110 protein-coding genes, 1 tRNA gene and 1 other annotated feature (1 of these 112 running past the window's edge) are annotated in these 110908 nt (G+C 63.7%); of the genes, 61 read left to right on the top strand and 50 right to left on the bottom strand.

Translation table 11 applies throughout. The annotated features are described in order from the left end of the window. Positions 1–122: 122 nt before the first annotated feature. Complete coding sequence (locus tag ASILVAE211_RS12240; protein WP_227321590.1) at positions 123–1706, bottom strand: Y-family DNA polymerase; 1584 nt, start codon at positions 1704–1706, stop codon at positions 123–125. Further along, positions 1618–2394 (bottom strand): ImuA family protein, encoded by a 777-nt coding sequence (locus tag ASILVAE211_RS12235; protein WP_227321589.1) that lies wholly within the window; start codon positions 2392–2394, stop codon positions 1618–1620. Before ASILVAE211_RS12235 ends, ASILVAE211_RS12240 begins: the two co-directional genes overlap by 89 nt. A gap of 273 nt (positions 2395–2667) precedes the next feature. On the opposite strand from ASILVAE211_RS12235, the gene ASILVAE211_RS12230 reads away from it, so the two are divergent. Beyond that, the gene (locus tag ASILVAE211_RS12230; RefSeq protein ID WP_227321588.1) at positions 2668–2961 is read left to right on the top strand and encodes a hypothetical protein; all 294 of its coding nucleotides are present in this window, start codon (positions 2668–2670) and stop codon (positions 2959–2961) included. A gap of 11 nt (positions 2962–2972) precedes the next feature. Then, complete coding sequence (locus ASILVAE211_RS12225) at positions 2973–3800, top strand: sulfotransferase domain-containing protein (RefSeq protein WP_227321587.1); 828 nt, start codon at positions 2973–2975, stop codon at positions 3798–3800. Positions 3801–3942: 142 nt separating this feature from the next. On the opposite strand, the gene ASILVAE211_RS12220 is transcribed toward ASILVAE211_RS12225, so the two are convergent. Both ASILVAE211_RS12220 and ASILVAE211_RS12215 read right to left on the bottom strand, forming a co-directional pair. Further along, the gene (locus ASILVAE211_RS12220) at positions 3943–4617 is read right to left on the bottom strand and encodes a hypothetical protein (RefSeq protein WP_227321586.1); all 675 of its coding nucleotides are present in this window, start codon (positions 4615–4617) and stop codon (positions 3943–3945) included. A gap of 51 nt (positions 4618–4668) precedes the next feature. Continuing rightward, positions 4669–5655 (bottom strand): transporter, encoded by a 987-nt coding sequence (locus ASILVAE211_RS12215; protein ID WP_227321585.1) that lies wholly within the window; start codon positions 5653–5655, stop codon positions 4669–4671. 185 nt (positions 5656–5840) lie between these two features. On the opposite strand from ASILVAE211_RS12215, the gene ASILVAE211_RS12210 reads away from it, so the two are divergent. Next, on the top strand, positions 5841–6200 hold the full coding sequence (locus ASILVAE211_RS12210; protein WP_227321584.1) for an addiction module antidote protein: 360 nt from the start codon (positions 5841–5843) through the stop codon (positions 6198–6200). Here ASILVAE211_RS12210 and ASILVAE211_RS12205 read toward each other — a convergent pair. From ASILVAE211_RS12205 to ASILVAE211_RS12180, 6 genes are all read right to left on the bottom strand, one after another. Further along, positions 6197–6943, bottom strand: coding sequence for a dienelactone hydrolase family protein (locus ASILVAE211_RS12205; protein WP_227321583.1), 747 nt, complete (start codon positions 6941–6943; stop codon positions 6197–6199). The two genes, ASILVAE211_RS12210 and ASILVAE211_RS12205, sit on opposite strands and share 4 nt — an antisense overlap. A gap of 21 nt (positions 6944–6964) precedes the next feature. Further along, positions 6965–7165 carry a hypothetical protein gene (locus ASILVAE211_RS12200; RefSeq protein ID WP_227321582.1) on the bottom strand — a complete coding sequence of 67 codons (201 nt, stop codon included), beginning with the start codon at positions 7163–7165 and terminating at the stop codon, positions 6965–6967. Between the two features lie 94 nt (positions 7166–7259). Then, positions 7260–8558, bottom strand: coding sequence for an ArgE/DapE family deacylase (locus ASILVAE211_RS12195; protein ID WP_227321581.1), 1299 nt, complete (start codon positions 8556–8558; stop codon positions 7260–7262). Positions 8559–8560: 2 nt separating this feature from the next. After that, positions 8561–8785, bottom strand: a complete 225-nt coding sequence (locus ASILVAE211_RS12190; protein WP_227321580.1) for a hypothetical protein — start codon at positions 8783–8785, stop codon at positions 8561–8563. After that, positions 8782–10296 (bottom strand): sodium:solute symporter family protein, encoded by a 1515-nt coding sequence (locus ASILVAE211_RS12185; RefSeq protein WP_227321579.1) that lies wholly within the window; start codon positions 10294–10296, stop codon positions 8782–8784. The genes ASILVAE211_RS12190 and ASILVAE211_RS12185 overlap by 4 nt, the downstream gene beginning before the upstream one ends. 523 nt (positions 10297–10819) lie before the next feature. After that, positions 10820–10896 (bottom strand) — tRNA-Pro (locus ASILVAE211_RS12180). A gap of 193 nt (positions 10897–11089) precedes the next feature. Here ASILVAE211_RS12180 and ASILVAE211_RS12175 point away from each other — a divergent pair. After that, positions 11090–12634 carry a tetratricopeptide repeat protein gene (locus ASILVAE211_RS12175; RefSeq protein WP_227321578.1) on the top strand — a complete coding sequence of 515 codons (1545 nt, stop codon included), beginning with the start codon at positions 11090–11092 and terminating at the stop codon, positions 12632–12634. A 377-nt stretch (positions 12635–13011) separates the two neighbouring features. Here ASILVAE211_RS12175 and glmS read toward each other — a convergent pair whose 3' ends face one another. Beyond that, entirely contained in the window at positions 13012–14841 is a 1830-nt protein-coding gene (gene glmS / locus ASILVAE211_RS12170; RefSeq protein ID WP_227321577.1) for a glutamine--fructose-6-phosphate transaminase (isomerizing), read from the bottom strand. 6 nt (positions 14842–14847) lie between these two features. Continuing rightward, complete coding sequence (gene glmU / locus ASILVAE211_RS12165) at positions 14848–16194, bottom strand: bifunctional UDP-N-acetylglucosamine diphosphorylase/glucosamine-1-phosphate N-acetyltransferase GlmU (RefSeq protein ID WP_227321576.1); 1347 nt, start codon at positions 16192–16194, stop codon at positions 14848–14850. Positions 16195–16278: 84 nt separating this feature from the next. Between glmU and ASILVAE211_RS12160 the strand changes: the two genes are divergently transcribed. Continuing rightward, complete coding sequence (locus ASILVAE211_RS12160) at positions 16279–16929, top strand: HAD-IA family hydrolase (RefSeq protein WP_227321575.1); 651 nt, start codon at positions 16279–16281, stop codon at positions 16927–16929. A 143-nt stretch (positions 16930–17072) separates the two neighbouring features. Here ASILVAE211_RS12160 and ASILVAE211_RS12155 read toward each other — a convergent pair whose 3' ends face one another. Further along, the gene (locus tag ASILVAE211_RS12155; protein WP_227321574.1) at positions 17073–18551 is read right to left on the bottom strand and encodes a SulP family inorganic anion transporter; all 1479 of its coding nucleotides are present in this window, start codon (positions 18549–18551) and stop codon (positions 17073–17075) included. A gap of 68 nt (positions 18552–18619) precedes the next feature. Further along, positions 18620–18676, bottom strand: a sequence feature (sul1 is cis-regulatory element that is thought to sense ions involved in sulfur or methionine metabolism; They are found in Alphaproteobacteria). Between the two features lie 145 nt (positions 18677–18821). Between ASILVAE211_RS12155 and ASILVAE211_RS12150 the strand changes: the two genes are divergently transcribed. Both ASILVAE211_RS12150 and ASILVAE211_RS12145 read left to right on the top strand, forming a co-directional pair. Then, positions 18822–19313, top strand: coding sequence for a GNAT family N-acetyltransferase (locus tag ASILVAE211_RS12150; RefSeq protein WP_227321573.1), 492 nt, complete (start codon positions 18822–18824; stop codon positions 19311–19313). Between the two features lie 108 nt (positions 19314–19421). Then, entirely contained in the window at positions 19422–20540 is a 1119-nt protein-coding gene (locus ASILVAE211_RS12145; protein WP_227321572.1) for a LysM peptidoglycan-binding domain-containing protein, read from the top strand. 18 nt (positions 20541–20558) lie between these two features. Here the strand turns inward: ASILVAE211_RS12145 and ASILVAE211_RS12140 are convergent, their stop codons facing one another. The 5 genes from ASILVAE211_RS12140 to ASILVAE211_RS12120 all read right to left on the bottom strand — a co-directional run bounded on the left by ASILVAE211_RS12140 (position 20559) and on the right by ASILVAE211_RS12120 (position 25444). After that, on the bottom strand, positions 20559–21203 hold the full coding sequence (locus tag ASILVAE211_RS12140; protein ID WP_227321571.1) for a hypothetical protein: 645 nt from the start codon (positions 21201–21203) through the stop codon (positions 20559–20561). A gap of 152 nt (positions 21204–21355) precedes the next feature. Beyond that, positions 21356–21838, bottom strand: coding sequence for a GlcG/HbpS family heme-binding protein (locus ASILVAE211_RS12135; RefSeq protein WP_227321570.1), 483 nt, complete (start codon positions 21836–21838; stop codon positions 21356–21358). A 43-nt stretch (positions 21839–21881) separates the two neighbouring features. Beyond that, complete coding sequence (locus ASILVAE211_RS12130) at positions 21882–23228, bottom strand: cytochrome c (protein WP_227321569.1); 1347 nt, start codon at positions 23226–23228, stop codon at positions 21882–21884. A 13-nt stretch (positions 23229–23241) separates the two neighbouring features. Beyond that, complete coding sequence (locus tag ASILVAE211_RS12125) at positions 23242–24831, bottom strand: GMC family oxidoreductase (RefSeq protein ID WP_227321568.1); 1590 nt, start codon at positions 24829–24831, stop codon at positions 23242–23244. A 70-nt stretch (positions 24832–24901) separates the two neighbouring features. After that, positions 24902–25444 (bottom strand): sorbitol dehydrogenase family protein, encoded by a 543-nt coding sequence (locus ASILVAE211_RS12120; RefSeq protein ID WP_227321567.1) that lies wholly within the window; start codon positions 25442–25444, stop codon positions 24902–24904. Positions 25445–25768: 324 nt separating this feature from the next. Here ASILVAE211_RS12120 and ASILVAE211_RS12115 point away from each other — a divergent pair, with 324 nt between their 5' ends. The 5 genes from ASILVAE211_RS12115 (at position 25769) to ASILVAE211_RS12095 (ending at position 30238) form a co-directional block, all read left to right on the top strand. After that, a complete protein-coding gene (locus ASILVAE211_RS12115) occupies positions 25769–26653 on the top strand; it encodes a LysR family transcriptional regulator (RefSeq protein ID WP_227321566.1) in 885 nt (294 codons plus the stop codon). A gap of 260 nt (positions 26654–26913) precedes the next feature. Beyond that, positions 26914–27219: a hypothetical protein gene (locus ASILVAE211_RS12110; protein WP_227321565.1), complete on the top strand. Its 306-nt coding sequence runs from the start codon at positions 26914–26916 to the stop codon at positions 27217–27219. Positions 27220–27310: 91 nt separating this feature from the next. Beyond that, a complete protein-coding gene (cysS, locus tag ASILVAE211_RS12105; protein ID WP_227321564.1) occupies positions 27311–28678 on the top strand; it encodes a cysteine--tRNA ligase in 1368 nt (455 codons plus the stop codon). Then, positions 28675–29454 carry an RNA methyltransferase gene (locus tag ASILVAE211_RS12100; RefSeq protein ID WP_227321563.1) on the top strand — a complete coding sequence of 260 codons (780 nt, stop codon included), beginning with the start codon at positions 28675–28677 and terminating at the stop codon, positions 29452–29454. Before cysS ends, ASILVAE211_RS12100 begins: the two co-directional genes overlap by 4 nt. 334 nt (positions 29455–29788) lie before the next feature. After that, the gene (locus tag ASILVAE211_RS12095; RefSeq protein WP_227321562.1) at positions 29789–30238 is read left to right on the top strand and encodes a hypothetical protein; all 450 of its coding nucleotides are present in this window, start codon (positions 29789–29791) and stop codon (positions 30236–30238) included. A 107-nt stretch (positions 30239–30345) separates the two neighbouring features. Here the strand turns inward: ASILVAE211_RS12095 and ASILVAE211_RS12090 are convergent, their stop codons facing one another. Next, a complete protein-coding gene (locus ASILVAE211_RS12090; RefSeq protein WP_227321561.1) occupies positions 30346–30633 on the bottom strand; it encodes a DUF1330 domain-containing protein in 288 nt (95 codons plus the stop codon). Between the two features lie 13 nt (positions 30634–30646). Continuing rightward, the gene (locus tag ASILVAE211_RS12085) at positions 30647–31477 is read right to left on the bottom strand and encodes an oxidoreductase (RefSeq protein WP_227321560.1); all 831 of its coding nucleotides are present in this window, start codon (positions 31475–31477) and stop codon (positions 30647–30649) included. A gap of 114 nt (positions 31478–31591) precedes the next feature. Here ASILVAE211_RS12085 and ASILVAE211_RS12080 point away from each other — a divergent pair, with 114 nt between their 5' ends. Continuing rightward, positions 31592–32488, top strand: coding sequence for a LysR family transcriptional regulator (locus ASILVAE211_RS12080; protein WP_227321559.1), 897 nt, complete (start codon positions 31592–31594; stop codon positions 32486–32488). Positions 32489–32526: 38 nt separating this feature from the next. On the opposite strand, the gene ASILVAE211_RS12075 is transcribed toward ASILVAE211_RS12080, so the two are convergent. Then, positions 32527–33264: an SDR family oxidoreductase gene (locus ASILVAE211_RS12075; protein WP_227321558.1), complete on the bottom strand. Its 738-nt coding sequence runs from the start codon at positions 33262–33264 to the stop codon at positions 32527–32529. A 121-nt stretch (positions 33265–33385) separates the two neighbouring features. Between ASILVAE211_RS12075 and ASILVAE211_RS12070 the strand changes: the two genes are divergently transcribed. Beyond that, positions 33386–34264: a LysR family transcriptional regulator gene (locus tag ASILVAE211_RS12070; RefSeq protein WP_319799561.1), complete on the top strand. Its 879-nt coding sequence runs from the start codon at positions 33386–33388 to the stop codon at positions 34262–34264. Here ASILVAE211_RS12070 and bla read toward each other — a convergent pair. The 3 genes from bla to ASILVAE211_RS12055 form a co-directional block, all read right to left on the bottom strand. Continuing rightward, positions 34261–35121, bottom strand: coding sequence for a class A beta-lactamase (gene bla, locus ASILVAE211_RS12065; protein ID WP_227321556.1), 861 nt, complete (start codon positions 35119–35121; stop codon positions 34261–34263). The two genes, ASILVAE211_RS12070 and bla, sit on opposite strands and share 4 nt — an antisense overlap. After that, positions 35121–36488, bottom strand: coding sequence for a short-chain fatty acid transporter (locus ASILVAE211_RS12060; RefSeq protein ID WP_227321555.1), 1368 nt, complete (start codon positions 36486–36488; stop codon positions 35121–35123). Before ASILVAE211_RS12060 ends, bla begins: the two co-directional genes overlap by 1 nt. A gap of 71 nt (positions 36489–36559) precedes the next feature. Continuing rightward, entirely contained in the window at positions 36560–37351 is a 792-nt protein-coding gene (locus ASILVAE211_RS12055; RefSeq protein ID WP_227321554.1) for an aldolase, read from the bottom strand. A 294-nt stretch (positions 37352–37645) separates the two neighbouring features. On the opposite strand from ASILVAE211_RS12055, the gene ASILVAE211_RS12050 reads away from it, so the two are divergent. Beyond that, positions 37646–39103 (top strand): NCS1 family nucleobase:cation symporter-1, encoded by a 1458-nt coding sequence (locus ASILVAE211_RS12050; protein WP_227321553.1) that lies wholly within the window; start codon positions 37646–37648, stop codon positions 39101–39103. Between the two features lie 466 nt (positions 39104–39569). Beyond that, positions 39570–40325, top strand: coding sequence for a winged helix-turn-helix domain-containing protein (locus tag ASILVAE211_RS12045; RefSeq protein ID WP_227321552.1), 756 nt, complete (start codon positions 39570–39572; stop codon positions 40323–40325). Here the strand turns inward: ASILVAE211_RS12045 and ASILVAE211_RS12040 are convergent. The 3 genes from ASILVAE211_RS12040 to ASILVAE211_RS12030 are packed head-to-tail and all read right to left on the bottom strand — an operon-like array spanning position 40317 to position 42462. After that, complete coding sequence (locus ASILVAE211_RS12040; RefSeq protein ID WP_227321551.1) at positions 40317–40736, bottom strand: TadE/TadG family type IV pilus assembly protein; 420 nt, start codon at positions 40734–40736, stop codon at positions 40317–40319. The two genes, ASILVAE211_RS12045 and ASILVAE211_RS12040, sit on opposite strands and share 9 nt — an antisense overlap. Next, positions 40733–41188: a TadE/TadG family type IV pilus assembly protein gene (locus ASILVAE211_RS12035; protein ID WP_227321550.1), complete on the bottom strand. Its 456-nt coding sequence runs from the start codon at positions 41186–41188 to the stop codon at positions 40733–40735. The genes ASILVAE211_RS12040 and ASILVAE211_RS12035 overlap by 4 nt, the downstream gene beginning before the upstream one ends. Then, positions 41185–42462, bottom strand: a complete 1278-nt coding sequence (locus ASILVAE211_RS12030) for a pilus assembly protein TadG-related protein (protein WP_227321549.1) — start codon at positions 42460–42462, stop codon at positions 41185–41187. Before ASILVAE211_RS12030 ends, ASILVAE211_RS12035 begins: the two co-directional genes overlap by 4 nt. Positions 42463–42559: 97 nt before the next feature. Here ASILVAE211_RS12030 and ASILVAE211_RS12025 point away from each other — a divergent pair, with 97 nt between their 5' ends. The 11 genes from ASILVAE211_RS12025 (at position 42560) to ASILVAE211_RS11975 (ending at position 52205) form a co-directional block, all read left to right on the top strand. After that, positions 42560–43264 (top strand): transglycosylase SLT domain-containing protein, encoded by a 705-nt coding sequence (locus ASILVAE211_RS12025; protein WP_227321548.1) that lies wholly within the window; start codon positions 42560–42562, stop codon positions 43262–43264. Between the two features lie 378 nt (positions 43265–43642). Next, on the top strand, positions 43643–43834 hold the full coding sequence (locus ASILVAE211_RS12020) for a Flp family type IVb pilin (RefSeq protein ID WP_227321547.1): 192 nt from the start codon (positions 43643–43645) through the stop codon (positions 43832–43834). Positions 43835–43892: 58 nt separating this feature from the next. After that, positions 43893–44420 carry an A24 family peptidase gene (locus ASILVAE211_RS12015; protein WP_227321546.1) on the top strand — a complete coding sequence of 176 codons (528 nt, stop codon included), beginning with the start codon at positions 43893–43895 and terminating at the stop codon, positions 44418–44420. Next, positions 44417–45256: a Flp pilus assembly protein CpaB gene (gene cpaB / locus ASILVAE211_RS12010; RefSeq protein WP_227321545.1), complete on the top strand. Its 840-nt coding sequence runs from the start codon at positions 44417–44419 to the stop codon at positions 45254–45256. Before ASILVAE211_RS12015 ends, cpaB begins: the two co-directional genes overlap by 4 nt. Then, positions 45256–46590, top strand: a complete 1335-nt coding sequence (locus tag ASILVAE211_RS12005; RefSeq protein ID WP_227321544.1) for a type II and III secretion system protein family protein — start codon at positions 45256–45258, stop codon at positions 46588–46590. Before cpaB ends, ASILVAE211_RS12005 begins: the two co-directional genes overlap by 1 nt. Positions 46591–46598: 8 nt before the next feature. Beyond that, entirely contained in the window at positions 46599–46937 is a 339-nt protein-coding gene (locus tag ASILVAE211_RS12000; RefSeq protein WP_227321543.1) for a hypothetical protein, read from the top strand. Further along, positions 46937–48184, top strand: coding sequence for an AAA family ATPase (locus tag ASILVAE211_RS11995; RefSeq protein ID WP_227321542.1), 1248 nt, complete (start codon positions 46937–46939; stop codon positions 48182–48184). Before ASILVAE211_RS12000 ends, ASILVAE211_RS11995 begins: the two co-directional genes overlap by 1 nt. Then, positions 48181–49560, top strand: coding sequence for a CpaF family protein (locus tag ASILVAE211_RS11990; protein ID WP_227321541.1), 1380 nt, complete (start codon positions 48181–48183; stop codon positions 49558–49560). Before ASILVAE211_RS11995 ends, ASILVAE211_RS11990 begins: the two co-directional genes overlap by 4 nt. Further along, on the top strand, positions 49557–50522 hold the full coding sequence (locus tag ASILVAE211_RS11985; protein ID WP_227321540.1) for a type II secretion system F family protein: 966 nt from the start codon (positions 49557–49559) through the stop codon (positions 50520–50522). Before ASILVAE211_RS11990 ends, ASILVAE211_RS11985 begins: the two co-directional genes overlap by 4 nt. Before the next feature lie 13 nt (positions 50523–50535). Continuing rightward, positions 50536–51468 carry a type II secretion system F family protein gene (locus ASILVAE211_RS11980; RefSeq protein WP_227321539.1) on the top strand — a complete coding sequence of 311 codons (933 nt, stop codon included), beginning with the start codon at positions 50536–50538 and terminating at the stop codon, positions 51466–51468. After that, on the top strand, positions 51468–52205 hold the full coding sequence (locus ASILVAE211_RS11975; RefSeq protein WP_227321538.1) for a tetratricopeptide repeat protein: 738 nt from the start codon (positions 51468–51470) through the stop codon (positions 52203–52205). Before ASILVAE211_RS11980 ends, ASILVAE211_RS11975 begins: the two co-directional genes overlap by 1 nt. 30 nt (positions 52206–52235) lie before the next feature. Here ASILVAE211_RS11975 and ASILVAE211_RS11970 read toward each other — a convergent pair whose 3' ends face one another. Next, positions 52236–53144, bottom strand: coding sequence for a LysR family transcriptional regulator (locus tag ASILVAE211_RS11970; RefSeq protein WP_227321537.1), 909 nt, complete (start codon positions 53142–53144; stop codon positions 52236–52238). A 97-nt stretch (positions 53145–53241) separates the two neighbouring features. On the opposite strand from ASILVAE211_RS11970, the gene ASILVAE211_RS11965 reads away from it, so the two are divergent. Together ASILVAE211_RS11965 and ASILVAE211_RS11960 are read left to right on the top strand one after the other, a co-directional pair. Then, positions 53242–54123, top strand: coding sequence for an aldo/keto reductase family oxidoreductase (locus tag ASILVAE211_RS11965; protein ID WP_227321536.1), 882 nt, complete (start codon positions 53242–53244; stop codon positions 54121–54123). Between the two features lie 160 nt (positions 54124–54283). After that, positions 54284–54793, top strand: a complete 510-nt coding sequence (locus tag ASILVAE211_RS11960) for a DUF1993 domain-containing protein (RefSeq protein WP_227321535.1) — start codon at positions 54284–54286, stop codon at positions 54791–54793. Positions 54794–55219: 426 nt separating this feature from the next. Here ASILVAE211_RS11960 and ASILVAE211_RS11955 read toward each other — a convergent pair whose 3' ends face one another. The 5 genes from ASILVAE211_RS11955 to ASILVAE211_RS11935 all read right to left on the bottom strand — a co-directional run bounded on the left by ASILVAE211_RS11955 (position 55220) and on the right by ASILVAE211_RS11935 (position 61272). Continuing rightward, on the bottom strand, positions 55220–56722 hold the full coding sequence (locus ASILVAE211_RS11955) for a xylulokinase (RefSeq protein WP_227321534.1): 1503 nt from the start codon (positions 56720–56722) through the stop codon (positions 55220–55222). Between the two features lie 202 nt (positions 56723–56924). Continuing rightward, positions 56925–57698, bottom strand: a complete 774-nt coding sequence (locus ASILVAE211_RS11950) for an SDR family NAD(P)-dependent oxidoreductase (RefSeq protein ID WP_227321533.1) — start codon at positions 57696–57698, stop codon at positions 56925–56927. Positions 57699–57732: 34 nt separating this feature from the next. Beyond that, positions 57733–58722, bottom strand: coding sequence for an ABC transporter permease (locus ASILVAE211_RS11945; RefSeq protein ID WP_227321532.1), 990 nt, complete (start codon positions 58720–58722; stop codon positions 57733–57735). Between the two features lies 1 nt (position 58723). Then, on the bottom strand, positions 58724–60265 hold the full coding sequence (locus ASILVAE211_RS11940; protein WP_227321531.1) for a sugar ABC transporter ATP-binding protein: 1542 nt from the start codon (positions 60263–60265) through the stop codon (positions 58724–58726). Between the two features lie 23 nt (positions 60266–60288). Then, complete coding sequence (locus tag ASILVAE211_RS11935; RefSeq protein ID WP_227321530.1) at positions 60289–61272, bottom strand: sugar ABC transporter substrate-binding protein; 984 nt, start codon at positions 61270–61272, stop codon at positions 60289–60291. A 158-nt stretch (positions 61273–61430) separates the two neighbouring features. Between ASILVAE211_RS11935 and ASILVAE211_RS11930 the strand changes: the two genes are divergently transcribed. The 5 genes from ASILVAE211_RS11930 to ASILVAE211_RS11910 are packed head-to-tail and all read left to right on the top strand — an operon-like array spanning position 61431 to position 65493. Continuing rightward, positions 61431–62075: a glucose-6-phosphate isomerase gene (locus ASILVAE211_RS11930; RefSeq protein ID WP_227321529.1), complete on the top strand. Its 645-nt coding sequence runs from the start codon at positions 61431–61433 to the stop codon at positions 62073–62075. A 1-nt stretch (position 62076) separates the two neighbouring features. Beyond that, positions 62077–62724, top strand: a complete 648-nt coding sequence (eda, locus tag ASILVAE211_RS11925; protein WP_227321528.1) for a bifunctional 4-hydroxy-2-oxoglutarate aldolase/2-dehydro-3-deoxy-phosphogluconate aldolase — start codon at positions 62077–62079, stop codon at positions 62722–62724. Between the two features lie 16 nt (positions 62725–62740). Next, a complete protein-coding gene (locus ASILVAE211_RS11920) occupies positions 62741–63700 on the top strand; it encodes a shikimate dehydrogenase family protein (RefSeq protein ID WP_227321527.1) in 960 nt (319 codons plus the stop codon). Positions 63701–63704: 4 nt separating this feature from the next. Next, the gene (locus tag ASILVAE211_RS11915; protein ID WP_227321526.1) at positions 63705–64649 is read left to right on the top strand and encodes a phosphoglycerate dehydrogenase; all 945 of its coding nucleotides are present in this window, start codon (positions 63705–63707) and stop codon (positions 64647–64649) included. Continuing rightward, positions 64633–65493, top strand: coding sequence for an MBL fold metallo-hydrolase (locus tag ASILVAE211_RS11910; RefSeq protein ID WP_227321650.1), 861 nt, complete (start codon positions 64633–64635; stop codon positions 65491–65493). The genes ASILVAE211_RS11915 and ASILVAE211_RS11910 overlap by 17 nt, the downstream gene beginning before the upstream one ends. 2 nt (positions 65494–65495) lie before the next feature. Here the strand turns inward: ASILVAE211_RS11910 and ASILVAE211_RS11905 are convergent, their stop codons facing one another. Genes ASILVAE211_RS11905 through ASILVAE211_RS11895 form a run of 3 tightly spaced genes read right to left on the bottom strand, consistent with a single transcriptional unit; the run spans position 65496 to position 68998 of the window. Beyond that, a complete protein-coding gene (locus tag ASILVAE211_RS11905) occupies positions 65496–66494 on the bottom strand; it encodes an ABC transporter permease (protein WP_227321525.1) in 999 nt (332 codons plus the stop codon). Between the two features lies 1 nt (position 66495). Further along, complete coding sequence (locus ASILVAE211_RS11900) at positions 66496–68019, bottom strand: sugar ABC transporter ATP-binding protein (protein WP_227321524.1); 1524 nt, start codon at positions 68017–68019, stop codon at positions 66496–66498. 4 nt (positions 68020–68023) lie between these two features. After that, a complete protein-coding gene (locus tag ASILVAE211_RS11895; RefSeq protein ID WP_227321523.1) occupies positions 68024–68998 on the bottom strand; it encodes an ABC transporter substrate-binding protein in 975 nt (324 codons plus the stop codon). Positions 68999–69351: 353 nt separating this feature from the next. Between ASILVAE211_RS11895 and ASILVAE211_RS11890 the strand changes: the two genes are divergently transcribed. Next, entirely contained in the window at positions 69352–70257 is a 906-nt protein-coding gene (locus tag ASILVAE211_RS11890; RefSeq protein ID WP_227321522.1) for an SIS domain-containing protein, read from the top strand. Positions 70258–70394: 137 nt separating this feature from the next. Here the strand turns inward: ASILVAE211_RS11890 and ASILVAE211_RS11885 are convergent, their stop codons facing one another. The 3 genes from ASILVAE211_RS11885 to ASILVAE211_RS11875 all read right to left on the bottom strand — a co-directional run bounded on the left by ASILVAE211_RS11885 (position 70395) and on the right by ASILVAE211_RS11875 (position 72988). Beyond that, positions 70395–71510 carry an NADH:flavin oxidoreductase/NADH oxidase gene (locus tag ASILVAE211_RS11885; RefSeq protein ID WP_227321521.1) on the bottom strand — a complete coding sequence of 372 codons (1116 nt, stop codon included), beginning with the start codon at positions 71508–71510 and terminating at the stop codon, positions 70395–70397. A 39-nt stretch (positions 71511–71549) separates the two neighbouring features. Continuing rightward, entirely contained in the window at positions 71550–72050 is a 501-nt protein-coding gene (locus ASILVAE211_RS11880) for a lactoylglutathione lyase family protein (protein WP_227321520.1), read from the bottom strand. Positions 72051–72217: 167 nt separating this feature from the next. Continuing rightward, entirely contained in the window at positions 72218–72988 is a 771-nt protein-coding gene (locus tag ASILVAE211_RS11875; RefSeq protein ID WP_227321519.1) for an AraC family transcriptional regulator, read from the bottom strand. Positions 72989–73086: 98 nt separating this feature from the next. Here ASILVAE211_RS11875 and ASILVAE211_RS11870 point away from each other — a divergent pair, with 98 nt between their 5' ends. Further along, on the top strand, positions 73087–73998 hold the full coding sequence (locus tag ASILVAE211_RS11870) for a DMT family transporter (protein ID WP_227321518.1): 912 nt from the start codon (positions 73087–73089) through the stop codon (positions 73996–73998). Positions 73999–74523: 525 nt separating this feature from the next. Further along, complete coding sequence (locus ASILVAE211_RS11865) at positions 74524–75765, top strand: matrixin family metalloprotease (RefSeq protein ID WP_227321517.1); 1242 nt, start codon at positions 74524–74526, stop codon at positions 75763–75765. A gap of 21 nt (positions 75766–75786) precedes the next feature. Here ASILVAE211_RS11865 and ASILVAE211_RS11860 read toward each other — a convergent pair whose 3' ends face one another. Together ASILVAE211_RS11860 and ASILVAE211_RS11855 are read right to left on the bottom strand one after the other, a co-directional pair. Then, entirely contained in the window at positions 75787–76389 is a 603-nt protein-coding gene (locus ASILVAE211_RS11860; protein ID WP_319799558.1) for a DNA-3-methyladenine glycosylase I, read from the bottom strand. A 28-nt stretch (positions 76390–76417) separates the two neighbouring features. Next, positions 76418–77077, bottom strand: a complete 660-nt coding sequence (locus ASILVAE211_RS11855) for a 2OG-Fe(II) oxygenase family protein (RefSeq protein ID WP_227321516.1) — start codon at positions 77075–77077, stop codon at positions 76418–76420. Positions 77078–77197: 120 nt separating this feature from the next. Between ASILVAE211_RS11855 and ASILVAE211_RS11850 the strand changes: the two genes are divergently transcribed. Further along, positions 77198–77518, top strand: coding sequence for a chorismate mutase (locus ASILVAE211_RS11850; RefSeq protein WP_406566053.1), 321 nt, complete (start codon positions 77198–77200; stop codon positions 77516–77518). A 4-nt stretch (positions 77519–77522) separates the two neighbouring features. Here the strand turns inward: ASILVAE211_RS11850 and ASILVAE211_RS11845 are convergent, their stop codons facing one another. Next, on the bottom strand, positions 77523–78389 hold the full coding sequence (locus ASILVAE211_RS11845; protein ID WP_227321515.1) for a DMT family transporter: 867 nt from the start codon (positions 78387–78389) through the stop codon (positions 77523–77525). 125 nt (positions 78390–78514) lie between these two features. Between ASILVAE211_RS11845 and ASILVAE211_RS11840 the strand changes: the two genes are divergently transcribed. The 9 genes from ASILVAE211_RS11840 (at position 78515) to ASILVAE211_RS11800 (ending at position 88375) form a co-directional block, all read left to right on the top strand. Continuing rightward, the gene (locus ASILVAE211_RS11840; RefSeq protein ID WP_456304493.1) at positions 78515–79939 is read left to right on the top strand and encodes an aminotransferase-like domain-containing protein; all 1425 of its coding nucleotides are present in this window, start codon (positions 78515–78517) and stop codon (positions 79937–79939) included. Next, positions 79936–80826, top strand: coding sequence for a LysR family transcriptional regulator (locus ASILVAE211_RS11835; protein WP_227321514.1), 891 nt, complete (start codon positions 79936–79938; stop codon positions 80824–80826). The genes ASILVAE211_RS11840 and ASILVAE211_RS11835 overlap by 4 nt, the downstream gene beginning before the upstream one ends. 493 nt (positions 80827–81319) lie before the next feature. Then, a complete protein-coding gene (locus tag ASILVAE211_RS11830) occupies positions 81320–82660 on the top strand; it encodes an LLM class flavin-dependent oxidoreductase (protein WP_227321513.1) in 1341 nt (446 codons plus the stop codon). Then, a complete protein-coding gene (locus ASILVAE211_RS11825; RefSeq protein ID WP_227321512.1) occupies positions 82647–83519 on the top strand; it encodes a sulfurtransferase in 873 nt (290 codons plus the stop codon). Before ASILVAE211_RS11830 ends, ASILVAE211_RS11825 begins: the two co-directional genes overlap by 14 nt. Next, positions 83516–84910, top strand: a complete 1395-nt coding sequence (locus ASILVAE211_RS11820) for an amidase (protein ID WP_227321511.1) — start codon at positions 83516–83518, stop codon at positions 84908–84910. Before ASILVAE211_RS11825 ends, ASILVAE211_RS11820 begins: the two co-directional genes overlap by 4 nt. Then, positions 84907–85599 carry an HAD family hydrolase gene (locus ASILVAE211_RS11815; RefSeq protein ID WP_227321510.1) on the top strand — a complete coding sequence of 231 codons (693 nt, stop codon included), beginning with the start codon at positions 84907–84909 and terminating at the stop codon, positions 85597–85599. The genes ASILVAE211_RS11820 and ASILVAE211_RS11815 overlap by 4 nt, the downstream gene beginning before the upstream one ends. Beyond that, positions 85596–85988, top strand: a complete 393-nt coding sequence (locus tag ASILVAE211_RS11810; RefSeq protein WP_227321509.1) for a RidA family protein — start codon at positions 85596–85598, stop codon at positions 85986–85988. The genes ASILVAE211_RS11815 and ASILVAE211_RS11810 overlap by 4 nt, the downstream gene beginning before the upstream one ends. Before the next feature lie 79 nt (positions 85989–86067). After that, positions 86068–86850, top strand: a complete 783-nt coding sequence (locus tag ASILVAE211_RS11805) for a hydroxyethylthiazole kinase (RefSeq protein ID WP_227321508.1) — start codon at positions 86068–86070, stop codon at positions 86848–86850. 151 nt (positions 86851–87001) lie between these two features. Then, positions 87002–88375: an ammonium transporter gene (locus tag ASILVAE211_RS11800; protein WP_227321507.1), complete on the top strand. Its 1374-nt coding sequence runs from the start codon at positions 87002–87004 to the stop codon at positions 88373–88375. Positions 88376–88478: 103 nt separating this feature from the next. On the opposite strand, the gene ASILVAE211_RS11795 is transcribed toward ASILVAE211_RS11800, so the two are convergent. The 7 genes from ASILVAE211_RS11795 to ASILVAE211_RS11765 form a co-directional block, all read right to left on the bottom strand. Further along, entirely contained in the window at positions 88479–89756 is a 1278-nt protein-coding gene (locus tag ASILVAE211_RS11795; protein ID WP_227321506.1) for an acetylornithine deacetylase, read from the bottom strand. Next, a complete protein-coding gene (locus tag ASILVAE211_RS11790; RefSeq protein ID WP_227321505.1) occupies positions 89753–91078 on the bottom strand; it encodes an amidohydrolase family protein in 1326 nt (441 codons plus the stop codon). The genes ASILVAE211_RS11795 and ASILVAE211_RS11790 overlap by 4 nt, the downstream gene beginning before the upstream one ends. A 41-nt stretch (positions 91079–91119) precedes the next feature. After that, positions 91120–91890: an ABC transporter permease gene (locus tag ASILVAE211_RS11785; RefSeq protein ID WP_227321504.1), complete on the bottom strand. Its 771-nt coding sequence runs from the start codon at positions 91888–91890 to the stop codon at positions 91120–91122. After that, positions 91887–92627 carry an ABC transporter ATP-binding protein gene (locus ASILVAE211_RS11780; protein WP_227321503.1) on the bottom strand — a complete coding sequence of 247 codons (741 nt, stop codon included), beginning with the start codon at positions 92625–92627 and terminating at the stop codon, positions 91887–91889. The genes ASILVAE211_RS11785 and ASILVAE211_RS11780 overlap by 4 nt, the downstream gene beginning before the upstream one ends. Then, positions 92624–93340 carry a TenA family protein gene (locus ASILVAE211_RS11775; protein WP_227321502.1) on the bottom strand — a complete coding sequence of 239 codons (717 nt, stop codon included), beginning with the start codon at positions 93338–93340 and terminating at the stop codon, positions 92624–92626. The genes ASILVAE211_RS11780 and ASILVAE211_RS11775 overlap by 4 nt, the downstream gene beginning before the upstream one ends. A gap of 93 nt (positions 93341–93433) precedes the next feature. Further along, the gene (locus ASILVAE211_RS11770) at positions 93434–94390 is read right to left on the bottom strand and encodes an ABC transporter substrate-binding protein (protein ID WP_227321501.1); all 957 of its coding nucleotides are present in this window, start codon (positions 94388–94390) and stop codon (positions 93434–93436) included. Between the two features lie 181 nt (positions 94391–94571). After that, positions 94572–95360 carry an alpha/beta fold hydrolase gene (locus ASILVAE211_RS11765; RefSeq protein WP_227321500.1) on the bottom strand — a complete coding sequence of 263 codons (789 nt, stop codon included), beginning with the start codon at positions 95358–95360 and terminating at the stop codon, positions 94572–94574. Positions 95361–95578: 218 nt separating this feature from the next. Between ASILVAE211_RS11765 and ASILVAE211_RS11760 the strand changes: the two genes are divergently transcribed. From ASILVAE211_RS11760 to ASILVAE211_RS11725, 8 genes are all read left to right on the top strand, one after another. Beyond that, complete coding sequence (locus ASILVAE211_RS11760; RefSeq protein ID WP_227321499.1) at positions 95579–96496, top strand: LysR family transcriptional regulator; 918 nt, start codon at positions 95579–95581, stop codon at positions 96494–96496. Between the two features lie 167 nt (positions 96497–96663). Next, positions 96664–97764, top strand: a complete 1101-nt coding sequence (locus ASILVAE211_RS11755; protein WP_227321498.1) for an LLM class flavin-dependent oxidoreductase — start codon at positions 96664–96666, stop codon at positions 97762–97764. A 5-nt stretch (positions 97765–97769) separates the two neighbouring features. Continuing rightward, a complete protein-coding gene (locus ASILVAE211_RS11750) occupies positions 97770–98162 on the top strand; it encodes a RidA family protein (protein ID WP_227321497.1) in 393 nt (130 codons plus the stop codon). Between the two features lie 78 nt (positions 98163–98240). After that, positions 98241–99227, top strand: coding sequence for a BMP family protein (locus ASILVAE211_RS11745; RefSeq protein WP_227321496.1), 987 nt, complete (start codon positions 98241–98243; stop codon positions 99225–99227). A 9-nt stretch (positions 99228–99236) separates the two neighbouring features. Next, the gene (locus ASILVAE211_RS11740) at positions 99237–100730 is read left to right on the top strand and encodes an ABC transporter ATP-binding protein (protein WP_227321495.1); all 1494 of its coding nucleotides are present in this window, start codon (positions 99237–99239) and stop codon (positions 100728–100730) included. Then, positions 100727–101809, top strand: a complete 1083-nt coding sequence (locus ASILVAE211_RS11735; protein WP_227321494.1) for an ABC transporter permease — start codon at positions 100727–100729, stop codon at positions 101807–101809. Before ASILVAE211_RS11740 ends, ASILVAE211_RS11735 begins: the two co-directional genes overlap by 4 nt. After that, complete coding sequence (locus ASILVAE211_RS11730) at positions 101809–102747, top strand: ABC transporter permease (RefSeq protein WP_227321493.1); 939 nt, start codon at positions 101809–101811, stop codon at positions 102745–102747. Before ASILVAE211_RS11735 ends, ASILVAE211_RS11730 begins: the two co-directional genes overlap by 1 nt. Further along, positions 102744–103556, top strand: a complete 813-nt coding sequence (locus ASILVAE211_RS11725; RefSeq protein WP_227321492.1) for a helix-turn-helix domain-containing protein — start codon at positions 102744–102746, stop codon at positions 103554–103556. The genes ASILVAE211_RS11730 and ASILVAE211_RS11725 overlap by 4 nt, the downstream gene beginning before the upstream one ends. A gap of 50 nt (positions 103557–103606) precedes the next feature. On the opposite strand, the gene ASILVAE211_RS11720 is transcribed toward ASILVAE211_RS11725, so the two are convergent. Beyond that, entirely contained in the window at positions 103607–104008 is a 402-nt protein-coding gene (locus tag ASILVAE211_RS11720) for a Rid family hydrolase (RefSeq protein WP_227321491.1), read from the bottom strand. Between the two features lie 188 nt (positions 104009–104196). On the opposite strand from ASILVAE211_RS11720, the gene ASILVAE211_RS11715 reads away from it, so the two are divergent. The 6 genes from ASILVAE211_RS11715 to ASILVAE211_RS11690 all read left to right on the top strand — a co-directional run. Continuing rightward, the gene (locus ASILVAE211_RS11715; protein WP_227321490.1) at positions 104197–105225 is read left to right on the top strand and encodes an Ldh family oxidoreductase; all 1029 of its coding nucleotides are present in this window, start codon (positions 104197–104199) and stop codon (positions 105223–105225) included. A gap of 183 nt (positions 105226–105408) precedes the next feature. Beyond that, positions 105409–106338, top strand: a complete 930-nt coding sequence (locus ASILVAE211_RS11710) for a lysophospholipid acyltransferase family protein (RefSeq protein ID WP_227321489.1) — start codon at positions 105409–105411, stop codon at positions 106336–106338. 265 nt (positions 106339–106603) lie between these two features. Then, positions 106604–106813, top strand: a complete 210-nt coding sequence (locus tag ASILVAE211_RS11705) for a cold-shock protein (protein WP_227321488.1) — start codon at positions 106604–106606, stop codon at positions 106811–106813. Positions 106814–107140: 327 nt separating this feature from the next. Beyond that, a complete protein-coding gene (locus tag ASILVAE211_RS11700) occupies positions 107141–107560 on the top strand; it encodes a hypothetical protein (RefSeq protein ID WP_227321487.1) in 420 nt (139 codons plus the stop codon). Between the two features lies 1 nt (position 107561). Further along, complete coding sequence (locus ASILVAE211_RS11695; protein WP_227321486.1) at positions 107562–110426, top strand: response regulator; 2865 nt, start codon at positions 107562–107564, stop codon at positions 110424–110426. Next, positions 110423–110908: the 5' portion of a diguanylate cyclase gene (locus ASILVAE211_RS11690; RefSeq protein ID WP_227321485.1), read on the top strand. Its footprint extends 456 nt past the window's final position; only the first 486 of its 942 coding nucleotides appear in the window; its start codon is at positions 110423–110425; the stop codon falls past the right edge of the window. The genes ASILVAE211_RS11695 and ASILVAE211_RS11690 overlap by 4 nt, the downstream gene beginning before the upstream one ends.

Genomic DNA, 110908 nt, shown 5'->3' with positions numbered 1-110908 from the left:
AACTGTGGCGGGAATGCGAAAAAGCGACCCATCCTCACGTTTCATTGAAGATGTTCTTTGCAACGCATTGATAATAATATGTTTGAGCAGACACCATTTCTGACGGCCGGCTCTGCACATCCTCAAAAAAGACCGTGCAGAAACCAGGCCAGATTGCCGGTCTCTGAGTCTTCGCCGTCGCCGTTGCGATAAAGCCAGAAGCGCTCGCCGGCCTCGTCCTCCACCGCCCAATAGTCGCGCGACAGCGCGCGTTCGCCGCCGCGCTTCCACCATTCGCCGAAGACCCGCTCCGGCCCATCCGCCCGCCGAATGCGGTAGCGCTGCCGTCGCCAGGTGAAGGCGACGGGCGGCTGGTCGGGCAGCAAGGCGATGGCCTGCACCGGCTGCGGCGGGGTCAGCAGGCGCAGCGGTCGCGGCAGGCTTTGTGGCCAGCCACGCCCCTGCGGCGGCGCCAGCGGCCCAATGCGCTTCACGGCCCGCTCCGGCACATCGCTTTCCACCGGGGCCAGCCGATAGACCTGCCTGGGGCCGAAGCGCGCCACCAGACGGTCGATCAGCGGTGCCAGTTCGCCCAGGCTTTTGGCGACGCCGCTTTGCGGCGACCAGGCTTCGATCTGCTCGGGCGTGACAGGCTCGGCGAGCGCCACCCATAGCGTCATCGCCTCGACCCCATGGCCCGGGTCTATGGTCTCGATCCGCTCGGCCAGCAGGCGCGACAGTTGTGCTGCCGGCTGCACCGGCCGCGCGGTGCCGAGCGCGATGCATTGCTCGGTGCCGTCTACCCGCTCGCAGACCAGATCGAGCCGCCGCGCGCCCTCCCCGCGCCGTTCCAACTCCTTGGCCACATCCAGACATAGCCGATCGATGACGGTGGCAAAGGCTTCGGCCGTCAGCAGGGGTTCCACGAAGGTCAGCCGCGCGCGGATCAACGTCGCGGCGGCCTGCGGCGCCAAGGGTTCGAACTGGGTTCCCAGCGCGTAGTCCAGTTGATGCAGCAAGGTCGCGCCGAAGCGGCGGGACAGCGGCGCGCGTTTCGCGTCCATCACTTCACCGACGCGGGCGAAACCCATGCGGTCCAGCCCTGCCAGGGTCTCCGGCGGCAGGCGCAGGCTGGCAATGGGCAGGACGCGCAAGGCCTCGGCCACGCCACCCGCCGGGCAAAGGGTGACGGGTTCGGCCGCCCCGTAATGGGACAGCGCCCAGGCGGCACCCGGCGTATCGGCCATCGCCAGCCGCACCGTCAGCCCGACACCGGACAGGCGGCGGCGCAGGTCTTCCAGCATGGCGGCCTCGCCACCCCACAGATGATCCGCGCCGGTACTGTCGATGCGGATAGCGTCCGGCAGATCGGCTGTCGTCAGCGGCGCATAGCGCTGGCACCAGACAGCGAGCGCCCGCAGCCCCGTGGCATCCCCCGCCGGATCGGCATCGATAATGGTCAGGTCGCGATGCATGGCTTGCGCTTCCGCCAGCGGCTGGCCTTGCTGGATGCCCAGGCGGCGCGCCGCCGCATCGGCAGCCCCCACCACATGGCGCCGGCCGTCATACAGACGGGTGATGACGGGCCGTGCCGCATCCTCCGCCGCGCTGGGCGGGGGCGCGGGCTCGGCCGGATCCCTAACCTGCCCGGCGATACGGCTGCGCTGTTGCCGGCGCCAGCGATCCGTCGGCCAGAAGGGCAGATAGATGGAGATGACCCGTCGCATCGCATGCCTCCACGATCCAGGATGCGGCCTCCGCCCCGCGGCAGCGGATGAGGTCCAATTGCCAAAGGGCGCTGGCCAGGCCCGCCACATGCGGGGCCTCGGGCACCGCAGGGCCGGACGGCCGGCGCGCGATGCGCCAGCGCGTCAGGGCGGCGATGGGGGCAAGGCCGCTTGCCGGCTCCCGCTTCTGCGGCCGGTGCAGCAGGAAAGCCGGCATGCCCGCCGCTTCCGCCGCCAGTTGCAGGCGGCGCGCGGCGATGGGGGCAATCTGCCGCACTTCCCCCACCACGCCGGCAAAGCGGCCATGGCGCAGCGCCTCCTCCATCACCGCCGCCACCGCCCGCCGGGCGGTGACATACAGAACGCGATCGGGGCTCAACCCGACATTGCCCAAAGCCGGGGCGTAGAGATCAGGCCGCTCGGTCACCCACAGAACCGGCCCCTCCAGCCGGGCCAGAATGCCCGCCGCCATCAGCCCGGCCGCCGCCGCATAGGGCTGACCGGACCCGTGATCGGCCAGTTCATGCAGTCCGGGCAGGCGCAGCCCGCCCCAGGGCAGATGCCGGTCCAGCGGCGCCACGCCGAAAGGCAGCACCTCCCCGGCCGCCTTGGTCCCGCTCAGCCGTTCCAGGCCTGATATCGCGGCACGCAGGTCGCTAAGCTGTTGGTTTTCCGAAATTCTGGTCACGCTATGGCCTCATCAGATAAGGAACATAACGTGAACATTTGACCGATGGAAAGCCCTATCTGGACAGGGCCTGATGCCATTTACGCCAGGTTCAAGGATTTCAGATGGCTAGAACTATTCCCTCATCCGGTCTCTCAGCGGCCGGCCGTCATGGCCCTGCGCTGGGCTTTCCGACCTATGCGTCCAGCCCTATGGCGCGTGGGCCGGCAAACCGCTTAACCTTCCCGCCCGTAGGGCAAATTGCCCTCATTCCACGGCTTGAGGCTGACGAGGATGGCGAACGAGACCCGCGAGAAGTTCCTGACGGCGACCCGCGTCCTCGCCTCCGGTACCGGCACCTTAAAGGTGCGGCTGCGCCTGGCTCTGGTGCCGGATCTGCTGGTGCTGCGGCAGGATCAGATGCCCTGGCCCGATCTGTGGGACCGGTTCATCACCTTGCGCGAGGAAGTGGCCCCCGAAGGCCGCCGCGATGTCGCGCTGGAACAGTGGTGGGATTTCGAACTGGGCCGCATCGCGCAGGAAGTCGTCGATCTCTTCGACGAAATCACCCGCCGCCAACACGCCTGACCGGCTGGCCCATGGGCAAGATCGCCTGGATTGCCTCCTATCCCAAATCGGGCAGCACCTGGCTGCGCGCCTTCCTGCATAATTACATCGCCGACAGTGCGGTACCATACGACATCAACCGGCTGATGGACCTGTCAACGGGGGAAGCCGCCGCCAGCCGCTATCAGGTTTTCGATCCGCGTCCGGCATCGCGCTATACGATCCGCGACGTGCAGGCCATGCGCCCGCGCGTGCATCAGGCGATTGCCGACGCGCAGCCCGGCCTCGCCTTCGTCAAAACCCATAATGCGCAACTGGTGGTGGACGGCGTGCAGTTGATCACCAAGGCGGTGACGGGTGGCGCGATCTATATTCTACGCGACCCGCGCGACGTCGCTATTTCCTTCAGTCGTCATCTGGGCCTTTCGCTGGACCGCACCATCGCTTTCATGAACGACCCGCAAGCCGCGACCGGCGGCACGGACAGCACGGTCTATGTCCGTCTGGCGACCTGGTCGGGCCATGTGCATTTCTGGACCAGACAGCCGCATCCGACCCTGCATGTTCTGCGCTATGAGGATCTGATCGCCGATCCCGCTGGCGCCTTCGCTTCCGTTATCCGCTTTCTGGGACAGGAGCCTTTGCCCGAGCGGCTGACACGCGCCATCGCCCATAGCGCGTTTTCCGAATTGCGCCGTCAGGAAGAGGCGCATGGCTTTGTCGAGCAGCCGGCGCAGTCACAAGATGTCTTTTTCCGGCAGGGCCGCAGCGGCGCCTGGCGCGAGGTGCTGACGACAGCGCAGGCCGCGCGCATCGAACGCGACCACGCTGCCGTCATGCAGCGTTTTGGGTATGTGTAGATTTTATCGGCATATTCGGCGTCACTCTAACCGTCATGCCCGCGAAAGCGGGCATCTTCTCATCGTCGAGGCGCCATAGCCATAAAGAGAAGATCCCCGCATGCGCGGGGATGACGGTGCTTCAACCTTCCCGATAGAGGCTCTATTGTTTAACCGCGCCCAAAGGGCTGATGACGGGATGACCCATCGTCGACCATACCGGATCATTGACGCGGTCGGGCTCGGTGATCAGATGGGACGCGCGCGCAATCGGATGGCCCTTGTCGTCGAAGCGCAAAACCAGAACCCAGTCGAAGGCATCGTTCGGCCATTTGCCTTTTGGCAAAAGCGTGGCGGGCGGCAGTTTCAAAGCCGCCAATAGCGCCGGGATTTTGGTATGGTGCCAGGATATCAGCACATTTTGGCCGGCCGGGCGCTGCTTGAGCCAGGAGACCAGATCCCGCACTTCATGCGACGGGCTCGGCTGATAGATGACGAGCTTGGAGGTTTGGCTGAAAGGCTCCAGCGTCAGACGCGGCCTTTCGCTTTTCCGGGAATCTTCCGAGGCCACCAGCGCGTCGATCTGAAGCGGCTTTCCGTCCAATTTGAAGGTCTGGAAATAGCGGGCGTATTGGACGGCCCGCATGGTGCCGGCGGCGCTGAGCCCGGCGCCCAGCCCGTCCTTTTCGCCATGACGCACGATCAGCAGCGTCGCGTTATGCAGGCCGGCGCGCGTCGCCATATAGGTTTGGCCGTTGCCCGATTGCGGCGCATAGGCCTGGGCCGAAGACGAAAAGGCCGCGAGGCCGACACAGATAGCCAAAGCCATAGCACGCATAAAGTCTCAGTCTCCCTGCCGCGTCTTGCCGCGAACCCGCCTCGTTTTGTCCTAAAGGATTTTGCCTTTCCGGAGGAGCCCGAAGGTCACGAGCACGGTGCATCCCATCAGCGCGACGCCATACCAGAAGCCGTAATGGCTTTGCAGCCAGGGCAGGCCGCCCAGATTCATGCCGAACATGCCCGTGATCAGGGTGATGGGCAGAAACACCGCCGTGACGATGGAGAGGATGTATAGGTTGCGGTTGGTCGCTTCCATCAGCCGGTTCGACGCCTGTTCCTGCAGCAGCCTGGCCCGCTCCTGCACCAGATCGAGGTCATGGCCGAGCGCGCCCAGCGCCTCGATGGCATTGCGCAGCTTGGCCGCGTCAGGCCCGTCGATCCAGCTCGGCAGGCGCGAGAGAAGATTCAGCAGCGCATGCTGCTGCGGCACCATATGCCGCCGCAGCCGGGCGCCCAGCCGGCGGATGCGCCCCAGTTCTTCCGAATGGCCGGTCGCCTTGCCGTCCAGGATCGCGTCCTCGACCTCATCGACACTATCGACCAGGCTGAGAATGAGATCGCTCAGCGTATCCGTGACATGGTGCAGAAACTTGACGACCAGCACCACGGGCCGCCCGTCATGCAGACCTTCGCTGACGGTCCGGCGCAGCTTTTCGATCGCGGCCAGCGGCCGGTGCCTGACGCTGATCAGCCGGTGATTGTCGAGATAGAGCCGCAGAACGTCCAGCTGCTCCGACTGCGTCGCGAATTCATGATGCAGATCGCCGATCACGCCGCAAAGTCCCGCGCCCACCGCTTCGATCCGCATATGGGAATCAGCGCTCAGCAGCACGGTTTTGGCCTGGTCCGGAATCTCCGCGCATTGCGCGATCCAGGCGCGAGCGCCGGGGTCTGCATGATCGAAATGCAGCCAGACCAGCGCGTCGGTTGATGTGACACTCCGGTCGATATCGGCCTCGGCCAGGGCATTCATATTGCCGCCGGCATCGATGCTGTAGCCGCAGACCAGGCCGCGTTCACCAACCTTATCGGCCAAATCTGCCTCCCCCAAACCTTTGGACCGGGCCTTAGCCCGGCGATGGAGGCCGCTCTTACGCCTCCGCCTTGCGGCCAAGGATGAAGATTTGCAGTCACCTGCCGGGTTTTTCGCATCCGCCGGCGCGGCTGCGACGTATGGCCACTAGTGGACTTTCACTCATAACTCGCGTGGAGAGGACTGCCATGGATCGCCTGGACTTGCGCTTTTGGGACTCAGCCGACTTTTTGCAGTCCGAAGATGATATCGCGCATTTCTGGGAGACGGCGCTGCACGAAAGTGCCGGCGATACCGTCTTCATCACCAAGGCCATCGGCACCATCCTGCGGGCGCGCGGCATCATTCAACTGGCGAGCGCCACCGGCCTGACCGTCGCGGACCTGCGCGAGACCCTTGCCGGCCAGGGCGATCTGTCCTTTGCCAACATCACCGATGCCGCATCCGCGCTGGGCCTGGATGTGACGGACCTGCCTTTGACGGACGAGCATTTTTCCATGGCCGCGCTCGACATGCCTTTCGCCGAGGCGCAGCCGGCCGCCGTTTAGCCTTTGCCGGCCAGATTGCGGGCGAACAGGGCCTTCATCTCGCCCCAGCCGCGCGCGGCGGCGGCTGGGTCATAGACCGGAAAATCCGGCTTCATCCAGCCATGATGGGCGCCGGTATAGATTTCCGCGCGGAAGGTGACGCCGGCGGCCGTCAAAGCCGCTACCAGCCGCGCCGCCATATCCGGCGGATAAAGCCCGTCCTGATCGGCCCCGGCAATATAGACCTCAGCCGTCAGGCGCTTTGCGATCAGATGCGGGCTGGTCGGCGCGTCTGTCGCCAGATTGCCGCCATGGAAGCTGGCGACGGCCGCGAAACGCCCGGGATAGGTGCCGGCCGCCGTAATCGCCATGCCGCCGCCCATGCAGAAACCCACGGCGCCGCATTCAGGCCCCGACACGTCGTCCCGTCTATCCAGGTAATCCAGGAAAGCGGCGGTATCCTCGGCTGCCTTGTCATTGCCGGTTGTGGCCATCAGCGGGCCGATCACCGCCATGTAGTCGCCCTTGAACAGTTCCCTCGGCACGATCGTGTCGTAGGGGCCAAAGCGATAGAACAGGTCGGGCAGCAGCACGACATAGCCGAAATCCGCCAATTGCTGCGCCATGGCGATGGCGCCGGGCCGGATGCCGCCGGCATCCATATAGAAGATGATGGCGGGCCAAGGCCCCGCGCCCGCAGGCGTCAGCACATGGGCCGAACACGCACCGTCGCGCGTGCTTATGGTTACGGTTTCAGACGGCATTCTATTCCCTCGCCCCGTGACCTAGCAGGGCTTCACGGCGCCCTTGTCCTGAAGGTCTTTCAACCGCGCCACCGCATCCAGATGGGATTCGACCCGTTCCTCGGTCCTGGACCCATCGGACCACCAGTAGCGGGCTTCGCCGCCCGCGCCCTTCTTATCGGCCGCGAAACGCCATTTTTTCAGCAATGCCGGATTTTTCGGGAGTTTCTCGTCTTGGCCCATGGGAACGCCTCTCCGCAAACTTTGAGCAGAGCTTCGCGCGTTTGGGCGGACAAGGAAACCCCTGCCCGCCGCTGTGGCCAGGCCAAGCTGGACGCTATGCGGCCGGCAGCGCCTCTACCCCGCACCAGCCGGCGATGAAGAGGGCGATGGCTTTGGTGGTTTCGCGCAGGGATTGCAGGCTGACGCGCTCGTTAAAGCCATGGATCTTTTCGCCATGCGGGCCGTAGCAGAAGGCCGGAATGTCATAATACAATGAATAAAACCGGGCGTCGTTGAGCGCCGTGGAATAGCGATGCGCGAAGGGCTGCTCGCTGCTCGCCTCATGCGCGGCCTGGATCAGCGTCTCGATCTCCGGGTTCGGCGCCAGGGCATAGCCGTGGGACAGATAGCCCGACCATTCGACGCGGGGCGGGTTATTGGCGAGGAAACTATGCGTCTTGGCGGCAGCCGCGACGCAGGCCTCGATCTCCCGCCGGCAGTCATCCACGTTCCAGCCCGGCAGAACGGCGATGCGGCAGTCGATATCGCACCAGGCCGGCACCGAGGACGCCCAGTCGCCGCCCTTGATGATGCCGGGGTTGAAATTGATGGGATGGTCCATCGCCCCGTAATAGGGGTCGCTTTTGGCGCGCTCGTTCCAGTCGCGCTCCAGCCCTTCCAGCGCCTGGATGACATTGAAGGCCGCGCGAATGGCGTTGGACCCCTCACCCGCCACGGCCACATGGGTCGGCTCGCCGCTGACTTTCAGGCGGAACCAGATGACGCCGACGCAGACGCCGTTGAAGGCCTGGTCGGTCGGTTCCGGCAGCAGGGCGCAATCGGCCCGGTAGCCGCGCTGCAAGGTGGACAGCGCGCCGACGCCGGTGCTTTCCTCCTCGATCACCGATTGCAGATGGATGCGTCCGCCGGGGGCAAGCCCGGCCGCGCGGATGGCGTCCAGCGCATAAAGCGCGGCGATGGTGCCGGATTTCATATCGGCGGCACCCCGGCCATACATCCAGCCGTCCTTGATGACGGGCGTGAAGGGACCGGTCTCCCACATGCTCAAGGGGCCGGTCGGCACCACATCGCAATGGCCCTGGAGGATCAGAGAGCGGCCGGTGACGGCCGGCGGATGATAGGTGCCGACGACGGTGCGGGCGCGGGAGAAATCATGCTGGATGACGCCGCAATCCGGCAGATCCTTCAGATCCTCCATGGCGATCGTCCAGTCATCCATCGCATAGCCGCGTGCGCGCATGAGATCGGCCATCAGATCCTGGGCCGGGCTTTCGGCGCCGCGCGTGCTCGGAATGGCGACGAGGGCGGCGGTATCGGCCAGCTGGGCGTCAAAACCAGCGTCCACGGCTGCCTTGATGCGCTGGGCGATGGCGGGATCGAGCAAGGACGTCATGGTCAGAAGGCTCCTCGGGATACATCATCCCAATAGGCGTAAACGATGCTGGCGGCGATGATGATGGGCAGGCCGCCCATATAGATCAGCCCCAGCGGCATATCCGCGATCCAGGGCGAATGCGGGGTGATCGCCCAATGAATCGGGGGCAGCAGCGCCAGGATCGCATCGAGGGCGAACCAGATCGGCACCAGGCGCGACCGCGGCCGCACGGTTTTCTGTGTCATTTCACTGCTCCCGCAAGAACGCTGTCCGAAACCGGCAGGCCCGCCGCATCGCCGTCGGTCGCGGCGAAAATCGCATTCACCCGCGCGCGTTCGGCAGCCTTCATGGGAATAAGATAGGCGGCGGCCACGTAGATGAGCAGGTTGACGGCGATGCCGACCGCACCCGAGGTCAGGCCGTAGGCCCAGGTCATGCTGCCCAGCCAGCCGAGTTGCAGGCAGACGGCGACGATGAAGCCCACCACCATGCCGGTAATGGCACCGGCCGCATTGCCGCGCTTCCAGAAGATGCCGAGATACAGCGGCACGGCGATCTGGATGATGCCCTGATAGGCGAGGATTGCCAGCTCAAACAGATGCGGCACGTGGTAGCAGGAAATCCAGGCCGAAATCACCGTCACCACCGCCATGCTGACCTTGGCGATGATCATCGAGCTTTTGTAGCCGAGCGGCTTGAAGCCACCCACGATATCGTTGGAAACCTGGGCGCCCATCGCCTGAATATTGCCGTCGACATTGCCCATGGTGGCGGCCAGCACGACGACGCCGGCCAGGCCCAGCAGCACCGGGCCGCCGGCCAGATGGGCGATGGTGAACCACATCATATCGGGATGGGCGGTAATCTCCGGCAGCGGGCTTGCCAGCAGGCCCAGCACGCCAAGGGCGAGCGCGAAAATCACCGACAGCGGCGCGCCGATGGCGCCGGCCTTCAGCACCGTCTTCACGCTGTCCGCCGTATAGAGGCGGATGAAGATGCTGGGCCAGCACCAGCCGCCGAGCGCGCCGGTGAAGAGAATGGCAAAGACGTAGAGCGGCCCTTGCGCCGATCCAAGACCGGGCAGGCCGAAATGCGCCGCGCTGACCGAGCCGAGCGTAATGCCCTTGCCCCAGACCAGCCAGGCGACCAGGCCAAGCAGCAGCAGCGTGCCGCCGATATAGGCGACGATGCCCTGGAACAGATCGGAAATGATGACCCCGCGCATGCCCATGCGGATGGTCCAGAACTGGCGGATGACCATCACCGCGACACCGATCAGCACCGCCGTCGTGAAACCCAGCTTGCCCAGCGACAATTGCTCGAACAGATCGCCGAGCGACTGGAAGCCCAGCACCAGCCAGGGCACGGAAGAGACGATGCCGATGACGGAGGTGATGACGGCGAGCCAGCGCGAGCGGAAGCGCAGCACCAGCAGATCGGGTTGCGTGCGCAGATCATAGGCCTTGCCCCAGAGCCAGACCCGCTGCGCCAGCAGATACATCAACACCACGGTCAGAAGCGAATAGATGGCGGAGTAAAAGCCGATGACGCCGGCCGAGGCGGCGAAGCCGGTGGCGGACAGAAAGGTCGCGCCGGGCCACCAGGTATTGAGGAAGGACATGGCCTGATAAACGGGGCCGAAAGACCGGCCGCCGACCGCATAATCCGTGAAGGACCGGTCGGATATATGCGCCCTTTGCAGAATAACGATGACTACGACACAAAATAAGGCAACCAAACCGAAAGTTATGATCATAGTTTGCGCATATCCGATCCAACCATCATTAATCGCTTAATTTTCAGACAATTTTTGGGATTGGTCAACGTCCTTAAAAGTCTCCGCATCGCGTCTTGAGCATCCCCACCTCAGCTTTAGAGGCGGATACGCGCTTTGCGTCCGCACTTTTGTTGCTCACTCAACTCACTGGCACCATGGGCGAATTTGGGGGTTATCTGGATTGGACTGAAACACCGTCATACCCGCGACAGCGGGTATTTTCTGCGTCAGGCGCCGTGACAGGGAGGAGATGCCCGTTTTCGCGGGCATGACGCGATTTGGCGAGATCGCCCCCTAATTCTGACAGCCTCGAAGACTGGCGGGAAAGCCGCCCGTGTAGCGAACCGATCCTGCTGCTGCGGGCCGGGCGATATCTACAACGGAGCGGTCATTGGAGCGGGAACAGCGTTCCCGAAACGCAGGTCGCAACACGTTTTTGCAAAACGCGGCGATCAGGATGCAAAATTTTGGGACGATGGGGTTTGCAGGATATTGAAAAGAATGGTCGGAGCGGCGGGATTCGAACCCACGACCCCCAGTCCCCCAGACTGATGCGCTACCAGACTGCGCTACGCTCCGCCATACAGCCGCCGGCGCCGATGGCGCTGCGGATGCGCCCCTGTAGCAGCGCCCGCCCGGCTTCGCAACCTGGACGTCACAGATTATCGCCGGATGTCAGGCATGACGGGCCGGAGGCTTGCGCCGCGCCCCGGTTGGCGGGCCACCCTGACCCACCTAGCATCCGGCCCGATGGACGAGGCTGAGGACCGCGATGAACAGACAGCAACGCCGCAGCGTGGGGCAGCAGCAGGCCCCTGCCCGGATCGCCCCCGCCCAGGTGGCCCTGGCCGAGGCCATCCGCCTGCATCAGGCCGGCCAGCTAGACGCCGCCGTGCCGCGCTACCGGCGCAGCCTGGCTTTGGCGCCGGACCAGCCCGACGCGCTGCAAAACCTGGCCGGCGCGCTGAATGATCTCGGCCGCCCGGCGGAGGCGCTTGCCCTGCTGGATCGCGCGCTGGCGCTGCGCCCGCTCTACCCCATCGCCCATTTCACGCGCGGCAATGCGCTCTGGGCGCTGGGGCGGCCCGATGACGCCATCGCGGCCTATGGCGTCGCATTGACCCAGAAGCCGGATTTCGCGGCGGTCTTCGAGGCGCGCAGCCTGGTCCTGTCCGGGGAAGGCCGATTCGGGGATACTTTGGCCGATGCCGAGGCTGCTTTGCGCCTCGCCCCGCGCGATCCCTATGCCCATAACGCGCGTGGCAATGCCCTGCGGGCGCTCGGTCGGCTGGAAGAGGCCATCTCCAGCTATAGCCGCGCCATCGCCCTGGCGCCCGATTATGCCGACGGGCAGTTCAACCGTGCCCAGACTTTGCTCGCCGCCGGGCGGCTGGACGAGGCCTGGAGCGGCTATGAATGGCGCTGGCAGACCCCGCAGATGATCGCCCAGCACCGGCGCTTCCGTGTTCCGCATTGGCAGGGCGAAGCTGCCGGCGCTGAGGCGGGGGCGGGTCTGAGGCTGCTGATCCATGCCGAGCAGGGGCTGGGCGACACGCTGCAATTCTGCCGCTACCTGCCCATGGTCGCGGCCCTGGGCTTCACCGTCATTCTGGAAGTGCCGCGCCCCCTCGCCCGCCTCTGCGGGACGCTGGACGGTGCGGCCGACATCGTGGTGCAGGGCGAGGCTTTGCCCGCTTTCGACCTGCATCTGCCGCTCATGAGCCTGCCCGGCCGGTTTCGCACCACGCTTGCCAGCATTCCGGCCCGCACGCCCTATCTTGCCGCCGATAGCGCCGCCGCCGGCCTTTGGCGCGCGCGGCTTGATGGATTTGGCAGAGGTTTGCGCGTCGGCCTGGCCTGGGCCGGCAACCCCAGCCCCGGCAACCCGGCGCGCGGGGCGATGGACCGGCGGCGCTCCATCGCCCCCGGTCGGCTTGCGCCCCTGTGGGACATTTCCGGCGTCACCTTTGTCAGTTTGCAGAAGGACGGGCCGCGCCTGCCCGACAGCCTGCCCGTCTTCGACGCCATGGATGAGATGGGGGATTTCGCGGATAGCGCTGCCCTGGTTTCCACGCTGGATCTGGTCATCGCGGTCGATAGCGCCGTCGCGCATCTGGCCGGGGCGCTCGGCAAGCCGGTCTGGCTGCTGGACCGCGCCGACCCGTGCTGGCGCTGGATGCTGGGGCGGCGGGACAGCCCCTGGTATCCCAGCCTTACCCTCTACCGGCAGGAAACGCCCGGCGATTGGGAGTCTATTCTGGCCGAAGTCCGCGCCGATCTGGCGCGCTTGGCTCTGCAAAGTAACAGGCCGGGCTAAAGCGGCAATCTGCCGCACCAGGGATAGTTGCGCGAGCTGCCTGTCGGCCTGGGCCTGAATCTGGCGCTGATGCGCCATGCCGGGCGTATCAGGAAAAGGCTGCGCCTTGCCACGGTCTGACATGAGGATTCCGGATTGTATGGAGGGGGTTTGCCTGCGTGATCAGTACCGCATCAGGCAAATTTTCTATACGATTTCGGAATGTATTTGTCGAGAATTTTGTTTTGTTATCGTTTTGTATTATGACGCTTTCGACCCGTCATCCCCGTGCTTGTCACGGGGATCTACCCGCCGTGGCACCCAAACAGCGTCGGGGCGCCGCAGCGGGTAGGTCCCCGGCATGAAGCCGGGGACGACGGATGAAGGAGAAGCGACGTCTATTCCACCGTCACCGATTTCGCGAGATTGCGCGGCTGATCGACATCCGTGCCTTTCAGCAGCGCCACCTTATAGGCCAGCATCTGCACGGCAATGGTATGCAGAATGGGGGCGACGAAAGGATCGCAGGTCGGCAGCACAACCGTCTCCGCCGCGATGCCGCACAGCTTCTCGGCGCCGGCCGCGTCGCTGAAGACAACAACCTGGCCGCCGCGCGCGGCGGCTTCCTGTAGATTGGAGGCCGTCTTCTCGAATAGCGGACCGGAGGGCGCGATGGCGACGACCGGCACATGCTTGTCGATCAGCGCGATCGGCCCATGCTTCATCTCACCCGCCGCATAGCCTTCGGCATGGATGTAGCTGATCTCCTTCAGCTTCAAGGCGCCTTCCAGCGCCACGGGGAAGCAGGAGCCTCGACCGAGATAGAGCACGTCGCGCGCTTCCGCGATGCGTTCCGCCACGCGGGCGATGGCGGCCGTGGTTTCTTCGGACAGGATCTCCGCCGCCTGGCCCGGCACTTCCATCAGCGCCTGGGTCAGCACCGCTTCGCGTGCCGCGTCCAGCGTGCCGCGCGCCCGCCCGGCAGCGAGCGCGAAACAGGCCAGCACCGTCAACTGGGCCGTGAAAGCCTTGGTGGAGGCGACGCCGATTTCCGGCCCTGCGAGCGTTTCCAGCACGGCATCGCTTTCCCGCGCCATGCTGCTTTCCGGCACATTGACGACGGAGAGCACATGCTGCCCCTCATCCTGCATATAGCGGAGCGCCGCGAGCGTATCGGCGGTCTCACCGGACTGGCTGACGAGCAGGCCCAGACCTTCCGAGGGCAGCGGCGGCGCGCGATAGCGGAATTCGCTGGCGACATCGGCATCCGTCGGCAGACGCGCAATCGTCTCCAGCCAGACGCGGCCGACGAGACCGGCATAGAAGGCCGAGCCGCAGGCGCTGATGGTCGCACGCGGCAGGGTGGCGAGATCGAAGGGCAGATCCCACAGAGCCACGCTGCGGCTGGAAGGGTCGATCATGCGGCTGAGCACGTCACCGATCACGACCGGATGCTCGTGCAGTTCCTTCTCCATGAAATGGCGATAATTGCCGCGACCGATGGCAGCCCCGGTCAGCCGGGTTTCCCGAATGGCGCGCTCGACGCGGGCGCCGTGCCGGTCGAAGAAGGTTGCGCCGTCACGGCGGATCACCGCCCAGTCGCCGTCTTCCAGATAGGCGATGCGGCGGGTCAGCGGGGCGAGCGCCAGCGCGTCGGAGCCGATGAACATCTCGCGCTCACCGAAGCCGATGGCGAGCGGCGCACCGTGGCGGGCGCCGATCATCAGGTCCGGGTGTCCGGCGAAGATCAACGCCAGGGCATAAGCGCCTTCCAGACGGGCCAATGCCGCGCCGGCTGCCTTTTCCGGGCTCATGCCCTGCTGCAAATAAAGATCCAGCAGCTGCGCCACGCATTCGGTATCGGTTTCGGTCGAGAATTCCTGCCCCGCCGCTTCCAGCTCGGCCCGCAGCGCCGCGTGGTTTTCGATGATGCCGTTATGCACGACCGAAACGCGGCTCGTTCCATGCGGGTGGGCATTGCCCTCCGTCGGCGCGCCATGGGTCGCCCAACGGGTGTGGCCGATGCCGACATTGCCGGCCAGCGGCAGGCGGGTCAGCACGCTGGCCAGATTGCCGAGCTTGCCTTCCGCGCGGCGGCGGTCGATGCGCCCGCTGTCCAGCGTCGCGATGCCGGCGCTGTCATAGCCGCGATATTCCAGGCGGCCGAGGGCTTCCAGGATCAGGGGCGCCGCCGGGCGTTCGCCCAGCATTCCGACGATACCGCACATGGGCGTCTAGCCTCCCGTCTTCTTCTTGGTCCAGGTCGAGCGGATCAGCGCGCCGCCGCCGCGGCGTTCGGCCTGCTTGGCGCGGCCGAAGGCCAGCGCGTCCGCCTCCACATCCTTGGTGATGGTGCTGCCGGCAGCGATGAAACTGCCGTCGCCCAAAGTCAGCGGTGCCACGAGGGTGGAATTGGAGCCGACGAAACTGCCCGCGCCGATGGTGGTGCGGTGTTTCAGATTGCCGTCGTAATTGCAGGTGATGGTGCCGGCACCGATATTGCTGGCCGCGCCGACGCTGGCATCACCGATATAGGCGAGGTGATTGGCCTTCGCGCCGTCACCCAGGGTGGTCGCCTTGAGTTCCACGAAATTGCCGACATGAGCGGCCTGCCCCACCACGGTGCCGGGGCGTAGCCGGGCATAGGGGCCGATACGCGCACCCTCACCCACCACGCAGCCTTCCAGATGGCTGAAGGCAAGAATTTCCGTGCCGGATTTGACGGTCACGCCCGGGCCGAAGACGACATGCGGCCCGACGATGACATCGGGTTCGATGACCGTATCGGCGGAAAAGAACACCGTCTCCGGCGCGGTCAGCGTCACGCCGCCATCCATCGCCGCCAAGCGCAGGCGGGATTGCAGCGTGGCTTCGGCCTCGGCCAGTTCGGCGCGCGAATTGACGCCGCGCAGTTCGGCCGGGTCAGCCTCGACGGCGACGACGCGCTTACCCTCGGCGACCGCCAGGGCCACGACATCGGTCAGGTAATATTCGACCTTGGCATTGTCGTTACGCACGGCCGCCAGCCAGCGCGCGAGGTCCGGCCCGCCGGCACAGAACACACCGGCATTGCAGAGACCCACGGCGCGCTCGGCCTCGGTCGCATCCGCCCATTCCACGATGCGGGTGACGTCGCCGGCGGCATCGGTGATGACGCGGCCGTATTTACCGGGCTCGGCCGGGCGCATGGCCAGCAGCGCCAGGCCATTGCCGGCGCGCGCGGCCTTCAGCCGGGCCAGCGTCTCCGCCGTGATCAGCGGGTTATCGGCATAAAGAATGGCGACATCGCCCTCCCCGAAATGGGGGGCCGCCTGAAGCGCGGCATGGCCGGTGCCCAAACGGTCCTGCTGCACGACGGTGGGATAGGGCGCTGCGGCCTTCGCCACCGCCTCCATCTCCGGCCCCGTCACGACGACGATGTCATCGAAGACCTGCTGTGCGGCGGTCAGCAGATGGCCCAGCATCGGGCGCGCAGCGATGGCATGGAGGCATTTGGGCAGGCTGGATTTCATGCGGGTGCCAAGCCCCGCGGCCAGGATCACGGCAGTGGTGGTGGCAGCGGTCGGCGTCGTCATCGTCATCCCTCGGTCCTGCCCTTGCGGTAGCGGCGGAAGGCCAGTCGTGTCAAAGGGTTCAGAGACAATTCTCGTATCGGAGTGCAACCTATGGCCAAGTGTCTGGTGCTGGATCTGGACGGCACGATCACCGACAGCCTGCCCGATATCGCGGGCGCGCTGAACCGCAGCCTGGCGCGTTACAGCCAGCCGCCGCTGGCGCTGGAACAGGTGCGGCCGATGGTGGGCGACGGGCTGGTGGTGCTGTATCAGCGCGGCTATGCCGCGCGCGGTCTGGTGCCTTCGGACGAGGATATGGCGCTGGGCCTCGCCGATTATACCGCGCATTCCACGGACGAAACCTATGCCTATCCCGGCGCTTTGGATGCCCTGAAGGCGCTCAAGTCCGCCGGCTGGCAATTGGCCGTCTGCACCAATAAGCCCGAGGAGCCGGCGCGCATTCTGCTGGACCATCTCGGCCTGCTGCCGCTGCTGGATGCGGTGGGCGGCGGCGACAGCTTTCCGGTGAAGAAGCCGGACCCGGACCATATCCGCCTGACGGTCAAAGCCGCCGGGGCCAGTCTGGATGAGGCGGTGATGATCGGCGACCACCATAATGATGTCGCGTCCGGCAAGGGCGCTGGCCTGCCGACCATCTTCGCGTCCTGGGGCTATGGCCCGGCCGAGGTCGGGCTGGAGGCCGATGCGGTGGCGAATAGCTTCGCCGATGTACCGGGGCTGTGTGAAAAGCTCAGGCCGTAAAAACCCTTTGACCGTCATCCGCGTGCTTGTCACGCGGATCTACCCGAGTGGGCGCCATGACGGCGTCTGGGCGCCGCAGCGGGTAGGTCCCCGGCATAAAGCCGGGGACGACGAGTGGAAGCCGCGGGTGACAGCTAAAGGGCTTACCCGCCCGCCTGGATCGCCGGACCGTGGCGATCCACCAGCGTGGCGCTGGCGGCATTGAGCCCAACGAGGTCCACCCGCGTGCCGTGCCGGCGCATCTTGGTCACCACCGTCTCCAGCGCGCCGACAGCGGTAATGTCCCACAGATGCGCGGCCGAAAGGTCGATCACCACGTTTCGGGCCATATCGCGCAGGTCGAACTGATCGGCGAACATGTCGGCGCTGGCGAAGAAGACCTGCCCGGCCACCGTATAGGTCCGCGTATCCGTCGCCTGATCATAGCGGCTGGTGACGCGCATCAGCCCCATGACCTTGAAGGCGAAAAAGACGCCGCTGAGCAGCACGCCCACCACCACGCCGGCCGCCAGGTCATGCGTCGCGACCGTCACCACAACGGTCGCCAGCATGACAATGCTGGAGACTTTGGGGTGCCGCACCACGTCCTTGAAGCTCGCCCAGTTGAAGGTGCTGACCGAGACCATGATCATGATGGCAACCAGCGCCGCCACCGGCACGCGCGCCACCCAGGGCCGCAGCAGCACCATCAGGATCAGAAGAAACAGGCCCGCCACCAGCGTGGACAGCCGCCCGCGCCCGCCATAGCGGATATTGCCGACTGTCTGGCCGATCATGCCGCAGCCGGCGATGCCGCCGAACAGACCCACCGCGATATTGGCGATGCCAAGGCCGGTACATTCCCGCGCTTTCGAACTCGTCGTGTCCGTCAGGTCATCCACCACCGTCGCCGTCATCATCGATTCCAGCAGGCCGACGACCGCCATGGCCAGCGCATAGGGGGCGATGATGCCGAGCGTCGCCCAGGTCAGCGGCACATGCGGCAGTACGAGATTGGGCAGCGAGGATGGCAGCTTGCCGAGATCGGCCACCGTATGCAGCGGCATCGGCACCAGGAAGCTGATGACCGTCAGCACCACGATGCAGATGAGCGGCGACGGAATCGCCTTCGAGACGCGCGGCAGCAGGTAGATGATGACGAGGCCGAGCGCGATCATGGCATAGGTATGCCAAGTGACGCCCAGCATCTGCGGCACCTGGGCCGAAAAGATGAGGATGGCCAGGGCATTGACGAAGCCGGTGCGGACCGAGCGGGAGACGAAGCGCATCAGCACGTCCAGCCGAGCCAAGCCGAAAATCACCTGAAAAGCGCCCGCCATCAGGGTCGCGGCCAGCAGGTAATCCAGCCCATGGGCGCGGACCAGGGCAGCCGCGACCAGAGCGACCGAGCCCGCCGCGCCGGAAATCATCGCCGGCCGGCCACCCGCGAAGGCAATGACGATGCCGATGACAAAGGAGGCATAGAGCCCGACTTCAGGGTCCACGCCCGCCACGAAGGAAAAGGCGATGACTTCGGGGATCAGCGCGAAAGTGCCGACCATGCCGGCCAGGATATCCCGGCGTATATCGCCGAGGGAGGTACCCCATTCGGCACGGTAGCGAGAAATAGATTGTGTGTTCATCGATTTATCTACAGTCAGCGCACGAGAGGCATCGTCTTGACGCGATGCGGATGGGTCGTGACGTTTGCTGTTGTCCGGCGGATTGGCGGCCGGAAGAGCCACCCGGAGTTTCACCGGGATCCTGACGAGTGACCCACCCCTAACAGACGAAAGACGCAGGGCGCAACATTTTCTCTGCCATGGCTGCTTGCCTGCCCGGCTTTGGCAAGCGTTGCCGGCCAGCCGGTGCCGCGTCAGGCTGCCCGGAAAGACCGTTTCGAGGATAAGAGCTTGACCAGCCTGAGACCCGCCACGCCTGCGGACATTCCCTTCATCATGGCCGTGGAGCGCCGGCCGGGGAATGAGGATGTCGTCGGCCGCTGGTCTGAAACGGAACATGCCGAGGCCATAGGTTCCCCCAACTACGCCTATTTCATCGGCGAGGACGATTCCGGCCAGCCGGTCGGCTTTTCCATGATCCAGGACCGGCAGGAGAAAAGCGGCAATCTGCTGTTCCGCCGCCTGGCCGTATCCGTCCCAGGCGGCGGCCATGGCCGCCGGATCTTCACCCAGACGCGGGACTGGGTCTTTCAGGAAACCCAGGCGCACCGGCTTTGGCTGGTCGTCTACCGGCACAATGTCACCGCGCAGACACTCTATTTTTCCTGTGGCTTCGTGCAGGAAGGCGTGGCGCGCGAAGCCCGCCTGCTGTCGGACGGCAGCCGGTCGGATGCGCTGATGCTGTCGCAACTGCGTCCGGAATGGATGCAGTCACATCGCTGAGCGATATGAGGCGAATGTGACAGCGGATAAGTGTTCGTGATGCGGGTGGACCGATCAGGCAGGGAGCAATAATTTCGGCCTCGGTGGTTTTGGGGTCAGAGGCACATCATGCATGATCGCCTTTATGTCGTCCGCTCGGGCGATACATTGTCCGGCATTGCCAGACGCTTCTATGGCCGCGCCAGCCTGTGGCCGCAGATTTTCGTCCATAACGCCATTCGCCGCCACGGCTCTCATGCGCTGCTGGCGGACCCGAACACGCTGCGCGTCGGCCAGCATTTGCGCATTCCACCCAGATCGGAAGCGCTATCTCTGCAACGCCATCCCGCGCAAAGAACCTTTCCGCGGATCGTTCATACGCGACGGGCGGCGCCGCACCTGCCTCTACCATCCCCAGCCGCGCCGCAAATCCCCACCCAGCAGCGCCCGGCGCGTGCAGCCCCCAGCTATTCACGGCCAAACACCAAACCCGCTGCCGCCGCGCCAGGCGATATCGACCTCGGCCGCACCCATTTCAATTCCTACGCCTATAAATACGAGCTTGAGCTGCTGCCGACCATCAAGGCCGAGACAGCGGATTATGAGTTCGAAACCAAATTCACCGGGCAGATCTATATCTGGATCGACAAGCAGATTACGGCCGGCAATATCATCAAGAACGGGATGGAGGCGCAGGCCAAGGCCCATGTCGACACAGTATTCGGGCAAATGATCAATAGCGGAAAGGTCGCCGTCGATTGGGAAAAGCGCCGCGTTACTTACGAAAATCTGATCACCATGAATGCCGTGGGCGCGCCGCCGAGCAATGTTTCCGTGGGCGTTGCCGTGGACAGCACCAACCCCAATCCGGCCTTGCGGGCGAAATTCATTTTCCCTGAACTGCACGGCCATCTGAAGCCGGATATTCTGTATTTCTCCCGTGACTATCAGGTGGTGGTCGACATACGCCGCAGAATCAAGCCGCCGCATCCGCCCAACACAGCGCCGCAACGGGTCACGGCACCGCAACAGGCTCTTGTCGCGACAGCGGCGGGCAGCGATGATCCCTGGTGGAAACGACCCAGCATTCTCTATACGGGGGCCGCCGTTCTTGTCCTGGCAACCGTCGCATCGAACGTCTTTACCTGTGGATTGGATGCCGAGGTCGATCCGGCAGCCGGCGCGGCTTCGCTGCGTCTGTTGCAGATGGCGCGCGGGCTGCAAATGGCCCGCGCCGTCGCGCATTAGAACAAAGCGCGCCGTCCGTTAGGGTTGCGACGGCAGCGACACGGTTTCATTCGGCGCGACCTTATAACTCTCCGGCCAAACGAAGAGATCATCCGGCTGCGGCCCATCCGTCCGCGCCGTCAGCCGGATATGCTGTGGCCCGTTCATGATATCAACCTCATCCATGGACAGCACGACACCATCCGCATCGATGCAGGCCTTACCGGGAGGATTGGAATCGCCCGCGTCATGGAACTGCCACAGCGTGCAGGCCTTGCCGTCCTGATCCGACGGGCCGAGTTTTTGATAGACGGCATCGCTTGGCAGAAGAACCGCGAAGGATGAATGCCCATCCAGCGCGATGGAACCATATTGTTGCAGGCGCGGCCAGACCATGGTGAACAGGCCCTTGCCGCTATAGCCCGGCGACAGCGATACGACCGAATAGCCAAGCGATTCGTCGGCGCCGCTGATCCGAATTTTTGTCCCATGTGCGATATGGATGATTTCGGTACTGCTCTTCCCCGGCGTTTGCCCGGTGATCTGATAGGTCAGCGCGCCCGTGATCTGCGGCACCATCGGCGGCGCATCTGGCGCGGCCCAGGCCGGCACAGTGCCGAGCAGCGCGGCCGCCAGAATGATCGCGGGCGTCGCGCCGAAGATCGTTGCGCTCTTTGCTGCCATGGTGCCGTTTCATCCCGTCAGACGGCCGGGATTATGCGATTGATCGCGCGCGCCGCGCTACCCTTGCACTGCGCCTTGATGGGCAGCATGAGGCAAATTGCCATCAACAAGTTGTTTGGCCGGCCGGATGGCGTCATCCGGCCGGCGGAACGCTATTTCAGCGCCTTGGCCGCCTTGGCGACGATCAGCACATCGGTATCGCCGTCCGGGGTGCTGACGCCCAGGCCGCCGACCACGACATTATGCACCGTCAGCGGATAGCCGCCGGGCAGCGGCGCCATATCCGGCACGGCCAGCAGATGCGTCTGCCCCTGCTTATTGACCTGATTCATGAAGTCGACCGTGGCACCCTGAAACTCGGCGGCGGCCTTGGCCTTCACCAGAGCCGAGCCGTTGCAATTGGTATAGGCGCCGGCCTCGCGTTCGAAAAAGATGTTGACGCCATCGGCATCGTCGATCGCGATGCAGCCCTTCAGGTGCCGGGCCGCCATATCCTGCTTCGCCGCCGCGACGACGGCGCTCATCTCAGCGTCATCCAGCACCGGCTGCATGGTCACCGCGAAAGACGGGCTGGGATGGAAGACGAAGACAGACACCGCAACCATCGCCGCTGCCGCCAAAAACTGTCGTTTCATACTGCAATTCCTATCATAGACGCTTGTCTCCACCGTGCCGGGGTCAAACCCGGCGACGACGCAGAACCAGAATGACGATGGCAAGCACGACCAGAACCGCGACGATGCCCGCCGCGATTTCCGCCCATCGCATCAGCACGCTGATTGCGGCCGGCGGTGTTACGTCATTGCGCAGATCGCTGACCTGCTGCACCGTTATCGGGTTGGCCGCATTGCCGAATGTCTTGCGCACGTAGTCAGTGACGGCGGCGACCTGCTCATCCGAAAATTCATCGCGGAAGGCTGGCATTGACGCGTCATTGAAGGCCGTGCCGCGCTTGACGCCGTTCAGAACGGCCAGCGCCAGATTATTGGGCGTGTCGGCGCCGGTGACCGAGTTGTGGTACAGGCTGGGCAAAACGCCACTGCCCTCCCCCGCGCCGCCCGTTCCATGGCAGGTTGAGCAGGCGGCGGTGAACAGAACCTCGCCCTCCGACGCGCCCTTGCCTTGCGTCGCGCGATAGCCCGTCAGGGCTTCGCCGCTGCCGACCGGGCCACCCATTGCGGAACGCCCGGCCGCGCCATCGGCCTGCCCATGCACCGTCTTCAGATACTCGGCCAGGGCCGTCAGGTCGGCGTCAGGCATATGGCTGGTGGAATTGACGATGACCTCCCCCATCGGGCCGGCCGCCTGGGCCTTGCCGGGCAGATTGCCGGTCTTGAGATAGGTCTTGATGTCATCGACGCTCCAGGTGCCGATGCCATGATCGGGGTCGGAGGTGATGTTATAGGCCGTCCAGCCGTCCACCGTCGCGCCGGCCAGGTATTTGCCGCTCTCGACGCCCATGGTCAGCCCACGCGGGCTGTGGCATTCCGCGCAATGTTCCAGCGCGTCGGCCACGTATTTGCCGCGCTCCGTCACGGGATCGATCGTCTCGGGATGGAAATTGAGCAGGTTCCAGCCGATCATGAGCGAGCGGATATTGTACGGAAACACCATCTCATTCGGCGTATTCTGCTGATGCACGGGCTTCAGCGAAAACAGATAGGCTTTGATCGCCGCCACATCACCGTCCGAAATCGCAGCGAAGGACGTATAGGGAAAGGCAGGATAGAGATGCTCGCCATTCTTGCCGATGCCCTGATGCAGGGCGCGCAGAAACTCCGCATCCGTCCAGGTGCCGATACCGGTGTCTTTGTCCGGCGTGATATTGGGACTGTAGATTGTGCCCATCGGCGTCTTGAACGGCAGACCGCCCGCGAAAGGCGTGCCGCCCGGCGCGGTGTGGCAGGCGACGCAGTCCCCCTCCGTCGTCAGCACCTTGCCGCGAACAATTTCACTCTGATCCTGAGCCAGAGCAGGCGCGGCTGATAGCGCTACCAAAGCAAGAGCGACTGAGATTTTCATCATCGAACGGCCCACCTCAAACCTCCTTGGCGAGGATAGCGGCCGCGCGCAGCGTCAGCGCCGCGCCCGTCAATGTCGGATTGACGGAGGAGGATGCCGGCAGCGTCTGCGTGCCCATGATGAACAGATTGCTGTGGTCCCAGCTTCGGCAATCCTTATCCACCACCGATGTCCTGGCATCATCGCCCATGATGCAGGTGCCCATCTGGTGATCCTGCGGCTGCCAGTCCGAGACGATGCTCAGCACAGTGCCGCCGAACAGGCGCTGGAAGGCCGGATAGGTCTCGTTGATGACCTTGGCCTGCGTGCGGGCTTCATATTCGCCGACCGAATAATAGACGTCGGGCTTGGGCAGGCCCAGCTTGTCCTTCTTGGGACTGAGCTTGATCCGGTTCACGGGATCAGGCAACTGCTCCAGATTGGTGTTAAAGTTCATCCAGCGCGCCGACATATGGCGAATCTGCTCGTCCAATTGCGGCTGCAACACGCCCTTGCCGAGAAGATAGCGCGCCACCGGCACATTGGGCGCCTCGTTGCCGACCTGATGCTTCAGCGAGGCATAATGGCTGCGCTGCGGCCCGTCGCGGTCATTCAAAATCGCATTCTGCTGCACCGGCCCGGTGCCGGGCCAAAGCGCATCCTTCGATGTCATGATGAGGTTGAAGCCCAGATGATCCATCAGGTTTCGCCCGACCTGATCGGAGGAATTGGCGACATCGGACATCAGCAAAATCTTCGGCGTTTCCAGCGCATGGGCCGCCATGACGAAAGCCTTCGCCGTCAGCTGGTGGGTTTCTCCTTCCGGCGTCAGGTAATGGACGGCGGTGATCTTGCCGCCCGGTCCCTTGTCGATCTTATAGACGACTGCGCCGGGAATGACCTTGGCACCCAGCTTTTCGGCGCGCGTCACGTGCCGGTCCCCGGAATATTGCGCGCCGATCGGGCAGATCGGCATGCAGTTATTATTGCCCACACAGGTCGGGCGTTCGGCATAGGGGCGCGAGGCGCGGCAGTTCGGCTCCTGAATCGTCCAATAGGACGCGCCGTCCAGCGTCTGCTGCATCGTCTTGTTCATATAGTTGAAGGTCTGCGCTTCCATCGGATAAGGCGTGGAGCGCGGCGGGAAGGTTTTGCCGCCATTCCGGCCGCTTTCGTCATAGGCCGAATTGCCGTTGACGCCGATTTCGCGCTCGGCATGGCCATAGAAAGGCTCGAGCTCTTCATAGGAAATGGGAAAGTCGCGGCCGACGCCGTAGGTCGATTTCAGCTTCATGTCATGCGGCAGAAAGCGCCATGTGGCCCCGCCCCAATGCCATGTCGTGCCGCCGACAAGCTTGAGGAAACCGGCGCCGAATTTCACCGGACCGGTATGCTGAATGTAATCGACCGAGCCTTGGCGGGGCGCGTAATCCAGATCCGGATAGGGCGCATTATAGTCCGTCACGTCGACGAGATTGCGGAATCGCTCGACGGTTTTCCAGCGTGGCACGCGCGGCCCCGCTTCCAGAAGAATGACCGATTTTCCCTGTAGGGCAAGGGTATAGGCGGTCAGTCCGCCCATGACGCCGGAACCGACGACGATAACGTCGGCATCATATTCTGCCATGATAGTCTCCCTGGCGAGGCTAAGCCTGCGTGAGCCGAAGGCTGCCGTAAAATTTCAGACGGACGGCCGCTCAGCCTTTTTCGATCTGCGCCGTCTGACGCGCCCAGTAATCCGGACCGCCGCGCGCATAGCTCGGGGTCACCATGATATCGCTGGTCGGTCCCCACATCAGCGCCTTCTCAAAGGCAACCGGCTGCCCGTGATCGACGTCATGCTCGACATGGCCGAGATACCAGGCGGCGGTCAGGCCAACGGCGGTCGCGCGCTGAACGGGGTCCTGCGCCAGTGCCGAGGCCGAGAAGGCCTCCGGAGTCGACAGGTTTTGCGTCTTCATCGCAGCGGCCAGAGATGCTGCACGCAGCAGGAAGCTCGGCTCTATCTCCATGAAAGCTGCGTGATAGGCCTGGGCCAGAAGCCGGTCGTCGGCGCGTGGGCCGATGACGGCTATGGATAGACGGTGCAGGCCGTCAGCGTCGATTGCGGAATCGCCAGTCTGCGACTGCGCGAATGCCATGCGTGTGGAAGCCAGGAACGGCACCGCGAGCGTCACCGATAGCACCGCTCGTCGCCCGATGCCCTCACCCATTGCCGGCTGATCCTTCGTCTTGCCCATAGTCACCTTCTCGATCATTGCCCACGACCCGGCAGGGCCGTGAATTCACCCTCGCAGAATGCCAACTGATATATTTGCGCAATGCGATGACAGGGACACAGGCTTGTCATGCATAGGCGCGACTGCAGACCATCGCCCTTCAAGAAGAGCGTCCAAGCCGACAGATTTTTTTGGATTTTGTAGTCAGGGGCATGTAAGTTAGAAAATATAGTATGCGTTGTCACGCGCATGATCATCACTGACCAGGCGCGCAGGCACTTTACCGCTTCATGTCTCGCCGGTAATTAGCGCTATCAACAATGCGCATTTCGATTTTGACAAACAATGGATAGCTTCAGCCTTCTGAGACTGATCATCGCTGTCGATGATCAGCGCAGCCTTGTCCGCGCGGCGCGGGCTTTATCCATATCGCCCTCCACCGCCACGCTCAGCCTACAGCGTCTGGAAGACCAGATCGGCGGGCGCCTCGTCAACCGATCGACACGGCGGCTGACCTTTACGCCGGAAGGCGAGCAGTTCGTCGCCAATGCCCGCCGCATCCTGGATGACCTCGCCGACGCCATGGAGGCGGTGAATGATACCGGACCGTTGCGAGGTCAGATCAAGCTTTCCGCGACCCATGATTTCGGCCGCAACCGGCTGACACCCCTGATCGACGATTTCATCCGGGACAACCCGCAGGTAAACGTATCGCTTTATCTGTCGGACGGCGTCGTTGATCTGGCTAAAGGCGGCTTTGACTTTGCCATCCGCATCAGCGGCAGCAGCCATATGGCCGGCCGGCCCGGCGTCAGGCTGCTGCGCCGTGGCACGCGCCGGGTCTGCGCCGCCCCCGCCTATTGGGACAGCCGGGGCCGCCCGCAGCATCCGCGTGACCTGGCCCATCATAATTGCCTGTTCCTGACGCGGCCGGAATTCTCCGAATCCTCCTGGACCTTCATCGAGCAGGACCACCCCTTTCATGTCCGCGTCTCCGGCAACCGGACAGCCAATGACGGCAGCGCCATCCGCGCCTGGAGCGTCGCCGGGGCCGGTGTCATCCTGAACGCGAGTTTCGACGTGGCGGACGATATCGACGCCGGACGGCTGGAGCCGGTGCTGGATGACTTCACACGCAACGACGTCAATCTCTATGCCGTGCAGGCGCATGAAGGGCCTGCCTCCCGCCGCGTCCGCGCCCTGATCGATCATCTGGACCGTGAAATCTAACGCCTGTCAGGTTTTTGAGTGAAACCTCGTCATTCCCGCGAAAGCGGGAATCGTCTGACGGGGCGGCGTTACGAAAAGAAGATGCCCGCCGGCGCGGGCATGACGGTTGATGGCGATTTTATCCGAGCCCCCGCTGGCCCTGAAGCCCCGGCCGGACCGCCCGAAAACGTGAACGCCCGCCTTGGTTTCGCCATGCGGCGGTGGCTTTGCCGCCATCAGCGGCACCCAGAGTCCGATCCATGAGAACGGGAGTTTTCTCCATGCGATTGTTTCTTTCCACCCTCGCCGCCGGCGCCTTCTCGCTGGCTTTGCCAATGGTCGCGGCCCATGCCGCACCGATGGGCGGTATGGACCGCCATGCCGCGCCCGCGCTGGTTCAGCAGGCCGACTGGAACGGCTATCACCAGGAATGGCGCCATGATGACCGCCACGAATGGCGCGGCGATTATGAGCATCACTGGCACCGCCATTGGGACCGCCCGCCGCCGCCGCCCTACGGCTATTACGCGCCGCCCCCGCCTCCGCCGCCCCAGGGCTATGTCTACGGCTATAGCTACGGCTACTGATTGATCGTGCTGGGGGGAGTGGCCTTGCCGCTCCCCTCCTTTGCTCTACCGGGCGCTTGCGGGCCGGCGCGCGGGGCGGCAAAAGGCCAATATGCACGCGCTCACGCTCCATAACAGCCTTACCCGCCGGGAAGAGGCCTTCCGCCCGCTCATCCCCGAGCATATCCGCCTCTATTGCTGCGGGCCGACGGTCTATGACCGGGCGCATCTGGGCAATGCCCGGCCGGTCGTCGTCTTCGACGTGCTGGCCCGGCTGCTGCGCGAGCTGTTTCCTCGTGTCACCTATGTCCGCAATATCACGGATATCGACGACAAGATCATGATCCGCGCGGCCGAGCGCGGCGTTTCCATCGCTGAGATCACCGAGCAGACGACAGCCGATTTCCACGCCGACATGGCGGAACTGGGCGCTTTGCCGCCGGATATCGAGCCGCGCGCCACCGATAACATTCCGCAGATGATCGATATCATCGAGCGGCTGATCGCGGGCGGCCATGCCTATGCGGCCGAAGGTCATGTTCTGTTCGCGGTCGCAAGCGACCCGCGTTACGGCCATCTGTCCGGCCGCAGCCAGGACGAGCTGATCGCCGGGGCGCGGGTGGAAGTGGCCCCCTACAAGCGCGACGCCGGGGATTTCGTGCTGTGGAAGCCTTCCACCGGCGATATGCCGGGCTGGGACAGCCCCTGGGGTTACGGCCGGCCGGGCTGGCATATTGAATGCTCGGCCATGTCCTGGCGCTATCTGGGCGAGGATTTCGACATTCATGGCGGCGGCGGCGACCTGATCTTTCCGCATCATGAAAACGAAATGGCCCAAAGCTGCTGCGCCTTCCCCGGCAGCCATTTCGCCCGCACCTGGATGCATAACGGCATGCTGCTGGTGAACGGCGAGAAGATGTCCAAGTCCTTGGGCAATTTCCGCACCGTGCGTGACGTGCTGGGCATCGCCCCCGGCGAGGCCGTGCGCTTCCTGCTGCTCCGCTCCCACTACCGGGCCTCGGTCGATTTCACCGAGACGGGATTGGTGGAGGCCCGGAAGGAGCTGGACCGCTTCTACCGCGCGCTATCCCGCCATGCGCCCAGCTTCGCCGAGGAGCCGAACGCGCCGGTGCCGGCCGAAGTGATGGAGGCCCTGTGCAATGACCTGAACACGCCGGCCGCCATCGCGGCGCTGCACAACCTCGCCGACCGCGCCATGGCGGGCGACGCGCTGGCCGCTGCCGGGCTGCATGCCGCCGGGCGCGTGCTGGGCATTCTCCAGGCCGATCCGCAGGCCTGGTTCCAGGGCGGCATCGATGCCGCCGGGGTGGAACAGGCGATTGCCGATCGCCTCGCCGCGCGGAAGGCCAAGGACTTCGCCAAGGCAGACGCCATTCGTGCCGAATTGCTGGCGCAGGGCATTCTGCTGGAAGACGGACCGGGCGGCACCACCTGGCGCCGGGCGGATGCGGCCCAATGACCGGCCGCGACGCGGGGGCCGATATCGGCCCCATTGGCAATAGCCCGGTCGTCATCCTGGTGCGCCCGCAACTGGCCGACAATATCGGCTCGGTCGCGCGCTGCATGGCCAATGGCGGGCTGTTTCATCTGCGCCTGGTCGCCCCGCGCGACGGCTGGCCGCAGGAACGCGCCTGGCGGATGGCATCGGGCGCCGACCGCATTCTGGAAGCGGCCGAGGTTTTCGAGACGGTCGCCGAGGCGGTGGCCGATCTGCATCATGTTGCCGCCACCTGCCCGCGCCCGCGCCATATCATCAAGCCGATCCTGACGGCGCGTGGGGCTGCCGCCGAATTGCGCGCCGCCACCGTCACCGGCCTGCGCACCGGCATTCTGTTCGGCCCGGAACGCGCGGGTCTGGAGAATGACGACATGGCCCATGCCGATATGCTGGTGCGCTATCCTCTCAACCCCGCCTTCATGTCCCTCAACCTCGCGCAAGCCGTGATGGTGATGGCCTATGAATGGTGGATGGCCGATGAACCGTCATCCCCGCGCGAGTTGATGACGAATGAGACCCGGGTCGCGACCAAGGGCGAGCTGGAGAATTTCCTTGGCCATCTGGTGCGCGAGCTGGACGATTGCGGTTTCCTGCGCAACGAACAGAAGCGCCCCGGCATGGTGCGCAATGTCCGCCATCTGTTCCAGCGCGGCGAAGTGACCGAGCAGGAATTGCGCACGCTGCACGGCATGATCACCGAACTGTCGCGTGGACGGCACGCCAAGCGCGGCACCTGACCGGGTGCCTGCGCGCATTGCCTTGCGCCTGCCATACAAATCCAGGCAAGCGCGTGACGTGATGCTGATTGCCTTTGAGCGATTCTGACAGAAATTGCTGCGTTTGGCTGAATAATTCGCAAGCACAATCGTCATCATCGTTGGACAAAATATCCTATTGACTAAGACCGATTGCCAATCGACAGTATTCGGTATGGCTACGTCATATTCTCATAGAATAAAAGATAGTTCTTCTGATAGGTGCGCTTACTGCACAACTCCCCCGACACTGCAAACCCGCCATGAATGACGGCATCTAGCCACACGCCATCCGCAACCAAGAAGGGCGATCGTGATGGGTATTCGCGATAGGAACGGCCTCCCCTATGACCCTTTAAAACCCCGCATACAGGTTGCGCTCGTTGACGATTTTCTGCTGACCAGAGAGGCCTTGATCGAGGCGATTGCGGTTGCCGATGGGTCCATCGATTGTCTGCCGTTCAGCACGCCGGCCGAATGCGCACGGCATCTGTCTTGGAAGTTTGACGCCATCGTCTATTACTATCGGGAATGCCGAGACGGCAATCTTGACGATATCGCCGCGCTGCGGATGTCCTTTCCGAAAACGCCCGTCGTCGTGCTGTGCCATATCGATATGCACAAGCTCGGCGTTTTAAAAGCCGCCGTCGGACGGGCTGATTTGAATTGCACGGTCTTGCGGCCGCGCACCATGGCTGATTTGCTGAAAAGTCTGCCACGGCCGCAGACAGTGCTGATCGCGACCAACCAGAATTTTCCAAAGTGAAGCTGCACGCTCCGCTTTTCAGGTTTTCATTCAAACAGCGTCATGCCGCGCCTAGTTGGCCAAGCGCGGCATGAGGCTGAGAGAAGACGCACGTGCAGCCAGATTGCTCACACGCCTTCGATGAAAAAGGTCCGCGAGACCGACCCGGCATGACGCAGTTTCGCGACCTCCTGATAGGCCGGACTGTCGTACCAGGCGCGGGCCGCCGCCATATCCGCGAATTCCAGGATGACCGCGCCTTCGACAGGCTCACCCTCCACCTGATCCAGCGCACCATAGAAGGCGATCGGCTTCATGCTGTGGCCGGCAAGCGTACCGCCAGCCTTGGCACCATACTCCGCGAGGGCCGCGGCATCTGTGGTCTTTTCGCGGATCATGACGAAATAAGCAGACATGGCTCTGTTCCTTTTACGTGGGAAAGTCGGTAGACACCGCAACACTGCGCCAATCGGCGATCATCGCCGCGTCGGACGCATGTTTGGCTTCGATGGCGGCCACCGTATCACTGCCGAGCGGCAGGCGCACGGGCGGGTTGGGCGCATCGGCGAAGGCGATCAGCACATCGGCCAGCCTGGACGGATCCCCCGGCTGATTATGGTTCAATCCGGTCGCGACCTGACGCACGCGGCCGGCCGTCGCCTCATAATCCGCGATCACGGTCGGACTGACCGAGAGCGAGGCGGCATCCAGAAAGTCCGTGCGGAAATAGCCCGGCTCCACCACCGTGACATGAATGCCGAGCGGCGCCAATTCATCATGCAGCGCCTCCGACAGGCCTTCGACCGCGAATTTGGTCGCGCAATAGACGCCGAAACCCGCCGCACTGCGATAGCCACCGATTGATGAAATATTGAGGACGCGGCCGGTCTTGGCCTGACGCATATGCGGCAGCACGGCGCGGGTGACGTTCAAAAGCCCGAAGACATTGGTGCGGAACTGCGCTTCCACCTCAGCACCCGACGCCTCCTCCACCGCACCCATCAGGCCGAAACCGGCATTGTTGAGCAGGACGTCGATCCGGCCGAAGCGATCGACGGCCGCCTGCACCGCGACCTTTGCCTGGTCCTCATTGGTAATGTCCAAAGCCACCGCCAGCAGATTGGGGTGGGTGCCGAAGCGATCGGCAATGGCCTTGGGATTGCGGGCGGTGGCGATGACCGCATCGCCCTTGGCGAGCGCACGTTCCGTGATCAGGGCGCCGAAACCGCGTGACGCGCCGGTGATGAACCAGGTTTTCATAGCTTGTCCCTCGATGATCCCCGGCCCATTGCCGGGTGCGAGAGCGTTTTGCGCTCTTTCGATTGCTCCTATTAGCGCTATAGTTCTCCTCACAATCTTGAGTGAAGTTCAGTAATGCGCACGACCGATCTGTCCGAGCTGGCCGCTTTTGACGCTGTCGCCCGGCATTGCAGCTTTCGCCGGGCCAGCGAGGAGCGTGGCGTCACGGCCTCCGCCATCAGCCATGCCGTCTCCAATCTGGAAGCCCGGCTTGGTATCCGCCTGCTGAACCGCACCACGCGCAGCGTGTCGTTGACGGATGCCGGGTCGCAGCTGCTCGCCCATCTGTCGCCCGCCTTCGCCGATATCGGCACGGCGCTGGACACGCTGAACCAGTTCCGCGACACGCCCTTCGGCCGCGTGCGCATGACGGTGCCGAACTCCATCGCGCCCTTCGTGCTCGGTCCGGTGATCGGCCCGCTGATGACGCAAAACCCCAATCTGGAACTCGAAATCGTCGCGACCGATGCTTTGGTCGATATCGTGGCGGAAGGCTTCGATGCCGGCATTCGCCTGGGCGAAAGCCTGCGCGACGGCATGACGGCCGTGCGCATCAAGCCGCGCCTGTCCTTCACCGTCGTCGGCTCACCCGCCTATTTCGCGCGACGGCCCATCCCCCTGACGCCCCCGGACCTGCGGGGCCATGTCTGCATTCGCAATATGCATCCCAGCGGCATTGCCTATCCCTGGTCCTTCGGACGGGACGGCCAGCAGATCGACTTCGAGCCGACCGGCCCCATAACCTTGCATGACCATGAGCTGATGATCGAGACGGCCCTGTCCGGCATCGCGCTGGCCTATGTCTGGGCGGATCGGGCGCGGCCCTATATCGGCAGCGGCCGGCTGGTGGATTGCCTGACGGACTGGATTGAGCCGGAAAGCCCGCTTTACCTTTACTATCCGTCGCGAAAATATGTCTCCGCTGGCCTTCGTGCCGTGATCGACATCTTGCGCGCGACACCCGCCCCCTAAACCGTCACTGCGCCATGCCTACTGACAACAGTGTGTCGTCAAATCATGCCGCCATTGGCGCGGATGGTCTGGCCGCTGATCCAGCCGCTGTCGGGGCTGGCCAGAAAGGCGACGACCTGGGCGATGTCGTCCGGTTGGCCCAGGCGGCCGAAGGGATTCATGCCGGCGATGGCCTTCAACTGCGCCTCGGCCTTGCCCTCCAGAAACAGCTGCGTCTCCACCGGTCCAGGCGCCACGACATTGGCGGTGATGCCGCGCTTGGCCACTTCCTTGGCCAGGATATGTGTCATGGCTTCGACTGCCGCCTTGGTTCCGGCATAGACGCCATAGCCGGGCTGATAGAGGCCGACGACGCTGGAGGAAAAGCTGATGATGCGCCCGCCGTCGCGCAGGCGCTTGGCGCCTTCGCGCATCCCCCGGAAGACACCGCCGAGATTCAGTGCCAGTTGCGTATCGAAATCCGCGTCCGTTACCTCGGCAATAGCGCCAAGCTTCATCATCCCGGCATTGTTCACCAGGATATCGACGCCGCCGAAAGCCTGTTCGGCCGCGTCGAACAGCGTGGTGACGCCCTCCGCTGCCCCCAGATCGGCCTGGGCACTAATGGTCCGGCCCCCGGCCGCCGCGATGGCAGCCACCACCTGCTCAGCCTCATCCCGGCCGCGACTGTAATTCACGACCACCGAGATACCGTGCTGCGCCAGACGCCGGGATATGGCGGCGCCAATGCCTTTGGAGCCGCCGGTTACGATTGCCACGCGTTGTGAGTCGGTCATCGACTGTCTCCTGCTCTTGCTGAGACTGGATATAGCCCTCGCCCACAGGCGGATAATGCCAGGCATCTTGGCAAGACTGTTCGAATATGGCGAATAATATGCCATGGACCGGATCGACCGCATGCGCCTTTTCATCCGCGTGGTGGAGCGCGGCAGCTTCACCGCTGCCGCCGCCGATATTGGCGTGCCACGCTCCACCGCGACCGAGGCAATCCGCGATCTGGAAGCCCATCTGGGCGTGCGGCTGCTGGAACGCACGACGCGCCACGTCGCGCCCACGCTGGACGGGCAGAGCTATTATCAGCGCTGCTTGGCCTGGCTGCTGGACCTGGACGAGGCCGAGGCCGGTTTCCGTGATGCGCGGCCGCGCGGCCTGTTAAGGGTGGATGCCAATAGCCAGCTCACGCGCAGCTTCCTGCTGCCGTATCTGCCCGGTTTTATGGCGCGCTATCCGCTGATCGACCTGCATCTGGGCCAGGGCGACCGGCTGATCGATCTGGTGCGGGAGGGCGTGGATTGCGTCATTCGTGCCGGCGAGCCGAGCGACAGCAGCCTGATCATCCGCCGTCTGGGGCTGATAAAGGAGGTAACGGTCGCAAGCCCTGCCTATCTGGCCGAGCACGGCATTCCACAAAGGCCGGGGGATCTGATGAAAGGTCATCGGATGGTCGGCTTCGTCTCCTCCCGCAATGCCGAGATTCTGCCGCTGGAATTTCTCATCGACGGCGCGTTGCGGACCATGCGCATTCCCAGCCGGATGACGGTGAATAATTCGGATACCATGGCCGACCTGGCGCGCTCCGGCTTCGGGCTGGTGCAGGCGCCGCGCTACCGCTTCGCAGCAGACCTCGCCAGCGGTGCGCTGATGGAGGTGCTGGCGGATTACCCGCCGTCACCGACGCCACTCTCCGCACTCTATCCGCAGAACCGCCAATTGGCGCCGCGCCTGCGGGTGTTTCTGGACTGGATCGCGGGGATTTTCGAGACGGCGGAGTTTTAGGAAAACGCCTGAGCAATGATGCGTCCGCAATCGGCAATCAGCCTATTGCTCGCGGCCATGGGTTGCGTCGTCTCCGTATAATAGACGGCCGCCAGAATGGGCGCGGCGCCGGGCGGATAGAGGATGCCGATATCGTTGCGCGTGCCGTAGGCGCCCGCGCCGGATTTGTCACCCACCCGCCAGCCTGCCGGCAGACCGGCCTTCAGCAGAGCGCCGTCGATCTGGCTCGCCAGGAGCCAGGCATTGAGTTGCGCACGCGACGGTTCTGTCAGCGCATCGTCCAGCAACACGGCGCGCAGGTCATTCACCATCGCCTGCGGCGTTGTCGTGTCACGCTTGTCGCCGGGAATGGCCGTGTTCAGCGTCGGCTCCGTCCGGTCCAGCCGCGACACCCGGTCGCCCAGCGAGCGCGCGAAGCGCGTCCAGCCCTGCGGGCCGCCGATCACCCCCAGCAGCAGATTGGCGGCCGTATTGTCGCTCCATTCCAGCGCGGCGGCGGAAAGCGCGCCGACCGTCATGAAGCCGGCACCGACGTTTTTGCGCGTCACCGGGGCATAGTCCAACAGATCGGCCTGCCCATAGGCAATCCGCTGATCGAGCGTGACGGCGCCCTTGTCCACGCCATGCAGCACCGCTGCCACCGTCAGCAGCTTATAGGTGCTGCACAGTGGGAAGCGTTCGCCCGCACGATAGGCGATGCTGCGGCCCGAGCCCGTATCGAGCCCGAAAACGCCCAGGCGTCCGCCGCTCTGTTTTTCCAATGCCGCGATATCGCCCGCGACCGTATCGGCATACGCCGGCGCCGCAGCCAATGCGGCGGCGCCGGCCAGCATCGCGCGGCGGGTGAGCGCCGACATCAGCGGACCAGAAACAGCACGGAGGCACCGAAGATGACGAGCGAGACGAAGAAGCTCATCACCGTGAAGCCCAGCACGCGCCGCATGCCGATGCCGGCAATGGCCAGCAGCGGCAGCGCCCAGAAAGGCTGGATCATATTGGCGACGCCCTCGCCGTAGCCCACGGCCTGGGCGGCGGCGGCCTGGCTGACATGAAGGGCGGCGGCGGCCGGCACGATGAAAGGGCCCTGCACGGCCCAATGGCCGCCGCCGCTCGGCACGAAAATGCTGATGATGATCGACGAGATAAAGGCCCAGAAGGGCAGCGTCATCGGCGTTGAAATGACAATGAACCATTTGGCGATGACGGCGGCCAGCCCTGTCGCCGTCATCATGCCCATGATGCCGCCATAGATGGGGTATTGCAGCAGCAGCGATCCCGTGACCCGTGCGGCGTTATTGACGGCATCGACATAGGCGATGGGCCGCCAATGCAGCAGCAGGCCAAGCGCCAGGAAAATCAGGATCAGCGTATTGATGTCGAGATGAAAGGTTCCGTGCGCCACCTGCATGCCGATATAGCCGAAGGCGGCCACGACCAGCGCCAGATTGAGGATCCAGGCGCGATCCATGACACCGCCGAACCCGATACTGACCGCGCGCGGTTTGGGCTTGTCCTCCTCCGCCAGCCGCGCCTGGTCGGCCGGCTGCCTATCGGCCTCTGCCGGTTCCATGCGGCTGAACAGCCAGGGCAGGACAATGAAGAGCAGGATGGACGGCACGAGGTTGAAGGGCGCTAGCAGGGACTGGCCGAGCGGCACCACCGCCCCGGTCAGCTTTTCGGTGATATTGAGCGGCGAGCCCGGTGTGGCCTGCGCCAGCGCGATGGAACTGGACAGGCCGGCCGGGAACATCAGAAAGCCGCTATAGGCGGCGGCCAGAAGCCAGGCGAAATCCAGCCGGTGGCGCTTGGCGATTTCGCGGGCGAAAACCGCCGAGGCAACAAGGCCGAAACCCCAGTTGAGCGTGACGGTGACAAGGCCCACGAAAACCGTCAGCGCCACGGCGCCGCGCGGCGTCTTCGGGATGGCGGCGATCCGCCGCAGCAGCGCGGCCACCGGCGGCGCACTGGTGAGCGCGTATCCCGTCACCAGGATCAGCACCATCTGGAAGGCAAAAGGGAATATCTGGAAAATGCCGCCATACCAGCCTGTCAGCACCTCCGGCAGCGTATGCTTGGGCGCGAAGACGAAGGCCAGAATGGCGGTCAGGATCGTCAGTAGAATGGCGAAGACGAAGGGTTCCGGCAGCAGCCGCTCGAACAGATAGACGAAGACCCCGGTCACCCTGGCAAGCGGCGAGGCTTTTCGCACGGAACTGGTCTTCATGGCGCGATTCGTTTCCCTGTTATCCGCCCTTCATGCCCTAATCGCGATGGGCTGGGGAGGCATCAGGGCCGTTACGTTGCGAAGGCAGGGTCTTCCCGGCCCAGCACCCGCTTGACGCTGTCCAGATGCAGGCGCGCGCTTTCGGCGTCGCCCTCGCGCATCTGAGCGGCCGTGCGCGCCGCGATATCGGCCGGCACCGGCACCAGACGGCGGCCGGTGGACAGGGCGAGCACCTGCACTTCCGCCGCGCGCTCCAGATAATAGAGATCGTCCCAGGCTTCCGCGATGGTGGGGCCCGTGACCATGACGCCGTGATTGCGCAGGAAGACGATGTCAGCGTCGCCCATGGAGGCCGCGATGCGGTCCCCTTCCGCCTCGTCCAGCGCCAGACCGTTATAGGCTTCGTCCACCGCCGTGCGGCCGTAGAATTTTAGCGCCGTCTGTCCGGCCCAGACGAAGGGTTCGCCTTCCACCATGCTCAGAGCGGTCGCATTCGGCATATGGGTGTGGAACGCCACCCGAGCGCGAGGTTTCAGCTTATGCAGGCGGGCATGGATGAAGAAGGCGGTCGCTTCCGGCTTGCCCTCGCCTTCCAGCACATTGCCGTGGAAGTCGCAGACCAGCAGGCTGGACGCGGTGACTTCCCGAAAAGCCAGCCCATAAGGATTGACGAGGAATAAGTCGTCCCGGCCCGGCACGAGGGCGGAGAAATGGTTGCAGATGCCCTCCTCCAATCCCAGTTTCGCGGCCATGCGGAAACAGGCGGCCAAGTCTATCCGCGCCTGGCGCAGCGCCGCGTGATCGATCTCGCCCAGGCTATTGGCCCCGGCCTGCTGGCCGGCGGTGGTGAATTCATGGGCCATGACGTGGCGATCCTCGAAGCTGCGTTGCTACGCCGGAGCTTGGCACCGGCCCACACGGCCCGGCAAGCTGCCCTCTGGCCGCCGCAAAGACATAAAAGTGTACACAGTTTGTCAAAAAAGATGGACAGGGCCGTGGATTCGCCTAGGCTCAGCCTGGGACGGTTACAAAGTTGCACGGCTCCATAAGGCATTTCATTGCAAGGAGCCCCTGACGATGACGGAGACTGGAAACGGGCGCAGCACGCGCCGGCTGGCGACTTCAGCCTATCCCTCTGACCGGCAGGGAGGTGGGCGATGAGTGTCGCGACGTCCCCCCAAGATATTCCGGCCGACTATTCCGATCGGCTTTATAATGACGATCTGGCCCCCCTCGCCCGCGACGGCGCGGCCGCCCCGCGCGACAAGACCCAGCATTGGACCTGGTACAATATCTTCGCCTTCTGGATGGCGGACGTGCACAGCGTCGGCGGCTATGTCTTCGCGGCTTCTCTGTTCGCGCTCGGCCTGACCGGCTGGCAGGTGTTGATCTGCCTTCTCGTCGGCATTTCCATCGTCCAGTTCTTCGCCAATCTGCTCGGCAAGGCTGGGCAAAATGCCGGCGTGCCTTATGCCGTGGTGGCGCGCATTTCCTTCGGCGTCTATGGCGCGAATATCGCCGCCATCATCCGGGGGCTGATCGCCGTCGTCTGGTACGGCATCCAGACCTATCTCGCCTCCGGCGCGCTCAACATCGTGCTGCTGAAATTCTTCCCCAGCCTCGCCAGCCTGAGCCATTCCAGCTTCGCGGGATTGGACGGCATGGGCTGGCTGAGCTTCCTGCTTGTCTGGGTTTTGCAGGCCGTCGTCTTCTGGAGCGGCATGGAAAGCATCAAGCGCTTCATCGACTGGGCCGGACCGGCCGTCTATGCCGTGATGATCGCGCTGGCCCTTTGGATCGTCGAGGTCGCGGGCATGGGCAATATCAGCTTCGATCTGTCCGCCACCCATCTGCATGGCGGCGCGGTGGTGTGGCAGATGATCGTCGCCACCGCCCTGGTCGCCGGCTATTTCGCCGGTCCGACATTGAACTTCGCCGACTTCGCACGCTACTGCCGCAGCTATAAGGACGTGAAGCGCGGCAATCTGTGGGGCCTGCCGGTCAATTTCCTGTTTTTCTCCATCATCACCGTCGTCGTCGTCTCGGGCACCATTCCGGTTTTCGGCAAGATGATCACCGATCCCGTCATCACGGTCGGCCGCATCGGCAATACCGCCGTCGCGTTGCTGGGCGCCTTCACCTTTGTCACGGCCACCATCGGCATCAATATCGTGGCGAATTTCGTCTCCCCGGCTTTCGACTTCTCCAATGTCTGGCCCAGCCGCATCAGCTTCCGCATGGGCGGCATGCTGGCCGCCATCGGCGCCGTCTTCATCACGCCCTGGAACCTGTTCAGTGACCCGGCCGCCATCCACTACACGGTCGATCTTCTGGCCGCCGCCATCGGGCCGCTGTATGGCATCCTGCTCGCCGACTATTATCTGGTGAAGATGCAAAAGGTGGATGTGCCGGCTTTATTCAGCGACCAGCCCGGCGACACCTATTGGTATAAAGGCGGCGTCAATCCCGTGGCGGTGATGGCGGTGGTGCCATCGACGCTTCTGGCCATCGCGCTGAATTTCATCCCCGGGCAGATCGCCACCTTCTCCCTCTTCATCGGCGGCATCATCGCGGCGCTGATCTATACGGCGATTTCCAAAATGCGGCTCGTTTGACGCCTGACGCCTGACGGGCCGGCATTGGCCAAATCAAACCTTGCCTGGCGCCACGCTTCCGACCGGGAGCGTGGCGTTTTCACGTCGATTTCTTCGTATTGTCACCAGGGCCATCCGGCCAGTGACTCGATTATTGTTATGGCATGAAGAACCGCCGAGCCGATACCGCAGCCAAACTCCCGGCGGGATGCGATTTCGTTGCCATATCAAAATCTGCAACGAATCATCGGGATGTTCCGGCTGCCCATCGCCCCTGCCCGCGTGGCGCGCGGCGGCGCGGCCAAGGCAAGCAAAACAAGACGCTAAGCGCCTCTGTTACATCGATTTTTATCTTTTTTTTGGATCAAATCTATGAGACAAGCTCTTTCATCTGCCGGCGCGATCCTTGCCTCGTCCAGAGGTGAGTTGCGAAGACATTTTAAGATCTCGCCCGATATCTTATCCCGTTTAGACCAGGTCAACTTAAGTGCGCATTTTGCAAGTCGGCGGCAAGCCGTTTCGTCGTGCTGATGATCAGACGGAACTCGCCCGGCGCGGGGTCACCCGCGTGCTGGCGCAGGCGCATCAAGACCCGTTCATATGCCTGTCTGAAACGCCCTTCGACGCCGTTTTCATAGACCTCGACGACGAGGTCTATGAGGGCAAGACGCTGATCGGCCGCATTCGCCGCGCCAGGATTGAACTCCCTGTCTTTGCCTTTACGCAAACCAATGACCTACGCTTCAAGATAGGCATCCTCGATTTCGGGGCCGATGACGTGGTCACCGTGCTTTGCCCGATAGACGAATTGCTGGCGCGCGTGCGCGCCGTGCTGCGCCGGACGGAACGCCACATGAGCTCGACTCTGGCCTATGGCCCGGTTGAAGTCGACATGGCGCAGCGTGCCATTACGGTGAATGGCGAAGCCCTGCATCTGAGCCCGAATGAATATCAGCTTCTGGAACTGCTGGTGCGCAAGCATGGGCTGCCGCTCAATCGCGAGGCCTGCCTCGCCTATCTTTATGCCGGTAGAGACGCGCCCGAGATCAAGGCGATCGATGTGCTGATTTGCCGCTTGCGCAAGAAGCTGGCGGACCGTGGCGCGGGCTATCTGATCAAGAACGTCTGGGGCCACGGCTTCAAACTTGACCTTCAGCCGCCCTCCGAGCGGCGGCGCGACGACGCGCCGAGCGACGTGCGCAAGCGCGCCCGGCATGACGCGGCTGAGTTGGTCTCAGCTTGAATTCATGGTCGGGTAGCAGGCCTTCACGACCAAGGCCAGCTTGCTCAATTTGGACGGCAGGACATTGGCGATCCAACTGGAATCGGTGATCGTCACCTGGCTGTAGCTACCGCTCGCGCCATTGCAGGTGGTCGCGCTCGTGACAGCGACATTGGATGCGGTAATGACATTTTTATACAGACGGGTATTGGCGAGACTGACCGCATAGGCCGGCCCGTTTCCGGCAGGGCAGGCGGTTTCGCCGATAGCCAGACAGCGCGCCGTTCCAAAAGCGACGACCTGCAAGCCGGATTGAATCCAGCAGATCGTACCGATGCTGAATGTTCCCGCGAAAATGACAAAGGCCAAAGGCCAGGCCATGGCGAATTCCACGGCCGCGACGCCTGCCTTGCTGCGCTTGATCCCGATCATTGTACCTGTACCGTCGCGGTTTCCGTCAAAGCCGTCTTCACCACCGCGCTGAAGGCCGGCATCAAAGGCGTATAGGTATATTTGGCGGTGATCGTCTGATATTCCCCTGCCGTGCCGCCGCTGGTGCAGGTGCTGCCGGAAGAAGATGCCTTCAGCGTGGCCGGCGTGCCGGAGGCGCATTCATAGGCCAACGCGGATACCGTAGTCGTCACCCCCGTCAGGCCGGAACTATCGGTCACCAGGGTTTGCAGCGTGGCGGCGGTGGCAGACCCTTTGGTCGCGATGGCCTCGCTCGCGGCATTGCTGACACCGGTCGCCAGCAGCATCTTGCTGCGCATCTCCAGACTAAGGTCGGTGATGCCGCCCATCATGATCATCAGCAGTGGCAGGCAGAGTGCAAACTCAACCGCCGCGACGCCGCTGCGACGCCTGTCATACAGAGCGCCGCTCATTGGACTAAAGATACCGTCGGCACGGCCGGCACGCTACCAAAGGACAAAGCGCCATTGTTGCAATCGCCGTCCAGATTGGCATTGCCGCTGATCGTCACCTCGGCGGCGATCAGTTCCATGCAGGATGATTGTGCGTTCACCCCACCATTGCCGCTTTCGGTATAGCCGCTATTCGGCAGATAGATGACGCCTGAAGTCGAGGCTGAGTAATTGCCCGACACGCTTTCGCCACCGGTGCCATTATCGGCGATGAGAATGCCGGGAATGCCACCGCTGACATTGCTGGTCGGCGCGGTGACGTTGAAATTGATATTACCGGACATCTGGATGGCGCCGCCTGAGACGATGGTCACACCCGTGCCGTTGATGGCGGAATTGCCTGATACGGTGATGCCGCCGGTAACAAGATAGAGACCGGCAGCCAGCGTAAGATTGGAGGTGATGGTCAGGCTGGAATAGGTGCCTGGCGACAGGCTGCCGCCACCGGAAAAGGCGCTACCGGTCGCCGTCGCCAGCTTGGTGAAGGCACCGCTGGAGCCGTAGAGAGCGCTGTCGGATGCGTAAGGGTCGCTGATCTGACCGTCATTCGGATATTCGGTGCCGTTGATGTTGACGTTACCGCTGGTCGTGATGGTCTTGTCGGCATAGATGCCGCTGGCGACCACATCCCCATTGCCGCTCATCGCGATGGCGTTGTTGGACCGCATAGAACAGTCATTCAGCGTCAGGTTGAAATTGCCGCTGAGCGTGATGTCATTGGTCAAGGATACAAGGCAAGGCTGCGCGCCGCTGGCGGTGCCGGCCACGACCTCGGCAATGGCCGTGTTACTGGCGGTATAGGTCAGCTTGCCGTTGACGGGATAAGCGAAGAGCGCCGGCAAGGATTTCGTCAGCGTCACGGAGACCGCGACATCGCTGGTGTTTTTGATGCCCTTCACCACCGCCGCCGTTATCAGATTGTCCGTCAAGGTCAGGCTAGTATCGCTCCAACTGCGGGCCGAAGTGCTGGGCGCTGTCGCGACTTCCGCCAGATCGGCGGCCGCATTGGCATAGGCGCAATCCAGCTTGTTACTGGCGCTGGCGCAACTGCTCGGAACGCCCGTCGCGCTGCTGGCGGCGCGAAGACCGCCGGCATAGGCCGAGATATCGGCCGCGCGCTGCAACTCGATCTGCGTCAGGCTCAACTGCGCTTCATCCAGACCAAGCGCGATGATCAGCAGTGTCGGTGTCAGGATCAGTGCCACCCATACCGCAACCGCGCCACGCCGGTTCAAGGCGCGAACAGATTTTCGGCGAATCATGATGGCGTTTGAGAGGGAACTATGATCGAAGACATGCCGATCCGATTTTATCCAATCCGTGAACCGCTTTATGGCGAATAGGCCTGTCATCGTCGAGATGAAGTTTTTCCGAAACACGTCAACGCGTCTGTCACTTGCTCTGCTGCCGTTTCTTCTTTGCGCCCAGGCCCCGGCACGTGCCGCAGATGCCCTGCCAAGAACCTGCCTGGACGCCGCCGCCGACGCAGAAAAACGCTTTGGCATCCCGCTCGGTCTGCTGTCCGCAATCGGTGAGATCGAAAGCGGCCGAACCGCACCATCCGGAAAGGTTGAGCCCTGGCCTTGGACAATCGATGCCAATGGCAATAGCCTGTATCTGCCCAATCTGCCCGCCGCCGTAAAGGCCCTATCGGCTTTGCAGGCGCAAGGCACGCCGATGATCGATGTCGGCTGTTTCCAGGTTGACCTGACCTATCACCCGCTGGCCTTCGCGACAGCGGATGCCGCCTTCGACCCGGATGCGAATGCGACGGCGGCGGCGCGCTTTCTGTCCGATCTCCATCAGCGCCTTGGATCCTGGCCGGCGGCGGTCATGAGTTATCACTCGGCGTCACCGGCTTTCGGCATTCCCTATCGCGACCGCGTGCTGGCGCGCTGGGGTGGCGCCCCCCTGGACACAGACAATGACGGCGCGATTCAGGGCGGCGGAATTGAAGCGGAAGTTCTCGTTCTGCTGCCCGCGACCTCTCCTTTGCCGCATGTCATTCTGCCGGACAGCGGCAGCGGCACGCGCTGAAGCGTTACTTATAAAAGGGTACCGCAATCGCAAACACTAAACTCACGGAACCGTGAGTTTAGTGTTAAAATCTGAGTTCTAGCTGAAAATACTAATTCAAAAGGCTGAGGTTTTCATGACAGGTTTAGGATAAAATTACCCCGGCTTTCGCGTTAACCCATTGATACTCTGGTGTTTCCTATTTCAGGGCGTACGTCCTTTCGCACAAAATCGGTTCGCTGAAATTGTTTTGAAAATCTTTTGCCGCTTCTAGTGCGAAGTCCCTCAGGATGGAGAAGATTTCGCGACTATCGACGCAGATTTCATGCTGATATTGCAACTTTTTCACCGAGGCGAATTTCGACACCCATCGCCCGTAATCCGATATTGGAGAATCTCATGACCAATCTTCTGGCCGTCACGACCTATTGCACCAACGCGATTGCGGCCCTGAAGTCCGACAAGCGCGGCGTCACCGCCGTGGAATACGCGCTGATCGCCGGCCTGATCGCCGCCGTCATCGCCGTCGGCGTCGCCGCGCTTGGCAAAACCGTCGACGGCATCTTCACCAGCGTGAACACCGCTATGTAAAAGTCTGTTGCGGCACTCTACGGAGTGCCGCAACACCTTTCAGGATATCGGAGCCGATTTGCAGCCTTATCTTTCGCTTTATTGGGCTGGCTTTGGCGCGCCCGCGCTCATCGGCGGTGCCATTCTGCTGCTCGTCATGGCATCGCTTTGCGATATCGCCGTTCGGATCATTCCAGACGGTATCTGCATCGCCTTGGTCGCGATCGGTCTCGTGCTGCGCATTGTCCAGGGCCACGCCGCTGTCGCTCTGCTGGCGGCCGCGATCGTCTTTCTCTGCGCCATGGTCTGCTATCTGCGCGGATGGATGGGTGGCGGCGACGTCAAACTGATCAGCGCCTCCGTGCTGCTGCTGCCGGCGGCCGCCATCACAACTTATATCGCCCTCGTCGGACTGGCGGGCGGTATTCTCGCACTTGTCTATATCGCGCTGCGCCGGCTTGTGCCAAAACCGGGGCCTCGGCCCACCGGATTGCTAGCGCGCATCTGGCGGACAGAGCGTTTCCGTATCCGCCGTGGCGGTCCCCTTCCCTATGGCGTCGGCATCGCATCCGGTGCGATTCTCACGTTGTTGATTAGCCCTGCATGATCGTCCGTCTGTTCCTGTTTGCCATCATGGCTATCGGCCTTGCCGGTTTTGGTGCCGTCGCCTGGGTCTCTGCGCATCCGCCGAAAGCCGCCACCCACAAGGTCGTGCCGCGCACCGTCGCGGTCATCGCGCTGGCGCATGACGTGCGGGCTGGCACGCTGCTGAAATCGGACGATCTTGAGGCCAAGACATTTCCCACCACCGATGTGCCGACGGACGCGACACCCGACAGCGCGGATGCCCGGCGCGATCTGATCGGCGGCATGATCCGCCGCTCGCTTGCGAAGGACGATGTCATCCTGCCGGCAGACGTCATGCGGCCAGGCGATCACGGCTTTCTGGCCGCCGTGCTGCAACCGGGCATGCGGGCCGTGACCATCGGCGTCGATGCCGTCAGCGGTACCGCAGGGCTGATCTGGCCGGGCGACCGTGTCGACGTCATCATGACGCAGTCGATCGACGATTCCTCCGTCCCGCTCGGGCGGCGCGTATCGGCGGAAGCCGTGCTCAGCAACGTGCGCGTCATCGCGATCGACCAGGAACTGGTGCAGGGCGCGGCACCGGGCGCACCTTCCACCAATACCTCCACGGCGCGCACCGTGACGTTGGAAGTGACTGAAACCGGTGTCGAGCGCGTGCAATTGGCAGCACGCATCGGCCAACTGTCGCTGGCGGTCTGCTCGGCCGATGCCGGCACGGCACTATCGAAAAATAGCGGCCGAACGATTTGGGCGCAGGACGTCTCGCAGGCCATGGCCGACCTGCCCTCGGCGAAATCCCAGACGGCGGCCGTTCACGTCTTTCAAGGCTCTGACGAACAGGATTTCCATTTCTGATGCTGCGGAACGCCTGTCTGGCGATCATCATCGCCGCTGCCCTCTTCGCCTCCCATGCAGCCGTGGCGGCAGCGCCGCCAGGCATCGCGCTGACCATCGGCACAGGCAAAATCATCACGCTGCGCGGCAATGCCGCGAATATCTTCGTCGCCAATCCAAAGGTCGCCGAGGTGAAGCCCGCCAGCGCCAATAGCCTGTTCGTCTTCGGCATCGCCCCCGGTGAAACGACAATCGCGGCAACAGGCGCGGATGGCCGTTCTCTCGGCAGTTACAACGTCACCGTGCAGCCTTCCAGCTTCTCGGCGGACGAGGCGGAAGCCGCCATCAATGCCGTTCTGCCCGGTCTGGACCTGAAGGTTCACGCGGAGCCGAATGGCCTGAGCCTGACCGGCCAGGTGCAGACGCCGGAACAGCATGCCACCGCCGTGCGCTTGGCCAATGGCTTTTTGGATAGCAAGCAGAGCCTGCTGGACGAAGTGACCGTTGCCATGTCGACGCAGGTGACCTTGCAGGTGCGCATTGCCGAAATTGACCGCTCCGTGACGCGGGAACTGGGCGCGAACTGGGCAGCGGTCGCCTCCATCGGCAGTTCCGCTTTGACCTTCGCCGTCTCCAATCCCATCACCGACACGGCCGCCGGCGCGGCATCGCTAGCCGCCCCCAGCGTCAGCGCCGTCATAGAGGCACTGGCAGAGGATAATCTGGCGAAAATCCTGGCCGAGCCGACGCTGACGGTGATGAGCGGACAGGCCGCCAGCTTCGAAGTCGGCGGCCAATATCCCATACCAGTGGCCGAGCAAAACGGCACCGTGACCATTGATTTCAAAAGCTACGGTGTCAGCCTAAAGTTCCTGCCGACGGTCCTTTCCTCCGGGCGCATCAATCTGCATGTTCAGCCCGAAGTCAGCGAATTGACCACCCAAGGCGCAATTACATTGACCGTTGATAATTCCGCCATCCAGATTCCGGCGCTGCTGGTGCGGCAGGCAGAGACCACGGTGGAGCTTGGCAGCGGACAGAGCTTTGCCATTGCCGGCCTGCTTGAAACCAATGAGACGCATGACACGACCGGCGTCCCGATCCTGGGCGATATTCCCTATGTCGGCGCCCTGTTTCGATCCAACAACCTGGTGCGGGAAGAGAAGGAACTCGTCATCCTGATCACGCCCTATATCGTGCGCCCCGTCGACAACCCTGCTGCATTGAATTCGCTGGATGCCGATTCGCCGCCGCCTTCCGATCTGGAGCGGCTGTTGCAGTTGCGTCAGGTGGCTGACGGCCAGCCCAAAGTGCCGATGCAGATCCCGGGCAGCGCCGGGTTCATCGTGCAATGACCGGGACAATGCCAAGCCTGCGCATTCTGCTCTGCCTTGGACTGGCGGCGCTTGGCTGCGCCGGTTGTGCCATGACCGATCCTTATCAGCGTGACGGCATGTGGCAGCCGACTGGCGCCATTCCGGCCAATATCGCTGTCATGGTCGCCGATCCCAATGACCTGATCGCGGGCCATGGCGAAAGCACGCCGACGCATTACGACAGCACGATACCCATCGATCGGATTATGGCCGACAAGCCGAAAGGTCTGGACGGCTCAACCGGTAGCAGCAGTGGCAGCGGCACCGGCAATAATGCCGCATCCGCCCTGGCCGATCTCAGCGCCGCACTCGGTGGGGGCAATTGATGTCGCGCGGGCAAAGCTCGTCCACCGTTGCCATGGCGGCCGGAACCGACGCCGCCAGCGACGTCAACCGTCCGGACCGCCCGGCCGCCATGGCCTTCGTGCTCGATGCCGCAAGCGAAAGCGCCTTGCGTGATGGCTTCGCCGATGCGCTGATCGAGCCGATGGAAATCCGGCGCGGTGGCCTGCGGGCCGCAATCGCCGTGCAGCAGAAGGCGGTGACGCCGCGCCTGCTCATCGTAGACATCACCGGCGAAGACGAGCCGCTGATGGCGCTGACGCAGCTGTCCGAGGTGGTGGAGCCCGATACCTGCGTGCTGGTCATCGGCGATTCCAGCGACCTCACATTGTACCGCGAAATCACGCGCGGTCTTGGCGTCGCGGAATATCTGGCCAAGCCTTTGACCCGCGATGTGGTGGCGCAGCATTTCGTGCCCATGGCCGCCGGACAGGCGGCGGCCGCCAAGCGCGGCGGACGTTTCGTGACGATTACCGGTGCGCGCGGCGGTGTGGGCGCCAGCGTCGTCGCCGCCAATCTGGCCTGGCATCTGGGCATGACCTTGCGGCGTCATACGGTGTTGCTGGACGCCGATCTCTATCTCGGCACGGCGGCGCTCATGCTCGATATCGAGCCGAGCCCGGGTCTGCGTGCCGCGCTGGAAGCGCCAGAGCGTATCGACACCCTGCTGGCCGAACGCGCCGCCGTACCCGTCTCTCCGCGCCTGCATGTGCTAGCGGCGCAGGAAAAGCTGGCGCAGGAAATCGCCTATGCCACCGGTGCCGCGCCGCAACTGCTGGAAGCCCTCGCTCGGCGCTATAATTTCATCATCGGCGACGTCCGCTGGCAGCCCCATGCCTTCGGGCGTGAGCTTCTGGCGGCGTCCGGTCATCGCGTCATCGTGCTGACGCCGACGCTGAGTTCGGTGCGCGATGCGCTGCGCCTGATGCCGGGCAGCACCGGGCAGCAGCGCGCGACCCTGGTTCTGAACCGGCTCGGTATGCCTGGCGGCCTGAAACGTCAGCAGGTGGAGGATGCCCTGAAGACGGCCATCGACGTCACCATCCCAGACCTGCCGCGCCAGATCGGCCATGCTGTGACCATGGGACAGCCCGCGAGCACGCAAAGCAGCGCCTTCCGCTCCGCTATCGAGGAACTGGCCAATCAGCTCGGGGCTACGGCCAGCCAGACAAGCAGCGGATCGAAGTCGCGGTTTGGCGGCCTGCGGCAGTTGCTCGGCAAGCCCCGATGAGCGGCACGGCCGTCCGTCCGGCTTTCGGGCGTCGCCCGACCATGGCCGAGGCGATGGCCTTGCCGGCAGTCATCGCGGCGGAAGCGGCCCCCGCGCAGGCTATCCCCGTCCATAGCGCGCCGGCGGCCATCATCGCGGAATTGCGCACGCTGTGCCTGGGCCGGCTGGACCCGGCCGCCGTGGCGGCCGTGGCGCCGGAGCGTTTGCAGACCGAGGTGGAACGGCTGATCGGTGAAATCGCGACCGACCGGCGTATTCAGCTCAATGCGCGCGAGCAGCGGCAGCTTGCAGGCGATCTTGTGAATGACATGCTGGGCCTGGGACCGCTGGAGCCTCTGCTGGCCGACGATACGATTGCCGATATCATGGTCAACGGCCCGGACCGCATCTTTATCGAGCGCCTGGGCAAGGTCTATCAGGCGAATGTGCGCTTTCGCGATACCGAGCATCTGGCGGGCATTTGCCAGCGCATCGCAACGGCCGTCGGCCGGCGCGTGGATGAATCGAGCCCCATGGTGGATGCGCGCCTTCAGGACGGCAGCCGCGTTAATATCGTCTTCACGCCGCTGGCGCTGGACGGGCCCTATATCTCCATCCGTAAATTCCGTAAACGGACGATCAATTTCGACGATCTGGTCGGCTTCGGCACCATGACGCAGCAGGTCGCCAGCATCCTCAAGCTTGCGGCCTCGGCACGCTTCAACGTCGTCATTTCCGGCGGCACCGGGTCCGGCAAGACCACCATGATGAATGCCATGTCACAGCTCATCGACCCCGGCGAGCGCGTGGTAACGGTGGAAGACGCGGCGGAACTGCAATTGCAGCAGCCGCATGTCGTGCGCCTGGAAACGCGGCCGCCCAATCTGGAAGGCAAGGGCGAAGTGACGCAGCGCGATCTGGTGCGCAACGCCCTGCGTATGCGGCCCGACCGCATCATCATCGGTGAAGTGCGCGCCGGCGAAGCCTTCGACATGCTGCAAGCGATGAATACCGGCCATGACGGCAGCATGTCGACGATCCATGCCAATACAACCCGCGATGCGCTCACCCGTATCGAGAACATGGTGCAGATGGGCAATATGGGTCTGCCCTCCTTCGCCATCCGCACGCAGATCGTCGGCGCCGTGAACCTGATCGTGCAGGTCGGCCGCCAGCGCGATGGCGGGCGGCGCGTGCAGCAGGTGACAGAGGTCTGCGGCATGGAAGGCGACGTCGTCATCATGAACGACATCTTCAAGCTGGAGATATTGGGCGAAGGCCCCGACGGACGTTTCCGCACCCGCTATGCGGTCTCGCGTGACCGGCCGGCGGCCCATTCCCGGCTTGCCTATTTCAATCTCGACCAGGCCTGGATGGACGCCCTGGATTCGGAATGAGCCCCGGCCTTCTGCACATCCTGCTTCTGCTTGCTCTGCTGGTCCTGATGGGACTGGGCGGCATGGGCCTTCTGATTTCGAGCGGGCAAAAGCAGAAGGCCTTGCTGGACGCGCGCATCGATCGCGCGACACGCATAACGGCGCCGCGAAAGGTGGTGGCGGCGGCACCGGTCGCGCTCGCAGCGGTTCGATCCGATCGCACCATCTTCAGCCGGGCCCTGATGATTTTCGGCTGCGATTATGCGGAACGCGGAATCTATCGTCTGCCCTGGTGGGTCGTTCTGTTGGTGACGCTTCTCGTCGCGCGCATCGCGACCATGATCTGCGCCGTGCTGCTGGGCAAACTCGCCTGGATCGTTCTGCCGCCGATTTGGCTGATTGGCAGTCGCACCCTCTTCGGACAATGGCGTGACAAGCATCGCGACATCATGTTCCGCCAGTTTCCGGACGCCCTGGCGATGATCATCCGCGCGGTGCGCGTCGGCGTACCGGTACCGGAAGCCATGCGCATCGTCGCCCGTGAGGCGCAGGAGCCGACACGGGCGGAATTCCTGCGTCTGTCGGAAGATATCGCCATCGGCACGCCGCTGGACGTCGCCCTGCGCGCCAGCGCGGCCCGCACGGCCCTGCCCGAATACGGTTTCTTTGCCGCGACGCTGAGTTTGCAGGCGCAGGCCGGCGGTGGCCTTTCGGAATCGCTGGAACTGCTGGCCGACACCATTCGCAAACGCGTCGCGCTTAAGGCGCGCGGCTTTGCGCTGACGTCGGAAAGCCGCAGCAGCACCATGGTTCTAGGCTCGATGCCCTTTCTCATGACCATCCTGCTTTTTTTCGTCAATCCGAGTTATATCCTGGTATTGTTCATAACCCATACCGGGCAGAAGCTTCTTGTGGTCGGCATCTTGCTCCTGACTGTCGCCCTGTTCATCATGCGGAATATGATCAAGGGTGCGCTGAAATGAGCGCGGTTTTGTCATGACCCCACAACTCATTCTGATCTTCGGCTTCATCCTGATTGTCATGGCCGCCGTCGCGGCGGGTATTCTGATGATCTCGACGCGCCGCCAAAACCAGTTCAATCGCCGGCTGCGTCTGGTGCGCGGCGAATGGGGCCAGGAGAAGGGGCAAGCTGAGGCGAGTGGGCCTAATCTGGTCGGGCTGGTCAGCGCGTTCGGCCGTGGCATTCAGCGCAGCGGCTTGCTGTCACCCAAAACCCTCAAGCAATTCGAGGAGGGCCTTGCCTTGGCCGGGCTGCGCCAGGGCAATGCGCTCGGCCTTTTCATCGGCGCGAAGATTCTTCTGGTCATCGCCTGCCCGCTTCTGGTCATCGCTTTGACCCATGAAATCACGCTGCCGCGCCTGGTCTCCCATATCGCGCCTTTCATCGCGGCGATTATCGGCCTGCTGCTACCCGACAAAGCGGTTGATTCGGTGCGTTCGGCCTATCGGACCAAGCTGGAACTCGGCGTGCCGGATGCGCTGGACCTGATGGTAATCTGCACCCAGGCCGGGCTGGGTCTGGTGCCGACCATGCAGCGGGTTGCGAATGAAATCGGCTTCGCCCATCCCACGGTGTCCCGCGAATTCAGCCAGACCGTCAGCGAGTTGCAAATCGCCGTGAATAGTGCGACGGCGCTCACCGCGCTCGGGGAACGGACGGGATTGGACAGCCTCAAACGTGTCGCGACGACGCTTATCCAGTCCGTGCAATATGGCACGCCCATGGGAGAGGCGCTGCGGGCGCTCGGCATCGAAATGCGGCAGGAAGCCTTGACGCGTTTTGAGGAACGCGCCGCCAGGCTGCCGGTTTTGCTGACTTTGCCGATGATCGTGTTGATCTTACCGTGCATTTTTATCGTCGTGGCCGGACCGGCAGCGCTGAACCTGATGAAGGCCTTCCACCACTAATGGCTCTATTGTCCCCCTATCACACTGCCTCGGCGCTTTTGCTTGGCCTCGGCCTGCTCGCCGGTTGCACCGCCCCGCAGCCGGGCACGCAACTGCCCGGGCTGAATGTCGGCCAAGCCGCGCTGGACAGCGGTGCGCCGCAGATCGCGCTGCGCATCAGCACGGTGAAGCTGGCGCAATCGCCCAACGACATCGATGCGCTGGTGATGCAGGGCGAAGCCTATTCCGAGACGGGCCTGCCGGAAAACGCGCTGATCGACTTCAACAAGGCCCTGGCTCTGGCGCCGGACTCAATTCCCGCCCGCCTCGGCCTCGGCCGCCTGGCACTGGCCACCGATCCGCTGAAGGCGGAAACGCTGTTCCTGGCTGTGGTGACGGAACAGCCGCGCAATGTGGCGGCGCTGAACGACCTCGGCATCGCCCGCGACCTGCAAGGCCATCATGCGGAAGCGCAGAAAGCCTATGCGCTCGCTTTGGGCGTGGCGCCCGACGCCCGCGCGCCCATGGTCAATCTGGCGTTGTCCATGGCGCTGTCGGGCCAGGCGAGCCAGGCGCGCAACCTTCTCGCGCCTTTGGCAGCAGCGTCGGACGCGACGCCGCGCGTTCGGCAGGATTACGCGCTGGCCAGCGAGTTGACCGGCGATCACGCCACTGCCACGCAGGTTTTGCAGTCGGACATGTCGCCGAGCCAGGCCCAGGCTGCGCTCTCGGGCTATGACGCGCTGGTGGCGCCTTAACCATTCCGCCGGAACTATTTTCCACCGGAACTATTCCACCGGACTGGCGCTCCGCACGAAATCGATAAAGGCCCGCAAGGGCGGCGGCACCAGCCGCCGGCCGGAATAATACAGGAACGGCCCTGAGAAAGACGGCCACCAGTCTTCCAGCAGCGGCACCAGCCGCCCGGCCTGAAAATGCGGCCGCAGCCAATCCTCGAACAGATAGACGAGACCGAGGCCGCCGAGGGCTGCATCCACCGCAAGCTCGGTCGCCGGGCCGATGGTCACCAGCAGCGGGCCTGTCGGGTCCACCGCCAGCGTTTCGCCGTCGCGCTCGAATTCCCAGACATCGGCCGAGCCGCTGGGGAAACGGCCACGCATGCAGGCATGGTTGAGCAGATCGCGGGGATGCTGCGGCACGCCCCGCGCCGCCAGATAGTCCGGCGCGGCGCCAAGCGCATAGCGCTGCCGGCGCGGGCCGATGGGCAGCGCGATCATGTCCTGCTCCAGCCGCTCGTCATAGCGGATGCCGGCGTCGCAGCCGGCCGCCAGGATATCGACGAAGCTCTCCTCCGCCGTGATTTCCAGCCGGATATCCGGATAGGCTTTGAGAAAGGGCGGGATCAGCGCCGGCAGCACCAGCCTTGCCGCGCTGACCGGCACGTTCAGGCGCAGCGTACCGGCCGGATGTCCGGCGGCACTCTGCGCGGCCTCCACCGCTGCCTCGACCTCGCTCAGGGCGGGCGCCAGACGGGCCACCAGCCGCTCGCCCGCCTCCGTCAAGGCCAGGCTGCGGGTGCTGCGGTGAAGCAGGCGCAGGCCGAGCCTGGTTTCCAGCCGGCTGACGGCCTCGCTCAGGCCCGAGGGGCTAAGGCCCAGGCCACGGGCGGCCTGGCGAAAACCACCGGCGCGGGCGACCGCCAGAAAGAGGGAAAGTTCGTTGAGATCAGCCGCCATTGTTCGCCTATGTGAACAGGGTGTGCGCTTTATCGGCGGTTATCGCGCGGCCAAACAGTCCCTAAATCCTGTCCCAGGAACGAAGAGGAGAGCGACCATGGCGACAATCAAGGACGTTGGAACCTATGTGCTGGGAGACCGCCCGGTTCGCCGTATGGGCTATGGCGCGATGCAATTGGCCGGCCCCGGCGTTTTCGGGCCGCCGCGCGACCGCGCGGAAGCCATTGCCGTGCTGCGCGAGGCAGTGGAATCCGGCGTCGACCATATCGATACGTCGGATTTCTACGGGCCGCATGTGACGAATGAAATCATCCGCGAGGCGCTGCATCCCTATCCTCAGGATCTCGTCATCGTCACCAAGGTCTCGGCCCGCCGCGACGAGAAGGGCGGCTGGCTGCCCGCCATGTCGCCGCCGGAGCTGCGCACGGCGGTCGAAGACAATCTGCGCAATCTTGGGCTGGAACAGCTGGAGGTCGTCAATCTCCGCAGCATGCATTCGATCCACGGGCCGGCGGAAGGCCCGCTGGAAGAGCAGATGACCGCCCTGGCGGACATGCAGCGCGAGGGCAAGATCAAGCATATCGGCCTCAGCAATGTCACCCGCAAGCAGGTTGAGGACGGGCAGAAGATCGCCCCCATCGTCTGCGTGCAGAATGCCTTCAACCTCGCCCATCGTGAGGATGAGACGCTGGTCCATTGGCTGGCGGATGAAGGCATTCCCTATGTGCCCTTCTTCCCGCTGGGTGGCTTTTCGCCGCTGCAATCGAGCATTCTGTCGGAAGTGGCCGAGCATGCGGGCGCGACACCGTTGCAGGTGGCGCTGGCCTGGCTGCTACAGCGCTCGCCCAATATCCTGCTCATCCCCGGCACCAGTTCGCGGGCGCACTTGCGTGAAAATCTGGAAGCGACGCAGATCCATCTTTCGGAAGGCGCGATGGCCAAGCTGGAACTGCTGGAGCAGAAGGGCATCGGCCATTGATGCGCCAAAGCACCTAGGCAGCCTATGTCCTGCTGAACCCACTGTCACGCGCGGCCGGCCGCGCGTGACAGTTGCGTGGCGAAAATCGGCCTCTGCTCCGGCACGGCTTTGCGACGCGGGCGATAGAGACTAGCCTGCCGCCTCCAAACGGAGCGCGATCATGGCCTTCTCACTCTACGATGCATCCATCCCGATGATGGTACGCATGCTGCAAAACCTATCCATCATTCTGGACAAGGCCGCCGCCCATGCGGCGGCACAGGATATTGACCCGGCGACGATGATCGAAGCCCGGCTGGCGCCCGATATGTTCAATCTTGCGCGTCAGGTGCAAAGCGCGGCCGACGCCGCCAAGGCCTGCGCGGCGCGGCTCAGCGGTGAAACGCCGCCCAGCCACGCCGATACCGAAACCACCTTCGACGAACTCAAGGCCCGCATTGCGAAAGTCATCGCCTATGCGGAAAGTTTTACGCCCGAGCAGATCAATGCCAGCGAAAACCGCAGCATCACCATTCCGACACGCGGCGAACCACATGTCTTCAAAAACGGCGGCGATTACCTGACGCAATTCGCCATCCCCAATTTCTTCTTCCATGTCACCACGGCCTATGGCCTGTTGCGGCATCAAGGCGTCGAAATCGGCAAGATGACCTATCTCGCGGGTGTCTAGAACCTGCCATCTTTTGACCGAAGCAACCGCACTACCCGCGCTTGCCTGACCAAGCTCGGGTAGCGCGGTTGCAGAAACACTAGATTCTGTCAGATTTTGATTGAAACAGCGTCATACCCGCGAAAGCGGGTATCTTCTTGCTTTGGCGTTACAACCAGGAGAAGATGCCCGCTTTCGCGGGCATGACGGTCGAAGGTAATTCTGGTCAAGCCTGACAGACTTTATGGCGCGGACCGGAACAATACCGGCCAATCCCCTGCTTCCAGGCCGCCGCAGGTACATTGATAGATCAATCCAGGACTTATAGGCGGCATAGAAGGGAAATTCTGTCCCCGCCGCCTGCGCCGCCAAAGGCAGCGAGAGGACAGTGAGGGCGAAAAGGAGTTTGCGCATGGCGCGCAGACTTCCCTGCCCGCCCCTCTGACGTCAATCCGATAGCGCGTCCAGCGCATCATACAGCGACTGGCTCTGCTGATAGAGCTGATCGAAAATCGGCTGCATGCGCGCATAGCGCTCGGCCCAGGCCGGGTCGGGCAGGATTTCAGGCTCGAATCGCACGAAAGCATCCACCGCCGCATGCAGCGAGGCGAAACGCCCCGTGGCGGCGGCGGCCATGGCGGCACAGGCGACCAGCCCGCTTTCGGCCTCGCGCGGCACCAGGATCGGCAGATTATAGGCGCTGGCCTTGATCTTCAGCCAGAGCGGGCTTTTGGCGCCGCCGCTGGTGGCGATGACACGCTCCACCTTTTGCCCGGCGCGGTCAGCCATGATGCGCAGCGCGCGGTTACCGGCGAAACCCACGCCTTCCAGCAGCGCCCGGTCCAGATGCGCGAGGCCATGGCCGGCGCCGAGGCCGAAAAACTGCGCCCGCGCATTGCGATGCGCGCCCAACCGTTCCCCGGTCAGATAGGGCAGAAAGAACAGCCCGTCGCAGCCGGCCGGCGCGGTTTCTGCCTGATCCATGATCGCCGCGTAATCCAGCCGCCGCTCATGCAGCGCGCGCCGCGCCCACCGCACCGCATCCCCACCCGTTTCCAGCAGCACGAACGCGCCCCAGCCGCCTTCGACGGTCGCGACATTGCAGATTTCCGGGTCCAGGATCGGGCGTTCCGCGATCACCGTCATGATGCAGGAGGTGCCAGTGACGTCCGACGCCAGACCCGGGCGGCAGACGCCGGCGCCCAACAGAGCGGCGGGATAATCCGCGCTGCCGACAAGCACCGGCGTGCCGGCGCGCAGACCCGTCTCCCGTGCCGCTTCCGGCGTGACCGCACCCAGGATATCGCGCGGGTCACGCACCGGCGGCAGCTTGGCCGCATCCAGCCCCAAAGCCGCGATCATCGCGGGAGACCAGTCATCGGTCGCGCAGTCATTGAGAAAGCTGCACGAGACATCGCCGCGATCCATGGCGGCCACGCCCGTCAGCCGCAGATTGATATAATCCTTCGGCATCAGCACATGCGCGGCGCGGGCATAGGCCCCAGGGTCATTGTCGCGTAGCCAGGCCAGCTTGAAGCCGGGCCAGGCCGGCGTCGGCGGATTGCCGGTCAGCTTGAGATAATCGGCCGAGGGATTGGCCGTCTCGAAAGCGGCGACGGCGGCGGCGGTCCGCTTGTCATTCCACAGCGGCGCGGTGTCGCGGGTGAGATCGCCATCACCGTCCACCAGCACGGTGCCATGCATCTGGCCGCAGGCGGCGATGGCTTCGATAGACTGCCGCGCTTCAGGCATGCCGTCCAGCAAGTCCCGGATGGCGGCGACCGTACCGTCCCACCATTGCGCCGGGCGCTGCTCGGCCCAACCGAATTGCGGCACGATCTGATCATGCTCCCGCGCCGCGACACGCAGAACCACGCCCTGCCCGTCCACCAGCGCCGCTCGCGCGCTGCCGGTGCCGATATCGATCGCGAGCGTCAGGCCTTCGGCCATTTTATCCTCTCCCCAGCCACCAAAAGCCGGTCGGGTGTCGATTGAAACGTCCCCGCTATCGTCGCCCGCGGGCTTGTCCCGCAGGTCTACCCGCTGCGGCGCCCAAACGCGGTCTGGGCGCCCGAACGGGTAGATGCGCGGCATAAAGCCGCGCATGACGCAAAATTTCGGTTTCCGTCTATCCCGAGCCGATCCGTGCTTCTTACCAGCAGGTATAGCCGCCATCGGCCAGAACGATAGACCCCGTCATCAGGCTGGCCGCGTCGGAGGCCAGGAACAGTACGACGGAAGCGACTTCCTCGGTGCGGCCCAGGCGGTTCATCGGCGTGCCGCCCACCCAATGCTTATACATCTCGGCATTCTCATAGACGTATGAATTGAGTTCGGTGTCGATATAGGTCGGGGCCACCGCATTGACGCGCACGCCACGCGCCGCCCATTCGGCGGCGAGCGACCGCGTCAGATGATGCACGCCAGCCTTGGAGGCATTGTACTGGCTCTGTTCCTGCGGACGATTGACGATATCGGCGGACATGGAGCCGATATTGACGATGGCCCCGGTGCCGTTCTTCAGCATGGTGGCGCCGAAGCTGCGGCAGCACCAGAAGGTGCCGTTCAGGTTCACGTCCAGCACTTTCAGCCAGGTTGCGTCATCCATGGTCTCGGCCGGGCGGTTGCTGATGGCGATGCCGGCATTATTGACCAGGATATCGCAGCGCCCGTGGCGGGCGATGACCGCGTCATGCACGCGCTCCACCGCGCGCGGGTCTGTCACGTCCAGCGCTTCCGCCGAGGCGGTATAGCCGCGCGCCGCGAGAGTTGCGGCGGCACTTTCGGCCGCAGCCGCGTTCATATCCGTCAGCACCACGGCAGCCCCCGCTTCCGCCAGCGCCTCGGCGCAGGCAAGGCCGATACCCCGCGCGGCACCCGTGATGACGGCGACTTTTCCGTCCAGCCTGAATTTTTCGAGATACACGGCTTAGCCCCGTCAGAAGGAGGGTGATGAAAACTCAGCGCTTGAACCAGCGAGACCCGTGCTGCAGCAGCATGGCGATGACAATGATGGCCCCCATGCAGACCTGCTGGTTATAGCCGGGCACGCCGACCAGGTTCATGATATTGGCGATGACGCCCATCACCAGCGCACCAAGCAGCGTGTTGATGACGCCACCCTTGCCGCCCATCAGGCTGGCGCCGCCGATGACGACGGCGGCGATGACGTTCAGCTCGGCGCCGACACCGACGACGCCCGAACCGACACCCGTGCGGCTGGTGGTGATGACACCGGCCAGCGCCGCCAAGGCGCCCGAAATGACATAGACCGCCATCACGTAACGCGGCACGGCGATGCCCGACAGGCGCACGGCTTCCCGGTTGGACCCGATGGCCTTCACCAGACGGCCGAATTTGGTGAAACCCAGCACCACGCCGGCCACCACGAAGACCAGCGCCATCAGCCAGACCGGATCGGGAATGCCGAGAAAGAAGCCGGAGCCGAAATTGGTGATGACCGTGCTGGCATCGTCGTCCATCATGATCGGCTGGCCGTCAGAGACGATCAGCGCGAAGCCGCGCACGGCCGTCATGGCGGCCAGCGTGATGACGAAAGGCGGCAGGCCCGCATAGGCCACAAGCACGCCGGTGACGAGACCGCAGAGCGCGCCGGCACCGACCGAAATGCCGACGCCCGCGCCCGTGCCATGCGCATCGATGGCAATGGCGCTGACAACGCTGCCAAGCGCCAGAATGGAGCCGACCGACAGATCGATGCCGCCCGTCAGAATAACGAAGAGCATGCCGACCGCCATGATGCCGGTGCCGGAAATCTGGCGCAGCACGTTCATGATATTGCGGTCGCTCAGAAAGGCGTTCGATTCGAAACTCGCGCCCAGGACCAGCACCAGAAAGATGCAGACGGTGCCGTAGCGGCGAAAGAATTCGCCGGCATCGAACGAACGACGCGGTGCGGCGACGGGGGCCACAGTTGTGGATTGGGTCATGTCAATTCACCGGCTGATGCGTATGCGCGGGAAGATCGAGCGGGGCTGCGTGATCGGCGGCCACGGATTGCGTCATCGCCAAAGCGAGAAGCTTTTCTTCGGAATAGTCATCCGGCAGCAAGGTGCCGCGCAATTCACCTTCCGCCATGACAAGAACGCGGTCGCAGAGGCCGAACAATTCCTGATGTTCGGAGGAGATAACCAGGATGGCGCGCCCCGCCGCCGCCAGTTCTTCGATCAGGCCATAGATTTCAGTCTTGGCGCCGACATCGACACCGCGTGTCGGCTCATCCAGGATGATGACGTCACCCCCGGCGTGGAACCATTTCGCCAGCACGACCTTCTGCTGATTGCCGCCCGAGAGGCTGGAAACGGGGGCTTCCGGCCCGGCCGATTTCAGCCGCAACTGCTGGCCGAGTGCGGTCACCGTATCGCGTTCCTTGTGGCGGCGGATGAACCCCATGGCGTTCACGACGGGTTTCAGCCGCGCCATCGTGGTATTGATGCGGATCGACATATCCAGGATCGCGCCGTGATGTTTGCGATCTTCCGGCACCAGGCCGATGCCGGCCAGAACCGCATCCAATGGCGACTTGATGGTCACCGCCTTGCCGTGCAGGCGGATTTCACCGGCTTCCTTGGCGTCCGCCCCGAAGATGAGGCGCGCGGTTTCCGTGCGGCCGGAACCCACCAGACCGCCAAGGCCCACGATTTCCCCGGCGCGCACGGACAGGCTGACGCCCCGCACCTTCATGCCACGGCGCAGATTTTCGACGTTCAGCACTTCGGCCCCGATGCTGCGATGCGCGGCTTTGGGGAACATGGCAGACAGATTGCGGCCGACCATCATGCGGATGACGTCATCAATCGTCGACGTCTGCGGCGATGTGACACCGACCAGGGCGCCATCCTTCATCACCGTCATGCGGTCGGCGATCTTGAAGACCTCTTCCAGCCGATGCGAAATATAGACGATGCCGACGCCGGATGCGCGCAGCACGGCAATGATGTCGTGCAGACGCTGGGCATCGCGGGACGACAGCACGGCCGTCGGTTCGTCGAAGACGATGACCTTGACGTCGCGCGACAGCGCCTTGGCGATTTCCACCACCTGCTGCTGGGCGACGGCCAAGTCACCCACGCGGCGGCGCACGTCGAGCTCGAAGCCCATACGGTCCAACACCGCGCGCGCGCGGCGGTTGAGCTTTCCCCAGGCGATCGCCGCCGGCAATTCCCGCATGAAGATATTCTCAGCGACCGACAGATCAGGCGCCAGCGCCAGTTCCTGATGGATGACGGCAATGCCGAGATCGGCCGCCGCTTTCGGATCCGTCAGTGTCAGGCTGCGGCCTTCGAAGGTGATGCTGCCGGCTTCGGGCTGGATCTCTCCGCCGACCACGCGCATCAGCGTGGATTTTCCGGCGCCGTTTTCGCCGAGCAAAGCATGAACCTCTCCCCGTGCCAGGGAGAAGTCCACGCCCTTGAGCGCCTTGACGCCACCGAAGGATTTGGTGATGCCGGTCAGCGTCAGAAGATCGCTCATGCCCTATCCCTCAACCCGACCGATCAGAAAACGGCCTTCGGATTGTAGAATTTGGCGACATTGTCCTTGGTGATGACTTCCGGCGTCGTGTAGTCAACACGCGGGAAATCCGCCGGCAGCTTGCCGGCGACCGCCTTCAGCCCGATATCGACGCCCGTCCGCGCCACGAGATCGGGATTGTTGAGGCCTGTCGCGCCGTATTCGCCCTTCTGGATCAGTTCCAGCGCATCCTTCTGGCCGTCGGCCGCCGCGACCAGCAGAACGCCCTTCAGCTTGCCGGCTTCGCGCAGCGCATCGCGCGCGCCCAGCACCATCGAGTCATTCTCACCCAGCACGACATTGACGTCCGGATGCGCGGTCAAAATATCTTCCATGGCCTTGAGCCCGCCATCGGTATTCCAGCCGCCCCAGCCCTGGGCGACGACGTCGAAGCCGGCATGGCCGCTTTTGACCAGCTGTTCCTCGATCACGCCCTTGAGCACGCCAAGACGGCGTTCCTCACCCACGATATTGCCCTTGTCGCCCGAGATCAGCGCGATCTTCATCGGCGTGCCGCTCATCTTATCCGCCAGCCACTGGCCGACCAGGAAGCCGTTCTGGTCGTTGGAGGATTGCACGAGGGTCACATATTTCGCCTTGGGGTCCAGGCCGCTGTCGATGACGACGACCTTCACGCCTGCCTTTGCCGCCGCATTGACGGCAGGCACCATCGCTTCAGGATCCCGCGGATTGATGATGAGGAGCTGAATGCCTTTGGAGACCATGTCTTCCACGTCGCCGATCTGCTTGCTGAGATCGTTCTGGCCGTCGGCCGTGGTGACCGTGCAGCCGGCCTTTTTTGCCTCATCAACGGCGGCGGCCATCTGCGCCGCGTAATAGGGCGCGCCGAGCGTGAACATCGACACGCCGACCGAACAGGCCGCATGGGCGGCATGGGTCGCAAAAGGCGCCAAGGTGACGGCCAGGGCAGATCCCAGCGCCAGGCGGCGAAGTCCTGTGAACGTCATGTTTGTTTCCCCCGTACAATCGCGTGATCGCGTTGTTTTTTGTAGCAATAATTCATGAATATTCCGGACGTCAACGGTCTTGATGCAATTTTGGGGATTTTCTTCGTGAACAAGGGCGTATAAAGGTAGTGAAACTACAAAACGCATAGGGAAGCGTCATGCACCTGCAGGAGCCGATCCTTTGCCCCGTCTCGGTCTCCGCCGGGCGACTGGGCCAGGCCTCGGGCCGCTATACGAAGCAGCTCTCGGATTTAAAGGGTCTGTACGAAGACCAGACGGCCTTCGCCGCCGCACTCGGCCAAGGCGACGCCCTGGTCTATGAGGTGACGGACTACCGGCCCTCGGCCAATGCCGGAGACCTGATTTTCGGCGTCACCCGCATGGAGCCTGGCCGGATCGGCGATGAGTTCTATCTCACGCGCGGCCATATTCATGCCCGCGCCGACCGCCCGGAAATCTATTACGGCGAGGCGGGCCAGGGCGTCATGCTGCTGGAAAGCCCCGAAGGCGATATCCGCGCCATGCCCATCGGCCCGCGTGACATGTGCTACGTGCCGCCCTTCTGGATTCACCGCTCCGTCAATGTCGGCACGACGGAACTGGTGATGAGCTTCATGTATCCGGCCGATTCCGGCCAGGATTATGCTATCATCGAACGTGCGGGCGGCATGCGGCAGCGTGTGGTGGCCACAGCCGACGGCTGGGGGCTGCGCGACAATCGGCTGTACAAGCCGCGTCCGGCAGACGAGATCGCGGTGCTTTATGCCGCCAATAGCAAGAACGATAGCAAGAACGAGACCTGACATGACCGATCTTCTGGACCGCATCGGCGCCATCGGCGTCGTGCCTGTCATCGCCATAGAAAGCGTGGACGACGCAATTCCGTTGGCCGATGCCTTGCTTGAGGGCGGATTGCCCCTCGCGGAAATCACCTTCCGCACCAAGGCGGCGGCGGATGTGATGCATATCCTGCGCGACAAGCGGCCCGATCTTCTGGTCGGTGCCGGCACCATTCTGGACATCGCCTCGCTGGATGCCGCGCAGGCAGCGGGCGCGGCCTTTGGCCTCGCCCCGGGCTTCGACGCCAAGATTGTGACCGGCGCCACGACACGCAACTTTCCCTTCGCCCCCGGCATCATGACGCCGAGCGAATTGGGCGCCGCCATCAAACTCGGCGCCCGGCTCTGCAAGTTCTTCCCGGCCGGCATTGCCGGCGGTCCCGCCGCCCTGGCCGGGGTTTCCGCGCCCTTCGCGCATCTGGGGCCGCGCTTCATCCCGACCGGCGGTGTCACGGAAAGCACCATCGCGGAATGGCTGACGATCAAGACCGTGCTGGCGGTCGGCGGCACCTGGATCGCGACCACCAAGGACATGGCCGACGGCCGCTGGACCGACATCGCGGCCAAGGCCCGCGCGGCCGTCGCCCGCGTGCGCGCCGCGCGCGGCGGCTGAGCTGGAGAGAACAGATATGCCCCTTCCCGCACCTGCCACAAAACCGACGCTGTATTTTATCGGCGTCTCTACCGGGCAAAGCTCCATCATGCGGGTTTTTCCCGCGTGGGCCGCGCATCTTGGCCTTGATGCCGAAATCAAGGGCATTGATTTTCCGCTGCATGCGGACCCCGCTGCCTATCGCGCGGCGGTGGCATTCATCCGCGACGATCCGCACTCGGCCGGCGCGCTGGTAACGACGCACAAGATCGATCTGTTCAAAGCCTGTCATGATCTTTTCGATGTCATCGACCCGCATGCGGCCTTCATGGATGAGACGAGCTGCATCTCCAAACAGGACGGCAAGCTGATCTGCCACGCCAAAGACCCGATCAGTTCCGGCCTGTCGCTGGACGGATTTCTGCCGCCCGATCATTTCGCCAAGACCGGGGCTGAGGTTTTTTCGATGGGCGCGGGCGGATCGACCATCGCGCTCACCTGGCATCTGATGCGGGAAGCACGCGGCGCGAATGTGCCGAGCCGCATTATCGTCTCCAACCGCAGCCCTGCCCGGCTGGACGAAATCCGCCGCATTCATGCGCAGGTGCCGACGACGGCGAAGCTGGACTATGTGGTCGCCCCCGATCCTGCCGATAACGATGCCGTCGTGGCCGGGCTGAAACCCGGTTCATTGGTCATCAATGCCACGGGTCTGGGCAAGGACGCGCCAGGATCGCCGCTGACGGATGCGGTGCAATTCCCCGAACAGGCCATCGTCTGGGATCTGAACTATCGCGGCAATCTCATCTTCCTCGATCAGGCGCGCGCGCAGGAAACAGCGAAACATCTCCAGATCGAAGACGGCTGGACCTATTTCATCCATGGCTGGACGCAGGTGATTGCCGAGGTCTTCCATATCGACATTCCGACCAGCGGACCGGACTTCGATGCGCTGGCGCGCATCGCGGGCGAGGTCGGCGCCGTGAAACGGGCCTGATATCATGTCTGGAAAAATTCTGGTCACGCCGCGCAGCTTGACCGCGCATCCCCATCCCGCCTTCGCGCATTTCGAAGCTCAGGGTTTTGAAATTGTGCTGGGGCCGGCGGGAAAGCAGCCGGACGAAGCCGCACTGCTGTCCCTGATCCCGGATTGCATCGGCTGGATTGCGGGGGTGGAGCCGGTGTCGGAAGCCGTTATCGCCGCCGCCGGCAGCCTGCGCGCCGTCGCCCGCAATGGTGTGGGCACCGACAATCTGCCGGTCGCGCATTTGCGCGCGCGCGGCATTCCGGTGCTGACCGCCGACGGCGCCAATGCCGCCGGTGTCGCGGAGCTGGCGCTCACCCTGATCCTCTCAGCCCTGCGCCATGTCCCGGCGGCGGATGCCGGCATCAAGGCCGGCCATTGGCCACGCCGGCGCGGCCGCGAATTGCGCGCGGCGACCGTCGGCGTCATCGGTTGCGGGGCCATCGGCCGCGACGTCGCGAAGCTGACGGGCGCGCTCGGCGCGCGCGTCATCGGCTATGACCCGATGCGGCCGAATTTCGAAAGCCCGCATGACTTCCGCTGGGCGGAGATTCCGGCATTGCTGGCGGACTCCGATATCGTCACGCTGCATTGCCCGCCGCCTGCCGATGGCCGTCCGCTGATCGACGCGGAACATCTCGCCATCATGCGCCATGGCGCCATTCTGGTGAATACCGCGCGTGCTGGCCTTGTGGATGAGGCCGCCGTGCTCGCCGCCATCGAAAGCGGCCAATTGGATACCTATGCGGCCGATGTCTTTGCCGAGGAGCCGCCACGGTCGCTGGCACTGGCCGGGCATCCGCATGTCATCGCCACCAGCCATATCGGCGCCTTCACGGAAGAGAGCGTTGACCGCGCGACCGTCATCGCCGTGCAGAACCTGCTGGCGGCTTTGCAGGGTGACCATGCCCGTCCGGTGTGACGCCCAGCCCTTTGCGGGGCCGCTCGCGTCACGACTGCGGGAACCCCGTGAGGGTCTCTGTCTTTACTGGCTGGGCCAGGCCGGTTTTCTGATCAGGGGCGCTGGCCTGACCCTGCTGATAGACGCCTATCTGTCGGATTCACTGGCCGAGAAATATCGCGGCAAGCCTTTGCCGCATCGGCGCATGATGCCGGCGCCGATTGCAGTGCAGGATTTGCCGCCGATCGACCTTGTGCTGTGTAGCCATGCCCATACCGATCATATGGACCCCGGCACCTTGCAGCCGCTTCTGGCATTGCAGCCGCAAGCGCGCGTGGTAGCCCCGCGCGCGAAACGGGCGGAAGCCATGGCGCGCGGTGGTGTGACTGATGATCGCGTGTTGGCGATTGAAGCCGGCGAAAGCCTTTTCCCCCTGTCCGGCCTGACACTGCGGGCGCTCCGCGCCGCGCATGAGACATTGGAGCGGGATGAAGACGGCCTTCATCTCTTTCTCGGCTACGGCATGTCCGTCGCTGGTGTCACCGTCTTTCACTCGGGCGACAGCATTCCCTTTCCCGGACAGATCGCGGACGTGCAGGCGCTCGGTGCCGATCTGGCGCTGCTGCCGGTGAACGGACGGTCACCGGCTTTGGCGGCGCAGCGCGTGCCGGGTAACTTTTTACTCGGCGAAGCCATCGCGCTGACCGAAGCAGCGGCCATTCCGACGATGATCGCGCATCACTTCGACATGTTCGATTTCAATACCCTGCCGCGCGCGGAGATCGAAGCGGCCGCGGCTAAGTCTGATTTGCCGATCCAGCTGCTGCCGGCATCCACGGGTATGGAATACCGGCTCGCGCCTTAAGACTACCGCCTGCCGCCCTTGCGCAGCTTGTCCAGCCAGACCGCGCCCGCAATCAGCGCACCGATGACGATCTGCAAAGTAAAGGCGTCGATGCCCAGCAGATTGCCGCCATTGGTAATGGTGGTCATGATCAGCGCACCCAGGATGGCGCCGAGCACAGACCCCTGCGCACCGTTCAGGCTGGCGCCGCCGATGACGGCCGCCGCAATGGCATAAAGCTCATACCCTTCGCCCGCCGTGGGCGCGGCCATACGCACGCGCGCCGTCAACACCAGACCGCCGATACCGGCCAGCAAGGCACCCAGGCCATAGACCGCATAGATGGTGCGGCGCAGATTGATGCCGCTCAGCCGCGCCACTTCCTGGCTGGCGCCGATGGCGTAAAAATTGCGCCCCAGCCGCGTGCGCGTCAGCAGAAAAGCCATGATCACGGCAAGGCCGATCCAGACCCAGAATTGCGACGGAATCCCAGCGTAATCGGCCTCGCCGAATTTCAGAAAGGCCGGTTGCAAACCTGTCACCATCATCGCATTGGTGATCAGGCTGATCAGGCCGCGCACCATCGTCATGGTCGCCAGCGTCGCGATAAAAGGCGGGATGCCGCCTTCATAGATCATGACGGCGTTGACAAGGCCGATGACAACCGCCGCCACCAGCCCGGCGATGCAGGAGACGAACACGCCGCTGCCGCCCACCATCAGCATGGCGGTGACAACGCCGGTCAGCCCGGCGACGGCGCCCACCGACAGGTCGATGCCGCCGGTGATGATGATGGCCGTGACGCCAAGGGCGATGATGCCATTGATGGCCGACTGCTTCACCAGATTGGCGAGGTTGGAGGGCGTGAAGAAATAGGGCGAGGCGAAGCTGAGGATCAGGAAGAAGACGATCAAGATCGCGCCCAGCGTCAGTTCCGTGCTGTAGCGATGCCAGAAGGAGAAGCTGGAGGCGGGAGACTTGGCGGCCTTGGCGCGGCCGATGCCGGGACTGGTGATTGCCATATTATGCGGCCAGTCCGGAAGCGAGGCGCAGCAGCTTTTCCTCCGTTGCCTCCTCCTTGTCGACGATGCCCATGATGCGTCCTTTATGCATGACCGCGATACGGTCCGAAATGCCGATCACCTCCGGCAGATAGGAGGAGACGACGATGACGGCGCGACCTTCGTCGGCCAGTCTGTGAATGAGGCCGTAGATTTCAACGCGCGCCCCGACATCGACGCCGATAGTCGGCTCGTCGAACAGCACGATGCGCGGATCGGCCGCCAGCCATTTGCCGATGACGACCTTCTGCTGGTTGCCGCCGCTGAGATTGAGAACCTTCTGGTAGGGCGACGGGGTGCGGATATTCAGCGCCTTGATGAAACGCTTGGTGACCGCATCTTCCTTGCCGCCTTCCAGCAGGCCGAACCTGCCCTGATTCTGGCTGACGACGAGGTTCATATTGACATGCACATCCAATTGCAGCGCCAGGGACTGGTGCTTTCGGTCCTCGGTCAGCAAGGCCACGCCTTCGCGGATCATGCCGAGCGGCGAGCGCGGCACCACGGTTTTGCCGGCGATGCGCATCTCTCCGCTATCCATCGGGTCCGCGCCGAAAATCACGCGCAGCAATTCGGTGCGCCCGGCACCGATCAAGCCGTAGAGACCCAGAATTTCGCCCTGCCGCAGCGTCAGATCGACATTGTCGAGCCGGCCGGCGGCGGTGATGCCGCTGAGCTCCAGAGCGACCGCGCCCGGCGTCGGCGGACGATGCGGAAAGGCCGCTTCCAGGCTGCGCCCGACCATCATGGCCATGATATCGTCTTCCGTGACGTCGGCCACCTGAACGCGGCGGACGAAGCCGCCATCTTTCAGGATGGTGGCACTGTCACAGATGCGGAAAATCTCCTCCAGCCGGTGGGAGATATAAATGACGCACCGGCCTTCCTGCTTCAGCTTCTCGATAATGCCGAAGAGGATATCGGTCTCGGCATTGGTCAGCAGCGCCGTCGGCTCATCGAAAACGATGAGCTTGGCACCACCCCAGATGACCTTGGCGATGGCAATCAACTGCTGCTGCGCGATGGGCAGGTCACCCACGCGCATGCGCGCATCCGTCATGATGCCCAGCGAGCGGAGAAAGCGCTCCGTCTCCTGCCGCATATGGCCCCAATCCACCATGCCGCGCTTGCGCGGCAGATGGCCGAGGAAGAAATTCTCGCCCACCGTCAAAGGCTGGGCGAGAGTCACATCCTGATAGACGGCGGCAAGCCCCAAGGCCTGGGCGCGCAGCGGCGAGCGGATTTCCACCGCTTCGCCGTCCAGATGGATGCTGCCCTCATCCCGCTGAACGACACCCATGAGGATTTTGATGAGGGTTGATTTGCCCGCACCATTCTCCCCCAGCAAGGCGTGAACCTCACCGGGCATCACGTCCAGCGTGACATCGGACAGGGCGCGCACGCCTGGATAGCTTTTGGAAATATGCTCCAGGCGCAGAAACGGCTGCGCGCCTTGCCCTTGCATAACCTGGGCTGCCGCCGACATGCCCTTACTCCTTGCGGGTCAGCGGGTTGAGCAGTCCCTTCATCGCCGGCTGATCCATATTGGCCTTGGTGATCAGCGCGACGCCGGTATCGGTATAGGCGGCTACCGGCTTCTTGTTGATGGCGTCGATGACGAATTGCACGCCCTTATAGCCGAGGCTGTACGGGTCTTGCACCACGAGGGCCGAGAGGTCTCCGCTTTTCAGCGCATCCACTTCCTGCGGATCGGAATCGAAACCGATGGCAATCACCTGACCGGATTTGCCGCTGCTCTGGATGGCCAGCGCAGTGCCGTCCGCCGCATGGTTGTTATCGGCGAAGAAGCCGAGAATATCGGGATTGGCGGAAATCACGTCGGTCGCGGAAGACATGCCCTTCTGGATATCATTGTCGATATAGCGCACCGGCAGCAGCTTCAGGTCCGGCGCGATTTCAGCGAGCTTCGTGGAGAAGCCCTTGTCGCGGTCTGTCAGAACCTGCACGCCCGCATAGGCGCTGATCATGCCGACCTTGCCCGTAAGCGGCTTGCCGGCGGCCTTCAGCATATCCACCAGCGTCTGCGCCGCCTGGCCGCCGGCCTTGATATTGTCGGTGGAAAGATGACCTGTCACGGTCACGCCATGGACGCGGTTATCGGCCGTCACCACGGGAATGCCTTCCGACATGGCCTGGCCGATGGCTTCCACCGGCGCGTCGGAACTGGACGGCGCGATCAGGATGCCATCGGGATGACGTGTCACCACATTCTCCAGAATCGAGACCTGCTGATCGACATCGGTTTCAGACGGCGGCCCGTAGACGGTGACGCTGACGCCGGGATGGTCATGCGCGTAGTTCTTCGCGCCCACCACCATATATTGCCAGAAATCCGAATCGGTCGCCTTGATGATGACGGCGATCTTCTCGTCCTTGGCGAAGCTGGGCTGTGCCGTCAGCAGGCTCGCGCCCGCCAGACTGCCGCCGAATACGGCTGCCGCCATCAACAGATGTCTTTTCATCTCGTTCCCCAATGTAGTCTTTTTGTTTGCTTCGTTTCTTCAACCCGATGACGACAGGGGCCGCTCTTATCGACGGAGCGTCGCGGCTTGAGTCCCTCGGCCGTCCATCACCCCGGCCATTCTGTAGTTTTAATTCACGAAACCCGGGGCGGCAATGCCGTTTTTGAAAGTTTTTGGTCCCGAAAACGCAAATATCGCCCGACAAAAGTAGTATCGCTACACATATTGCCGGTCTTTGCCCTGGCTTGCCCCTCACCGCCTGTTGCCAGACGCGGCCGGGTTAGCCTATCGCAGAGCAAGACCTCGCCCAAGCCCTATCGAAAGCGCCTGTCCCCATGTCCCGTATTCCGGAGCCCAATCCCCGCCGCGCCGGGCCGAATATTCTGGAAGTCGTCAGGCTGTCGCTCGACGAATTGCGCAAGTCCGAACGCAAGGTCGCCGATCTCGTGCTCGGCAATCCGGCGCAGGTTCTGGCCGGCACGGTGGCCGAGGTCGCGAAACTGGCCGATGTCAGCCAGCCCACCGTCATCCGCTTCTGCACGGCCGTCGGCTGCACGGGCTTTCATGATTTCCGGCTGCGCCTGGCCCAAAGCGTCGCCCTTGGCACGCCCGCCACCCATTCCGTCATCCGCGCCGATGACCCGCCCTCCGCCGTGGTGGAGAAGATCTTCGAATATACCATGACGAGCCTGGACTGGGCGCGGCATCATCTGGATGCGGCAGCCCTGGGCGCGGCCATCGAGCTGCTCGCCGCCGCCCGCAGCATCACCTTCTTCGGCTTCGGCGCCTCGGCCATCGTGGCGCAGGATGCCGAGCAGAAATTCCCCCTTTTCGGCGTGCCGTGCCGCGCCTTGGCCGACAACCATCAGCAGGTCATGGCGGCGGCGATGATGGGGCCGGAGGATGTGGTTATCGCCATTTCCAATACCGGCCAGTCCCACGGCATCATCGAAGCCGCGCGCATCGCGCGTGACCATGGCGCGCGCACCATCGCGCTGACCGGCGCGCGGGCGGCGCTATCGGATTTGTGCGATATCACGCTGCTGGTGGAGACGCTGGACAATACCGACGCCTTTACGCCCACCACCTCACGGGTGGCGGCGCTGGTCATCATCGATGTGCTGTCGACGGCGGTGGCCCTGCGCCGCCATGGCGATCAGATGGACCGCATGCGCGACATGAAGATGACGCTCAGCCATTTCCGCACGGGGCCGGCAAGCAGCGAAGAAGACCCGGATTAAGCCGCCAAGACTTTAACCTCTATCGTCACCCGCGGCTTCATGCCGCGGGTCTACCGACCGTGGCGCCCAAACGCGGTCTGGGCGCCTGACCGGGTAGATGCGCGGCATGAAGCCGCGCATGACACAAGAAATCGTCGTTACACCTCAGCGCGCTTGCCCGCGCCGCTGTAGCGCGACAGCCAATGCGCGTAGGGCGCCGGCAGAATCCAGTCCGGGTCTTTCTCGCCCAAAGCCTGGGCCAGCGCGTAGGTATAATGCGGATTGGCGAGATGGGCGCGGCCGATCATCACCAGATCCATCTGCTTGTCGGCGACCAGGCCTTCGGCGACCGCCGGGTCATCCAGGCCCCAGGCGGATGCGACCGGCAGTTCAGCCTCGCGCCGCACGCGCTCGGCAATCGGTCCCAGGAAAGGCGTACCCCAGGGGATATCGCCGCCCATCGTCGAGAAGCCGACCGAAACGCTGAGCATGTCGAGACCGCCGCGCCGGAAGGCTTTGGCGAGTTCGATGGATTCCGGCAGAATCTGGTCGTCATGCCCGTCATATTCGACGACGCCGAAACGCGCCGTCAGCGGCAGGTTTTCCGGCCAGACGTCCCGCACCGCGTCCAGCGTTTCCAGCAGGAACCGGCTGCGGCCCTGAAAGTCCCCGCCATATTGATCGGTGCGCTGGTTGGATTGCGGGTTGAAGAAGCTTTGCCCCAGATAGCCATGGGCGAAATGCAGCTCCAGCCATTCAAAGCCAGCGTCGCGCGCGCGGCGGGCGGCGGCCACGAAATCGGCGCGCACGCGCTCGATATCGGCGATCGTCATGGCCTTCGGCACTTTCGGCAGTCCGCCGCCGAAAGCGATGGCGGAGGGCGCGATGGTTTGCCAGGCGCCGGGCGCGCCATCGGGGATATGGTCATCCCCTTCCCAGGGCTTGTTGGCGCTGGCCTTGCGGCCGGCATGGCCGATCTGGATGCCGGGCACCGAGCCCGCCGCCTTGATGGAGGCCGCGATCCGCGCCATGCCGTCAACCTGCGCGTCATCCCACAGGCCCGTGCACCCGGGCGTGATGCGCCCTTCGGGGGAAACGCCGGTCGCTTCCACAATCACCAGGCCGGCGCCGCCGCGCGCGATGGCCGGGTAATGCACCCAATGCCATTCATTGGTGAACCCATCCACGGCGCTGTACTGGCACATGGGGGGAACCGCGACGCGGTTGCGCAACGTCACGTCCTTCAGCTCGAAGGGCTGAAACAAAGCCGACATTCTATCTATCCTTTGATTGTCTGATCTTAAGATTTCAGATCAGGTGTAAGCGCCGGCCGAATAGGTCAGCTCGTAGGAATGGCTGTAAATTTCGAAAATATTGCCGAAAGGGTCTTCCATATAGACCATACGGTAGGGCTTCTCTCCGGGGAAGTATTCGCGCACCGGCATGCGCTGCTTACCGCCGGCGGCCACGACCTTCGCCGCCAGACCCTCGACGTCCGGATCCTGCACGCAGAAATGAAAGACGCCGGACTTCCAGTATTCGAAATTGTTCTCGCGCTTCTCGGCATTCTTGAACTCGAATATCTCAACGCCGACACGGTCGCCGGTCGACAGATGCGCGATGCGGAACTGCCTCCAGCCGGCGCCGAAGACATCGGAACACATGACGCCGATAGCGCTATCATCCTCGGTGATGAGGGTCGGCGGCATGATCAGATACCAGCCCAGCACGTCGGTATAGAAACTGACGGCGGCATCAAGATCCGGCACAGACAGGCCGATATGGGAAAAGCTGCGCGGGTAGACAGGGAGCATGCGAGGATCCTTACGCGCCGGACAGCCAGAACGGCTGCGGCTGCCGGAGGGGGCGACAGGCTGACAGCCTATGACCTGATGACGGCGACTGAGATACCAGTTAAGCAGGCATAACTCTAATGACAATGTCCGGTCTTCGGCAGGCAGGCCCCTTCAGACAGCGGCGCCTAGCGGTAGAAGCTTCCCGGCGGCATGCCGAAATGGCGGCGAAACATCGCGGTGAAGGCGCTTTGGCTGGCATAGCCGCTGTCGAGCGCCACATCGACAATGCGGCCGCCTTGCGCCAGCCGTTCCAGCGCGAAAAGCAGCCGCGCCTGCTGCCGCCATTCCGCGAAGCTCAGCCCCGTTTCCTGGGCGAATAGCCGGTAGATTGTCTTGGCCGAGAGACCGAAAAGCTGCGCCCAATCGGCGGCCGTTCGGAGATTGGCAGGGTCGGCGATCAGCGCCGCGCAAATCTGGCGCAGGCGCGCATCACGCGGCAAGGGCAGATGCAGCGGCAATATCGCCGTCGCGCGCAGTTCATCCAGGATCAGCCGCATCAGACGCTCGTCGCGGGTATCGGCCTGATAGGTCAAAGGCACGCCCATCGCGGCGATGATCAATTCCCGCAGCAAGGGCGAAACCGCAACCACGCAGCTGGCAAGGGGCAGATGCGGCGCGGCGGCAGGATCGATGAACAGCGTGCGGATTTTGACCGCGCCGCTCATCCGCACCTCATGGTCCAGATCGGGTACGAGCCAGACGGCCCGGTTGGGCGGCACCACCCAGGTGCCGGCGGCCGAGCGCACGATCATGACGCCTTCGATGGCATAGAGCAGTTGGCCGCGCGGATGCGCATGCAGGCCGGTGGAGGCGCCGCTGGCGTAATCCACTTCCATCGCCGCCATCGGCTGATCCGTGGCGTGAAAATCCTGATAGCGCATCGCAGCGTGCAGCATGTCCCAATCTCGCTATATTGCGTCCTTCTAGCGGGAGACGGACGTCATGGCGAGACGTTAAGCCTGGACGTTCCCGTCACCCATCAGAGCGAAATGCCATGCTCAAGCATAAAGCTGCCCTTCTCTATCCTTTTGCCGCGATCCTGATCTGGTCTGGCAATGTCATCGTCTCGCGACTTTCGGCCCATACCATCGGGCCGCAGGCCATCACCTCCTATCGCCTCGTTCTGGCGGTGGGGATCATGAGCCTGTTCGTCGCCCGGCCGGCCTGGCGCAACCGTGCCGCCATCTGGCCGCATCTGGGCCAATTCGCGATCCTCGGCTTCCTGGCCGCCTGCTTGTTCCAAAGCCTGTCCTATCTGGCGGCGGAAACCACGACCGCCACCAATATGGCCGTCTTCACCGCCTTGACGCCCTTGCTGACCGTCGGACTCGGCGCGCTGATGCTGGGCGAGGCGCCGACCGCCGGCATGCTGGGCGGCGGCCTGCTGTCCTTCGCGGGGCTGATCTATCTGGTCAGCGGTGGCGACCCGGCATCGATCTGGCGCAATGGCATCCATCCCGGCGACGCGCTGATGTTCGTCGATGCCTGCGTCTATGCCCTATATGGCGTGCTGCTGAAGCGCTGGAAACTGCCGGTCAGCGGCTGGCAAAGCACCTATATGCAGTCGCTATGCGCCTTGGTGATCATGATCCCGGCCTATCTGGCGACACCTGCGCCGCTGCGGCAGATCAATGGCCAGACCTGGCCGCTGATCGTCTATGCCGGCACCTTCGCCTCGGTCCTGCTGCCGTTCTTCTGGATTCGCGGCGTGGCGCAACTGGGCCCCAGTCGCTGCGCCATCTTCATCAATCTGCTGCCGGTTCTGACGGCCGTCAGTGCGATCGTAATGTTGGGCGAACCCATCAGGCTCTTTCATGTCATCGGCGGCGGCCTCGCTTTGGCCGGCGTCATGGCCGCGCAGGTCTTCAAGCGCCCGCTGCTGACGTCACGTAAACTTCATTCCTAAGCCCGGGAGGCCGCGCTGCCCGCGGGCGCGCGAGGCAAAACTGACGATCTTTCAAGAACCGTTTCGAAGGCACCGCACGTTACAACGTGAGGTGCCTTCGGCCCGTCGCGCCAAGGCGAAGCGGCAGGCCCGCGCGGAGCCTTGACGGCGCAACGATTTTACCTCCCTAGAATCAATCCCTAATACCATACCGTAGAAAATTCAGTGCTAAACTGCACAAAACACGGAAATTTCCCCCAAATGGCCAATGAGCGAACGTCTGATTGACGAAGCTTTCTGCCGCGAGGCACAGATCGCGGGATGGGTAACCGAGCGTTTCCTGTCACCGCTGACTATCCCTTTTGGCGGATGCAATTCGCTTCAAACCCCGAACCCGTTCAATTCACACCAGAGGTCGCTCTCGCAGCAGGATCACCTGAGCCGTCCACGCCCTGGCGATGAGCCGACCTCGCTCATGTCGTTTTAGCAATATCCGGACGGACAGAGCCCTGCCTCGGTCACCCCAGGCATCAGGAAGTGCTCGCTTTGTCTTCATATTCTTATGCGCTCATCGGCAATACTTGGCCGGCCGGCACGACAACGCTCACCTATAGTTTCGCGACCAGCGCCGTTAACGGCAATGCCTTTAGCAGCAGCATTACGAACAGTACCGAACGCACCGAAATCGCAGCCGCCTTCGCGACCTGGTCGACCATCACCGGCATTCAATTCGTGGAAGTCGCGGATGGCACCACCGCCAATATTCGGCTGAATTTCGCGGATGTTGAATCCACCAGCGCGGCGCTTGGCCAAACTACCCTGAGCTATGCGGCAAACGGCATCACCAATGCCAATTCCCCTGTCATCTTGCTGGAAGATCCGAATGAGACGCCGCTCGTCGCCGACAGCACCGGCATTCTGTACTATAGCCAGGGGGCCAATTCCGAAAGCGAAGACACGACCTTCCTACAATTGGTCGAGCACGAAATCGGGCATGTTCTGGGCTTTGCCGATAACAACGATCCCAACTCGATTGAAAACGCCAGCCTGACCAGCATCAATCGCGGCTTTGACGGGACCGATCTGATCGGCGCCCTGACGCTTTATCCCAGCTTCAGCACCGGCACATTGCCGACCGTTACCACGGCGGTCACGACTGCCGCCGCATCGGCCACGCCCGACGTCGTCGCGACATCCACAGCGGCATCATCCACGTCCGGCAGCACAACCACCGCACCCACGCTGTTCACGCTGTCCGATAACGGCAGCACGACCGCCGTGACCGCCGACAGCTATACCGGGCCGCTGGGCTTTCTGCCGCATGGCGACTTCTTCTCGTACAATGGCTCGGACAACGTCAATATCGTCGCCAGCAGCAATGCCACAAATCCGCTGATCGCATCGGGCTCCGGCATCGATCTGCTGCAAGGCACGGCGACGGGCACCAGCGTGCTGGACGCCGGAACCGGCGCCAATATCGATATCGACGGCGGCAATGGCGCCACGACCTTCGTCCAGAACGGCTATGTCAGCGGCGCGACCTGGGACTTCCTGCAAAACTTCCACGGCGCCGACGAGGACATTCTGTTCGGCTATATCCCTGGCCTGTCCAAGCTGACTTTCACGGATAGTGCCGGCATGGGCAGCGACTATGGCGTGACAGCGACGCTTCTGCCCGGCAATGGCAATTCTGAGGAAGTCACCTTCGTCGGGGTTACCATGGCCGATCTGCATGGCGCGGCCACCACGGTCGACGGCGTGCCGAGCTGGGTTTTGTGGACGTCCTGATAGCGCTTCCAAAGACGAGCGTCAGCGCGGGCGGGTGAAGCCTGCCCGCGCTGACGCCACCGCTTGTCGCGTGACGCAGCCATAAGCGTGGTCGTTCACCAGGCCCAGCGCCTGCATGAGCGCGAAAACGGTGGTGGGGCCGACGAAGGACCAGCCGCGTGTCTTGAGATCCTTCGACAGCGCGACCGATTCCGGTGATGTCGTCATCGTCTCAGGCGTAATTTCGGCTTTCGGCGCGAAGCGCCAGACATAGCCGGCCAGCGAGCCTTCGGCGGCGATCAGTTCCTGCGCGCGATGGGCATTGTTGATGGCCGACGCGATCTTGGCGCGGTTGCGGATAATGCCGTCATTCTGCAACAGCCGCGCGATATCGGCCTCGGTCATGGCCGCGACGCACGCAATCTCAAAATCATGGAAGGCCGCGCGGAAATTGTCGCGCTTGGTCAGGATCGTCCGCCAGCTCAAGCCGGATTGAAACCCTTCCAGGCAGAATTTCTCGAACAATAGCCGGTCATCGCCGACCGGAAAGCCCCATTCCCGGTCATGATAGGCCAGCATGTCCGGGCCGATGGCGCACCAGGCGCAGCGCGGCTTTCCATCCGGCGCGATCATGGTAGCGCTCATCCGTCCGTCCCCCAAAGCGGGGCGACGTTCACACCGGTTGTTCGGGAAAGGCAAGCTCGTGCCGCGCGCGCCATTCCGGCGTCACGTAATTGACGATCAGGGAGCGGCGGACCCCCGTGATGGGCCGGCGGATGAAACCATGCCAGCTCGTGGTCGACGGCACGAAGACCAGGCCGCCATTCGTGCGCGCAGGCGCGCTGCCGATATGGCGGTCCGGCCGTTCATAGATATCCGTGCCCCAATCCTCGCCATCTGGCGGGTCGGACAGATAGATCAGCATGGTGAAGAATTTGGCGCCGATATCGGTATGCGGTTCCAGCCAGAAGCCGTCGGTGTCCAGGCAATATTCGACGCGCAGATAACTGCCCGACAGCGCCGCACCGGTCTGCCGCGCCAGATGCGCCACCGTGACAGGCGATTGCAGCGCGGCCACCACGTCCCGGCACACCGGAAACCGCGCCTGGGCCTCGGCGCCGAAGAACAGCCGGCAGGAATTATGCGTCTCCCGCCGTCCCAGACTGTCGGTAATGGCAGGCGGCGCCAGCGGCAGGGCGCCGATGGCCTGCACCACTTTCAGCGGCAGCATGTCGGTCAGCAGCCAATGGGGATAGGGATGATGCCTTGCCTCCGCCGCATCCATGGCGGCGCGCAGGGTCAGGCCGGTATCGGGATCGTCAGGCAGCAGCATTGAGGGCAGGTCCGCATTGTGCCGCTGACCCTGGAGCCTGGACAGTGACCGGTCATTGACCTGCGTCAAAGCCCGGCGGTCTTCCCGAAAGCCGCGTCCTGGCTAGAATGGGCGCGCTTGATGGGACTTGAGAGAATGACGGACCAGCCGAACCAGACCGCAGCACGCGCGGAATTGCAGAAAATCCGCCGCAGCATCGACAATATCGACGCCGCGCTGATCCATATGCTGGCCGAACGCTTCCGCTGCACCAAGGCCGTGGGGGCCCTGAAGGCCGAACATAACCTGCCGCCGTCGGACCCGGCGCGGGAGGCCGAGCAGATCGCCCGGCTGCGGACCCTGGCCGAGGACGCCCAGTTGGACCCCGATTTCGCCGAGAAATTTCTGGGTTTCGTCATCCGCGAGGTGATCCAGCATCACGAGGCCGCCCGCCAGGGCTAGGGCGTCAGGCGAAACGCCGGGCGGCCGCGACGCAGAGCACGACCGCCCCGGCCGCCGCCAGCATGATCCCCGGCACGGGCTCACCCAGCACCATGGCCGCCAGCAGCAGCCCAATAAAGGGCTGCAAAAGCTGCAACTGGCCGACGCGCGCCACCCCGCCCAGCGCCAGGCCGCGATACCAGAAGACGAAACCCAGCCACATGCTGAAGACCGCGACATAGCCAAGCCCGGCCCAGGCGCCTGCGCCGATGCCGTTCCACTGCAACGGCCGCGTCGCCACGGCCAGGACCAGCATCAGCGGCAAGGCCAGCAGCAACGCCCAGGAAATGACCTGCCAGCCGCCCAGCCGCCGCGACAACCGCGCGCCTTCGGCATAGGCCAATCCGCAGAGCAGGATCGCCGCCACCATCAGAAGGTCGCCGGCCGTCGCACCGCCACCACTCTGGGCGAGTGCGAAAGCGATGACGCTGAGACTGCCGAGGACGGAAAAAAGCCAGAACAGAGGTTTCGGCCGCTCCCCGCCGCGCAGCACCGCGAAACCGGCCGTGACCAAGGGCAGCAAGCCGACGAAGACCACCGAATGCCCGGCATCGATATGCTTCAGCGCCAGCGCGGTCAGCAGCGGAAAGCCGATGACGGCGCCGAGCGCGACAAGGCCGAGCGGCAGAATATCCGCGCGCGCCGGACGCCTTTCCCGCAGCAGGATCAGCATGGCCCCGGCGATGGCCGCCGCGATGACGGCGCGAGCCGAGGTGAGGAACAGCGGTGAGAACCCCGCCACCGCCAGTCGCGTTGCCGGCAGGGAGCCTGCGAAGATCACCACCCCCAGCATTCCGCTGCCCCACCCCGATGCTGTTTTCGCTTGTGTCATCGCCGCCTCGCTTTCGGCACCGGTTTGGCCGGTAGCCACTGGCGAAGACAGGGATAATTCCATACAATTTTACCAAACTGTACTGACACGAAGGCCCATACACTTTGCCGAAAACCGGAGAGAGCGTGGAACGATCGCCAGGCCGCACCGCAGAGGTGATGGCCGCCATTCGCGTCCGTCTCGCCAATCGGTCCCTTGCCTCCGGCGACCGCCTGCCCTCCATCCGGGGCTTGGCGGCCAGCATGGGCGTATCTCCCTCGACCATCGCCGAGGCCTATGACCGGCTGGCTGCGGAAGGGGTGATCCGGTCGCAGCGCGGCTCTGGCTTCTATGTCGCCAGGCGCGCCGCCGCGCCTTTGGTTCTGGCCGATGCCGAGCCGAGGCGCGACCGGGCGGTCGATCCCTTCTGGGTGTCCCGCCAGTCGCTGGACGCCGACCCGCGCATCACGCGGCCCGGCTGCGGCTGGCTGCCGGCGGACTGGATGCCGACCGCCGCCCTGCGGCGGGCCTTGCGCGGCCTCGCGCGCGGGGCGGATGATCTGCTGACGGATTACGGCAATACGCGCGGCACTTTGGCCCTGCGCCGCCTGCTGCTGGCAGGCTTCGCTGAGGAAGGCATTGTCTGCACCATCGACCAGGTGCTGCTGACGACTTCCGGCACGCAGGCGCTGGATCTGGTCTGCCGTTTGCTGCTGCGGCCGGGTGATATCGTGCTGGTGGACGACCCCTGCTATTTCAATTTCCGCGCCCTGCTGCGGGCGCATCAGGTGACGGTCATCGGCTTGCCCTACACGCAGACGGGCCCGGATCTGGCGGCGTTCGAGACTGCGCTCGGGCAGCATCGCCCGCGCCTCTACATCACCAATTCCGCGCTCCATAACCCCACCGGGGCGACGCCGACCCTGCAAACCGTGCATCGGCTTCTGACGCTCGCCAAGACCCATGACCTGACCATCATCGAGGATGACATCTTCGCCGATTTCGAGCCCGAGCCTTCGCCGCGTCTGGCCGGGCTGGACGGGTTTGACCGCGTCATCCGCATCGGCAGCTTTTCCAAGACCATCTCGGCCTCCCTGCGCTGCGGCTATATCGCGGCGCGGCGGGACTGGATCGAAGACCTGATCGATTTGCAGATCGCGACCAATTTCAGCGGCCCGAGCCCGGTTGTGGCGGAGGTCGTCGCCCGCGTGCTGACCGATGGCGGCTACCGCAAGCACAAGCAGGCGCTGCATCTGCGGCTGGCCCATGCCCGACAGGAGACGGCAGAGCGGCTGCGGGCGCTTGGCGTCGAACCCTGGGCCATGCCGCGCGGCGGTTTCACGCTCTGGTGCCGCCTCCCGGACGGCCTGGATTCGACGGCGGTGGCCAAGGCCGCCATGGCGGAGGATGTGGTGCTGGCACCCGGCAATGTCTTCAGCACGTCCCAGACCGCCGGGGCCTTCATGCGCTTCAATGTCGCGCAATGCGCCGATCCGCATGTCTGGGCGGTGCTGCGCCGGGCGCTCGCCACAGCCCAGCAGAAGACAGTTCAGCAGGAGCACGCCTCATGACCCGCATAGACCTGCTGCGCGCCTTCGTGATTCTGGGCGAGGCCGGCAATTACACCACCGCCGCCGACCGGCTTGGCATCAGCCAGCCGACGCTGACCAAGCAGATCGCCCGGCTGGAGGATATTCTGGGCCAGCTTCTGTTCCATCGCTCCCGCCAGGGCACCGAACTCACGGATTTCGGGCGGCAGTTTCTGGCCGAGGCGCAGCCCATGGTGCGGGAGGCCGATCTGGTCTGGGCGCGCGGCCTGCGTATGGCGGCTGGCCAGACCGGCAGGCTCGCCATCGGCTTCACCTTTTCGGCGCTGGACGTAATGACGCGGGCGCTGATCGCCTATCGCGAGACTTTCCCCGATGTCGAAATCAGTTTCGACGTCATCTCGTCGCAAAGCCAATTGCCGATGCTGCGCGAGCACCGGCTGGATGTCGCCTTCGCCCGCTGGCAGGACAGCCCGGATCTTTCGGCCTGCGTCGTTTCCAGCGACGGGCTGGCCTTCGTCTATCCCGCCAGCCGCGCCGGGGAGATTGACAGCATCGACAGCACAGCCGTGCGCCACCTGCCCTTCATCCGCCTAAAACGCGAAATCGCGCCCGGTTTCGAGGGCGCGGTACAACGGCTGTTCGACGGAAAAGGTATCGAACCCGTCGTCACCCATTGGGTGAATGAAAGCCTGGTGCAGCTGCGCATGGTGGAAGCCGGGCTGGGTGTGGCCATCATGCACGGTTCGGCCGTGGCCAGCCTGATCGACCGCAGCCGGCTGGTGGTGCAGCCGATCGACGGCCCCAATCTGGGCTGGCAGACGGCCATGTATTGGCGCAGCGCGGAGAAGAAGCCGGTGGTGCTGCAATTTCTGAAGATCGCCCAGGAGATCGCGGCGGAACGGCGCTAACATGTTTTCTAGTGAGTAGCCGCCCTACGCTGTCATGCCCGGCCTTGTGCCGGGCATCTACCATGCCGGGCGCCTAAACGCTGTCATGGCACCGCAGCGGGTAGACCCCCGGCACAAGGCCGGGGGTGACGAAAGAAAAGAACGCCCGTTAAGACTGAGGCCTCGCGTTCGACTTTCTCATTCAAAAAGTAATCACGAAGGCCAAACCTCTTCAGTTGAAACCTGCCTGTAACGCGCCAGGATGAATTTCCCCTGGATATCACTCGTGTGCAGGATTTGAACTTCGCCCATTGTCGCGGCAGCCTCGTTGCGAAGTTCAAATCTGAAAAGCACACGAGAATCATATACTTGGCAGAGCGGCTCTGGCTCGGAAATTCGCAAGACGTTTGCCGCCGACGATAGCGAATTTCCGAGCCGCCGCACTGCCGCGACGACGACGGCGCAGCGTTATGCCGAAAAGACATAACGCACGTTGATCGACAGGAGTTTGAGAATGGCTAAACAGATTCACCTTGCGGCTTTCATGAATGGCGGCCCAATGGGCACCACCGGCTGGCGCCACAAGGACGCCGACCCGGCTTTCATGAAGGCGAGCTATTACCGCAATGCCGCGCGCATTCTGGAAGCCGCACGTTTCGATCTCGCTTTCATCCCAGATGCGCTGTCGATGCCGCGCTCACTCGGCAATTCCTTCCGCCCGGCGGTGGAATGGGGATCTGGCACGCCGCGCCTGGACCCGCTGGTGGTGCTGGGCGTGATGGCCGGCGTGACGCAGCATATGGGCCTGGCCGCCACCATCTCCACCGGCTATCACGAACCCTATAATCTGGCACGCGAACTCGCGACCTTCGACCATATGACGGATGGCCGCGCCGGCTGGAATATCGTCACCTCCTTCCAGGATGCGGAAGCGCAGAATTTCGGGGAAGCAAAGCTGCCGCCGCGCGAAGAGCGCTACGCCCGCGCCGAGGAAGTGCTGCAAGCGACGACGCAGCTTTGGGACAGCTGGGATGACGATGCCATCATCCAGAACAAGCCGACCGGCGTTTTCGGTGACCCGGCGAAAGTCCGCAGCGTCGACTACAAGGGCAAATATGTCAGCACCCAGGGGCCGCTGTCGGTGCCGCGGCCGCCCCAGGGCTATCCGCTGCTGATCCAGGCCGGCGCTTCCCCGCGCGGCCGGGACTTCGCGGCACGCTGGGCGGATATCATCTTTTCCAGCAATGAATCCCTGGAATCGGCCATCGCCTTCCGGGCCGATATCCGCAAGCGCGCGGCCAGCTTCGGACGTGACCCGGACCAGATCAAACTGCTCTGCGCCGCTTCCGTCGTCGTCGGTGAAACGGATGCCGAGGCCCAGGCCAAGCACGAGGCTTTCGCCGATCTGGTGCATCCCCTCGCCGGCCTGTCGCGCCTCGCCTATCATTGCAATGTCGATCTGACGAAATACGATCTGGATGGACCGCTGCCGACGCTGGAAGACGTCGGCGTGCAAGGCCATTACGAGGAAGTGGTCGAATTTGCCCAGCGCGAAAAGCTCAGCATCCGCGAAATCGGCCGCTGGTACGGCGCGCGTACGGAAGGCAATATGATCGGCTCGGCCACCACCATCGCCGATAATATGGAACAATGGATGGAGCGTGGTGCGGCCGACGGCTTCATGGTGCAGGCGACGCATCTGCCCGGCGCCTTCACGGAATTCGCCGATCATGTGGTGCCTGAATTGCAGCGCCGTGGCCTGCATCGCACGGAATACCCTGAAGGCACGGCGCGTGACCTGCTGGGCCTGAACCGCCCGCAGCGCGATGAATGGATGAACCGTGCCGAACGCTAACGCATCTCCCCTCGTCGAAGCCGATTGGCTGATCGCTCATCGCGCGTCCGTTGTGGTGCTGGACTGTTCGGTGGCGCGCATCCCTGGCCCCGATGGCCGCACGGATTTCGGGCCGGGCGGCGACGCCTTTGCGCGCGGCCATATTCCGGGCGCGCGCTTCGCCGATGTCATGCAGGCGTTTTCGGACGCCTCGGCCCGCTATCCTTTTACCTGCCCGACGCGCGCTGGTTTTGACCACGCTGCACAAGCCTTGGGTTTGAACGCGGATAGCGACATCGTCGCCTATGACACGCTCGGCGGCCCCTATGCGGCGCGGCTGTGGTGCGTGTTCCGCGCTTTCGGCCTGACCAATATCCGGGTCCTGAATGGCGGTCTGGCCGCCTGGCAGTCAGCCGGAGGCGCGGTGGAAACGGGTGACGCCGCCCCGGTTCCGGCCGGCACGCTGGCCGCGACGCAAGAGCCCAATCTGTTCGTGGATGCCGCCTATGTCGCCGCGATGATCGGTCAAGGAAACATCCCCGGCCAGCCGCTGCTCTGCGGTCTGCGCGGCGCGCAGTATCGCGGCGAGGGCAGCACCGACCCCAGGCGCGGGCATATTCCGACCAGCCTCAATCTGCCTTTCCCGGACCTGCTGGACAGCACCGGCCGACTGACGCCCGAGCGCGTGGAGGCAGCGCTTTCGGCGCTGGGCCTCAGCCACGATATCGCGCCCGTTCTCTATTGCGGCGGCGGCATCAATGCGGCGGGGCTCGCTTTGGCGCTCAGCCTTGTCGGCATCGGTGACGTCAAAATCTACGACGATTCCATGAACGGCTGGCGGGATGACCTGTCTCTCCCGGTGGAGCATGACACGCCATGACCGACATCACGATGCTGACGGCGACCGACATGACGGCCGGTTTCGCGGACGGGCGCTTTACCCCCGTCGATGTCGCGGAAGCCGCCCTGGCGCGTATCGCCGGACCGCTGACGGCGCTGAACGCCATCGCCAGCACCGATCCTGCGTTGACGCGGCGCGAGGCGGAAGCGAGTGCGGCACGCTGGCAAGCCGGCACGCCGCTGGGCCCGCTGGACGGCGTGCCGGTCAGCTTCAAAGACAGTTTCCATATGCAGGGCTTTCCGCGCTGGCACGGCACAGCCTGCCATGCCGGCACGCCCTCGCCCGGTGATGCTTTGCCGGTGCAGCGCGCCCGCGCCGCCGGCATGGTGCCGACCGCCAAGACGACGATGCCGGATTTCGCCATGGTCATGTCCGGCCTCAGTTCCGAACATGGCATCATCCGCAATGCCTGGAACACAGAGACCAGCCCGGGCGGCTCCTCCTCCGGTGCCGGCCCCTCCGTCGTGCTAGGGGGCGCGGCTGTCGCGCTCGGCACCGATATGGTGGGCTCCGTCCGCCTGCCGGCAGCGCTATCCGGCCTTGCCTCCATCAAGCCGACCCAGGGCCGCATCGCCTATGATCCGCCGGGCAGCTATCGCAGCGCCGGCCCCCTGGCGCGCTGCATCCGCGACGTGGAACTGACGCTGACGGCACTCGGCCAATTTTCCGAAGGTGATTTTTTCTCGGCCGAGGGGCAATTCGTTCCCGCGAGCGAAAGCCTGACACGGCTAGACGGCCATCGCATCGGCGTCTGGCGTCAGGCCGGCTGGGGCGACGCGACAGATGCGCCGACGCTGGCCGCCGTCGCGGCGCAGGCCGATCGTCTGGCCGATCTTGGTGCCGAGATCGTCGAGATTGCCGATATCGCGGCAGACGCCGACGATTACATGGCCATCCACTGGTATATGCTGTCCATCGGCGCGCCGGACTATTTCGGCCTGACAGCCGCCGAGCGTGGCCGCATCCATCCCGTGATCGGCGCCATGTATGACGGAATGCTGACGCAATCCGCGATTTTCCTGGCGGGCGTCAACCGCCGCATTGCCGTCGCGGCCACGCGAATCGCTAAGCAGTTCGACGGCTTCGACTATGTGCTGTCACCGGCCTTGCCGGTGCGCGCCTTCCCGGCCGAACTGTCCTGCCCTGACCCATCTCTGGGCGCGATGTCCCATCAGGCCTTTGCCTGCTGGTTCAACCAGCTCGGCTGGCCGGCCGCGACCGTCGTGGTGCATGACGAAGGCGACGGCGGTTGCCCGGTCTCCGTCCAGATCGCCGGCAAGCGCTTCGACGATGCAGGCGTGCTGCAAGTCGCCGCATTGCTGGAACGGATGCGCGGCTTCGACATCCGCTGGCCGGAGGCCGCAGGATGAAAACGCTCGTCATCTTCGATGTCGACGGCACGCTGATCGATTCCGGCCATCTGCATCATGACCTGATCACCCGCATTCTGGCCGAAGACGGTCTGGACGTGACCTTTCAGCCCTGGAGCGCCTATCCGCATTACACCGATCTCGGCGTGCTGAATGAGCTGTTCCACCACTACCACAAGCGCGGCATTTCAACCGATGAACTCGCCCGCTACGACGAACTCTATGAAGCAGCGCTGCGTGAGCATCTGGCCGACAATGCCCTGCCGGAAATTGCAGGCGCCGCCGCGCTGCTTGCTGGCCTTGCCGAGCAGGACGACGTTCACGTCGCTTTCGCCACGGGGTCTCTGCGCCGCATGGCGCAGCTGAAACTGTCCCGGCTTGGCCTTACGCCGGACGACCTGGCCTTGGCGACGGGTGGCGAGCATCTGACGCGGGAAGGCATCGTCCGCGCGGCTGCGGCGCTCGCCATGGGCCAGAACGCAGCCCCCTATCGCGCCGTCATTCTGGGCGACGGGCTGTGGGATCAGCGCACCGCCGCCGGCCTCGGCATTCCCTTCGTCGCCCTGCAAACCGGCCTGCATGCTTTCGATGACAAAACAGCGCTGACGCTGCGCGATTTCAGCACCCTGACGGCGGGCCATCTGCTGTCGCTGGCCGCCCCTGTCGATCTTACGGAGACTACATCATGACACGACAGACCATTGCGACCGGCAGCAAGTATGAAGAGTTGATGGGTTATTCCCGCGCTGTCGTGATGGGCGGCACCGTCTATGTCTCCGGCTGTTCCGGCCTGCCGCCGGATGTGGAGACCAACGGCCCCGGCGATGCCGCCACCCAGCTGGCCTATGCCGTGGTCAAAGTCGGCCGCATTCTGGAACAGGCCGGCGCCACGCTGGCCGATATCGTCCGCACGCGCCTCTATCTGACAGACGAAGCCGATTGGGATGCGCTGGTCGCCGCCCATGGCATCGCTTTCGCTGCGGTGCGGCCGGCCTGCACCATGGTGCAGGTGTCCCGCCTGATCGACACCCGGATGACGATCGAGCTTGAAGTGACCGCTGTACTTCCTGTCGCATAAGGATTGATGACAAGACTTATCTCTTGTCAAATCGCTAAATCAGGTGTTGCTGCACATAATTGACCGAAGGAGAGCGTGAATGAAAACATTGTCCTGGCAGGACGCCGCCGTCCGCCACGAATTTTCCCGGCTGAAGGCCATGAAGCCCTTCTGCTACGGGCTGACCAATTACGTCACCGCCGGGCTTTCGGCCAATGTTCTGCTCGCCGTCGGCGCCGGCCCGGCCATCGGCAGCGCCATGGACTGGCCCAGTGTTTTCGGTCGTCATGCCCATGCCGTCTGGATCAATGCCGCCTGCCTGATGAGCTGTGGGCCGGATGAAATCCGCGCGGCCGCACGGGCGGCCCATGAAGGCAATGTGCCCTGGGTGCTGGACCCGGTGGCGGTCGGTGCCGGTGCGCCGGACTATGACGCCGTCATCCGCAGCCTGCTGGAATTCAAGCCCACCGCCATTCGCGGCAATGCCTCGGAACTCATCGCGCTGGCGGGCGGCAATGGCGGCGGCCAGGGCGTGGAAACGACGCTGACCTCCGACAAGGCCCTGCCCTTCCTGGAGAAGGTCGCGGCCGAGACCGGCACCATCGCGGCCGTCAGCGGCCCTATCGACTATATCACCGATGGCACCACAACCATCTCGGTCAGCGGCGGTGACGCGCGCATGACGCAGATGACGGGCGCCGGCTGCTCGCTCGGCGGTTTCATCGCCGGCATGCTGGCCAATGCCGAAGACCGTTTGACGGCGGTGGCCGCCGCCCATGCCATCTATTCCGAAGCCGCCGAGCGCGCGTCGGGTGCCATTGGCACCGGCAGCTTCGCCGTGCAGTTCCTGGATCACCTGTCGCTGCTCAATCCGGCGGAATAATCGACCCAATAACGGTTGCAGGATCATCGCTTCGGCGATCCTGCAACCGCGACTGCCAAAAATGGGAGGAAACAATCCTCCTGTCATCGCGGAGATGAAATCCCTTTCCACGGCATTCGGATTCTCAGCTTTACCATAAGGAATCTTTTCAATGTCGGCGGGCTTAAAAACCTTTTCGGCGCAGGTAACGGCCGGCGCCTATGTATCCGATATCTTCTACATCTTAGGCTGTTTCGGCGTGGTTCTGGGCATGGTGGCGCTGACGCTGCTGGATGCCGGCATCGTCAATCGCAAGAACGTCGTCGATACCATCGTGCAAAAATGGGTCTGCGGCGCCGTCGGCGGCCTCGCCTATCTCGTCATGGGCTATGGATCCTGGAACTGGCAGATCTATACGGCGCTGGGCGTGCCGCATCCGCTGCGCCAGGCTTTGTCGGACTGGTCGATCTTCGGACCGAACCTCAATACCTTTGCGCAGCATCTGGACCCGGCCTTCGTGCCCGGCGCAGATACGGCGCAGATTTTCGCGGCCTTCTTCGTGCTGTTTACCATGCTCATCTGCATGCTGATGCATAGCGCGGGCGTGGAGCGTCTGAAGCCCGTGCCGGCCGTCATCATGTCCGCCCTCATCGGCGGCCTCATCAGCCCGGCCATCGCCTATCTCACCTATGGTTCGGCGAGCGCGCTGACGAATAGCGGCCTGCATGATTTCGTCGGCGATTTCGCCATGTATGTCTTCGTCGGCATCTGGGGCTGCATTCTTGCCTGGCGCCTGGGGCCGCGCCAGACCATCGCGCCCGTATCGGCGAACTTCCCGATGATGGCGCTGGGCGCCTTCTTCCTGATCCTGGCCATTCCGCTTTTCGTGCCGGCCTGCGGCTTTCTGGTGCCGGGGGTGGGCTACTACGGCATCGCCGTGAATGACAGCGGCCTCGGCGTGCTGTTCATGAGCATCGTGCTGGCCCTCGTCGCGGGCGGCGTATCCGGCACTATCGTCGCTTACGTCAAAGGCAACCCGATCTACATTATCCTGGGCCCCATCGCCGGCTATATCTCCTGCTCGGCTTTCCTCGATATCGCTTTGCCCTGGCAGGCTTTCGCGGTGGGCTTCTTCGGCCCCATCGTCATGGCGCTGGCGGATGCGGTGATGCGCCGCCTGGGCATCGACGATCCCAAGATCGTGCCGCTGGCCTTCGGCCCAGGCCTCTACAGCGCCATCATGGCCGGCATCGTCGGCAGCGGCAAAATGCAGGGCGGCTTCTTTGACGTCACCAAAGGCACCTATGCCTATCAGCATGCGCGCATCTCCTTCGGCACGCAGCTGCACGGCACGGTGCTGATGGTAGCCGGCATCGCCGTCGTCGCTTTTGTCGTGATCTTTGTTCTGGAAAAGACGATCGGCCTGCGCGTCACCGCCAAGCAGGAAGCGCAGGGTCTGGATGCGACCTATTGGCCGCGCTTCATGGGCGGCCCGCAGGCGGTCGCCGAGGTCACGGAGCTGAAGACAGCGTCAGTGACACGGTAAACACACCTATGCGTCATGCCCGCGAAAGCGGGCATCTTCTCATCGGCGCGGTGCCTACAGCAGAAGATCCCCGCTTGCGCGGGGATGACGTATCAATGGTAGTTCACGCCTTCTTGGACGACGTCCAGTTCAGGATGAAGGACATCAGCACCTTCGTATAAGTCACGAGCTGCGCGATGGAGACCTGTTCATTCACGCTATGAGCCTGTTTCAGCGTGCCCGGCCCATAGATCAGCGCCGGAATGCCGGCGTCACCAAACCAGCCACCGTCGCAGACGCTGGGCGAGACCGTCAGCGTCACGGGCGTTTCCGTCACCTGCTCATGCATGGCCATGAACATCTTGGTGCCGGGATGGTTGGGGTCCACTTCAAGCGCCGGGAAAATCTCGCCCCGGTCGATGATCATCGACGTACCCCCCCAGACGAAGGTCGGGCGATTGACGCGCAGCCACGGGTCACCCGCCGCGATACCGGCGACATGCTCCTCGATCTCGCGCACCACATCCGCGTAATTCTCGTTCGGATAGTAATGCACTGTGACCCAGAGCCGGCATTCGTCGGCGATGAAGGCGGCGTGGCGGCCGCCTTCGATGACGGCCGGATTGATGGTGGTCGACCCCAGCGGGCAGCCCGGATATTGCTTCGTCACCGCCCAATGGCGTTCCAGTTCACCCAGGCCCTGGATGATCTTGGCCATCTTTTCGATGGCGCTGGCGCCGAACAGACCGCCGCCCGCATGGATCATGCGGCCGCGCGTGCCGTCATGATAGGTCTGCGGGCTTTTGACGGTGATCCAGCCGGTGATGACGCCACCCTGGCCTTGAATGCGCAGGTCCGTGGTATCGACCACCACCGCCATATCGGCGGTATAGCCGCGCTTGTTGCATTCCAGCGTGCCGGCCTCACCGACCTCTTCGCCGATGACGGATTGGAAGATGACGTCGCCGGGCAGCTTGATGCCGTGATCGTTCAGAATGCGCAGCGCCAGCAAGGCGCCGGCCAGGCCACCCTTCATATCCGCCGTGCCGCGCCCGATGATGAAACCGTCGCGGACGATGGGCTGAAACGGCCCGGTCTCCCAGGGTTCGCCCTCCTCCACCGCCGCGACGTCGATATGGCCGTTGACGATCAGGCTGTGATGGGTCGCCGGTTCACTGCCCTTGATGGTGCCGACGACATTCGGGTCATTCGGATGCACGTCCCAGATATCGATCTCGGCGCCGAGCTCGCGCAGGTAGCTCGCCATATAATCCTGCGCCGCACCGGTATTGCGCGCCGGCGGGGCCGGCGTCTCGAAACTCACCAGCTTGCACAGCAGATCGACAAGTTCGCCCTGGCGCGCGTCGACCGCCGCCAGCAGTGTTTTCAGATCAATGCTCATTGTGCGCGCCTCACGACTGTCATCTTGTCCTTGATGCGGCGGAAGGCGGCATTGGCCTCGCGCACCACCTGGGCCTCGTCAATGCGCGTCATGCGGCGGCCCTGCATGACGATCTGCCCGTCGATGATGGAGGTATCGACCACGCTGCCATTGGCCGCGAAGACAAGATGGCTGGACAGGTGCATGGCGGTGTCGCGCAGCAGCGGCGTGAACATGGCGTTATTGGTGTCGATGAGGATGACATCGGCCTTGGCGCCGGCCGTCAATTGCCCGGTCTCATGCCCCAGCGCCCGCGCGCCATTGCGGGTCGCCATGCGCAACACCTGGTCAGCCGGCATCAGCGTCGCATCCACGCGGCTCGCCCGCTGCATCAGCGAGGCATACTTCATCACCTCGAACATATCGGCGCTGTTATTGCACTCGACCGCGTCATGGCCGAGGCCGACATTGATGCCGAGACCGACCATTTCCGGCACGCGCGCAATGCCATTGCCCAGTTTGGCGTTGGAATTGGGATTGTGGGAAATATGGGTGCCGGTTTCCGCCATCATCTGCATTTCACGGTCATCCAGCCAGACGCAATGGGCAGCGACCGTATCCGGCCCCAGCAGGCCGCATTCATAGGCGAGTTCGGTCGGGCGCTTGCCGAATTTCTCCAGGCAGAAATCGACCTCGGTCTTGCTCTCGTTCAGATGGACATGAACGCCGGCGCCAAGCGAATTGGCCATGGCGCGGGCTTCGCGCAGCAGATCGGCCGAGGAGAGCGGCAGCCATTCGATGCCGATACGCACCTGGATGCGGCCATTGGCGCGGCCATGCAGCGACGTATAGGCGTCGTGATTGTCCTGAAGACTGTCCAGGTCATGCTCGGGCAGTGCCACGTCATTCGACAGCACGGCGCGGATGCCGATATCCTCGGCCGCCTGCGCCAGCGCGCCCAATTGACGATACATGTCGTTGATCGTCGTGGCACCCGACTTGATTGATTCCATATAGCTCGCCGCCGCCGCCCAATAGGCGGCTTCCGGGTCCAGCGCGCGGATCAGCGGATACCAGCATTCGTCCAGGTATTCCCAGAGCGGCATGTGGTCGTTGTAGCCCTTGCCGATGGCGGTGTGGAAATGCAGGTCCACCAGGCCCGGCATCACCACCTTGTCGGTGGCGTCGATGACGATGTCATCCGGCAAAGCCAGGAAGGGTGCGGATTCCGGTTCCACCGCGACGATGCGGTCACCCTTGATGATAACGCGGCCGGTCTCGAAATAGGTGGCGGCATCGTCCAGCGTCAGGATCATACCATTGCGAATAACTGTCCGCGACATGGGCAGGCAATCTCCTTGTGATAGTCGGAAACGTCAGGAAATCAGGGAACGCCGATGGTATCGGGCGCCCAGTACAGGATGCGCTTCAGCACGCGGTCGACGATGACCCAGAGCACAATCGCCATGACGGAGAGGATGCTCAATGCGGCGAACATCACATCTGTCTGGATGCGCGCATTGGCATTCATCATGACATAGCCGAGACCGGCGGAAGACCCGACCCATTCGCCGATGATGGCGCCGATGGGCGCGATGGCGGTCGCCACGCGCAGGCCCGAGCCGAAGGCCGGCAGGGCCGCGAACAGGCGCACATGGCGCAGCATCGCCCAGGGGGACGCGTTCATGGTGCGGGCCAGATCAAGCCAGCCGATATCCACCCGCCGCAGGCCGTCGAAGAAGGAGGCGGTGACCGGGAAGAAGATGACCAGCACCGCCATAACGACCTTGGACGCCATGCCGAAGCCGAACCACAGCACCAGCAACGGCGCCAGCGCGAAGACCGGTATCGCCTGGCTCAGCAGCAGCAGCGGCATCAGCCAACGTTGCAACAGCGGCGAAAAGACCATGGCGAGGGCCAGCGCCATGCCGAGGATGGTGCCGGCAGCCAGACCCAGGATGATTTCCGAGAAGGTCGTGGCGGTGGCACCGATCAGCGTCTGCTGCTGCGCCACCAAAGCCTGCGCCACCGTCACCGGGCTCGGCAGCATATAGGGCGGCAGGGAGGTGAAAGCGGTGATCGCCCACCAGACCAGGATCATCACCACCAGCGTCACGATGGGACGCAGAATCTTGCTGAGGGTTTGACGGGTCATTCTGTCTCAAGCTCCGTCAAAACGCGCATCAGATGGCCTTGGGTTTCGAGCAGATGCGGATCATCCGGTGCGCGCGGCGGCTGGCCCGGCACCAGAATCGGCGCGCCCAGCACGGCCGGGTGGCCGGCGAGCGCGACCAGATGATGGCCCAGGCGGCAAGCCTCGAAAGGATCATGCGTAATCAGCAGCGCAGTGCGGCCGACCAGCAATTCAGCCGCCAGTTCCTGAATGCGCGAGCGGGTGAAGGTATCGAGCGCCGAAAAGGGCTCGTCCATCAGCACGATGGGCCGGTCTTCATACAGCGTGCGCGCGATGGCCGTGCGCTGCTTCATGCCGCCCGAGAGTTCCATCGGCAGCGCCTTGGCGCGCTCGGCGAGGCCGACGCGCTTCAGCAACTCCATGGCGCGGTCCAGATTGGGCTTCTCGCCACGCAGGCGCGTGCCGAGCATGACATTCTGCACGACGGTCAGCCAGGGATAGAGCAGATCCGTCTGGCCCATATAGGCGATACGGCCTTGCAGCGGCTTGCCGTCGCTGGCCCGCACCGTGCCGGCGGAGGCTTTGGACAGGCCGGCGACGATCTTGAGCAGGCTGCTTTTGCCGACGCCGCTGGTGCCCAGCAGCACCACGAACTGGCCGCCGGTAATCGTCAGGTCCAGGTTCTGGAAGATAGTGCGCTCACCGAAGCGAAGCGTCAGCCCTTCGATGACGATGCCCGGACAATCGGCGATGGTCATACAGCCGCCCCATCCTGCCAGCCGATGCCCCAGAACTGCGCTTCCAGCAGGCTTGCCGTCTTGAAGGTGTCGAGCAGCGAGGCATAGCGCGCTTCCGCGCCACGGCGCTTGCCGAAGGCATCAAGGTCGATGATCGATTGCGCGACCGTCGCGCGATAGTCCTCGCCCGAATAGCTGTTGATCCAAGGTGCGTAAGGATTGCCTTCCAGCACCGTTTCCGGGTCCGCCAGCAGGTTCTGGGCGATTTCAGCATAGCCGACCAGGCAAGGTGCAAGCGCAATTTCCAGATCCAGCCGGTCACCCGAGGAGCCGCGTTCCAGGAAGAAATTGGCATAGGCCGTCATGCGCAGGTCAGGCGGTGCGCCTTCCAGTTCCGGCTGGGAAATGCCCCATTCTTTGCAATAGGAGACGTGCAGCGGCATTTCGACGTCGAGCAACGCCGTCATGGTGCGGTTGGCGGCGACGAGTTCACTAAGGGACTCGCTTTTATAGCCGGCCAGCGCATAGCCGCGGGCATATTGGATCAGGTAAAGATAGTCCTGGATCAGGAAGTTCTGAAACCACGCCTGCGGCAGCGTGCCGCGCCCGAGCGCACGCATGAAGGGATGGTCGATATAGCTTGACCATTCGCTGGCGGCATCGCGGCGCAGGCGGCCGAACAGGCCGAAATCAAAATCCGGCGCCTGGGCGCCGGTGACGATGTTGGAAACCACGCTAACAATCCTCTTAATGTGCCGACCCGGTCGAGGTCGGACAGGCACCGGCCGCCGCTTGCGCGGCAGCCAGCGCCCTTATGCGTCCGTCGGTCAGCTCGCCTTCAATTCGATGGCGTAGTCGGACAGCGGCGGCTGCGTCTTGATCAGCTTGTGATCGTACATGAACTTTTCATAGTCCGTGTAGCGCTTCTGATCGAGCGTGAAGGGGTTTTTCGCGAAATAGCTGAGCGTCTGGTACCAGGCCGTCTTGTTCAGCTTGTTGTTCAGATCCGGGTGCTGCTTGATGAAGGCAGCCCACATCTCATCCGGATGGGCTTCCAGATAGGTGGTGCCTTCCTGTAGCGCTTCGAGGAAAGCGGTGATCTTGGGATCATGCGCTTCCTTCTTATTGGCGATGAAGACCAGCTCATCATCCGGCGGCACGCCGTAATCCTCGGGCGTGAAAGTGACGGGGGTCTTGCCCATGCCCTTCAACTCGTTGACTTCGAAATTGCGATAGGCGCCGATGACGCCATCGACCTGATGCGAGGTCAGCGCAGTGACGAGCGCGAAATTGACATTGACCAGCGTCACGTCCTTGGGCGACACGCCGGCATATTCCAGCATCGTATCGACCACGGAATCATCCAGGCCTGCGACCGAGAAGCCGATCTTCTTGCCCTTGAAATCCTTCATGGTCTTGATGCCGCTGTCGCTGATGGTCGCCAGCACGTTCAGCGGCTTGTTGATGACGGTGCCGACGCGCACGACCGGCAGACCCTGATCGGCCATCAGGTAAAGCTGCGGCTGATAGGTCAGCGCGAGGTCGGCCTGGCCGGCGGCGATCTGGCGCGGCGGCAGGCTGGGATCGGCCGGAGCGATGATCTTGACGTCGAGGCCGTGGCGCTTGAAGGCGCCGGAATATTCGGCCGAGAGGATCGTTGCGTGATCAGGATTGACGAACCAATCCAGCAGCACCGTCAGCTTTTGGTCGGCGGCATGAGCCTTCGGCATGGCGATGGGCGCGGCGACCAATACAGCAGCAAAACCCAGTAAGAAACGACGCAACAAAAGCACCTCCTGTTGTAAACTGGCTGCCAGAGCCCCTGCCCTGGCGGCGGTCGTAAGGTTCGCTGCTCTCCACGCCATGAGCGGGACGCATAGGCCTGGCCCCGATCACCATCGTGGTCAATCCATCTGGCTTAGGCGCGCTCCCGCGATATGGAAAGAGCCAGCGGTTTGGCCTTCCTCAATAAGCGAGGAAGGTCAGCACCGCCTTGTTGAAGACCTCCGGCTCGGTCTGCGAGACGGCGTGGGCGCCATAGGATAGAACCTGCAATTCCGCGCCTGGAATGCCACGGGCGAGTTCTTCCGAGGATTCCAGCGGCGTCAGATTATCGTCCCGCGCCACCAGCACCAAGGTCGGGCATTGGATATCGGGCAGATAGGCGCGGCCGTCGAAGGATGTCACCGCATTGACGCGCGCTTCCAGAATGGTCGGCGTCGTCGATAGCTCGGCATTGCGGGCCAGCGCGGGCTCGATCGCCGCCCAATTCTCGCAGACATAGCGCGGCGGGAACAGGAAGGCCGGCGAGGCCCGGTGATACATGGCCGGGCCAAAGGCCTTCAGCAGCTTCACCCGCATTTCCATGGCCAGCGCCATCTGGGGGCAGAGCGTCGCCCAGGTCGCATACAGCACCATACGGCTGACCCGATCCGGATGGCGGGCGGCCAGAACCTGGCCGATGGCGCCGCCGGTGGAATGGCCGACGAAGAGCACCGTCTTCTCGCCCAGCGCATCCAGCAGGCCGACCAGATCATCGGTCAGCCCTTCGATCGAATAGCTGCCTTCCGTGCGGACGCTGGCGCCCGTGCCACGGTGGTCGTAGCAGATGACCTTATAGTGCCGCGACAGCGCCTCGACATTCGGCTTCCAATAGGACGCGGTCCCGGCCAGTCCCGTGACCAGCAGCAGGGTCGGCCCGCTGCCGGTAATTTCGTAATGGAACTCTTCGCCCCGAACCTGCACTGTCGGCATGCCGCTACTCCTGATCCTTCGCTCGGCCCCAATGAAGAGCCGCACCGCGCGCCGCGTCCGGCACACAAACTCACAACGTTGCGAGGACGAGCATAAGAAGCCTGTGTGACAATCCCCAGCCGAATGTGATGACTGCCACGTTGCCGATTGGGCAACACCAATGGCATCATGCGCGTCTGATTTGCGGATGGCCCACGGGCCGATGACGGAGCCCTGAGATGAATCTGAGCGCCTATCGCTATTTCAACGAGGTGGCGGAAACGCGCTCCATTCGCCGCGCGGCCGACCGGCTGCATGTGGCCCCCTCGGCCATCAGCCGGCAGATCGCCATTCTGGAACGGATGCTGGGCTCCCTGCTGCTGGAACGCACCAATACCGGCATTCAGCTGACACCCGCCGGCCTGGTGCTGGAGCGCTATACCCGCCACATGTTCCGCGACCTGGAGCGCGTCCAGGAAAGCATCAAGAATATGAAGGGCCTGCGCCTGGGTGAGGTAAAGATCTGGGTGATCGAGGGCCTGCTGGTCGACTTCCTGCCCCGTGCCATTTCGGAGTTCAACGAGGAATTCCCGGCCATCAAATTCTCGGTCTATTCCGAGTCGTCCGACCGCATCATCGAGGCGCTGATCCGCGACGAGACCGAAATCGGCATCGTTTTCAACGTCAAGCCGCGCCCTTCTATCGAAGTCGCCGCGCAATATACCGAGCCGGTGATGTGCATCGCCCATCCGTCCCATCCCTTCGCGGACCGGGAGAGCGTGACCTTGGCAGAGGTTTGCAGCCAGCAGATTACCTTGCCGGTCGCCAGCTTCGGCCTGCGCCAGTTCATCGATCAGGCCATTACCAAGCAGCGGCTGACCCCCGATATCCTGGTCTCCACCAACCATCTGGAAATGACCAAGGCCATGGCGCTGACCGGCAAGACGCTGACCGTCGCGCCCGCCCTGGCGCTGCGCAAGGAACTGCGCGAAGGCCGGCTGAAGGCAATTCCGATTTCGGACCCGGATTTCGCCTCGGCCACCTCGGCCGTCTGCATTCATCGTGACCGCCGTCTATCCTACGCCGCCGCCGAGTTTTTGAAGCGCGTCGTAAAATCCTTTCGGGCGGCCGTCGATTCGCCACGCGGCCTTGCATAGATAGACCGGAAACCAACAGTTACGGCATAGCTCGCGTTGCCGGAAACGCAACACGACGCGGATCAGATTGGAGCACGTACCGCCGGTCTTTACTGCTAGCTTTGCGACACTGCGATGACGGACCCCTGCCGTTGGGCATCATCTTAAAGCTAAGAACGGATAAGCCTATGACCTCAGTAGAATTGGGTGTGTTCCTGCCGGTGGGCAATGGCGGCTGGATCACCTCCACCACCAGCCCGCAGCTGCCCGCGACCTATGCCTATAACAAGTCGGTCACCATTCTCGCCGAAGAGATGGGCTTCGATTTCGCCCTGGCGATGGCAAAGTGGCGTGGCTACGGCGGCCCCAGCCAGCATTGGGACTTCACGCTCGAATCTATGTCCATCATGTCGGGCCTTGCGGAATGCACAAGCCGCATCGGTGTCTGGGGTACGGTCCACACCATGATCTTCCACCCGGCCGTGATCGCGAAGATGGTCGCCGGGATCGACGAGATTTCCGGCGGGCGTTTCGGCTTGAACATCGTCGCCGGGTCCAATCCGGCCGATCTGGGCCAGATGGGCCTGTGGCAGGATCTGGACCATGAAGGCCGTTATGCCCTGGCCGAGGAATGGGTGACGGTCGCCAAGCGCCTATGGACCGAGGAACGCGTCGACCATGACGGCCGCTTCTACAAACTGACCGATTGCATGTCGAACCCGAAGCCCAAGAAGGCGCCGCCCATCATCTGCGCCGGCGCGTCCGACCGTGGCTTCCGCTTCACCATCAAGAATTGCACCGGCAGCTTCCTGCTGGGCAGCAATCGCGATGATTTCGTGAAGACCGCGCTGCGGGCCAAGGAACTGGCGGCCGAAGCCGGCAGTGACGATTTCAAGACCTATGGTCTCTTCACCATCGTGCCCGGCGCCACCGACAAGCAGGCCCAGGAGCGCGTCGATTACTATAATTCCGGCGTCGATGCCGAAGCGCTGGACAACCAGACGCGCGAATATTCGATGGACCCAAGCCTGAAGCAGAATACCATGGCGAACCGCTTCATCGCCCAGGGCGAAAGCCGCAATTCCATGTCGCCGGCCGCCATCATCGGCTCGCCCGAGACGATCGCCCGCAAGCTCGCCGATATCGTGATCAACGGCAAGCTTAACGGTATCACCGTCATCGTGCCGGACTTCATCGACGACTTGAAGACGATCGGCATCGATGTTGTCCAAGGCCTGCACGACCATGGCGTGCAGACCAATGCCTATGCGCATCAGCACGGTGGGTGAATAGAATGACCGTCATCAACCCCACCGGGCTGAAGCAGCAAAGCTACTACAACCACGCCAAGATCCGCCAAGGCACGCCGGTCTTCCCGACCGGTCAGGTGTCCTGGGATGAGAATGGCGCGGTGGTCGGCGCGGGCGATATCGATGCCCAGGTCGCCCAGACCTACAAGAATATCGGCCTGATGCTGGCGGGCCTTGGTGCGACGCCGGACGATATCGTGAAGACGGTGACCTATGTCACCGATCCCGGCTTCGCGCCCGCCATCCATCGCGGACGGCTGAAATTCTTCGACGGTGTCGAACTGCCCGCCAGCACCTTCATCCATGTCGCCGGTCTGGCGGATGCCGACCTGCTGCTCGAAATCGATCTTGTCGTGATGATTCCCGACAAGGTCTGAACGCCCGTCTGAAAAACATACCCCGGCAAACCGGGTCCTTTTCCGAAACATTCAGAGAGAAAGTGATCTCTTCGTCAGATGACCTATACCATTGATCGTCGCCGTTTCGTGGGCCTGGCTCTCGGTACGGCTGTTCTGTCGGGCGCCACCATCGGCAGCTCGCGCGCTTTTGCCGCCGACCAGATCGAGGTCGCCGGCTTGTTCAGCGGCAATGTGACCCAGGGCAACTGGGATCCGCCGGGCTATGCCGCCTTCACGGCCATGGCCAAGAAATACAATTTCAAACCCTCCTATGTCGATAACGCGACCTATGAGGCGGCCCCCTCCATTCTGCGCCAAATGGCCGGTCGCGGCGTGAAGATGATCATCTGCCACAGCTCCGGCTTTTCGGCGGCGATCGAGGAAGTGGCCAAGGAATATCCGAACACCCAGTTCGTTCTCTACAGCTATGCCTCTGACACTGCCGGCTTGAAGAATTACTCCGCCTGGTCCGTCAACTGGGATCAGTACGGCTTCGTCACCGGTGCCGCCGCCGCTGCGTCCAGCAAGGCCAAGCATATCGCCATCATCGCCGGTGAAGAAATTCCCTCCGCCAAGCGCGCGGTTGAATTCACCGTCAAGGGTGCGAAGTCCCTCGTGCCGGATATCAAGGTCGACACCGTTTATGTCGGCTCCTTCACGGATATCGCGAAGGCCAAGGAAATCGCGACCGGCGTCATCGCGCGCGGCGTCGATGTTCTGATCCCCTCCGCTGACCTGGCCGATGTCGGCACGCAGCAGGCAGCGGAAGAAAATCAGGCCTTCACGATCGGGTCTTATATGGATCAGAGCAAGGACTATCCGGACGCGGTCGTCACCAGCACGGTGCTGAACTTCAACAAAGCCTATGACCAGATGGGCCAGTTCTTCACCGAAGGTAAGCTCAACGGCTCTATCTACACGATGGATCTGTCGAATGACGGCTGGACCATGGCGACCCCCTTCCGTCACGTCGATGCCAGCGTGCAGGCGAAGATTTTCGATCTGATGAGCAAGATCGGAAAGAACCAAGTTTCCGTTGAATAGTCTCTGACCATGCCGCCAGACCCTTATCTCACCCTCACCGCTATCACCAAGGCTTTCACGCCGGGGCATCCTGTTCTCGACAATGTCACGGTCGCCTTCCGCCGCGGTGAAATCCACGCCATCCTGGGTGAGAACGGGGCTGGCAAAAGCACCCTGCTGAACATCCTGTTCGGCATGTATCAGCCCGATATGGGCGGCATTCTGCTGGAGGGCCGTGAAGTCATTCACCGCTCTCCGGCGGACGCCATCGCCAACCGTATCGGGATGGTGCACCAGCATTTCAAACTGGTGCCGACCTTCACGGTGGCTGAGAACCTGCGTCTGGCGGCCCCGCCCGCCATTCGCCCCAGCCTTGCCCGCAATGCCGATATTGCCCGGCTCGCGGATAGTTTTGGTCTTTCCATCGACCCGAAAGCCATCGTCTCCACCCTGCCCTTGTCCTTGCAGCAGCGCGTGGAAATTCTGAAGGCGCTCATCAACAAGGCCGAGCTGGTCCTGTTCGATGAGCCGACAACCATTCTGAACCCGGCCGAAATCGCTGCCTTCTACAAGGTTTTGAGGCAGATCGCGGCAGCCGGCCGGGCTGTCGTCGTCGTCACGCACCATCTCAACGAGGTTGTGGATCACGCGCAGCATGCCTCCGTCATCCGGCGCGGCAAGCTGATCAGCTCCGGCCCCGTCGCCGGCCGCGCGCGGGAGGATTTCGTCCGCGACATGGTGGGGCATGAGGTCGATCTCTCGGCCGCGCTGGACGGCACGGGCGAAGCGCCCGGCGCCGTGCGGCTCAGCCTTCAGAACGTCTCGGTGGCGGCCACGCCCTCCTCCTCCGGCCTGCGCGATACTTCCCTCACGCTGCGCGCCGGCGAAGTCGTCGGCATTGCCGGGGTCGAAGGCAATGGCCAGCGCGAATTGTTCGAACTCGTCGCCGGTGCGCTGACACCCGACAGCGGCACGGTCGAGGCCGGACGAAGCCATGCCGACGGCCGCCCCCGCGTTGGGCTGGTGCCGGAAGACCGCCATCAGGAAGGTCTCGTTCTCGACCTGCCGATCGCGGTCAATCTCCTGCTCAACAAGATCGACGAAGCGCCCTATGCGCGCGCCGGCCGCCTGAACCATGCCGCCATCACCGCCCGCGCCGAAGAAATGCGCGCGGCGTCCGACGTCCGCAGCCGCAATGTGCATGTCACGCCGCGCATTCTCTCCGGCGGCAACCAGCAGAAGATCGTGCTGGCGCGGGCCATGAACGAGGACGCCGATATCATCGCCGTCTATCAGCCGACGCGCGGCCTGGATGTGGCGGCCAGCGAGGAAATTCTGCGCCGCCTGCGCGATGCCGCCAATGGCGGCCGCGCCGTGCTGTTCATTTCCAGCAATCTCGACGAAATCATGCGCATCAGCGATCGCATCATCATTTTCTATGCCGGCCGCGCGGTCGGTGAAGTGAACGGCCGCGCTTCCCGCGAAGAGATCGGCGCACTCATGACCGGAGGCGCCGCGCATTGACCGCGACCATCACCGAAACCAAGACAGGCTGGCCGGATCGCATCAACGAGGCCGCGCGGAAACTGACCCAGGGCTATGCCCTGGTCGTCATCATCGCCTTCGCGGCCAGCCTCGCGGTGGGTCTGCTGATCCTGGCCGCCCTCGGCGTCTCTCCCTGGCAGGCTCTCTCCGTCATGATCAACGGGGCCTTCGGGTCGCGCATGGCGATTGGCGATACGCTGGTCTTCATGACGCCCCGGCTGATGACCGCGCTCGCCGCCCTCATCGCCATCCGCTGCGGTTTCTATAACCTCGGCGCGGAAGGCCAGTTGCAGCTCGGTGCCGTGGGTGCCGTTCTGCCGGCGACGATGCTGCCGCATTCCCTCGGCCTGCTGCTGCTGCCGATTTCTCTGATCTCCGGCGCCATCTTCGGCGCCCTCTGGGGCCTGATCCCGGCGGTGCTGAAACTATGGCGCGGCGCCAATGAAATCATCGTCACGCTGATGATGAATTTCATCGGCATCTATTTCGTCAAATATCTGGTGGAAGGGCCGCTGCAACCTGCCGGCTCCAACTTCAATATGTCCGCCAAGATCGCCAATGCCGCGCAGCTGCCGTTGCTGCTGCCGGGCACGCGCCTGCATCTGGGTGCCGTCATCGCCGTCGTGACCGCCGCCTTGCTGTGGTTTCTGCTCTATCACAGCACCTTCGGCATTCGTCTGCGCGCCGCCGGTCTCAGCCCGCGCGCCGCGCGCCTGCAAGGCATGCCCCTGTCCCGCCTGATCCTGTCCTCCATGCTTATCTCCGGGGCCATTGCCGGTGTCGGCGGCGCGATCGAAGTGCTGGGCGTGCAATACCGGCTGATCGAGGGTTTCAGCTCCGATTTCGGCTTCGACGGTCTGGCCGTCGCCCTGCTGGGCGGGCTGGAGCCGCTCGGCGCCGTCATCGTCGCGCTCTATTTCGGCGCCATCAACAGCGGCACGATCGCGCTGCAAAGCGTGCTGAGCATTCCCTCCGCCATGGCGATGATCATGAGCGGATTGCCGATCCTGTTCCTGGCCACCATTCAGGGCTTCCGGCTGGTGAAGGGCCGCAAGTAATGTCGTTCGATCCCATCACCATTTCGCTTCTTCTGGCCGCCGCCGTGCGGCTGAGCGCGCCGATGCTGCTCGCCTCCCTCGGCGAGCTGATCTCCGAACGCGCCGGCGTGCTCAATATCGGGCTGGAAGGCCTGATGCTGTTCGGCGCCTTCGGTTCCGTGCTGGGCTTGCAGGAAAGCAATGTGCCGATGATCGGCCTGCTGAGCGGCGCGCTGTGGGGCCTGGGCGCCGCCGCAATTCTGGCGCTGGCCGTCGCCCTGCTGCGCGCCGACCAGATCGTCATCGGCATCGGCTTCAATATCCTGGCCCTCGGCGCCACGTCCCTGCTGCGGCAGGAGGTGCTGAACCCGAGCTACAACGCGCCGTCGTTGCGCGCCATTTCCATCTATCGCATTCCGGTTCTGGATCATTGGCCGATCATCGGCCGCGCCTTCTTCATGCAAAGCCCGGTCTTCTACGGCGCCGTGCTGCTGGCCGTGGTGCTGGGCCTGATGCTGAAATACACCCGCCTCGGCCTTATCATCCGCGCCGTCGGCGAAGGTGCCGGGGCGGCGGATGCCGCCGGGGTTTCCGTCACCGCGCTCCGCTTCGGGGCCATGGCCTTCACCGGCCTCTGCGCCGGGCTTGGCGGCGGCTATCTGACGATCGTCGCCTCGGGCGGCGTCTTCGTCGATAATATGACCGGGGGACGCGGCTATCTGGCGGTTGCCGTCGTCATCTTCAGCCGCTGGCGCCCGCTTTGGATCCTGGCGGCCTCCATCCTCTTCGGCTGTGCGGATGCCCTGCAATACCAGGGTCAGGCCATCGGCCTGTCCATTCCGCCGCCGCTTCTGCTGATGTCGCCCTTCGTGCTGGCGCTGGTGGCCTGGGTGCTGATGGGCAAAGGCAAGACCGGCCCGGGTGAAATCGGTCTTCCGTTCTTGCGCGGCCAGAAATGAACGGCCTGTCGCTCGCAGACCTGCGCCTGTCCGATGGCGCGATGCCGCAGGTCTGGTCAGGCCACGCGGGCGGCTTCTGCCTGCTGCGGATTGCCACAGGCCAAGCGCGGCTCGACATGGACGGCAGCAGCGTCACCGTCAAAGCCGGTGACCTCGTTGCGGTGCGCATCGGCCGCCGGCTGACGATTGCCGACAGCGATGACCTGACAATCCAGGCCGCCGTCTTTCCACGCCAGGCCAGCGGCGCGCGCCTGGCCTCTCACCCCATGGCGGCGGCGCTGGTCGTGCTGCCGCCCCGCCAGGCCAGCACTGTCTTTCTGGCCGCGCTTCTGCGCGAGGCCGTGGAACGGGGCGACCGGCTGACGGACGCCGAGATGCGGCCGCTGGCACTGTCGCTGGTGGAGTTCCTGGCCGCGGCCATTGCCGCTCATGCCGTTGCCGGTCGTGTGCTCAACGGCTCTGCCGCCAAGAACGCCATCGCGCTCCGCGCCATGCAGGTGATCGAGCTGCATCTGTCCGACCCCGACCTGTCGCCGGCATTGGTCGCCCAATATGCCGGCATTTCGCTGCGCTATCTGCAGCAGCTTTTCGAGGCGACGGGGGAGAATGCCAATCACTTCATTCGCCGCCGCCGGCTGGAACGCTGCGGCGAGGATTTGCGCGATCCGCTTTACGCGGCGCAGTCCATCTCGGCGATCTGCTTCCGCTGGGGATTCAGCGATTCCGCTTATTTCAGCCGCATCTTCAAGGATGTCTTCGGCATATCGCCGTCCGGCTATCGCGGCTGCCCGCGCGTTCTGGCGGCCTGAAAGGCTGAGCCACCGCACGGCGTGCGGCGGCCCAGCCTTTGCCGCAAAACTCAGCGGGTGATGACGGCGGTGGTCGCGATTTCCACCAGAAATTCCGGCTTCACCATCTCGCCTTTCAGGCAGAAGCGCGCGGGCAGAAATTCCTTGAAGTATTCGACATAGACCGCGTTCATGGCGTGATAGTCGTCCATGCTGCGCAGGAAGATCTGGTTGAAGGTGACATCGGCCATGGTGCCGCCGGCCAGTTCGATCACTTCCTTGATGCTGTCCAGCACGCGGCGCGTCTGCGCGGTGATGTCGCCAAGGCCGACCAGGCTGCCGTCATAGGGGTCCAGCGATAGCATGCCCGCGACATAGACATGGTTGCCGGCCTTCACGCCCCAGTTCAGATGCAGCGTGCCATTGGCGGTCTTTCCCGGCAGCCAGCCCGGCGGATTGATGGCTTCGTTCATAGCGATGTCCCTTTTCCGTGCCACGACCCTGTATCGCCGTGACAATGGCCGCCATTCTACGCGCGCCCCCGCGCGCGGGCATGGACAAATGCGCACAAAATGGGTGATGGAGCCCGGCTGCCCTCTCCCCTTGGTCTGCGCGCCCGGCTGGCGCTATCCTGCACAGAGAGAAGACCAAGGATTGCGGGATGAAAGCTCCGATCATCGTGCCGGCCGATATTTTGGCCGCGCGCGTGCAGCAGAAACTGACGGAAGCCGGGGCGGATGCCGCGTCCTCTGCCCATACCGTGCGCGCGCTCATGCACGCATCCCTGCACGGGGTCGACAGCCACGGCGTGCGGCTGGTCGGGTATTATTATGGGCCGCTGCGCTCGGGGGAGATCAACGGCCGCCCGCAGATCAAAATACGCAAGACCGCCGCCGCCACCGCCATGCTGGACGGCGATAACGGGCTTGGCCATCACACTAGCTACGAGGCGATGAAGCTCGCGGTCGACCTGGCGCGCGACAGCGGCATCGGCGCGGTGGGGGCCACCGGCTCGTCCCATTTCGGTGCCGCCGGCGCCTATGCCCTGGCCGCCGCCGAGGCCGGCATGATCGGCCTGGCGACGACCAATGCGGAAAGCCTAGTGACGCTGTTTGGCGGGCGGGACGCCTTTCACGGCACCAATCCGCTGGCGGTGGCCGCCCCGGTGCCGGACGAAAAGCCCTGGCTGATGGACATGGCGACCTCCTCCATCCCCTTCAATCGCGTGCTGCTCTACCGCTCGCTGGGGCATCCGCTGCCCGAAGCCATCGCCGTCGATGGCGATGGCAACCCGGTGCGGGATCCGGCCGAGGCCACCACGCTCATGCCCATGGGCGGTGCCGATTACGGGTTTAAGGGCGCGGCCCTGGCCGGGCTCGCGACCCTGCTGTCCGCCGTCCTGACGGGCGCGACTTTGGACCATGATCTGGCCTCGCTCGGCGCCTCAACCCCGGCGAAGCCCGCCAATCTCGGCCATTTCTTCATCGCCATCGACCCGGCGCGCTTCGCTGGCGTCACGGAGATGGCGCTGGGCATGCGCCGCTATCTGGATGCGCTGCGCGCGTCGCCCCAGCGCGACGGCGCGCCGCCTGCGATGGCCCCGGGCGACCGTGAATGGCAGGTGGTGGAACAGCGCCTGCGCGACGGCGTGCCGGTGGACCCGGATACCGCGCAGGTGCTGGGTTTTTGACCCGTATCGGGCGCCGCTGCGGCAGCGCCCGATACATTATATGGCTAGACGCCTTGGGCCGCGCCGCCCTACACGCGGGCGGCGTCACACCGTCGAAGAAAGAGGCAGCGTCTTGTCCGGCCGGCACTCGTCTCCCCATTGCTCGGCACCGGCGCTTGCCGCCCTGTTTCGCGTAACGCTCTGATGTCCCGCGACAAAAACGGCATAGACCTCGGCCCGCGACGCCATCCTGGCCAGGCGGCCATCCGCATAGCGCTGCGGGCCGGGTTCGGCTTTCTGCGTCTGATCGGACCTGTCCACGCCTCTAATCTCGCAGGCGCCGTTACCGCCGCCATCGGCCCCTTTATCGGCGCGTCGAAGGTCGCGGACCGTAATCTGACCCGCGCCTTGCCCGATCTCACGGCCGCAGAGCGCAAGCGCATCATCAGCGCTGTCTGGCGCAATCTCGGCCGCAATGTCGGCGAATTGCCGCATCTGGCCGCGCTGAAGCGCACGGCCAGCGGTCCCGGCTGGGAATTCGTCGGCGAAGGCAATCTGCCGCCGGGCCAGGCCATCTTTTTCTCTGCCCATATCGGCAATTGGGAAATGATCCTGCCGATTGCCGCCCAGATGGGCCTCGCCGTCTCGGGGGCCTATCGCCGGGCATCCAACCCGGCGATGGAAGAGGCAATCCAGGCGCTGCGCAGCACGGCCCATGGCGCTGATGTCACCATGTTCGCCAAGGGCGCGGCCGGCGCCCGCGCGGCGCTATCGCATCTGGCGCAGGGCGGCTCGCTCGGCCTGCTCATCGACCAGAAGATGAATGACGGGATTGCCGCCCCCTTCTTCGGCCAGATGGCCATGACGGCCACCGCCCCGGCGCAATTCGCGCTCCGCTTCAATCTGCCGCTGGTGCCGGTCCGGGTGGAGCGGATCGGCCCGGCGCGGCTGCGCATGATCTGCGAGCCGGCATTGGACATTCCGCGCACCGGCGACCGAACCGCAGATATCGCTGCCATGACCGCCGCGCTCAACCTGACCGTGGAAGGCTGGGTACGCGCCCAGCCCGGTACCTGGCTTTGGCTGCATCGGCGCTGGCCGAAACAGCAGAGAGCGGCCGGAGAAGCGAGTTAGCCGGTTAATTTCATACCCAGTTGCAGTGAAACTCAGACCTAGTGCTGCATTGCGAAAGTTGCATGCCGGGCGTTTTCTCAAAATTGTCTTGCCGATACTGCCCGAACGGTCTAGATAGCCGCCCATCGATCTTTACTGACGAACTTTGTTCCTGCGCTACCTGCGCCGCTGACGATCTTCCTCTTTCAAAATCGACCATGAACGGTCCGTCATGGCTAACCGCCCGGGCCAAATTTTTTACGATACGATTGAAAGGAAAATCGTCATGACCGTTGGAACCGTTAAGTTCTTCAACACCACCAAGGGCTTCGGCTTCATTCAGCCCGACAACGGCGGCCCGGACGTGTTCGTCCACATCTCCGCCGTCGAGCGTTCGGGTATGCGCACCATCAACGAAGGCCAGAAGCTCAGCTTCGACGCCGTGAAGAATGATCGCAACGGCAAGATCGCCGCTGAGAACCTTCAGGCAGCCTAAAGCGAACAGCGTTTCGGGTTGGTGACCACGGACGTACTGGCACCAACCCACGAAACGCTAAAAAGAAGGTCGGGCTTGCCCGGCCTTTTTTGATTCTGGGCTAAGATTGTCGCCCTCGTCCGGCAAATGAACAGCCCCATCGTGCTCGAAACGATTCGTTTCCGCCCGGTAACAGCCCGTCACAATAACGCACTATGCGCCTGACGAAATTCGGCGAAATTTCAGATGTGTTTTTTATACAGCCCGGCTAACAGAAACTAGCCGGGCGGGTTAGTCCGCTTGCGTGATGAGCGAACTAGATATGACCAAATTCCTTAATGCGGAGCATTGTCTGACGCGCGGCACCCTGTCGGTCCCGCGCGCATCATGACGAGCCTGCGCGCGGCCGTCCTTCCCCGGCAGACCGGCCTCGCCGAGCCCGCCCCGGGCTGGCGTCCGCTGCTGCCCGCCCTGGTTCTCCTTTTCGCCTCCGTCCTCGCCATATTGCTGCTCGTCGCCCAGCCGGAGCGCGGGCAGACACAGGTCGCGATCGTTCTTCCGCCTTGGGAAGGCGCGATGCAGGCGGCTGCCATCGTCGGCCGCGCGGGCGGGCGGCTGGTCGATTCCGGCGGTCTGCCCGACGTATTCATCGTTGCCTCCGACCGTCCCGATTTCATCGCGGCACTCTACCGCGCCGGCGCCTGGTTGGTGATCAATCCCATCGCCGCGCACGGCTGCCTCTCCACGCCACACAACCAGGGCTTCTGACATGGTCGAGATCCTCGCGCTCCGCAGCCGTTTCGGGCAGCTGATGGCCCTGCTGCTCTGGGGCCATGTGCCGCTGATCGTCATCGTGTCCTGGGGGCTGGGCCAGTCGGTTCTTGTGCCGACGCTCTTCGCCGTCATCCTGGCCGCCACCTACCATGTCAGCTGGAAGATCAACGGAATCGGGCCGGCCACGCGCTATATCTCCGCCGTCGCTTTGGTGGGGGAACCGGCGCTGCTGGTTTATCTGCTGCGCGGCAATCCGTGGCAGATCGACATGCATATGTATTTCTTCGCATGTCTGGCGCTGCTGATCGCCTGGTGCGATTGGCGCGCCATCCTGCTCGCCTCAGTCGCGATCGGGCTGCACCATCTGGCGCTCGACCTGCTGCTACCGGCCGCTGTCTTTCCCAATGGCGGTGATATCGCCCGCGTCGTTTTCCACGCGGCGGTGGTCCTGCTGGAAGGCAGCGTGCTGATGTGGATCAGCAACCGGCTGGTGGAAAGCTTCACCCGAGTCGAGCAGATGAGCGCGGAAATTCAGCGCCATAATGAGACGCTGGAGGAAACGGTCGCCGAACGCACCAAGGACGCGCAGGCCGCCAGCGTCGCCAAATCCCTGTTCCTGGCCAATATGAGCCATGAAATCCGCACGCCGATGAACGCCATTCTGGGGTTCAGCCATCTGGCGCTGCGCACGGAAATGACGCCCAAGCAGCGGGACTACCTGGTCAAGATCAAATCGGCCACGACCAGCCTGCTGGACCTGATCAACGATATCCTCGACTTCTCGAAGATCGAGGCCGGCAAACTGGTGCTGGAACGGACCAGCTTTCAGCTGCGCCATTCGCTGGATTCGGTGCGCCAGATGCTGGCGCTGCGGGCGGTCGAGAAGAATGTCGCGCTGGAATTCAATATCAGCGCCGATACGCCCGATACGGTGGTGGGTGATCCGCTGCGCCTTAACCAGATCGTCACCAATCTCGTCAGCAATGCCATCAAATTCACCGATGCCGGCCATGTGCAGTTCTCGGCTCGCGTTATCCGGAAGCAGGGCGACGATCTGCTGATGGAATTTTCGGTGCGGGACAGCGGCATCGGCATGACGCCGTCGCAGGTAGACCAGTTGTTCAAGGCCTTCACCCAAGCCGATACCTCCATGACCCGCCGTTTCGGCGGCACGGGCTTGGGCCTCTCCATCAGCCGCCAACTGGTGGAGCTGATGGGCGGCACGCTGACCGTGCAGAGCGAACAGGGCATCGGCAGCCAGTTTTCCTTCACCGCGCAGCTGGCGGTTTCCAGCCAGTCCTCGGTTCCCTCGCCCGCCTCCATCGCCTATCTGCGCCACCTGCGCGTGCTGATCGCCGACGACAATGCCGGCTCGCGCCAGATCCTGTCGGAAACCCTCAGCCCCTGGTTCGGCCAGCTCGATCTGGCCGCGTCCGGGCATGAGGCGCTGGCGCTGCTGCGCACCGCCAACCGCACCGGCAAGCCCTTCGACCTCGTTCTGGTCGACTGGCGGATGCCGGGCCTGGACGGCATCGAGACCATCAACCAGATGCGCGACGACCCGAGCATCCCGAAGATGCCGACCATCATGATGGTAACGGCCTATAGCCGCGAGGAAGCCATCAGCGCCGCCGGCGCCGCCGGCATCGCGGCGTTCCTGGTCAAGCCGCTCGACACCGACGTTCTGATGGAGACGCTGTCCGCTCTTTTCGGCACCGAAGAGGTGCAGCCTGCCTTGGCACCCGAACAAACGGTGATGATCGCCGCACCCTATCGCGGTGCGGTGCTCCTGCTGGTGGAAGACAATGAAATCAACCGTGAACTGGCCTTCGAGATTCTGACGGATGCCGGGCTGGTGGTGGAAACGGCGGAGAACGGCCGCATCGCCTGCGAGATGATCGAGGCCGAGCCCAGCCGCTACGACGCCGTTCTGATGGATGTGCAGATGCCGGAAATGGACGGCATCGAAGCCACCAAGCGCATCCGCCAGTCGCTCTCGGCCACCGATCTGCCGATCATCGCCATGACCGCCCATGCCTATGAGCAGGAACGGCAGAACTGCCTGGATGCCGGCATGAACGACCATTCCAGCAAGCCGATTGAGCCGCCGCTGCTGCTGGAGAAATTGTCGCGCTGGCTCAAGCCCGACCGCGACCGGACCGTGCGCCCGGCGCCGGCCCCGGTCGAGACGGTGGCGCCCGCCCCCGCTGTCCCGGCCGCCGACGAAAACCTGCCGGCAACGCTGCCGCCCTTCGATCTGCCGACGGCGCTGGCCCGGCTCAACGGACGGCGCAAATTGCTGCGCAAGCTGATCATCGATTTCGGCTATAAATTCGCCGATGCCGTGCCGACGCTGCATCACCAGATCGATGACCAGGAATGGGACGAAGCCCGGCGCAGCGCCCATACGCTGAAAGGTACGGCCGGTGCGCTGGAAATCCGCGAAGTCGCGGAAAGCGCGCGACAGGTGGAAGACGCCCTGGCACGCCGGGTGCTGGATGACCTGCCCCGCCTGATGCAGCGCCTGGACGAGACCATGAAACCGGCCTTGACCGCCGCGCAAAGCCTGCGCGGACAATCCCCCGTCGCACCATTGGCCCCCGCCCTGCTGCGCGCCGGCACGTTGGACTATTCCGCCGTCACGTCGGAACTGGCTGAGCTGCACCAGTTGCTACAGCGCCGCAGCCTGAAGGCGCGCAAGATGTTCGAGGCGCTGGAGGCCAAGCTCGGCAATACCCCGGAAGGCCTGCGGCTTGATCCCATCCGGCAGGCACTGGCATCTCTCGATTACCCGAAGGCGCTGAGCTACCTTGAGGAACTGACGACACCTGCCAATGTGGCTGAGGACATCCTGCCATGAACAAGCGCCCGGTCATCCTGGTCGTCGACGACGAAGTTTCGAATATCGAAATCCTCAGCGCCGCGCTGGAAGACGATTACGATATCTGCTTCGCGACCTCGGCCGAGGAAGTCTACGACCTGCTGCGCAACGTCATGCCGGATCTGGTTTTGCTGGACGTGCTGATGCCCGGCACCAATGGGTACGAGGTCTGCAAGCATATCAAGGCGGATTCGCTGCTCGCCGATATTCCCATCATCTTCACCACCGCCCTGGGGCATGAGGGTGCGGAGCTGGAAGGCCTGTCGCTGGGGGCCATAGACTATATCGCCAAGCCGATTTCGCCGGCCATCGTGCAGGCGCGGGTGCGCAATCATCTTGAGCTGAAGCGCATGCGCGACCAGCTGGCGACGCTCGCCGTGACCGACGCGCTGACCGGGCTCGGCAATCGCCGTCAGCTTGAGCAGAGTCTGGCGCGGGAAACCGCGCGCCTGTCGGTCGGC

The sequence above is a fragment of the Acidisoma silvae genome (assembly GCF_020618775.1).
Taxonomy (GTDB): domain Bacteria; phylum Pseudomonadota; class Alphaproteobacteria; order Acetobacterales; family Acetobacteraceae; genus Acidisoma; species Acidisoma silvae.
The sequence above is the reverse complement of the archived record's forward strand: the minus strand, read 5'-3'. Positions and strand labels throughout refer to the sequence as shown.

Bases quoted from the DNA above. Each gene is read 5' to 3' on its own strand.
- ASILVAE211_RS12240 (WP_227321590.1), bottom strand. From the start codon at position 1,706: ATGCGACGGGTCATCTCCATCTATCTGCCCTTCTGGCCGACGGATCGC.
- ASILVAE211_RS12230 (WP_227321588.1), top strand. From the start codon at position 2,668: ATGGCGAACGAGACCCGCGAGAAGTTCCTGACGGCGACCCGCGTCCTC.
- ASILVAE211_RS12225 (WP_227321587.1), top strand. From the start codon at position 2,973: ATGGGCAAGATCGCCTGGATTGCCTCCTATCCCAAATCGGGCAGCACC.
- ASILVAE211_RS12220 (WP_227321586.1), bottom strand. From the start codon at position 4,617: ATGCGTGCTATGGCTTTGGCTATCTGTGTCGGCCTCGCGGCCTTTTCG.
- ASILVAE211_RS12210 (WP_227321584.1), top strand. From the start codon at position 5,841: ATGGATCGCCTGGACTTGCGCTTTTGGGACTCAGCCGACTTTTTGCAG.
- ASILVAE211_RS12205 (WP_227321583.1), bottom strand. From the start codon at position 6,943: ATGCCGTCTGAAACCGTAACCATAAGCACGCGCGACGGTGCGTGTTCG.
- ASILVAE211_RS12200 (WP_227321582.1), bottom strand. From the start codon at position 7,165: ATGGGCCAAGACGAGAAACTCCCGAAAAATCCGGCATTGCTGAAAAAA.
- ASILVAE211_RS12195 (WP_227321581.1), bottom strand. From the start codon at position 8,558: ATGACGTCCTTGCTCGATCCCGCCATCGCCCAGCGCATCAAGGCAGCC.
- ASILVAE211_RS12190 (WP_227321580.1), bottom strand. From the start codon at position 8,785: ATGACACAGAAAACCGTGCGGCCGCGGTCGCGCCTGGTGCCGATCTGG.
- ASILVAE211_RS12185 (WP_227321579.1), bottom strand. From the start codon at position 10,296: ATGATCATAACTTTCGGTTTGGTTGCCTTATTTTGTGTCGTAGTCATC.
- ASILVAE211_RS12175 (WP_227321578.1), top strand. From the start codon at position 11,090: ATGAACAGACAGCAACGCCGCAGCGTGGGGCAGCAGCAGGCCCCTGCC.
- glmS (WP_227321577.1), bottom strand. From the start codon at position 14,841: ATGTGCGGTATCGTCGGAATGCTGGGCGAACGCCCGGCGGCGCCCCTG.
- glmU (WP_227321576.1), bottom strand. From the start codon at position 16,194: ATGACGATGACGACGCCGACCGCTGCCACCACCACTGCCGTGATCCTG.
- ASILVAE211_RS12160 (WP_227321575.1), top strand. From the start codon at position 16,279: ATGGCCAAGTGTCTGGTGCTGGATCTGGACGGCACGATCACCGACAGC.
- ASILVAE211_RS12155 (WP_227321574.1), bottom strand. From the start codon at position 18,551: ATGAACACACAATCTATTTCTCGCTACCGTGCCGAATGGGGTACCTCC.
- ASILVAE211_RS12145 (WP_227321572.1), top strand. From the start codon at position 19,422: ATGCATGATCGCCTTTATGTCGTCCGCTCGGGCGATACATTGTCCGGC.
- ASILVAE211_RS12140 (WP_227321571.1), bottom strand. From the start codon at position 21,203: ATGGCAGCAAAGAGCGCAACGATCTTCGGCGCGACGCCCGCGATCATT.
- ASILVAE211_RS12135 (WP_227321570.1), bottom strand. From the start codon at position 21,838: ATGAAACGACAGTTTTTGGCGGCAGCGGCGATGGTTGCGGTGTCTGTC.
- ASILVAE211_RS12130 (WP_227321569.1), bottom strand. From the start codon at position 23,228: ATGATGAAAATCTCAGTCGCTCTTGCTTTGGTAGCGCTATCAGCCGCG.
- ASILVAE211_RS12125 (WP_227321568.1), bottom strand. From the start codon at position 24,831: ATGGCAGAATATGATGCCGACGTTATCGTCGTCGGTTCCGGCGTCATG.
- ASILVAE211_RS12120 (WP_227321567.1), bottom strand. From the start codon at position 25,444: ATGGGCAAGACGAAGGATCAGCCGGCAATGGGTGAGGGCATCGGGCGA.
- ASILVAE211_RS12115 (WP_227321566.1), top strand. From the start codon at position 25,769: ATGGATAGCTTCAGCCTTCTGAGACTGATCATCGCTGTCGATGATCAG.
- ASILVAE211_RS12110 (WP_227321565.1), top strand. From the start codon at position 26,914: ATGCGATTGTTTCTTTCCACCCTCGCCGCCGGCGCCTTCTCGCTGGCT.
- cysS (WP_227321564.1), top strand. From the start codon at position 27,311: ATGCACGCGCTCACGCTCCATAACAGCCTTACCCGCCGGGAAGAGGCC.
- ASILVAE211_RS12100 (WP_227321563.1), top strand. From the start codon at position 28,675: ATGACCGGCCGCGACGCGGGGGCCGATATCGGCCCCATTGGCAATAGC.
- ASILVAE211_RS12095 (WP_227321562.1), top strand. From the start codon at position 29,789: ATGGGTATTCGCGATAGGAACGGCCTCCCCTATGACCCTTTAAAACCC.
- ASILVAE211_RS12090 (WP_227321561.1), bottom strand. From the start codon at position 30,633: ATGTCTGCTTATTTCGTCATGATCCGCGAAAAGACCACAGATGCCGCG.
- ASILVAE211_RS12085 (WP_227321560.1), bottom strand. From the start codon at position 31,477: ATGAAAACCTGGTTCATCACCGGCGCGTCACGCGGTTTCGGCGCCCTG.
- ASILVAE211_RS12080 (WP_227321559.1), top strand. From the start codon at position 31,592: ATGCGCACGACCGATCTGTCCGAGCTGGCCGCTTTTGACGCTGTCGCC.
- ASILVAE211_RS12075 (WP_227321558.1), bottom strand. From the start codon at position 33,264: ATGACCGACTCACAACGCGTGGCAATCGTAACCGGCGGCTCCAAAGGC.
- ASILVAE211_RS12070 (WP_319799561.1), top strand. From the start codon at position 33,386: ATGCGCCTTTTCATCCGCGTGGTGGAGCGCGGCAGCTTCACCGCTGCC.
- bla (WP_227321556.1), bottom strand. From the start codon at position 35,121: ATGTCGGCGCTCACCCGCCGCGCGATGCTGGCCGGCGCCGCCGCATTG.
- ASILVAE211_RS12060 (WP_227321555.1), bottom strand. From the start codon at position 36,488: ATGAAGACCAGTTCCGTGCGAAAAGCCTCGCCGCTTGCCAGGGTGACC.
- ASILVAE211_RS12055 (WP_227321554.1), bottom strand. From the start codon at position 37,351: ATGGCCCATGAATTCACCACCGCCGGCCAGCAGGCCGGGGCCAATAGC.
- ASILVAE211_RS12050 (WP_227321553.1), top strand. From the start codon at position 37,646: ATGAGTGTCGCGACGTCCCCCCAAGATATTCCGGCCGACTATTCCGAT.
- ASILVAE211_RS12040 (WP_227321551.1), bottom strand. From the start codon at position 40,736: ATGATCGGGATCAAGCGCAGCAAGGCAGGCGTCGCGGCCGTGGAATTC.
- ASILVAE211_RS12035 (WP_227321550.1), bottom strand. From the start codon at position 41,188: ATGAGCGGCGCTCTGTATGACAGGCGTCGCAGCGGCGTCGCGGCGGTT.
- ASILVAE211_RS12025 (WP_227321548.1), top strand. From the start codon at position 42,560: ATGGCGAATAGGCCTGTCATCGTCGAGATGAAGTTTTTCCGAAACACG.
- ASILVAE211_RS12020 (WP_227321547.1), top strand. From the start codon at position 43,643: ATGACCAATCTTCTGGCCGTCACGACCTATTGCACCAACGCGATTGCG.
- cpaB (WP_227321545.1), top strand. From the start codon at position 44,417: ATGATCGTCCGTCTGTTCCTGTTTGCCATCATGGCTATCGGCCTTGCC.
- ASILVAE211_RS12005 (WP_227321544.1), top strand. From the start codon at position 45,256: ATGCTGCGGAACGCCTGTCTGGCGATCATCATCGCCGCTGCCCTCTTC.
- ASILVAE211_RS12000 (WP_227321543.1), top strand. From the start codon at position 46,599: ATGCCAAGCCTGCGCATTCTGCTCTGCCTTGGACTGGCGGCGCTTGGC.
- ASILVAE211_RS11995 (WP_227321542.1), top strand. From the start codon at position 46,937: ATGTCGCGCGGGCAAAGCTCGTCCACCGTTGCCATGGCGGCCGGAACC.
- ASILVAE211_RS11990 (WP_227321541.1), top strand. From the start codon at position 48,181: ATGAGCGGCACGGCCGTCCGTCCGGCTTTCGGGCGTCGCCCGACCATG.
- ASILVAE211_RS11985 (WP_227321540.1), top strand. From the start codon at position 49,557: ATGAGCCCCGGCCTTCTGCACATCCTGCTTCTGCTTGCTCTGCTGGTC.
- ASILVAE211_RS11980 (WP_227321539.1), top strand. From the start codon at position 50,536: ATGACCCCACAACTCATTCTGATCTTCGGCTTCATCCTGATTGTCATG.
- ASILVAE211_RS11975 (WP_227321538.1), top strand. From the start codon at position 51,468: ATGGCTCTATTGTCCCCCTATCACACTGCCTCGGCGCTTTTGCTTGGC.
- ASILVAE211_RS11970 (WP_227321537.1), bottom strand. From the start codon at position 53,144: ATGGCGGCTGATCTCAACGAACTTTCCCTCTTTCTGGCGGTCGCCCGC.
- ASILVAE211_RS11965 (WP_227321536.1), top strand. From the start codon at position 53,242: ATGGCGACAATCAAGGACGTTGGAACCTATGTGCTGGGAGACCGCCCG.
- ASILVAE211_RS11960 (WP_227321535.1), top strand. From the start codon at position 54,284: ATGGCCTTCTCACTCTACGATGCATCCATCCCGATGATGGTACGCATG.
- ASILVAE211_RS11955 (WP_227321534.1), bottom strand. From the start codon at position 56,722: ATGGCCGAAGGCCTGACGCTCGCGATCGATATCGGCACCGGCAGCGCG.
- ASILVAE211_RS11945 (WP_227321532.1), bottom strand. From the start codon at position 58,722: ATGACCCAATCCACAACTGTGGCCCCCGTCGCCGCACCGCGTCGTTCG.
- ASILVAE211_RS11940 (WP_227321531.1), bottom strand. From the start codon at position 60,265: ATGAGCGATCTTCTGACGCTGACCGGCATCACCAAATCCTTCGGTGGC.
- ASILVAE211_RS11935 (WP_227321530.1), bottom strand. From the start codon at position 61,272: ATGACGTTCACAGGACTTCGCCGCCTGGCGCTGGGATCTGCCCTGGCC.
- ASILVAE211_RS11930 (WP_227321529.1), top strand. From the start codon at position 61,431: ATGCACCTGCAGGAGCCGATCCTTTGCCCCGTCTCGGTCTCCGCCGGG.
- eda (WP_227321528.1), top strand. From the start codon at position 62,077: ATGACCGATCTTCTGGACCGCATCGGCGCCATCGGCGTCGTGCCTGTC.
- ASILVAE211_RS11920 (WP_227321527.1), top strand. From the start codon at position 62,741: ATGCCCCTTCCCGCACCTGCCACAAAACCGACGCTGTATTTTATCGGC.
- ASILVAE211_RS11915 (WP_227321526.1), top strand. From the start codon at position 63,705: ATGTCTGGAAAAATTCTGGTCACGCCGCGCAGCTTGACCGCGCATCCC.
- ASILVAE211_RS11910 (WP_227321650.1), top strand. From the start codon at position 64,633: ATGCCCGTCCGGTGTGACGCCCAGCCCTTTGCGGGGCCGCTCGCGTCA.
- ASILVAE211_RS11905 (WP_227321525.1), bottom strand. From the start codon at position 66,494: ATGGCAATCACCAGTCCCGGCATCGGCCGCGCCAAGGCCGCCAAGTCT.
- ASILVAE211_RS11900 (WP_227321524.1), bottom strand. From the start codon at position 68,019: ATGTCGGCGGCAGCCCAGGTTATGCAAGGGCAAGGCGCGCAGCCGTTT.
- ASILVAE211_RS11895 (WP_227321523.1), bottom strand. From the start codon at position 68,998: ATGGCGGCAGCCGTATTCGGCGGCAGTCTGGCGGGCGCGAGCCTGCTG.
- ASILVAE211_RS11890 (WP_227321522.1), top strand. From the start codon at position 69,352: ATGTCCCGTATTCCGGAGCCCAATCCCCGCCGCGCCGGGCCGAATATT.
- ASILVAE211_RS11885 (WP_227321521.1), bottom strand. From the start codon at position 71,510: ATGTCGGCTTTGTTTCAGCCCTTCGAGCTGAAGGACGTGACGTTGCGC.
- ASILVAE211_RS11880 (WP_227321520.1), bottom strand. From the start codon at position 72,050: ATGCTCCCTGTCTACCCGCGCAGCTTTTCCCATATCGGCCTGTCTGTG.
- ASILVAE211_RS11875 (WP_227321519.1), bottom strand. From the start codon at position 72,988: ATGCTGCACGCTGCGATGCGCTATCAGGATTTTCACGCCACGGATCAG.
- ASILVAE211_RS11870 (WP_227321518.1), top strand. From the start codon at position 73,087: ATGCTCAAGCATAAAGCTGCCCTTCTCTATCCTTTTGCCGCGATCCTG.
- ASILVAE211_RS11860 (WP_319799558.1), bottom strand. From the start codon at position 76,389: ATGAGCGCTACCATGATCGCGCCGGATGGAAAGCCGCGCTGCGCCTGG.
- ASILVAE211_RS11855 (WP_227321516.1), bottom strand. From the start codon at position 77,077: ATGCTGCTGCCTGACGATCCCGATACCGGCCTGACCCTGCGCGCCGCC.
- ASILVAE211_RS11850 (WP_406566053.1), top strand. From the start codon at position 77,198: ATGGGACTTGAGAGAATGACGGACCAGCCGAACCAGACCGCAGCACGC.
- ASILVAE211_RS11845 (WP_227321515.1), bottom strand. From the start codon at position 78,389: ATGACACAAGCGAAAACAGCATCGGGGTGGGGCAGCGGAATGCTGGGG.
- ASILVAE211_RS11835 (WP_227321514.1), top strand. From the start codon at position 79,936: ATGACCCGCATAGACCTGCTGCGCGCCTTCGTGATTCTGGGCGAGGCC.
- ASILVAE211_RS11830 (WP_227321513.1), top strand. From the start codon at position 81,320: ATGGCTAAACAGATTCACCTTGCGGCTTTCATGAATGGCGGCCCAATG.
- ASILVAE211_RS11820 (WP_227321511.1), top strand. From the start codon at position 83,516: ATGACCGACATCACGATGCTGACGGCGACCGACATGACGGCCGGTTTC.
- ASILVAE211_RS11815 (WP_227321510.1), top strand. From the start codon at position 84,907: ATGAAAACGCTCGTCATCTTCGATGTCGACGGCACGCTGATCGATTCC.
- ASILVAE211_RS11810 (WP_227321509.1), top strand. From the start codon at position 85,596: ATGACACGACAGACCATTGCGACCGGCAGCAAGTATGAAGAGTTGATG.
- ASILVAE211_RS11805 (WP_227321508.1), top strand. From the start codon at position 86,068: ATGAAAACATTGTCCTGGCAGGACGCCGCCGTCCGCCACGAATTTTCC.
- ASILVAE211_RS11800 (WP_227321507.1), top strand. From the start codon at position 87,002: ATGTCGGCGGGCTTAAAAACCTTTTCGGCGCAGGTAACGGCCGGCGCC.
- ASILVAE211_RS11795 (WP_227321506.1), bottom strand. From the start codon at position 89,756: ATGAGCATTGATCTGAAAACACTGCTGGCGGCGGTCGACGCGCGCCAG.
- ASILVAE211_RS11790 (WP_227321505.1), bottom strand. From the start codon at position 91,078: ATGTCGCGGACAGTTATTCGCAATGGTATGATCCTGACGCTGGACGAT.
- ASILVAE211_RS11785 (WP_227321504.1), bottom strand. From the start codon at position 91,890: ATGACCCGTCAAACCCTCAGCAAGATTCTGCGTCCCATCGTGACGCTG.
- ASILVAE211_RS11780 (WP_227321503.1), bottom strand. From the start codon at position 92,627: ATGACCATCGCCGATTGTCCGGGCATCGTCATCGAAGGGCTGACGCTT.
- ASILVAE211_RS11765 (WP_227321500.1), bottom strand. From the start codon at position 95,360: ATGCCGACAGTGCAGGTTCGGGGCGAAGAGTTCCATTACGAAATTACC.
- ASILVAE211_RS11760 (WP_227321499.1), top strand. From the start codon at position 95,579: ATGAATCTGAGCGCCTATCGCTATTTCAACGAGGTGGCGGAAACGCGC.
- ASILVAE211_RS11755 (WP_227321498.1), top strand. From the start codon at position 96,664: ATGACCTCAGTAGAATTGGGTGTGTTCCTGCCGGTGGGCAATGGCGGC.
- ASILVAE211_RS11750 (WP_227321497.1), top strand. From the start codon at position 97,770: ATGACCGTCATCAACCCCACCGGGCTGAAGCAGCAAAGCTACTACAAC.
- ASILVAE211_RS11745 (WP_227321496.1), top strand. From the start codon at position 98,241: ATGACCTATACCATTGATCGTCGCCGTTTCGTGGGCCTGGCTCTCGGT.
- ASILVAE211_RS11740 (WP_227321495.1), top strand. From the start codon at position 99,237: ATGCCGCCAGACCCTTATCTCACCCTCACCGCTATCACCAAGGCTTTC.
- ASILVAE211_RS11730 (WP_227321493.1), top strand. From the start codon at position 101,809: ATGTCGTTCGATCCCATCACCATTTCGCTTCTTCTGGCCGCCGCCGTG.
- ASILVAE211_RS11725 (WP_227321492.1), top strand. From the start codon at position 102,744: ATGAACGGCCTGTCGCTCGCAGACCTGCGCCTGTCCGATGGCGCGATG.
- ASILVAE211_RS11720 (WP_227321491.1), bottom strand. From the start codon at position 104,008: ATGAACGAAGCCATCAATCCGCCGGGCTGGCTGCCGGGAAAGACCGCC.
- ASILVAE211_RS11715 (WP_227321490.1), top strand. From the start codon at position 104,197: ATGAAAGCTCCGATCATCGTGCCGGCCGATATTTTGGCCGCGCGCGTG.
- ASILVAE211_RS11710 (WP_227321489.1), top strand. From the start codon at position 105,409: ATGTCCCGCGACAAAAACGGCATAGACCTCGGCCCGCGACGCCATCCT.
- ASILVAE211_RS11705 (WP_227321488.1), top strand. From the start codon at position 106,604: ATGACCGTTGGAACCGTTAAGTTCTTCAACACCACCAAGGGCTTCGGC.
- ASILVAE211_RS11695 (WP_227321486.1), top strand. From the start codon at position 107,562: ATGGTCGAGATCCTCGCGCTCCGCAGCCGTTTCGGGCAGCTGATGGCC.